This window comes from Candidatus Nitrosopumilus sp., assembly GCF_040878665.1.
Classification (GTDB): domain Archaea; phylum Thermoproteota; class Nitrososphaeria; order Nitrososphaerales; family Nitrosopumilaceae; genus Nitrosopumilus.
Genome location: NZ_JBBDLU010000004.1, coordinates 6,974 through 120,513, shown reverse-complemented (window position 1 = coordinate 120,513; position 113,540 = coordinate 6,974). Strand labels below are relative to the sequence as shown.

Sequence of the window (113,540 nt, the reverse complement as noted above, 5' to 3'; positions counted from 1 at the left end):
GTTTTAAAAAATAAAAAAGTATTGATGACTGCCGGTCCCACAATTGAACATATTGATCCTGTAAGAGTGATAACAAATCTCAGTTCAGGAAAAACAGGAGTACTCTTAGCAGCAGAATTGATTTCTGCAGGAGCAAAAGTCACTTTTGTATATGGACCAGGTTATGAAAAACCACCAAAAGGTGCAAAGATCATCAATGTTGTATCAAGTAAAGAAATGCATTCGGTAGTGAAATCAGAATTAAAGAAAAAATTTGATGTTGTAATTATGGCGGCGGCTATTGCAGATTATATTCCTACAAATGAGAGTAAAATAAAAATAAAAAGTTCAAAATCAGATATGAGTATTAGCCTCAAAAGAGTTCCAAAAATAATAGATCAAATAAAAAAATATCAAAAAGATGTATTACTTGTTGGATTTAAAGCCGAAACAAATCTCACAGAATCTAAATTAATCAAGGCGGCAGAAAAAAAACTAAAAGAATCATCAGCGGACATGATTATTGTAAACGATATTGGTTCAATAAGATATAAGAAAAATCCTCAAAACAATCAAGTAATCATAGTTGATTCAAAAAAGAATATTGTATCAGGATGGATGAAAAAAGAAAAAATTGCTAAATTTATCAGAAAACAAATTGAAGTAAAAATTAAATGAAAAAATCTGAACTAAGAAGATTAGTGGCTGAATACAAAGAAATTAAAATAAAATTATTAAAATTAAATAGTAACACACTAAATGAAAAATTAAAACAGTTAGAACATAGATATTATCATGAAACTGGCAGTATGTTAAAAAAAGATTTTGAAGAGATTACATAAAATAGATCAAATATTAGGTAAGCATATAGATGAAACTTATTCATTCAGAATACAAACAACGAAACATAAAGATTTGGAATGAGGTTGCTCCAAGATATCATAAAAGATGGGCTAGTATGAATAAAGGGCCATTTCAAAGTACAAAAAAATTAGTAGAATTAGTAAATATTAACAAGGGTAATGAAGTTTTAGATGTTGCATGTGGTACTGGAGTAGTTACAAATGAAATTCAGAAAAAGATTGGAAAGTCTGGATATGTTATTGGAATAGATACTTCAAGTACTGCAATTAAAATTGCAAAAAAATGGAATGATAATAAAGTAAATGTAAATTTTGTAAACATCGATGCTGAAAAATTCTCTTTTTCTAGGAAATTTGATGTTGTTACTTGTCAATACGCATTGTTTTTCTTTCCCAATGCACAAAAAGCATTGAAAAATATGAAAAATAGCCTCAAAGAATCTGGAAATATTGGAATTTCAGTTCATGGAGGCAAAGATAAAGTTCCATTCTTTAGTAGTATTTTAGATTCAGTGATCAAGTATGTTCCAGATTATGTTCCTCCAGGTTCTCCTGATCTTGATAGATTTGGAACAAAATCTGCTTTAAAATCTGAAGTAAGTAAAGCAGGGTTTTCAGAGATTATTGTAAAAGAATTTGTTTTTAATTACAGTCCAGGAAAATTTGAAGATTATTGGAGAAACTATCTAAAATACATTGCAAAGCCACTAAAAGAAAAGCTAAACGAATTAGACTATTCAGAAAGAAAGGAGTTGAAATATTTAGTAAAAGAGAAAACTTCGCAATACACTAAGAAAAATGGAGAAATTGTATTTCCTTGGCAAGTTTTAATTCTAAGTGCCAAAAACTAGATAACAATGAGTAAGGAAAACAAGAAAAGAGAAGATAAACAAAAAAAATCAGATTTTAAAGCATTTCTTCGAAAAAGAGCACCATTTTATCTTGCTGGCATAGCATTAATTGTAATTTCTGCATATGGGGTATTATCAGAAAAGAATTTAGAAAATCATTTCCCAGAGATTACATCTGAAGAAGAACAAATTGTGAATATTTTGATGAAATATGATGGTCCAAATGAGTCAGGATTAACTGTAATGCAAGCAATTGAGAATAAAATCAAAGAAGAATACCCCGATGAGAAAATATTTGATAATAAAAAAACTAAAGTAGAATTAAACATATTAAAAATAAATTCAGATGAATATCAGATTCTTTTGAATTTTCAGTCTCATAAAGGAGAGATAAATTATGATTGGAATGTAAATATTGGTTCTGAAAAAATTGTTTCAAATAATCCAGAATCAAAATATATTATCAATTTAGTAGACTTTTATGATTAGGCTCAAATTGTGACTAAATCTTTAGTAAATTTGTGCATTACAATTGATTGGTCTTTTACAATAAGCGAATCCTCAATTCGAATTCCAAATTTATTTTCAATGTAGATTCCAGGTTCTACAGTAATTGCCATGTTTTCTTTTAGTTTTGTATTACTTCTGTAAGAAATACATGGTAGTTCATGTACTTCTAATCCAATTCCATGTCCTGTTGAATGAATGAAATATTGACCATAGTTTTTTTCCTCAATGTATTTTCTACAAGCAAGATCAACATCTTTACAATATGCATTAGGTTTTACAGCTTTTAGACCAAGTTTCTGTGATTCTTTAACAATTTCATATGCTTCATTTGCTTGTGATGAAATTTTTCCAAGTGCAAATGTTCGTGTTGCATCAGAAACATATCCTTTGTATCTTAATGTAAGATCAGCTACTACTAGATCACCTTTTTTGAATTTTCTTTGTGTAACTTGTGCATGTGGAAGAGCACCATTTGGGCCTCCTGCAATAATTAATGGGTTAAGCGTAGATTTGTATCCAGTATCAAACATTTCTTGTTCCATTGCATATGTCATCAAAATTGTTTGTAATTCAGATTCTTTTTGACCTATTTTCATCTTTTTTGAACAAAGTTGAAACATTTCGTCAATAATTTTGGAAGCTTTTTTGAGTATTTGGATCTCTTTTTCATCTTTAATTATACGTGAATTATAAAATGGTTCAGTAGATGATTTAATTTTTGGGATTGATTTTTTTAAAGACATCATAGTAGAATAATTTTGGCAATCAGTACATACATTGTTCTTCTTAATTTTTTCAATTAGTGAAGAGATTAGACCAGTTCCACGTTCTGCTGTTATTACATCACAATCTTCAGATTCTTCTTTTGCTCTTCCTACCTCAAGTTCAGGAGCAATAATGGTGGTTTTTCCATTTTTTTCAAGTAATCCAATTGCCTCACCCCAAAAACCAGTCATGTAAAATAAATTTTCAGGCTCAAAAGTAACTAGTGTATTACAATCAATTGCTTTAGCATATTTTAGAAGATTTTTTCTACGCTGATTCATACAAGAATATCTCTAATTCTCAATTTATGTATGATGTAAAGTTTGTATATGGAAAATCAAGTTAGATCGCTGTGACAGAAGAGAAACCAAAAAAGAAAGTGGTCGCATTACTATCTGGAGGTTTAGATAGTCAACTTGCAGTACGTATGATGCAAGAACAAGGATTTGATGTTTCAGCTGTTGCAATAAAAACTCCTTTTTGTGATTTTGACTGTGGTAGAGGATGTGGATTTGAAATTAGAGAAAGAGCAGATGATCTTAATGTAAATTTGAAAACAGTTTATCTTGGTGATGAATACATTGAGATGTTAAAGCATCCAAAACATGGAATTGGTGCTGGGTTTAATCCATGTGTTGATTGTAGAACTATGATGTTTGATGCAGCAAAAAAACACATGGAGGAAATAGGTGCTGAATTTATTATTTCAGGTGAAGTATTAGGTCAACGTCCAATGAGTCAACATTTAGATGCGTTAAAACTTATTGAGAAAGATTCTAACTTAATTGGAAAAATTGTAAGACCATTATCAGCTGGATTATTACCAGAAACCGATCCTGAGAAGAATGGTCTGATTAAGAGAGAAAATCTTGGAATGATTAAAGGAAGAACAAGAAGAAGTCAATTACAGATGGCTAAAGAATATGGAATTGAGAATCCACCAAATGCAGGTGGAGGTTGTTTATTGACAGAACCTCAATTTGGAATTAAAGCTAAAGATTTGTTTGCACATGTTGAAACTCCAACAATTAATGAAATTGATTTATTAAAAATTGGAAGACATTTTAGATTAGATGAAGAAACAAAATTTGTTGTTGGTAGAAACAATGATGAAAATCAAATGATTAAAGCTTTAGCATTACCAGGCGATATTTTACTTGAAGCAAAAGATTACGTAGGACCAGTTTCAATTTTACGTGGTAAGAATGCAAAATCTCATGTAAGGTTTGCATCAGCCGTGACTTTAAGATATTCAGATGCACCAAAAACAAAACCTAGTGTTGTTTTAGTAAAAAATGAGAATTTAATTGAAGAAATTAGTGCTGAATGTGCTGAAGAACAATCTTACATTAAATTTAGAATGTAGGCGTAAAAAAATTTTAAAATTAGTTATAACTAAGGAAGAGTTTTTGAGGAAGTAGATATTATTTTCATCAAGGATGCAAAAACAAGAAAATCCAACATATCTGAAGGCCATAACAATTAGAGACATCAGTGATGTTCATTCTATCAAAGAAGACATCAAAAAAGATATGATATTGATTTTAAGAGTAACGCCATTAGCTCAGAAAGATGTAGAGCAACTTCGTAAAGTAGTTGAAGAATTGTATTCTATTGCAAAAGCTGCTGATGCAGAAATTGCAAGATTGGGCGAAGAAAGAATCATAGTTGCACCATCTAGCATAAAGATCTGGAAACCAGAATACGATCTAAAATAATTTTATTGCTTCTTGAACTTGTGGATAATGTGCAGGTACTTTATACATTCGTCTAATGTTCATAGCAAGATTTTCTGATTTTTTTCGCTCTCCATGATTAACTAATACACGACGAAGTTTTGGTCTCAGTTTTTGTACAAAAGACATTAACTGATTGTAATCACTGTGACCACTAAAGCCATCAAGTTTTTCAACACTACAATTGATTGACACAACTTCAACTTTACCTTCCTTGCCTAACATTGTTGCTTGTTTTGAACCATCAAGAACTCGTCTTCCTAAAGTTCCATTAACTTGGTAAGAAACAAACAATACTTTGTTTTTTTTATCAGGCACTATATTTTTGAAATATTCTAAAACAGGTCCACCTTCTAGCATTCCAGATGTAGCTAAAATAATACATGGTGAATTATCTCGCATAGGTTCTTCTCTAGCATCTGCATGTTCTATGTTTGTAAAGTATTCAGAATCAAATGGATTGTCATCAGTTTCTAAAATCTTTTGTTTAAGCTCTCTTGCTAGATATTCAGGATATGATTCATGTATTGCAGATGCTTCAGAAATCATTCCTTCTGTAAATACAGGTGCTTCAATCATTTCTCCTGACTTCATGTAATGATCAATTACCATCATAATTTCTTGTGCACGTCCAACTGCTGGAATAGGTATCAAAACTTTACCTCCATCTGCCAAAGTATTGTTTACTGCATTAATAAAAGCGGATTCTACTTCTTGTCTAGTAGGTTGAATATCTTCTTTAAGACCATATGTACTTTCAATCAATAATGTTTCTACTCTTGGAAAATTCCAACTTGCAGCTTCAAACAAGATACTTTTACCAAATTTAATATCGCCTGAATAAACAAAGTTATGATCACCGTTTCCAATATGAAAATGACATAGTGCAGAGCCTAGTATGTGACCTGCATTAGCAAAAACAAGTTTAATGTCAGGAGAAATATCAGTTACAGTTCCATAAGGTAATGTAAGAGCTTGTTTCATAATTTGCTTCACGTCTCGTTCAGCGTAAATTGGTATTCTACCTTGAGCAGATGCTACCTTAATTGCATCAAGTTGTATTAGATTCATCATTGGCAATGTTGGTTCAGTACAATAGATTGGACCTTTGTATCCATATTTGCACAGTGCTGGTAAGAAACCAGTATGATCCAAGTGAGCATGTCCAATAACTACAGCATCAAGTTCATCTAATGTAATGTTAAGTGAATCTAATCTTGGAAAGGCATCCATTGGTGAACGTGCACCTGGATTTATTCCACAATCAATTAGGATCTTGCTTTCAGGAGTAGATAGTAATAATGAAGATCTTCCTACTTGACCAAATCCTCCAAGAGTGTAAATAGACACTTCGGTTCTTTGGGATAATCTAGGCCTGAAAATCTCATCTCCTATTTGTTTTAGTTGTTTACTTCTTTCAGAAGAAGATTGTTTTAGAGTTGCATTAATTGTTTGTATGGTACGTGAAGGTATGGTAGTGGCTTTTCTAATACGCAGTCTCCAACCTATTTTTTCTGTTACTTCAGCATGATTAAATTCAGCAGCGTTTCTTTGTAATAACCAAGGTCTTTTTGCTTCAATTGAAACTTCCCCAGTTGCTGTATCAAAAATAGTATTTTGTAGATTTGCTTCTTTTGGAACCAAGTCTGCTAAAATTTTTCTAGCTTCATCTTCAGGTTTTCTGATTGACTCGTCAGTTCTAACTACAATTCTTTTTTTAATTATATTTACAAGGTTTGATATCGTATCATTATTTTCCATTAAATATCGTGGAGAGTTTGTATAGAGAGCAATTCTTGGTCCTTCATATTCTATTTTTGTGACACTTGCTTCCTTTGGTATACTTTGCAGTATGGTGGCCATTATATTCTGGCTAGTAGGAGGTAATTCTTTTTCTTGATATTTTCGTTGCATTAAATCACTAAAGTTTGATGACGGCTTTTTTTTGCTCATCAGTCAAAAGACGGAAACCGTCTTTATCCATAACTGCGATGTTAATTCCATCGCCTGTACCAATGTTTCTAACTATTGCAGCTTTAACAGCTCGTAGAGCTACTTGTTTTGCTTGTTCAATTGTAAGATCTTCTCTATATTCTTCTTCTAGTAAACCATAAGCTACTGGAGAACCACTACCAGTTGTAACATATGACTTCTCTTCTACTGAACCAAACATATCGACATTAAATAATGAAGGACCATTTGCGTCATAGCCACCAAGTAAGATATCAGCCATGAATGGATAGCCCCTGTTTTGATGAAATATCAATGAACAAAGTCTTGCAAGAGAGTGAATTGAGATTGGGCCTTGTTTTTCAACCCTGTGAAGATTGGAATGGTAACGTAAGATATCAACAATATTTTGTGCGTCTGCAACTCCTCCAGCTAAGGTTAGTCCTGCATGCAAATCGATTTGTTGGATTTTCATAGTATTGTTATTTGCGATAAAATAGCCTGCACTGGCCCTCATGTCGGCACATAATACGACACCGTCTTTAACCTTGATACCTACTGTGGTAGTCCCATGCAGAATTTTTTCTTCAACGTTATTTGACAAAATACACCTATTAAGATAAAGTAAATGGCATCTCACCCTTTTAAATAACTTTTTGATCCCTTGAAATCATAAATAATGACAAAAAATCAGGATCGCATGGCTTCGCATAAAATGGAACTGCCTAGGCAGATTGTAATCGGTGAAAAGAACATTAATGAGTTTGGAGAATTTCTTCACAATCTAACTAAACCAAAAAAAGTATCTTTAATCACTGGAATTCATGTAAAAAAAATTCTTAAACAAAAAATTGAAAAATCATTAAAAATCAAGAAAATCAAATTTGTTTGGCATACATCAAAAGACAATCAGATTAGAGATCTAAAAAAAATTCAGATAGATGTAAAAAAAGATCATAGTGACATAATAGCAGGTATAGGAGGGGGTCGTTCCGTAGATACTGCAAAATTAATTGCTTTCAATTTAGATATTCCATTTGTTAGTGTACCTACAGCAGCATCGCATGATGGAATGGCTAGTCCGTTTGTTTCAATAAAAAGTGATAAGCCTCATTCGATTGTTGCTACTGCTCCCTTAGGGGTTTTTGTTGATATTGATATTATTAAAAAGGCACCATCTAGACTACTTGCAAGTGGATGTGGTGATTTAGTAGCAAATATCAGTGCTGTAAAGGATTGGAAGTTAGGACGAGATAAAACAGGTGAGTATTATGGAAGGTATTCAGCAAATTTAGCAATTATGAGTGCAAGGATTGTAATGGCAAAATCACGTCAATATTCAAAAAAGGGACTTGATGCAAGAGTTATAGTTGAAGCTCTTATCAGTGCTGGAGTTGCATCTTGTATAGCTGGTAGTAGCAGACCATGTTCTGGTGCTGAGCATTTATTTTCACATGCATTAGATAAAATTGCACCAGGAAAAGGATTACACGGAGAAAAATGTGGTATAGGTGCAATAATGATTGCAAAACTTCAAGGTCAGGATTGGGGGAAAATTGTTAAGACATTAAAAGATGTAGGAGCTCCTACAACTGCTAAACAAATTGGAGTAACAGAAGAGCAAATTATCGATGCATTAATGATTGCACAAGATTTGAGACCTGAAAGATATACAATTCTAAAAGAAATTCAGATGACAGAAAGAAGAGCGAAAAATCTTGCAAAGAGTACTAGAGTAATTTAATTTAATTTAAGCAGTCTTTTGTTCAGGTGCTTTTTCTTTAGTTTCAGGTTTCTTTTCCTGAGTTTGTTTGTTGATATGTGTTTCCACAAAGCTTACTTTTTCCAAAGTTGGAATGAATTTAAAAATATCTAGTTGAATGAAGTGTTTCATAATTTGTAATCCATCTGCACGTAAAATTTCCTCAGGAATGATAATACTAACTTCTTTATCTTTTAAATCAAACCCAATTTTTGTATCTTCTACAGGTAATCTGTTCTTAAGAATTGAATCAATTTTATCATTTGGTGTTTCAAGGGATTTTATTACATTAACATCAAAAAGAATTGTTTTTCCTGCATATCGATGATTGTAATCTATTTGAACTCTACCAGAACCAATAAAGCGAATAATACCTCGTTTATTATCAACTTCAATTGTATCACCTACTGATACTTTTTCTGCATCCTCACCTAATTTTCTCAGAGGAATCATTCTGACTTTGCCAGAATCTCGTTCACCAAAACCTTTGTCTGGTGTTACTTCAACTGTAAGTTTGTCTCCAGCAGATGTTTTAGCAAGTGCTTCATCCAAACCTTTGAGAACAGGATAAGAAACTTCGCCTATAGAAACTAATTTTGGTTGATATTTTACATTCTGTTCATGAATAGAATGTTTTTTTGCATCTTCTTCAATAGTGGTATCAAAAATTTCTTCAGTATCTTTTACCTTTGCAGTATAATCAACTAGAATCAGTGAACCTTTATTGAAAGTCAATGTGATCGGTCTCGAATTTCCTTATATTAAGTTAACAGGATTTAGAGAGCTTTTAGTTTTTCTTCTGCAGTTTTTAGTCCCGCTTGAGCATCGACATTATATCCCATCATTGCTAATGTAGATGAAATTGCAGAAATAGTTCTCATTACATGATATGGACTAACTTCTCCCATACATCCAACTCGAAATACTTTACCTTTAAGATTACCAAAACCACCAGCAACTAAAACTTTGAATTTGTCAGCTAATGTATTTCTAAAAGTTTTATCTTCAAGTCCATCCAAGTAATTTAATGCAACAATGGAGATTGAACGGTCTTCTTCTTTTGCAAATGGAGTAAGACCCATTGCACTTAATCCAGAGTATAATGAATCAGAACAAACTTTATGACGTTTAAAGACATTTTGTAGTCCTTCTTCTAACATTACAGACAATGCTTCTCTATATGCATAAAGTAATGGAAGTGCAGGTGTAAAAGGAGTGTGTTTTTCCTCATCATAATATTTGAAATATCTTGCTAAATTGAAGTAGTGTGTTGCTGGAGGATTTTCAATCATGTATTTTTTTGCTTTAGCACTAACAGAAACTGGAGAAATTCCAGGAGGTGCTGCAATTGCTTTTTGAGAACCAGTTAAGCATACATCAATATTCCATTTATCCACTTGAAGATCAGCTCCTCCAAGTAATGAAACTGAATCTACAACGTAAAATGCATCATTTCTTGAAGTCAAATCAGAGACTTTATCAAGATAATTTACCATTGTTCCAGTAGAAGTTTCGTTGTGAACAACATAGAATGCTTTTACATCTTTATTGTTATCAAATGCTTCTTTGATTTGATCAAAAGATGCATTTTCTCCTGGTGGAGTTTGAAGTTTTATTACATTTGCACCTTGACCTTCAATTAACTGTGATAATCTAGTACTAAATTCTCCGTTAACTGGAATTATTACTTTGTCACCTTTCTTAACTACATTAATTACTCCTGCTTCAACAGCGCCTGTTCCTGATGCAGATAATGCTACAATGTCATTTTGTGTTTGAAAGACTTGTTGAGTTTTAGCAACTACATCGGTATACAGTTCAACAAAATCATCACTTCTGTGATTAATTATAGGTGCAAGCATTGCCCTCATTACTCTATTAGGTACATTTGTTGGACCAGGAAGCATCGAAAGATATTCCATATGTTATCTATCACTCATTGTATTTTGGGGTTTATTTATAATTAGAGATTTTTTAAACGCTCTTTACCACTATTGGTTGTTAAAAAATTTTTAGTACCTTGAGGTACAAGATCATCCCATTTTTGATCGCTAACTATTAGATCTCTTATTTTAGTACCAGATAAGGAATCTCTATTCAAAAAAGGAATAGGAATTACCTGAATATTTCTTTTAGAGTATAGGTGTTTAGTTAATTCATCATTTGAAAAAATTATATCAAATTTTGGAACTATTGTATCTATTTTTTCAATCCATTTAACATGATTATCTAAATCCGGAATAAAATAAATTGAAATCCTTTCTTTCATTGAATCATCAATAGAAGAAAGAATCATTTGTTCTCGTTCCTCAGCTGAAAACGGATTATTTTTTTCTATATGCTTGTTAGAACTTCCTAGTCCTACCCATAATTTATCAACTTTTGATAGTGCAAATCTTAATGCTTCAAGATGACCCAAATGAAAAGGTTGGAATCTACCAATCAATAGGCCATTCATACAAATCATAGAAAATTTCTTTTTAAAAAACTATCATAAAGAGTATCAGTCAAGAAAGAACATGAATTTTCTAAAAATTAATGGGGAGTATGGTGAAGGTGGCGGGCAAATAATACGTTCGGCAATTACAATTTCGTGTATTACAAAACAACCAATTCACGTAGAAAATATAAGAAATAATAGAAAAATTCCCGGATTAAGACCTCAACACCTTACAGCAATAAATATTCTCAAAAAAATATCTAATGCTCAAGTTATTGGCGCAAAAATAGGATCAACTGAATTAAAATTTATTCCAGGAAACATAGAAAACGGTGAATTAATTGAAGATGTTGGAACCGCTGGCAGTATTGCTTTAATTTTACAAGTTTTGATTCCGGTAATTGCAATTTCTCAAAAAAAACTAACGTTGACAATTAAAGGAGGTACAGATGTACTTTGGAGTCCTTCAATTGATTATACTAAACATGTTCTAAGAGAAGCATATTCAAGAATGGGAATTAAATTTGATCTTGAATTAACTAAACGTGGTTATTATCCAAAAGGAGGTGGAGAAATTAAATTACAAGTTTATCCAAGTAAAATAAAAGCAATAATTTTTTCAAAGAGAAAAACAAACATTGTGGAATTAATTTGTTCATATTCGAAATTACCGTTTAGAGAAATTGATGATAAAATCAAAGAGATTGGGGAAAAATTAACTGATGCAAATTTTATTGTAAATACAGAGATTAAAAACGAAGAAGCAATTGATTCAGGTGCATCTTTGTTAATTTGTAGTATTGATGAGAGTTCAATAATAGGAATTGATGCATTGTATAATAGTAAAACACAACAATTTGAAGTAGATTTGAAGAAATTTATTGAAAGTTCTTCAATAGATGAGAATTTAGCAGACATGTTAGTGGTTCCTGCAAGTTTATGTGATGGAAAAACAAAATTTCAAACCAGAAAGATCACAAAACATTTAGAGACAAATTTGTTTGTTACATCAAAAATTACGGGTTGTAAATATGGAATTGGAAAAATAAAAGACGGATATGAGATAATAATTGAAGGAGTGTCAAACTCCAGCATCAAGCAATGATGCAAAAAATAGAATTGCTATTGATAAAACTACTGTAATTTCTCCAAGAATGATAATTTTTTTTCTCAGTTTTTGGATTTCAGATTCTGACATTTGATTTGACATAATTTTTTCTTCAACATCCTTACGAATTATTCTTACATGTATAACATAAACAAAAATTAATGCAATTACAAGAATTATTTTGATAATTAAGTATGTCCCATAGCTTGTGGCAACAAGTAGTTCAGGTTTACTAAGTAACACATGTGAAGTATACAAACCAGTTAGCATTAGAATAATCAATGATGGAACAGCAATTTTGTTAAATCGTCTTCCAACACGAATCATTATTTGCATTCTTTCTTCGATAGAATTTGTCATCGTTTTCAAAAGTGGAGAGAATACTATTCCAATGAATAGAGAGCCACCGACCCATATTGCAGCAGCAACAAGATGAATCCATGTGATAATTGCTTGTTCTAAAGCAGTCATAGATTAAGATGTTTTAAATCAAATATTATGTATTTGGATCTTGACAACCTTTTTTAGTTGTACAAATCTGTTACCAGTGAAATGGGACTTCAAAATAAGAAAACGGTATATGCTGCCGTAGTTGGAGTTTTAGCTTTAATGGGAGGAATTGTATATTATGCTAGTTTAGATAATGCAGGACTTGATCAAGTTGAGATTAGATTAACAAATGTGGAATTAATGGATGTTAATACAGTAAATAATCAAGCAAAATTTGAAGTGACATTCCTAATTAAAAATCCAAGTGACAAGACATTGACTGTCTCACTTATTGATTATCAATTGTATGGAGATGGTGTGTTATTAGGCTCAGGACTATATTCAACTACAGATATTGCGTTACCTGGAAGAGCATTGTTTTACACAGGTTCAGAAATTCCATTGAAAAACACATTCGTATTAAGTAAATCTGAATTAAATTCAGAAAGCTATGAAAAAGCAATAAATGAAAAAATTGTCAGTTTTAGTGCTGAGGGAAGGATCACTACTCAGACTTCGTGGAGCGAAGCTGACAAAGATTTCAAGACGGGTTATTAATTAAAGTGGGCCGAGTGAGATTCGAACTCACGATCACTGCCGTGTCGAGGCAGTATCCTAACCAGCTAGACTACCGGCCCATTGAAGTACAAGATTAGAGGCTGACATTATTAACGTTTAACAAAAGAATGAATACAAAGAATGAAGGCATAAAAGAAATGACAGATAATTTTACTGACGAAGAAAAAAGAGGCTTCTATAAGGCAATTTATTCAAGAAGAGATGTAAGATCTCATTTTACCTCAAGGCCTATTGAAAATGATATTTTATCAAAAATTCTTCATGCTGCACATCACGCTCCGTCTGTAGGATTTTCTCAACCATGGAATTTTATTTTAATAAAAGATATTGATACAAAAAAGAAAATTAAAGAATCGTTTGAAGAAGAAAAAAATCGTTCATCTCAGTTAGTAGAAGAACCAAAGAGATCAAAATATCTTTCATTCAAGCTAGAAGGAATTTTAGAATCGCCTGTAAATCTTTGTGTAACTTATGATCCTACAAAATTTGGTCCATTTGTTATTGGAAGATCAAGTATTCCAGAAGCAGGTCTCTATAGTGTGTGTTGTGCAATTCAAAATTTATGGCTGTCAGCTAGAACAGAAGGAGTAGGTCTTGGATGGGTAAGTATTTTATCAAATGAGATATTAAAAGAGACTTTAGAATTACCCGAACATGTTATTCCTGTTGCGTATTTGTGTTTAGGATATGTTGATGAATTTGCAGAAAAACCAGATCTTGAAACTAAAGGTTGGTTACCAAGACTTGAGTTGAAAGATGTAGTTTATTTTGAAAAATGGAATGATAAAGAAAACGAAAGTTGGAAAGTTATTCAAAATATGATCAAAGAAAATCTTGATTACGCTTAAATAATTAAGAATGTTTTTTTTGCTGGGCTTGTAGCGCAGAGTCAATTTGACGCGCAACATGGATAGCGCAGTAGCCTCCTAAGTTACAGGTCGAGGGATCGAAGCCCTCCAAGCCCGTTTATTGTAAATGTTTATGGAAATTTAAATACAAAGACAAATGGCTGTAGATATGAAAATAGTTGTAATTTCTGGAAGTCCGAGAAAAAATGCAAATACGCAAGTGATAATGAAATACGTTTTTGAATATACAAAATCAAAAAACCAAGATACAAAATTAATCAATCTTTCTGAAGGTAATATAGAATGTTATAGAGGACCAGATGAAAAATATAATGAAGCAACACAGAACGCTGTAGATGATATTATAGATGCAGACGTGTGGTTAATTGGAACACCAATTTATAATTCGTTTTTTAGTTCAGCACTAAAAAATCTATTTGAATATATCAACTATAAAAAAACTGAAGGAAAAGTGGCAGGGATTACAATTTTAGCAGCTGGAAATATTGGTTTTGTTAGTGTTCAGACATTAGTTACACAGTTACTATCATATTTTAGAGTAGTAACAAATCCAAAGGCAGTTTTTCTAACTACAGAATCTATAACTGAAAATGCTGTTTCCGATGTAGATACTCAAAATAGATTAAAACAGATGGTGGATGAAACGTTGGAAATTGCTTCCAAATTACATCAAAATTAGCCTCATTTTGTTTTAATTTGATAGATATTCATTTTACATTCAATAACAATCAACATTGAGAATAAGCTTATCAACAATGATTTGTTAATTACATTTCATTAAACATGTGGTTAGAAATAAAATATCACAAAGGCTTAGTTAAAGATTTCAAGGATTTTTTAATTAATTATATAGTATTGTTATTTCATATGCTTATTCAAAATAGTGAATTCTTAATATCGAGAGTTATTTTTGGATATAACTATTTAGAAAATTAAGGTATCATACAATGAGTTTGTATTAGAAAATTTATTAATTAATAATCATGTTATTTACAAAGATTTCAATTTAGAAATGACTCATTCTTGAATTTATAATAAACAGACTATTTGATTGATTTAGGTTCAAAATGCAAGAGTCAAATATTAACATGATATAGAGATTATACTATGAGTCTAAAAAAAGATCCCACAGAATTGTGCTCATGTAAATGTCATTTTGGAGGAGCAGTTAGTTGTCCTAGTTGCAAGAATACCCACGGTGTTGTTTGTTGTCACTGTAAAGATTAACTATTTCCTCTTAGTTTTTCTACCAGAAGCTAGCATTTTGAGATTAGTTAATTCAGTTTTTAGTGATTCAATTTGAACAAGAGTTTGTAGGTTTGAAATTTCTTGATTTAATCTTTCAATTTCACTATCTTTGAGTTTTACAGATTCTTTTACATTGTTTAATTCTACAGATAATTCATCTTGAATTTTTTTAATTTCTGAAAAACTTACTTGGTTTCCTACAGTAGATTCAATGATTTGTGTATTACTCAAGCTTTTTTTTTCACTATGAGATGGTGCGTGATTATGCATATAGTCTGCACTTTTTTGAGAAATCCAACAGGTAAATGTCAAAAACCATGTGATTGGTACTGCCATAATAAATACAAAATTCAATATTGGAGCAAAATCAATAAAATAAGACCAAAGTCCAGTTAGCACTGCTGCAAAAACTCCTGTTACTAAAGTGGCTAAATGATTACCGAAATATCCCATGATTATTTGACAATTTCATTATTTATAACGGTAATGCTAAAAACCAGAAAATAATATAATTAAAAAGAAAAAAGAGCCGAATTTATTCGTCTTCTTCAGAGGTAGCAGATGCTTTTGGCATGTCAGATTGTAAGATTTGGATTTTTTGCAATAGTTCTGTTCTTAGATCTCTTGCTACTCTTCTTACGGTTGGTCTTGGAACTCCAAGTTCATCAACTACTTTGGTGTAGATATCCTGCTTGTCGGTTACCCCTTTGTCAAGATAAGAATTAATCGCTTCTTTAATTATCGTGCTTTGGTTTGTACGATTCAACGAATTTTAAATTTTATTTGTTCTATATAAGACTATAACTTTAGATTGGAAAAAATGTCACATCCAATAAATTCAACTATGTAGACATTTTAAAAAATAAAAATCAAAGTCTGCATAAATCAATCAACGAAAACCGTACTGATTATTATGGATTATTCAATATTGTGAAAATATCTATAGGAATTTTTCAAGTAGGTTTCGCAAAAGACTATTAAGATGTATTAAAAAAATTATTCTTATGAGTACAGCAAATATTCAAACTAATTTAGGAAACATATCATTTAAACTTCTACCTGAGTTAGCTCCTGAAACTGTTCGAAGTTTTGAAAAATTAGCTAAAGATGGGTTTTATGATGGAACGCTTTTTCATAGAGTTATTCCAGGATTTATGATTCAGGGAGGAGACCCCAATACAAAAACTAACAACAAAGGCTCTTGGGGAATGGGAGGTCCTGGGTATAATATCAAGGCTGAATTTAGTTCAAGATCTCATTTAAGGGGGATAGTTTCGATGGCTAGAGCGCAAGATCCGAATAGTGCAGGTTCACAATTTTTCATAGTTACTTCTGATAGCACATTTCTAGATAGACAATATACTGTATTTGGTGAAGTGACTGAAGGCATGGATATTGCAGATAAAATTGTTAAACAAAATAGAGATGGAAATGATTGTCCACTAGAAAAAGTCCAAATGCTTCGTGTTACTGTGGAATAAATGAATTTCAATATAATTACATGTTTTCTAGTGTTGTTACTTGTACTAGCTTTACCACAAGTTAGTGCGCAAACAGATTCTGTTAATCCAGCTAGTCAAAAATTAGTTCAAGTTACAATTGATGATGAGGGAAATGTGGAAGTAGTACATCAGATTAGGAACTCAAATGAACCACAAGAATTAGAATTTGTTAAAGGTACTGTTTCTAATGTAGAATTCATTGATAAAATAGGCAGGCATGAACCAATGGATGTTTTAGAAGGAGCAGATCACATAGTAATTTTACCAAATCAGGGAGAATTATTTGTTAAATATGATCTTGATGATGTATTGATTCTAAAAGATGGTTTTTGGACATTAGATTTTAGATATCTTGAGACAACAACTTTTGTAATACCAAAAGAAGTAAAATTATTTTTTATAAATGAAAAACCTGTTTTATTAGATGAGAAAAATGCTTTTACATGTCATGGATGTCAAATGATTTTAGAATATTCAATTGATGAACCCAGAAATATTGAATATGTAAATTGGGAAGAAAAGAAATTTGTAGTGGAGATAATATCATTTGCTGAGATAGAAAATTTTGAATTTAGTCAACCAGCAAAAAGAATCAGTTTCAGAGTAAATGACGATAATCAGTTTGTTACTGCTGTTATACCTTTAGAATTATTGTGGGGGCCATATGCAGTGTTTCATGATGATGAAAAAATCTATTTTCATGAATATATCAACAATGGAACTCATGTTTGGGTTAACATACGACCAGATACTGCAGGAGACGTTACAATAATAGGCACTACAGTTGTTCCTGAATTTCCAATTATTGCCCCCTTGGCAGTTGGATTTTTAATTATACTTGTAGTTCCATTAATAAGAAAATTTAATCTCCACTAGAACCACAAGAACAAAATCCATATTCATCAATTCTAACGTTACAGATTACACATTTCTCACCATAGTCTACTTCCCATGGTTCTTTTCCAAAAAGCTTGAAATGATCATCAATTTCTAAAGGTATCTCCCTTTTCTTTTCCAATGATTTGTATATGCATTTCAACTATACATACATTATCGGAGAAAAATCATGAAAATTGAATGTGGTTGCCATTGTATAAAATGCAAAAGTACAGATCTAGAATCAAATAGAATTGGAGAGATTGAAAACGACGGATATTTCGACATGCATCATACATGCAAACAATGTAATGCACACTTTGATCATCTAGATGGAGAAATTTTTTTTAATTGTGAAAAATGTGGTTATTGTTCTAGTTAACTATTAGTGATTCCTGAGTAAAGTACTGAGTTCTACTTTGTTCAGAATTTTTCATGATTTCTTTGTTAGAAGCCATTTTGGCTAAAGCTTTTGATACATCTAATGGACTAGCAGCCCAACCGTATTCTCTTAGTTGTTGAACAGTTTCAGTTACTGTTCTTGGAGATTCAAAAAATTTACTTGTTTCTAAAATTCTTAATTTTGATTTAATTTCATGTGCAGTAATGTATTTGGGTTCATTAAATTCAGGCTCATATGCTTCAGCATCATCAAGATATTCCAGACCAAATTGAGCTGGACTGATATCTTCTGATGGGTTTTGAATAGAACCAGTTTCAGATACAATTCTTGCTTGATTAGCTGGTAAATGTTGTGAAAGATTATCAATGATTTCTCCTAATGTCTGGTTATCAACATAAAAGTCTCTAGAGTCAACCTCAATCTCATTTTCTCCTATTTTGAGTTTAATTCTTGCCAATGCTCAATAATTGTACAATTTTGATTTATTCTGCTAGCTCTAAGGAGCTTTAAGATTAGATCAAAACTTTTACACAATCTATTGGTATTTTTTTCCTTTTGAGTTAAAATGTAATTTTGTAAGGATTAGTCATGAAAACGGCCAAGAAAGGAGGCATAATCATTCTACTTTTACTATGTATGAGTATTTTTGGTTATTCACAATATGCGTCTGCATCACAAATAGGAATTAGCATCAGTCAAAGCGAATTATTGAATGAAAATGAAAGTGGTTCAAACTATAACGTAGAATTACAATTTGAAAATCCTTCATTATTATTGTTAACTGCAGGTGAAACTGAATTCTTTGTAATTGCTAACGATGAAATAATTGGGAAGGGTAAGCTAGAGCCATTTACACTCCATCCACTAGATAGCAGTTACGTTAAAGGTACATTCCACACTGATTCAGATACCAATGAAGAATCAGTATCAGTCAGGATTACAGGTGTAACAAAATATGATATGTTTGTAACATCATTAGATGTACCATTTGTGTTTTATCCAACAGAAGAACAAGCAAGAGAATTTATACATCAAGATTAATTTCTTCACAAATGCTTACTGTTTTTGGTTCTACAGCATTAGATACTATTAGAACTCCAAAAAAAACATTAAAAAATGTTTTAGGTGGTGCAGCTACATTTGCAGCAATATCAGCAAGTAATTTTGTAGATACAGGATTAATTGCAGTAGTAGGAAAAGATTTTCCAAAACAACATCACAAAATTTTATCAAAATATCTCAATTTGGAAGGATTGACTATAAAAAATGGTAAAACATTTCGTTATGATGGACGCTATGATGATACATTAAGTACAAGATCAACTTTAAAAACTGAATTAAATGTACTTGCAGACTTTAAACCGATTGTACCTGAATCATACAAGAAATCTCAATTTGTATATCTTGCAAATAATGATCCTGAACAGAATACATCATTAATCAAAGAATTCGACAAGGTAAAATTCTCAATGTGTGACACAATTGATTTTTGGATATCTACTAAAAGAGATGCAGTTATCAAAATGATAAAAGCTGTTGATGCAGTTGTAATTAATGATGAAGAAGCTAAACTCCTTACAAAAGAGTTCAATCTAATTAAATGTGCAAAAAAGATGATGCAGTGGGGAGCAAAATACGTAATTATTAAAAAAGGAGAGCATGGATCTTTGATGTTTTATGATGACGTTATTTTTCCAACCGCAGGTTTTTCATTAGAAGATGTGGTAGACCCTACAGGTGCAGGAGATTCTTTTGCTGGAGCAATGATTGGATACTTAGCAAGTAAAAAATCAACTAATATTTCTGAAATTAAAAAAGCGGTAGTATATGGTAATGTTATGGGATCCTTTGCAGTTGAAAAATATGGTTTAGAAGGATTATTAAAAATCAAAAATGAGGATATTGCAAAAAGAGTTAAGATATATGAAAAAATGATTCGATTCTAAAAAGACTTAAGTTCAATTATTTCTCAAATTATTTATCATTGTCTCAAGAAACAACAGATAAAGATCGATTAGATACAATATTCAGACTTCAAAAAGGATTATCTAGCATGATGAAATTGGATAGATATCCAAAAGATACTGAAGGAAGAGTTTCTGCATTATGTACTGCAATAATGCACGAAGCAGTAGAACTACAGAGAACAACAAATTGGAAATGGTGGAAAACTCCAGCAGAATTTAATGAATCTGATGCTAGAGAAGAATTAATCGATATATGGCATTTTGTCGTTCAAGCATCAATTGAGCTTAATCTTACTCCAGATGACATTCTTGATGAATATAAAAAGAAAAATGAAATCAATAGAGAAAGGCAAAGAAATGGATATTAGATAATTTTGATTTTATTCAAAATTGTTTCGTAATTAGTTTCATTGATTAAATTTACAAGATTTACATTGTTTTGAAAATATTGTATTTTATGTTTTGAAGTTGTAAGATATGGATCTGGACTAGTTGAATTGATTATTCTTTTATTTTCATCAATTCCATTTTGATGTAATTTGAATAATGAATGACCAGATTTATGACCCCAGACCTCCTTTCCACAGACTATTATTGTAGTGATTTTTTGATTTTTGTACACATAATCAATAATGGAATCAATTCCCTTATTTTCAGAAAGTAGTCTTCCTACAATTGAAATATTGTTTAGAATTTGGGGATTTGCAAAGTTTTTGAGTAAATTTATGCTCGAAAGAGTACAAATTGCTATTGAAGAATTTGGATTACCTAGATAAAATTCCTCATGAATTGGTAAAATGACCTTACAGAGTTCTCCAATTATTTCACCTATTGCATTCATAGAATATCATGAATAGTTTTTGCAATAAATTCAATATTATTTTGAGTTACTTTGGGATGAATTGGTAATGAAATAACACGAGATGCAGCCCAATCAGTAATTGAGAGTTTAGATTTTAATTTGTAAAAGGGAGTTTTATGAACTGGTATAGGATAATAGGATGCAGCACCTATTCCTTTTTCATTTAATATTTTTAATATTTTATTACGTTTGTTAGTTGCAACAGTATAGAGATACCAATTTACATTTTCACCTTTTCGTTGATGAGGAAGTATAATTTTAAGATCAGATAACAGTTTTGATAATAAATCAGCATTTCTTTTTCTAGTTTTTAGAAAGTTTGGTAGCTTTTTCATCTGAACAGTTGCAATTGCAGCATTAATTTCAGGTAATCGTAAGTTTAATCCAAATATTCTTGTATCATATCCATGAACCATTCCATGATTTCTAATCATCAATAATTTGTCTCGAAGTTTTTTATTGTTAGTTACAATAAAACCGCCTTCACCAGCAGTCATAACTTTTGCAGGATACATGCTGTAACAACCCATTTCAAAAAAAGTACCTGTATGTTTTCCTTTGTAAGTAGAACCTAAAGATTGAGCAGAGTCTTCAATGATAGGAATATTGTGTTTTTTAGAAATTTCTGAGAGTTGCTCTACATGTGCAACATTTCCATAAAGATGAACTGGAATTATTGCACGTGTGTTTTTTGTAATTTTTTTTGCTAAATCATCTGGATCTATAGTATAATTTTCTTTTAAAATATCAACAAAGACTGGTTTAGCACCTGTTGAAATAACTGCATTTGCAGTTGCTACAAATGTAAATGATGGAACTAAAACCTCATCACCTTTTTTTACATCTAACGCATATAGTGCAGCTTGCAAAGCAGCAGTACCAGAGTTAACTGCAATAGCATATTTGGATTTTACAAATGATGCCGCAGATTTTTCAAAGATTTGAACGTGTTTACCGCCATGATTGGCAGCTGAAGTCAAAGCGCCATTTTTGAGTATAGATGTAACTGCAATAATCTCTTCTTTACCCACTAGAGGAATATTAATTGCAATTTTCAACAGTGATCCTGTCTATAACTACTCTATAAACCTCATTGAATAACATGAATTTTTATATTTCAAAAATGGCAAAACGGCATTATGAAATCACAACATCTTGAGAAATCAGATTCTGGTTACAAAGTTTATCTGTACATTTTCTATGTTTGTGGATTCATAATGGTAACATCACTAGCTTTTGGAGTTTATGTAACTATGATAGAATGGATTGAAAATGGAACATATGTGATGGGAGAAGCGATTCATAATACAGTTATTCCATTTGAAAATTTTGCAAGAGTATCAACTTGGATATTTTTTTCTACAATAATTGGATGGTATTGTGTTTCAAGAATTGGGTGGAGAAGAACAGCTGGAAACAAGATTGTAGGTACAAAAATGGCACTACTTCAGTTAATGTTGTTGGGATTTTCAATTATAACACTTTATGAAGTACTATACAATTTTACGGTATTAAATGCGCAGATAACAGCTGGAATTATTGATGGTGTAATTCCTGATATTGATAAATTATCAATTGCTTATCCAGATCCTGAGAGGCCATGGAATTTGATTTTTGCAACTAAAGTATTTTTAGCGGCTTTTATCATTAGCACTCATGCATTTTATCTCAGTACGAGACCTCGAAAAACTCTAGATGAATAATTAGATAAGACAGATTTTTCATTCATTTAACATAAAAACTATTTCTAGTAGATTCAAATACTTTCAGCATGGGATTATTTGGATCTAGTAAAGACGAGTTAAAATGTAAAAAATGTGGAACCGTTCTTTCTGATTCTGATAGATTAAAGAAGCATCAAGAAAAAGCTCATAATAAGAAAAAAGAAAAATGTAGAGTTTGTGGAACTGAATTTGATACATTTGATGATCTAAGAAAACATAAAAAAAATTGTAAATAAAAAAATTATTCTGATAGTCCAGATTCATATCTTGATTCTCTTTTAAGGGCTTTTTCTATTGCAACCAAATTTGCAATCTCATTTTTAGAAGTCATCAAGAGAGTCTTAATCATTTCTGAGCCTAATTGAATTGATTGTTCAGGTAATGTTTCTATGAATTTTTCAAGTCCTTTCTTGTAATTATGAATTAGTTCTAATCCTTCTTCAAGAGTCATAGATTATGTCAACGTATCTGTTATTCAAAGCTTCTAAATTTGAATTGTAGTTTGAATAACTTTATACGTTTACTTCTCAAAAGTTGTTTTGATTTGGATATAACAGAAAAAGTAGATTTAATTCAAAGACCACCAACTGAAGAAGTTGTAACTCAAGATGAGTTAATTGAATTATTCAAAACAAATTCTTCACCTCAGCATTACATTGGATTAGAGATTTCTGGTTTTTTACATTTAGGCAGTCTAATCAGTACAGGTTTTAAGATTAATGATTTTGTCAAAGCAGGCGTTAAATGTAAAATTTTTCTTGCAGACTGGCATACTCTGATTAATGATAAATTGGGTGGAGACTGGGAAACCATTTCTAAAGTTTCAAAATACTATCAAGATGCTTTCAAATTAGTGTGTCCTGATGCAGAAATTGTATTCGGTTCAAAATTATATGAAGAAAAAACAGAGTATTGGTCTGAGCTTGTCAAATTTACAAAGCACATGTCAATTGCCAGAACAATGAGAACTTTAACAATAATGGGACGATCAGAAGATGATACAAAAATCGATGTAGCAAAATTGCTTTATCCAGCAATGCAAGCAGTGGATATTCATTCTTTAGATGTAGATATTGCGCATGCTGGAATGGATCAAAGAAAGATCCACATGTTGGTAAGAGAGATATTTCCAAAGATGAAGTGGAAGGTTCCTGTTGCTGTACATCACAAATTATTACCAGGACTTTCAAAACCTGCAGATACAGGAGATTCTCAAATATTAGGTAAGATGAGTAAGTCAGATCCCAATTCAGGTATATTTATTCAAAATACAGATGATGAGATAAAGAAAAAGATCAGCAAAGCATGGTGTGAAGAAACAAATATTCAAAATAACCCATTACTAGAGATTTCAAAAACCATAATATTTCATGAATTTAACGAAATGCTTGTAGAAAGACCTGAAAAATTTGGTGGAAATGTATCATATACTGATTATAACCAACTTGAAAAAGACTTTGCAGAAAAGAAATTACATCCAGGTGATTTGAAACAAACAGTTGGAAACTATTTGGTAAAAGTGATCTCTCCAATAAGAGAAAAACTTAATCTCAGTGAAGAATTGAATGCTATGATCAAGAAAAGTTTCTAGACTTTGAGATTTGGATTTGTTTGTTCTTCTAGATTATATTTAGACTTGTAACCTCTAGGATTGATCATCAAATCTTTGTAAGTGTATGTTGATGAATTTCCAATGATCACAGTACTAATCATGCCTAATTGATCTGAATGGTTAGGTAGATTTTCTAGATCAGTCATAACAATAGTTTCAGATTCTCTAAACGCACCTTTGATAATTGCAACCGGTGTGGTAGGTTTTCTATATTTTAAGAGAACTTTTCTTGTATCTTGTAATTGATGAATTCGTTTTTTACTTGCAGGATTGTAAATCACAATTACAAAATCACCTTGAGCGGCTGCTTCAACTCTTTTTGAAATAATTTCCCATGGTACAAGTAGATCACTCATACTTACAACTGCAAAATCAGTCATAAGAGGCGAACCAACTATTGATGCACATGAGTTAAGTGCAGATACTCCAGGAACAATTTCAACTTCAAGTCCATTTTTTGGATCCCAATTAGATTCAGCAAGTGTTTCATAGATCAATCCAGCCATTCCATAAATTCCAGGATCACCGCTTGACACAAGCGAAACTATTTTTCCAGATTTTGCAAGATCAATGCATTGATGAGCTCTTTCCACTTCTTGTGTCATAGCATAACGATGAACAGTTTTACCACCAATTAGATCTTGTACTAAATTTACATAAGTTTCATATCCAACAATTGTATCGCTCTCGCCAATGACTTCTTTTGCTCGAAATGTCATATGATCATGATGTCCAGGCCCAACACCGACAATGTAGAGTTTACCAGTCAATTTTAAAATAAATTTTTTGTCAAGTAATTTATCCGTTTAGTGAAAGTCTTATTGGAATGGATCGATGAATGGGCAGTTAACTATATGATCACTGTTAGCAGGTCGTGCAATACTTACTGATAGCAGATTATCAGCATGAAATGAATTAATGTCAGATTTTGTTTCCAGTATTTTTGCAGATTCTGCATCATTCCATTCTACAAGATAAATTCTCCACATTGGACTATAATGTGCATCGTTAAGTGATGCTCCAGCAATCCCTGCTTGAAATCCCAATGTACCAGATCCCTTAATTCCATTCTTAAATTGAAAGAGATCAACTGCTGCTGAATGAGCAATTAGATTTGCAGAACTTGGAGATGATGCAACACCCATTGTTTGTGCAGGTCCTGATGGTGTAGCATCAGTTACAATATAGTAAATGGTTTTTCCATCAGGTCCCCAACCTCTATGAGCAACAAAAGTTACCGTCATGTCTTCTTCATTAATTTCAACTATTTGACCTCCATCATATGACATGTCATCAGCGATATTTGGATCTGAACGAACAAGCATTTGTCCATCAGGCCAAACAATTTGTGGTGTGTTAAGAACAATTTTTGTTTCATTAAATTCAACTCGTCCACTTTCTGCCGCTGCAATTATATCATTTGCAGAATTAAAAATAACTTGTTTTTGTCCTATTTTCCATGTGACTTCAATTACAGAATTTAATGCACTGTATTCTGATTCTTGTGATGGAGTACTAGAGAATACATCGTTTTGAAATCCATATATTCCATCACCTTTAATTCCATTTTTAAAAACAAATAGTTTTTGTAAAATACTTTCAGGGGTATTTACAAGTGCAGGAGCAAGTTCCACTTTCCATCCTTGTTTTTTTGTAAGAGTTTTAGCATAATTTTCATCACTTCCATCAGTAATGATGTATAGAACTTGATTTCCTTCATAGATTCCTTTGTGCATTGGAATCACAGCTGGAACATTGGTTCTTGAAAGTAACAAAGATGGATCTTCTTTTTGTGATTCAATTTTTTGCATTATTACTTCAGTAGGTTGTCCTCTGATCCAACCATCAAGACTTACAGTTGCGACAAATTCTTTTGAATTGGGAGAGTGTAATGCAAGTGCAGCACCTGTAAACTCAAAAGAGCCTGAATTTTTTTGTAAATCAATCAACGATAAACCATAGAGAGTTTTTCCATCTACAGTCCAAGTAGGTTGACCTTTTGAATCTTGAGTATTAATTTCATGTAAAACTACTATTTGGACAGGCTCACTTGCAGTAAATGTCATGGACCCGTCGTAGATAGTTCCTTCATTTGGTGATAAAATAAGCGCTAATTGATGATTTTCATGTCCTAAACCTGGATCTTGAGAGGATGTAATAGTTTGAGTAAAGTGAACTTTTTTTCTAGAGCCAGCATCAGCAAACTGATCAGATGTTGAAGAGGCAAAAATTATACCAACTGATAAAATTCCAATGATTAGAACAGCAACAAGTTTTTTCAATGAATCGTATTGAGAGTGTTCCCTTAAATGATTTGTCTTAATTGATTTTATCAAGTGCAAATGCATCGTGTAATGCTTGTACTGCTGCATTTGTATCAGAATTTTTAACAACAAACGCAAGATTAAGCTCAGATGAACCTTGTGTGATCATAGATACATTGACTTTATTTTTCTCAATTGCACCAAAAACTTTTGAAGCAACTCCAACTGTACCACGCATTCCTGAACCGATTAATGCAATTATTGCTACATCTGTTGTAATTTCTAATTTCTTTATGATTTTTCCTAGTAATTCCATTTCTAATGCACTAACAGCTTTATCAAGATCTGTGTTTTTAACAACAATAGTTATGCTTGATTCAGATGGATTCTGAGATATCATCATTACATTGATTCCAGCTTTTGCTAATGTTGCAAATATCTTAGCAGCAGTACCAGGTGTTCCAACCATACTACCACCTTGAACATCAATTAGTCCATTATTTTTTACATTACTTACACACTTTACAGTATTACTAACAGCAGAAGAAGTAGATGCTGAAACTAAAGTTCCTTCATTTTTGAGATTGAAAGAGCTTCTAATTTTCATAGGGATCTTCTTTGTTAATAGAGGTTCAAACGTTCGTGGGTGTATTTGCTTGGCACCAAATAAAGCCATTTCAATTGCTTCTATGTATGATACTTCTTTGAGTAATTTTGCATTTTTGACAATCTTTGGATCTGCAGTCATTAAACCATCTACATCACTCATCAACCATATCTCATCTGCTTTGATGCATGATCCAATGATTGTAGCAGAATAATCAGAACCACCTCTACCAAGTGTAGTTACATGTCCATGTTGATCAGCTCCTGTAAAACCTCCAACAACAGGAATTGTTTTCTTTAAGAACATAGCATCTATTGTTTTTGATATTCGTAATCTAGTTGTATCCATGAGTGGTTTAGATTCACCAAAGTTAGAGTCAGTAACAATTCCTACTTCTTTACCAGTAAGAGAAATTGATTTTTTACCTAGATCTGTGATGGATGATGAAACTAGTTGTATTGATAATCTTTCACCAAATGAAGTTAGATAATCCATTGATCTTGGTGTAACTTCACCGAGTAATACCATTCCATCAATTAGAGCAAGAAGTTCAGTAAAATCTGCATCAAGATTTGTCAGTAATTTTTTTCTTACATTAGATTTTTTGATTGTTTGTTTTGCTAATTGTTTATGTCTGTTGATAATTTTTGATGCTAATTGTTCAGCTTTTGATTTATTTTCTTTTTTTATAGATTCTGATATTTCTAAAAGATCATCTGTCGTTCCACTTATTGCAGAACAAACCACTACAATCTGATGTTTTTTTGATAAATCATTAAGATGTTTAGCTACTGTACAAATGTCCTTTGAAGTAGAAATGGATGTTCCACCATATTTTATTACAAGTCGCAATTCAAAATATCTGAACTACTTAATCTTTAAATGCTTTAACTTTCCACGCGTGGAGCCAAGTAAAAGTGAATTCTACCAATATTTGCCACTTTGAATTCAATTCTAAGAGGTTTTGCGCTTGAAAACTCACATGTTATAGAGCCTGCATTAGATCCTACGGCTTTGACTACAGGATTAAGATACTCAAGACTGTAAGTGCCTACACTGTCTTCTTTTGAAGAAATCTCTTCAATTTCTTTATCATCTTTATCTAATTCAATTACAACTTCCCCAGAATCCCCTTTTCCTGAAAAGTCTCCATTGGAATCAGATGTATGTATTGTAAGATAATCAGATACAACTTGTACATCACCAAGTATTTTATCAAATTTGGAAGAACTCAAAACAATTTTTGAGTCATATGGGATTTTTGGTAATGGTGTATCTGTTGCAGAGCTTTCAATTAAACGCATTTTGTATTTTTTATTTTTTCCAACTGTTACAAGTAACATGTTCTGTTCTGATATGCTAATTTCTATGCTATCATTTTTATCAGCTCTTTTGATAAGCTTTGAAAATTCATCTATTCTTACACCGAATTTAATATCACTATCACATTCATACTTTTCAAATGCAGAATTAGGCCATGAAATATCGATAAGAGCAACATGAGATGGATCCATTCCTCTAAAAGTAATTCCTTCAGCCGTTGCAACAAAAGTAGCTTCTTCAACAAGTGTTGATATTGCAGATATGATAGCTTTTAGATCATCTGAACCGCTTGTTTTTGCTCCAAAAGTCAAATCAATTTTCCTGACTATAAGTTCCAGTTAAACGTTATGTGTAATCACGCCAAGTGTATTTACATTGTAAACAACGATAAAATCGTGTTGTAGGTTCATCTGCACTTCTAGTTTGAAACATCCAACCAACTGCTTCATCATGTCCACATTTTTCACAATCTATTTTGATTGTTGGAAGAGATTCTTCTCCTTCAGTTCCTTCAAAAGCAAGAAGTGAGAAATCAGGTTCCTGTTCTTCAATAGTTTTTTTTGTTGCTTTGACTTGTCCTTCTTTCGTATAACCACATTTAGGACATTGAAGGCCAGAATCACTATTTTTTAATTTGACCTCACATTTAGGGCAAAATTTCAATCTAATTTACCTTAATTTTTGAATTAAATAATTGTTTGAACTCTTCGGCCATTTTTATTGCTGATGCTGATGCTTTTTTAATTTCACCTAATGGTTTTGAACTACAATTTACTCTCATCCAGCATTCATTGGTAAGAGGATGTTTTACAATAACGCCTGCAAAATCTATATTTGATGCCTTTAAAAGCTCATGCTGAATTATGTACAAAATTCCTATATCAGTTTCAGTGATTGAAAGGCTGATTTCTTTAGGCTCAGAACTGATCACTTGCGCGTTCATGTATTCAGAAAAAGCACTTATTGCGGATATAAATCATTATGAGCGGTTAGAATGGGAGAAAGCAAAATTTCAGAGATCCACCTAGTAAAATCCAAGGATGAATACTCTTCAGATGAGAATGTTGAGATAAATGTCCAGTTTTCAGTAGATGGAGACTTGAGAAATGCGTTTAATGAGGCTAATTGGACAAAAGCATACAACAACAACGATGTTTCATTTAAAATGAAATATGGTGTTAAATTGACCTCAGGTGGGTTCAGAAAGAAGGAATTAGGTAGAACTGTTGATACCTATAGAAAGGCATCTATCTTTTGGACAAGAAATCCAAAACTTGTCAATCCTATGAAAGATAGAAGAATTTGGGTACAGGTAGCCAAAAATTTTGAGCCATTTATCAGACTTTCAGAAGAGGAAGTAAGACAGGAATTATTTGACTTTAGTGAAAAATTTGTGTTCAGAGCATCAGACTTGGGAAAAGGTAAACACAAGATTGGAGCTGAGGCATTTGCATCATGGCAGAAACATGATTATATTGAAACAGGAAGCGTCAAAAATAATTCTAATGAAATTGAGATCACCATCAATTAGGGATATAAGGAACTTTTTGGAGCAATCAATATGGCAAAATATGACGGTCTTTTAGGACAACCAATACTTGAAGTAGAAGAACCTGACAAAGAAGACGGAATTACATTCATCTTCAAAGATAACAGGTTTTTGTTCATCAAAGCTGTAGATGGAAAGATTGAGACCATATCAATTCCAGAATAGGAGATATGAATGGCAAAATTTGACTCTATCAAAATGTTAGAACTTGTAAAAGTTGAAGATCCTGATGTAGATGGTGGATTGACATTAATTTTCCAAGAAAATAAAATCTTGAAAATTAAAATTGTAGATGGAAAATTAGTTTCAGAGTTTGTTTAAACTAATTTTTAACATGTTTTTCATAAAATCCAATAGCTAGCTCTTGTACTTCAGATTGAATAGAACCTGGTCTTTCATCTCGAATTTTTTTGATTGCATTAATAGCTGAAAAATTTTTGTATTTTACAAAATAACATGCAAGTATTGTACCTGCTCTTCCCATTCCAGCAGCACAATGAACCATTACTGCTTGATCGTTTGTAATTTGTTCATGTATGAAATCTACTGCAGAATCTATTCTATCCATATCAGGAGCTGTCAAGTCAGGAGTTGGTACATGTAGATAGCCAATGTTTTGCACCCAAACATCAGGTAAAGCGTTCTCAGTCATAGTTACAATAGATTTTACTCCTTGGTTTAGCAACCAATCAAATTCATCAAAGCTAGTTGGAATTCCTGAGCCTGCCAATTTTTTTTCAATTAACCAAGAGAAGTTAGTAGGCTTTTTTGTAATTTTTCCATGAACCTTTCTCCAAATATTTCCAGGTTTGCTCATATCAAATATAGGGATCAATCTATAATTTTAGTATTACAAATAAAATTGTAGGATTATGATGCTATTGCTCGTACAGGGGATCCGGTTGCATCTTTAATCTTTAGTGGAAGAATTGTAAAAATAAATTCATTAGATGGGATTTTATTCAAATTTGTCAAATTTTCTACAATCAAAATATTGTTTTTTGATAAAACATGGTGGACAGGAAAAGATTCATCTTTACCAAGATCTATGTTAGGAGAATCAATTCCAACTAAATTGATTTTTTTTGATGCAAGATATTTTGCAGAGGATATATCTAATCCAGGATTTTCATTGAAATAATTATTCTTTTTTAGATTTTTGTGCCATGTGGTATAGAAAAAGACTGAAGAATAATCTGGAATTAGTCCATTCTTTTTTTCAAATAGAGTGATGTCGGATTTTGTTATAGACTGATTCCTATCTTTTCTGAGTTTAATCAAAATACCTTTTCCAACTAGTCTATCAAGTGGAATTTGATTGATTTTGAGACCATTTTTGACAAAATGGTATGGCGCATCAATATGTGTACCAGTGTGTGAGCTTAAAAATAATAATTCAAGATTATATCCATCATCTTTGATGTTAGACCAATTAATCAAATGTGGTTTTGGTGATCCTGGAAAATTTGGAATCGATTCAGATATTGTCAATGATAAATCGATTGGTTTCATAATGATATACTATGTTGGTAATTAATCAGTTTTTGAATAATGAAAGGTTAAATACTGTCTCATGAAAAAAATCTTTGTGCCTACAGCGTATGTTCTCCTAAATTCAGATTTAGGTTCAGACGAGTCAATTATCAAAGAAGTAAAACAAATTCTTACTGGAGAAGACGTGGAATTTGAGATTCAGGGTGTTTATGGGGTATATGACATCGTTTTAAAACTGACCTCTGATGATGCTGAAAAACTGCGTGGAATTATTACAAACAAAGTTAGAAAAATTAGTAAAGTGCAATCAACACTGACCATGATGGTAATTGAAGAGCAAGAAAATCTATAATTTCTTTATTGCATCAATGACCTGAAGTATTTGTGATTCAGTATTAAAAAAATGTGGTGATGCTCGTATAATCTTGATTTCCATGATTTCTCTTACAGCTAAAACAATGTTTTGTTTTTCAAGTTTATCTACAATTTCTTGTGAATCAAACCCTTTGATGTTAAATGAGACAATACTAGTTCTAACATCCTGATCATCTGGACCATACAATATAATATTAGGGATTTTTGATAGTTCTTCTCTGAAAAGACTTGATAGATATTTATTTTTTTCACGAATATTTTTTATACCAAAATTTAGCAAATAGTTTGCAGATGATTCCAAACCAACAATACCAACATAGTTTCTAAATCCGGTTTGAAACTTATCTGGTAATTCTTTGAACGCAAGTTTTGAATCATCATAAGGTATTGCAGATTCTCCACCAATTGTAATTGGTTCTAAGAGTTCACTTGATTTTCTATTACAATAAAACAAGCCTGTTCCCATTGGACCACAAAGCCATTTAGATCCGTTAAATGACATAAAATCACATTTAATTTTTGATACATCAATATCTCCAATACAGCCTACAGTTTGTGCACCATCGATAAAAAATGGGGTTTTATTTTGAAGAATTTTTCCTATTTCCTCTACAGGCAAAATAGATCCAGTGTTGTACAATGCATGACTTAGTGCTACTAATTTTGTATTATCATCAACAAAAGATTCTAGATCATCTAATTTGAAAAAACCATTATTATCAATCGGTAGATTTTTTATTGAAATTCTTTCTTTTAGTCTAATCCAAGGATAAAAATTTGCATGATGTTCATGACTCATTCCACGAATTATAATGTTAGAATTATCATCAAAAGATAGTCCATTTGATACAAAATTGATTCCATCAGTTGTGCTTTGAGTAAGAATAACTTCATCAGGTTGACAAGAAATAATTTTTGCAATGGTTTTTCTTACATTACGTAGTTTTTCAGTTACAAATGATTCAGATAGTTTTGAATCAGGCCCAATTGAGTTGTATGTAATTAAGAATTCTTTCATAGTGTCAATACTTTGAGAAGGCATTAAAGAAACAGACGCATTATTTAGATAGATTTGATCTGATTTTGGAAAATCATCTGAAATATCTTTATGTGCTAAATTCATTATTATATCTGTAAAATACTAAAATGGTGTTGGATAAAAATCCTGAGCAAATTATAGATAATAATTTAACAGCTATTCAAAATGAATTTGAACAAAATAATCTAAATGTCATATTATGTTCAGAGCCTTTTCATAAAACAGAGTTTCTTCATAGATTAATTAATTCGGTAAACATTCCAATTATTTTTGTAGATCTAGATTTACTTTATACTGGATATGTAGAATCTGGAATGATTCAAAGGAAAAAAGACATGACAATATTCAATCCAAATAAAACAGATTGGGGAGAAAAACTAGGAGAAATTATTTCAAAAATATCGCAAGAGAAGTTTTTAGTAATTATTGATTCATTTAATGGGGTTTACAATTTGTTTGATGAACTTGAATCTGCCAGATTCATAAATGCAAGTATAATGTTAATTTCATCACTTGGAAAACAAGCTAAATCCTCCATTGTGGTAACTGCCATGGCAAGAAAAAAAGAAAATAATGAATGGGTGATATCACCAGGAGGGAAACACGTTATAAAATCAGAGAAAACAGAAATCTATTTTGTCAAAAAAAATGTAAATGACTTGCTAATCAGCATTTTAGATAAAACAGACGCAAATTCAAAGGTATTCAAGATAGAACAGAGATGATTTTTTGCTATCAATAGCGATCAAATTTAAAACGCCGTTATAACATTTGAAACGCCGTTATAACATCATATTTTTAGGCAAATTATATTAATGCCAAATCAAGAAATAATTTTGTTATGCCAGTAGGAATTATTCCCGACATCAGCGAACAAATGTGTATCGGATGCGCACTATGTGTAGAAATCTGTACCACACTTGGACCAGATGTACTTAGAGTAAAACCAGTTGAAGGCTGGAAGAGAGGTAAAGCATTTGTTTTCTACCCAGAAAGATGTATTTCTGATGGTGCATGCATCGGTGTATGCCCAACAAAAGCAATCTTTTGGATGAGACCAATGGACTTTACTGTTGGACAACCAGTTCCACTCTACAAGAACTCAGTCTTCATCAAAGGTTGGACTGAATTAATCGATTAGATTAGTTCAATCAATTTTAATTTCTTTTTATTATTTTAAATTTTAAAAGCGCCCTGTTTTTCATCTTTAATTTTTGGTTTCTTCTTTAACCAAAATAATGCGATGAGGAACATGATACCTGGAACAAGAATTATCAAAAGCATTAATTCGTAATAAGTTGATAGTCTTTGAGCTGGTTTTGTATGATAAGTTTCATGAGATGTTTTTTCTGGATTATCATAAACTACTGTAGTAAAATCAACAGAACGTAGTTCTTTATTTTGAATATTTCCAGACACAGTGACACTCTCCTCAGCAAAAACTGAGGATGAATGAATTCCTTCTATTCTTACTATAATGGAACCTGAATCACTGAAAATATAATTTCTATAGTCTCCACCTATCTGACTTAATCCTTCATCCCGAAAGATTTCTTTCCCATTTTGAAATATTATAAAATTGTATTTCATTTGTGCAAGATTAGAATTTGTTTGTGGATCATAAAACTGATATACAAATTGAATTTTTTCATGTGTTTTGATGACTGGTGGATCCCATGATAGATTAATTTCTATATTTTGATCTGCGGTATACTGTAATAAAGGAAATTCTAGTTTTTTGCCGGTTGCGTCATGTGGATAATCAGGAATTAGTTTTTCAACAATTAAAATTCCTTCCATCCATGGATGAATTGTACAATAATAAGAAAATGTTCCAGATTCTTCAAATTTGTAGGACCATGATTCTCCTGGCATAAATCTATCACTGTCAAAGATACCATTTGATTTTCCAAAATTATCACTCATCCAACCAAATCTTCCCGAACCTTCTCCACTTGTAACAGTATGACCTTCCTTGTCACCATTATACCAAGTTACAGTATCTCCTACAGTTACAAACAGTTGAGGAGGATCATACCATACTTCTGCTTGTGTATTTAGTTCAGGATTATATGCTCCTAATGGAATATCAATGACGTATTCTTCAGCATATACAAATGAGGTTGAGATTAAAATTACAAAAAGAGCAGATAAAAATAGAAATTTCATATTTTAAAAAATAATCCTAGATAATTAAATATTTGAGGTTATTTTCAACATTGCAAGTAATTATCAATTTATAGAATTACTATAGGCATAATAGACTCAAGAAGAATTGATATTTGTATACAATAAACATAGAATGGCGATGTCGATTTCAATTAATCTTGGTAAAAAACTCATTTTTTTAGTGATGATTGTTTCTGTTGTGGCTCTTTCAATAATAGGGATTCTTAGTTTTAATTATGCTGATCAAATTCTAATAGAAAGAGCTGGAGACCAACTGTTAGGAGAATCAACAGTGAGAGGAGATACACTAAGATTACTTTTTGAATCAAGAATTGAACAAAACAATATTCTTGCAAATGATCCTATGATTCAATTACTAATTGCAGAAATGAATCAGATTGACGAGGATGAATTAAAAAAATCTAAAGAGAGTAATCGGAGAGATTTTTTGATTGAGATTCAAGCATTTCAAGAATTAATTGGGTTTTCTATAGGGTTTGAAGATACAAAAATAATTGGAAGTAATGGAAAAGTTTTCTTTTCTCTTAGTAATGCAAATAATGATTTTCTTGATGATCCGTTATTTCAACGTGGATTAAAGGAATCATTTATTGAGTTTGAACCAACGGAACAAGGGAAAAGAATGATTGTTGTCTCTCCAGTTTTTGCAGACGATAGTAAAAGAGGAGATAAATCAATTGGAGTAATAATTTCAAAAATGCGAACAACGTCAATTGATAATGTTTTGAAAAATCAAAGCGGGTTAGGAGAAACAGGAGAGGTTTACATTGTAAATAATCAATATGTAATGTTGTCTGAATCCAGATTTATTGAGAATGTTATATTCAAACAGAAAGTGGATACTTTAGCTGTCCAAAAATGTTTCAATAACGGAGAGGAAGTTGTAGGGTTTTATGAGGATTATAGAGATGTTTTAATTTATGGATCATCTTATTGTGCAAATGATTTAGGCATAGTATTACTTGCAGAGATTGACAAGACAGAGGTAGAAAAACCAATAGATATTCTTCAATATAGAATATTTCATACAGGAATAGCAATAACCATAGGAATGGGAATTGTAGCGTTTGTAATATCAAAATCTCTATCAAGACCACTTCTTAAATTAAAAGATGCAGCAAATAAAATTGCAAATGGAGATTTTAAAGTAAGAACTAACATTACTACTGGGGATGAGATTGGAGAATTGTCTTCTGCATTTGATTCAATGGCTCAAAAGCTAGAAGAATCATTAATTGAAATTAAAGAGAAAGAAGACGTTATTAAACAACAAGAAGATATTTTGTTGAAATTTTCTCAACATGAACAAAATGATTGTGTTGGTGTGATTGATATGACAGACTCTACAAGAATATCATCTAGATTATCTGATGCAGATGTTAGTAAGATGTATGAAATTTTTCTTAATTTCATGGCAAAAATTGTCCGTAAACATAACGGGATAGTAGTAAAAAACATTGGAGATGCCTTAATGTTTAGATTTCCAAATGTTGATCCGAATAACAGTGAAGTGATGAAAAATATCTTAGAATGTTGTTTTAGTATGATCGAATCTCATGATGAATTAAAAAAAGAACTCAATGCAGAAAATATTGAGGCGTTGGATTATAAAATTAGTGCAACGTATGGTTCTGTAAAAGTAGCTGAGAGCACCACTTCAAAAATTTCAGATATTTTTGGACCTACGGTAAATAAATGTTTTAAGATAAATTCACTTTGCCCAAAAAATAGTATAGTGATTGGCATTAATCTATATGAAATTTTGAAAGATTTTGATGAATACGAATTTACACAATTTTGTTCTATTGAAATGAAGAAAAAATATGGTTACAGTGTTTTTGAAGTTAAAAGAAAAAAACAATAGATCATTGTTTACAATAAAACAAATATTTTATGCCTAATTTAGGTACTATTTTTGAGAAGCGATATAAGATCTGACAAAATCTATAATTTTTAGATAGTCTGCTCTAGGTTCAGTGCTAATCATAAACAGATCATTGGAAGTAATTGGAATACTAATCATTGTAACTTTTTCATATTCTGTTATTGATGATAATTCTGAACCTATTTTATAGGCTAAATTTGTATAAAGATCTCTTTTTTGCAATGCATAATGAATTGACATGTTCACATTATCACCATCTAAAAATTTTTCAACATTTTCTTTCTGTCCACCAGCAATCATCTCACCTTTGCTATTTGCCACACCTGCAAATCGAATTTTGGTATCTAAATTGAGAACTTGCTTTGATAGTTCATCATAATTGACTGTCATTTGTTATCACTTTTAGATTTCTTTTTGAAGAGTATTTCATCCTTTTCTTGTAATTTGTCTGTATAATCATCCATACCTAACAAGAATTCTTCTTCATCAGAATATGCAGATTCGGCGTGTTCACTAATATCTAATCCAGCGTCTTCTACTTCTGGTGAAACTCTAATTCCAATTAGATGTTTAATTATTTGTAAAATTATCCATGTTCCACCAAAACCCATTGCAGCTGCTACACCTACACCTATTGCTTGAATCCAAAGTTGATCAGGATTTCCAAATAATAATCCATCAACTCCTCCAGGATTAATTACAGTACTTGCAAAAATTCCTATGGAAAGCGCACCGACAATTCCTGCAACACCGTGAACAGAGCTTACATCAAGTGCATCATCGATCTTTAATTTTTCTTTGAATAATACTACACCAGAGTAGGATATTACACCTATTGCAATACCAATTATGAAAGCATGTTCAACACTTACAAATCCAGATGCAGGAGTAATACCAGCTAGACCTGCAATAGCACCATTAATTGTAGCTACAACTGATGGTTTTCCTGTTCGAATCCAAGAAAGTCCACCCCAGATCAAGGCAGATACTGAAGATGCCATGTGAGTAACAATTACAGTATTTCCAGCAACACCACCAGATGCAGATAGAGCACTTCCTGCATTGAAACCAAACCATCCAAGCCACAATAATGAAGAACCAAGTACAGCAAGTGGAATGCTGTGAGGAATCATTATAGCAGGACCATAATTTCTTCTTCTACCAAGTACTAGTGCAGCAGCTAGAGCTGCCATACCAACACTGGTGTGAATTACAATACCACCTGCAAAGTCAACGACTCCTAATTGTGCTAACCAACCTCCACCCCATACCCAATGAACCAGAGGATAATAGATCAACATGGACCATGCTGAAATAAATATGATAAATGAACTAAACTTCATTCTTTCAGCAATAGTTCCCGTAAGTAAGAGTGGAGTAATTGCTGCAAACATTAATTGAAATTTAACAAATAATACACCTGGAATTGTTGGAGCATATTGCTCTAAAGGTGCATCAGACGGAATTCCTTTAAGAAATACCCAATCCATATTCCCAACTAGTCCCATAGAAGAAGGGCCAAATGATACACTAAATCCAAACACAAACCACATGACACTCAAAAGTGCTAAACCAAAAAAGATCTGCATGAAAATTGAAGCTGCATTCTTTTTTCTTAAAAGTCCGGATTCAAAGAGACCTAATGCGGGGATCATTAGAAGCACAAGACTGCCTGCTACAAGCATCCATGCTGTATCTCCAGAATCCAGAACCATGATAAAAAATTTAATTTTAAATTAATAACAATGACTAAATTTGATTATCATTTGATTATCATTTGATTATCAAAATCAGAAATTATATTTGTGTAAATTGCAATACAATTACTAAATGCTCAAAATAGAAGTCATATTAGGAGAAAATGATGTCATGGCAATTAGTGAAGGATTAAAACAGGTTGGAATTGGTGGGCTCACAGTATCCAAAGTAAGAGGAAGAGGAAAGAAACCAGGTCCCGAGATTCACGCATCAAAAGGAAGTGAAATTTTTGTGCCTCAATTCCATGATAAATATAGATTAGAAGCAATAATTTCAGATACAAAAGAAGATGAAGTCATAGGAATTATCAGAGATAATGGAAGAATAGGTAAGATCTTTGTTTCACAAATTTTACGTGCAATAGATATTACTACAGGTGATGAAGGAGATAGTACGATCTAAAATTATGGTTTCAATTCGTAAGAGTAAATTATTTCATAGAGAAAAGATGCAGAAGTTAGAATCTAGAGATATTCTCAAAGTTATTGTGATTGCAGGAATTATTGTTGTACCACTAGTTGTTGGTTTAGTTGTATGAAATTATCCAAAATTTTTCTTGCTAAACTAGTGCTTGCAGTAGTGGGAATGACATTAGTAGGATTAGCTTTGTTTAATGGATATTATTAAAAATCACCAAAATTATTTCCATAAATAATTGTGGGATTCTTTAGCTGTTTTTCTATTGTTGGTAATGATTTCATAATACAATGGTTTACAAAATCACTAAATGATTTTATTCTATAATCATCTCTAAGTGTTTCTTTATTTTCTTCATAAATTATTTGAAGTTTGTTTAGAGTAAATTTTTGTAATGGAACAAATCTACTTCGTTTAGGTAATTGTTTTGATTTAATTTTTTCTTCAAAACTAATTTCAAGATCTTGCTGTCCATCAAGTGTCTCCATATCTACAACCTCTTCCATTTCAGAGACAAAGATTTTTCCTCCATGATTTGATGATAATCCAGAATTTTTAGAAATCATTTCAACTACTTTTCTTGCATCTTTGTCAGAAACTACCATTTCGATTTTTGCAAGTGGTATTGATTTTAATCCAGTTGAACCAACACGAGAACCTTGTGATTCATCATAAATTTGACTATCATCTAAATTTCGTTTATCAACAATGTAAGTTCCTACAGCATTCAAATCGGTTTTAATTGTAGGGAAATTTTTCCTCTTAATCACAGCCTCTATTTTTTTCATTAATTATTTTCAAAAAAGAGGCATATTTATCAGAAATGGTAATTACCAAGCCTAAAAATTGATTTTTGAACGAAATTATTGTTTAGAAAACCCAAGTTTTGATGCCCAACTTTGTTTTCGTTTTTTAGTAGGTTTCAATGAAAGATTATCTAACATTTCATATGTTATAGTAAATCCATGCCCTACCATAGTAGCATCTTTTTGATATTGATCTTGATTAGGTACAAATTCATCTGCTAAATTTTTGATTTTTTTAGTTTTAAGATCAAATAATCTAATTTTTTTTCCATTTTCAAGTTTAATAATTGCATCACCACTAATACCTTGAATTGAAAAAGTTTCAAAAAATCTTATTGAACCACCTTGTTTTAATTCAATAACAGAATCATAAGTTAACTTGCCACCATAAAATAAAATTTCACGGGCAGATAATACTACATCATCTTCTACATTAAGAACAATGATTGTATCTGCTTCCAAAAGTACAGTATTTGCAAGATTTTCTGCAATAATTTTTCCATTAAGAGCTGAAATATAAGTTCGGTGTTCTTGAATTTGAAATACACCAACTCTGCCATTTGGATCTTCAATACGATATTTTCTTCCATAAATATTTCCTACAACAATATTACCATTATCTACAATTATTCTAGCACCATTTTCAATTTTGTATTTATTTTCTAATGGATCAATGAATTTAAAATCACCTTTAGTCAAATGTATATTCGTTTGAAATTCTTGTGTCCATGATGGGCTAGTTATGCTTCCTTGCATCACTATTGAACCATCATAAGTTAAACTTCCTGCCATAAAATTTCCTTTTATCGATAACGATCCATTTGCTTTTCTTTCTAGTTCAATTTCACCAAGAGTTTTTGAACCAAATAATCTTGTACCAGTAGTATTAGTTCTATTCAATGCTCCAGCCCATTCTTCAGCAGTTTTCATTTCATTGAATAGTTCCTGACCCAAAATCTGATTTTTTCTTCTTACATCAGCTTCAGTATCACCAGAATATACTTTTGAATTTGTTATTTTTTGGTTATCTGTATCAGGATATTTTTTACCAATTTTTAGATCATCATATGCCTGTTTAATTTTGATAAATTGTTCATTTTCTCCTCCACGATCTGAATGAAATTGAAGTGCCAACCGTCTAAATGCATCACGGATTTCTTTCTCAGTTGAATCTTCTATTATGCCTAAAATATCATAGTTACTTTCCACCATTCTTTACACCAACAGAGTTAATTTTTCATATTTCCTATACTTGTAGGTTATTACACATGTATTAGGTGTTTTTAGATTTTACAAGTGCAATTATTGCAATTACAATACCAATAATTCCTACCCCGATCCCTACATATCCCATATTGTTTGTTTGTGTTTCTTCTAGATTCTTTACTGATTCTTTCAAGTTATTGATATCTGCAATTAACGCAGTGTGTCCATCAATAATTTGATTTAAAGTAAGATCAGTTGGCTCAGGAAATTCAATGTAGGAACGTTCTTCAACTTTTGGTGGATGCATTGATAAACTAATAGGAGTATCTTCAATTGTTCCTAAAATATTTGCTTGATAAAATCCAGAAATGGTAGGATTTACAAATGCATAATATTTTCCTGGAATATTATGATCAGGAGATAAAAGAAGCATAATGCTTTCATCTTTGTAGACTAATTGGATTTTTACTGTTTTATTCAAACCTGAGATCCCATTTTTAAAAACTTGATCTTTTAGATCTAAATCAGGTACAAGTGGACTAACATAGAATTCAATTGCATTTGTATCTCCTGAAACAACTGGTTCATTCATCCAACCAATTTCAACTCTATATTCTCCAATAGAATCAACCGTATGTGCATAAGCAATTCCAGAAAAAAATGGGATTATCATTAATGATAGAAGCAATAGTTTTAAGTTCAATACTACAGAAAACAAATCTTATTTTAAAAATGTTCTATAAATTCTTAATATAGAAATTCTATTAATCTAAGATTCTGGATAGTCATCAAGTGGATTAGATTTTTTGAAGTTTTTCATCTCCTCGTCAAAAAAGAATTTCTCAGTAAGTGCTGGTTTTAAATCATCTAACCAAATTGCTTTTTCATCATATTTTGCAAAAAATGGAATTTGTACCCAATCAGGATTTCTACCTTGTAAAAATCTCAAAACAATTACTTTTTGATCTTTAATATCTGCAGTTCCAATAATGTGGACTTTACCTGGTGTTGCAGACATACTTGGGCCACGAACGGTTCTAGCTAATCCACTCACTGATGAATATGCTTTTTTGAAAATCTGATATGCCTTGACTAGTGGAATACCAAAGTAGTGTTGAGCACCTGTATCTCTAACTACAAACATGTAGTATGGAATACATCCCAATTGGACTTGTCTACTCCACATTTTTGCCCACATCTCTGCATCATCGTTAATGTGTGCTAAAATAGGAGATTGTGTTCTAATTTGAGCACCAGTTGACCTTACAGCCTTTATTGCTTGTTTTACAGCATCTGTTGATAATTCATTCAAATGATTAAAATGAGCCATAAATGCAAGATGTAATCCATTATCAGTAATCTTTCTAAAAATATCCAACATTTCTTGAGAATCAGAATCTGTCAGAAATTTGTAAGGCCAGTATGCCAATGCCTTTGTTCCAATTCTAATTGTTTTTAGATTTGGAAGTTTTGCGTCAATTAAAGTATCAATATATTTTGAAAAGATTTTTGCTTTCATAATCATTGGATCACCACCGGTAAAAAGAACATCAGTAATTTCTGGATGTTCTCTAACATATTGAACAAGTTGTTCTCCCTCTTGCATTGCGAATTTCATTTCATCCATTCCAACAAATTGAGGCCATCTAAAACAAAAACTACAATATGCATGACATGTCTGACTTTGACTAGGAAAGAAGAGACAAGTTTCTTTGTATTTGTGTTGCATTCCATATAATTTTGTTCCATCTTTTAGAGTTGGAACATTAAGCTCCATTTGACCTGCAGGATGTGGATTTAGTTGTAAACGAATTTCATTTGCAATAGATGTAATTTCTTTTTTGTCTAAATTATTTTTTAGAGCAGTTTCCATTTTTTTATAATGCTCTGGTTTTAGCATTCCTCTTTGAGGAAAAGTTAGAACAAATATTGGATCGTTAGGGATGTTATTCCAATCAATTAATTGCTCTACAACATAGTTATTTGCTTTAAATGGTAATACATTTCCTACAACTTCCATCTCAAATTGAGTTTCTTCACTAAGATTCTGAATTTGTGGTAAAGTACGAAAATTCGATAAAGTGTATGATTTTAATGATGGTGAGTCATCCCATGCGGTTACTTGATAGCTCATTCATTAATTAATTCATTTATCATTGTTAAAGGTTACAGAATTATGTTGATAAAATATAATTATTGATATTTTATATCTCAAGGCTTTATTTAGTATGAATAATGACGATTATTATTGAAATTCATAGTTGATCAACAAGTTGAAGACATTGAGATGCCTGAAAATCTCAAACTAAATACATTTTTACAAGAATTTCACTCTACTTGCTCTCATCCTGAATGTAATTTTGGCTTTTATGGATTTGCATTTGGACAATCTCCATTTCCCGTACCAAAACAAATCCAAGAAGCATTAATCAAAAATGCTGACAAGGGAGCATATGCTCCAGTTCCAGGAATCTCTGAATTACGTAATGCCATCTCAAAATACAATCGACACTATTTTGGAATGGACATATCCCCTGAACGAATCTATGTGGGTCCTGGAACAAAGGAGTTAATTTTTAATCTATTAGAGGTTTTACATGGAACTGTTATTTTACCAACTCCTGCTTGGTTGGGTTATCTTCCACAAATTAGATTCTTAAGAAAGAATTATCACATATTGCCTACTCGTGCAAATAAAAAAATCTCCCCTAACAGTCTAAGAAAATTAGCACTTCGATTGCAAGATAGACAAAAGATTTTGATTTTAAACAATCCTAATAATCCAACAGGATTGCTATACAATGAGTTAGAGTTAGAAGAAATTGTAGATGTATGTAGAGAGCAAAATATTACTGTTATTTCTGATGAAATTTATGCTCAAACCACTTATGATTTTTCAAAATTTGTTAGTATGGGAAAAATTTATCCTGAAGGCACATTTGTTACAAATGGATTATCCAAATCTCATGCCGCTGGTGGATATAGATTAGGTTACGTAATTTTTCCATCACATGCAATTGATCTTAAACGACAGTTTAAAAAAATTCTTGCAACAGAATATACTGCAGTATCTACTCCAATTCAACATGCTGCAATTGCAGGATTTGAAATCAGTAAAGAAATTGATGAATATTTTGATGTAACTCGAAATATTCATCAAATGATGGGAGAGTATACTTATCATGCATTATCTGCTATTGATGGAATAAAGATTACAAAACCTGATGCGACATTTTATCTTCTAGCTGATTTTAATGCATATGCAACTGATTTACAACAGGCTAAAATTGATACATCTCAGAAGTTATCTGAAGCCTTAATCGTTCATCCGTATCACATTGCAATTGTAGGTGGGGATAGTCTTGTTTTGGAGAGAACTGATTTTAGTGCAAGAATTGCATATGTGGATTATGATGGGGCTAAAGTTTATCAAAATTATATCGATAATAAACCAAAGTCAGATTCTGAACGGATAGAATTTGTAAAAAACAATGCTCCAAAAATGGTTGCAGGAATTGAAATGATTCGGAAATTTTTTAAGGATATTAGAATATCTTCTTTGAATATTTCCCAAAATCAAAAAAGATCTATAATGACTCCAAATTGAATACTTGATTCTGAGTTTTTCATAATATTCTGGTTTTAATTTGTTAAATATTATAAAATTATTTAGGCATAATAAATTTATAAAAATTTTAATTAGAAATCATAATGAGTGTTAACATTTGTATTCTAGGAACAAGAGGATAGTGTAAATGGCTGAAGATGAAATTATTGGAGCAGTTACTGGACAAACAGATGAATTTCAAAATGTTTTTCAATTAATTGCTTCATCTGAAGCGTTACAAATTGCTTTTACAGTATTAATTATTGGAGTTTTAGGAATAACGTTAGTTTATCGTTTCTTTTCAAATTGGGTTAAGAAGCAAAAATTCAACTATGTAAGACCTCATCTTTCAAGATTTGTTAAAACTGGAGTTTTACCATTTTTTGCAATAATTTTGATAACTAGCATGAATGTATACATTCAATCTTTTGACTTATTTAGTGATAATGTAATATCAGATGCAGAAGAATTAGTTATCACAAATGTAGATGGAGACATGATAGTAAAAAATGATGGAATTTTAACTCCTGCTAAAACTTTTTCAAAAATACTCAATACAATCAATATACTTGTAATTGGATATTCGATTGCTCATATTATTCCTATAATGATTACAAAACGAGAAAAATCTAATCAAGAATATGAAGATTTTGAAAACTGGAAAAACATGAGAGGTTTTCTTGATGATGGTGATTTATTTCATAAATTTTTCAAATGGGTGCCACCAAAAAAAACACCAGAAGATATTTCTGACGAAGAATTTGAAAAAAATCTCAAAACTGAAGATGGTAGGAAATTTCTCGAAGAATTTAGAACAACAAAAGGATTGCCAATTGGAAGTTATGAACAATTAGTAAAGAATCCATTTGAAGAATGGAAAAAATCAGAGAGAAGAAAATATGAAGATTATTTAGGAAAATGTCTTTCTGGAGATAATCAATCTGGAAAGAAATTGAGACTGGGACAAAATGAAGAAGAAGTGTATCCAATTGATATATGGAGAGAAGAAAAAAGACTAGATGGATTTGAACCGATAATACCAGGTGGTAGACCACCAGGTTACGCAGCTAGAAAGAGAAAAAATATTCCAAGATCTATTTCTCAGATTTTGCCTTTGGGAATTTTTGCTGCCGTAATTGTTGGTGTGATAAGTTGGTGGGGTGTAGATTTGATAGTACTTGCTACTGCCACAGGAGGTTTAGCTATAGGAGTTGGCTTGGCATTACAAGAAACAATGCAAAATTATTTTGCATATCTTTTGATTCGAAAAGACAAGATATTTGCTGAAGGGGAGCGAATCAAACTTGACACTGGATACAATGGTATTGTACATAAAATTACGCCTAGAGTAACATACATTCAAGATGCATTGCATGAATCATTTGCAGTAATTCCTACAAGACAATTAGTGAATGCTCAAATTATCAACTACTCTAAAGAAATCAAAATGGTACCTGCACTTGTAGAGGTAGGTGTCTCATATCTTAATGATCCTAAACAAGTAGCAGCAATTCTTGTAAAGGTTGGAAAACGTGCAATGAAAGAGATTGTAGATGATAAAAAAAGACATCTAGTTGTACAATTACGATGTCCATATTTAGAAAATAACAAACCAAGTTGTGGATGTGATAAAGATATTCATGTGGATATTAATCAGCCTATTGTTCGATTTAACAAATTTAATGATTCTTCATTAGATTTTGCATTGTGGCTTTATGTAAGAGATTATGGTTCACAGTTCAAAACGAAAACTGAGATGAGGATGATCATGTATGAAGAATTTAAAAAGTATGACATTAGAATTCCATGGCCAATCAGAACCGTATACCATGGAGATGAAAAACAAGAACAAAGTGAAATTAACAAGCTCAACGAACAAAGAGATGAAGTCATTGACAAATATGGAATTGGGGATATTGGTCGTGCTAGTGGAGAAGAATGATCTTCTCAAAACTTAAGAATCCCTTCAAATCATGTTTTTTAGATGAGTAATCTATCAGTAATTGCAGGAAAACCATCAGAAGATTTAGCAAGAAGATTATCAAGTAAATTAAAGGCAAATTTTGTAAAATCAGAGATCAAAGTTTTTCCTGATGGGGAAAGTAAAATTACTTTGAATGGAAATTTATCTACAAAAAAATCTATAGTAGTGCAATCAATGTATCCGCCTGTTGACACTAATCTAATTCAAGCATTATCATTAATTTCAAAAGCAAAAGAAGTTTCACCAGAAGTAATTGCAGTGATTCCATATATGGGATATGCAAGACAAGACAGAGAGTTTCTACCAGGAGAAATAGTTACAATGAAAGTTCTAGGCAAATTGTTCAAAGGCGCGGGGGCATCAAAAGTTATCACGGTAGATATTCACAGTATTATTGGTTTCAAGCATTTTACCATCAAAACAAAAAATGTATCTGCAATACCAGATCTTGTTAAATATTTTAAAAAATTGAGCCTAAAAAATCCTCTTGTGGTATCTCCCGATCAAGGTGGAAAAGAGAGAGCAAAAGAGTTTGCAAAAGAGTTTGATTCAGAGTATATTGCTTTAGAGAAAAAAAGAGATAGAAAAACAGGTAAAGTTGAAATCAAAACAAAACACATAGACGAAGTTACAGGAAGAGATCTAATTTTGGTTGATGATATGATAAGTACAGGGGGAAGTATAATCAAAGCTACACAATTTCTCAAAAAACAAAAATGCAAAAGAGTGTATGTTGCATGTACTCATGCATTATTAATGAATGGTGCAGAAAAGAAGATAAAAAAATCAGGAGTAACACGAATAATAAGTACAAATACAATTCCAAGTAAAACATCAATTGTTGATATATCAAATACTATTGCAAAGGCAATTAAATAATGCCAGAAAGTTTTTTTATATTATCTAAAGATTATTTAGAACTTGCAGTAGATGAAATTACAGCAATTGCAAAAATGTATGATAGATTCTCTAAAATCAAAATAATTTCTAATTTAGTTATTGTTCAATCAAAAACAAATTGGAGTGAGATAAGTAAACGTGCCACATTTGTAAAAATTTCAGGACAAATATTAAGAAAAATGTCAGGATTATTTTTAGATGAAGAGCATATAGGGATTTTAAAAAATGAAAAAACATTTGTTTGTAGAGTGGTTAATTTATCATCAAATCAATTTAACATTCCAGAATTAGAAAGCTCTATGGGAGACATGATATCAAAATTTTCTCATGTAAAAGTCAATTTTGAAAATCCAGACATTACGGTATATTTGATTTTTACAAATGGTGAAAACTTTTTCGGGTTTTCAAAATGTGTTAAAAATCAAATTAGGCCAAAAAAAATGAAAAAACATCCACATGAATTAGATTGGAAGCTAACAAGAGTAATGATAAATTTAATAGGACTAAAGAAAGGAGAAACGGTTTGTGATCCATTTTGTGGCACAGGTACTACACTTCTTGAGGCTGAATCTATGGGGATACATGCCATAGGATTAGATTTTGATGAAAAAATGTGTGAGATGACTAGAGAGAATCTTAAAGAAAATGGATATAATTCGGAGGTTCTAAACTCTGAGTTTAAAGGATTATTGAAAATATCTGAGAAATTTGATGGGATTGTTACTGATTTGCCTTATGGGGTATCTTCAAAAACAACAGAAAAACCCCAAGAAATACTAAAGAAATTTTTCTCAATAATCCCTAAACGAAAAAAAGTGGCAATAATGTACAAAAAGGAATTAGATATAAATTCAAAGTTAACAGGATTAAAAAAATATCATATCTATAGGCATAAAAGCTTGACAAGAACAATTCTGATCAAATGAAACTTGTATTTTTAGGAACATCGGCAGCTCAACCCACTGAAAATAGAGGGTTGTCATGTATATGTTTAGAAAAAGATGGAGAAATCTTGATGTTTGATGCAGGAGAAGCTGCACAGATTTCTTACATGAAATCTGGTTTAGGATGGAATAAGAAAATGAAAATGTTTGTTACACATCTTCACGGAGATCATTGTGTAGGGATTTTAGGATTATTACAAACAATGTCAATGCAAAATAGAACTGAAACTTTAGAAATCTTTGGACCAAGTGGTATTGAAGAATTTATTGCAGCAAATATCAAAGTGTTAAATTTTGGATTGTCATTTCCTATATTGATTACAATTATCAAGGAAGGGAAGATATTAGAAAATAAAAAATTTTCAGTGTATGTATGTAAAGCAAATCATTCAATCACAGCATTTTCATATTTATTTGAAGAGAAGGACAAGCCAGGAAGATTTAATCTTGAAACAGCAAAACAGTTAGGAATACCCGAAGGAGAATTATGGAGTAAATTACAAAATGGACAGGAAATTATGATTAATGGAAAAATAATTACACCAGAACAAGTGTTAGGAGAGAAGCGTCCAGGTAAAAAAATAGGAATATCTGGGGATACAATGCCTACAAAAGAATTAGAGAAATTTTTTGAAAATTGTGATTATCTTGTATTTGATTCTACATTTTTGGATGAAGAGAAACAAAAGGCGCAAGATACATGTCACTCTACTGCAACACAAGCTGCAACTTTGGGAAAAAATGCTAGAGTAAAAAATTTGATTTTAACACATTTTTCAGCTAGATACAAAGATGAGATTGGGCATTTGCAAGAAGCACAAAAAATTCATGATTCTGTAATAACTGCCAAAGATCTTTTAGAAATAGAAATTAAATAAAATGTTTGAATCAATTAAAGATCAAATTAAGAATATTAACAAAATTGTTGTTGTAACAGGTGCTGGAATATCACAAGAAAGTGGAATACCTACATTTAGAGGAAAAGATGGATTATGGAGAAATTATGATGCTATGAAACTGGCAACAATTGATGCATTTTATGATAATCCAAAATTGGTATGGGAATGGTATAACGAAAGAAGGAAAAACATTTTTCAAGCACAGCCTAATCAAGGTCACAAAGCAATAGCTGAACTTGAAAAATATGCTCAAGTTATAGTTTTGACACAGAATATTGATGGGCTTCATCAAAAAGCAGGGAGTTCAAAAGTATTGGAATTACATGGTAGTATTGTAACGATCAAATGTTCGGTTTGTGATTATAGAGAGGAGATATTGACAGAAATTTCCATCTTACCACCATTATGTAAATGTGGAAATATACTCAGACCAGACGTAGTTTGGTTTGGAGAAATACTACCACAAAATGTATGGAAGAATGCCATAATTTTTGCAAGTCAATGTGATTTGATGATAGTTGTAGGTACATCACTTGTTGTATCTCCAGCTAATACACTTCCAATTTATGCAAAACAAAATAATTCTTTTTTGATAGAAATTAACCCAGAAAATACAGACATGTCAATTGACATGGATTTAGTAATAAAAAACACTAGTGCAGTTGCTTTACCAGAATTTGTATCATTATTTAAAAAAAATAGTTATGATTGAGAAAATACACCATTGATTTTTGTATCAGAAGAATCACCAGGATTAAACACTGATGAAGTAACAGTGCCATAAATTTCATGCTCCACAATCATATCTATGTAGTATGGAATTCCAGTTGCATCATTAACAGTAGTATCAAATTTGGAAGTAAAAAATACTCCAGAAAAAATTTCTTTATCTATTGTTCTAATAACTACACTAACGTTTTTTGTTTTTCCACTTGTATCATCATATTGAAGAAGAATGTTGTTAGATTGTTGTTTTGTAGATAAAGAAAGTGTCTCAGGGATTATTTTTGATTGAGTAGGAATTTTATTATCTGATTGTGAATTTGATATACTAGAAGATTGTGAACTTTGACTGTCTGTAAAAATATTTTTAATGGATTCAATGGGGTTAAAATTTGATAACTTTTCGTTGATAGATTTTTGAGATGATTCTTTTACTTCAGATATTTCGCTTGTTACTTTATTCCCAACACTACTTATTTCATTTGTAATAGAATTATTAGTTTCATCTACAATATTGTCAATTGATGAACCAATTCGTTGATCTACAGAATCTGAAGCTTTGACACCAAAATTAGTTACATCATTTTTTAAAGAATCAAATACGGACGCAGAAGTTGTTGGAAATAAGCTATCGATTTCACTAGAGAATATCAAACCTCCTAAAATGACAATACCAATTATTATGCCTAATTTAATGAACATTGTATAATAATATAAAAAATAGATTTTAGATTCAAACTAAAAAAAATAATCAAAAAAGAGTGAATTTTCTTTAGCTGATTTTTATCAATTTGCAAAATCTATCCAGTCAATTATTGCATCAATATTTGATGAAGTCAGAATCACTTTGATTGGGCCTAGTGGTGATTCTTCTGGTTCATCACAAATAGCAATTTTATCAACAAAAGCTGCTTGTTTATTTAGAAGAAACCAAGTGGTGTCATTTTCTAGATTATTTTCTAAATTACGAATGTAGATGTTTTGAGATTTGTTTTTATGAATAGTTTCATAAATTTTTTCCAAAGATCTCAATTCTTTTGATTGAGCGTGTATTGAAAAATTTTCATTTTTTATTATTGAGTATGGAAAGATGTTTGCAACAGCTTGTTTAACTTTTTCTGGATCCTCTGAAAGATTTACTGGACAAAATATATCAATTTTACAATTAGTATTTGGAATTCTCATTATATCCAACTTTGAATAATTTTGTAAGCTGTCTCAATTAATTCATCTTTTGTCAGACCAATGTTTGATATTGCATAATCAGATAACGCAATTGAGTTGCTAATACCGACACCTAATTCACGATTATCTCTTTCTTCAAAGTGTTCTTTAGTTTGTGGATCATCTGCTCTACCTCTTTTTTGTAAAAAATTAAATCTGGTGTCAGTAGATGCATGAACTGCTAATAATTTTACAGTACCAAATCTTCTGAGTACCTTAATCTCCTCATTTGATCTTACTCCATCTATTAAGATTACATCTGCTGTTGAAGATTCTATTTGCGGTTTAACAAGTTCTGCTATTGCTCCAGGACCATTTTTTTCTCTAAGTTCAAGCATTAATTTTCCAAGATTATCCCGAGTTGATTCTAAGTTTCTTTTTTTTGCTTCATCTCTTACAGCATTACCCATATTGATAATTTCATACCCTTTAGATTCTAATCCATCTGCTATAGTAGATTTACCAGCACCAGGCATTCCAGTCAAACATACAATTAATTTTGCCAACATACATCAAAAAAAAGGCTTGTCTATGAAGTTACCGGAAATAATTATAACCATACTTTTAAAAATATCATGATGCGTATTTTTGTAGCAATTGAGATATCAGAAAATCACATAGTCAATTCAATAAAAGAATTTCAAAAAAAAATTAACATTGATGCAAAGCCTATAGAAGCAAAAAATTTGCATTTTACACTGCAGTTTTTGGGAGAAATTTCAGAACATACTATACAGAAAATCATACAGGCACTTCATACAATTGAATTTTCAAGTTTCAGTGTTACTTTAAAGGGGATTGGGGCATTTCCAAAACCCAAATTTCCAAGAGTGATTTGGATTGGTACGGATGAAAAAGGAGGAGATATGTTAATTCAGTTATCAAAAAAAGTAGAAAAAGTGCTAGAACCGTTAGGGTTTTTTCCAGATAAACCATTCAAACCTCATATCACAGTATTTAGAATTAAAAAGAAGATTGGGAATATAACTAAAGAATTGGAAAATCAAAAAATAGGAGATTTTGGAATGCAAATGATATCCAATATAAAATTGAAAAAAAGTGAACTTACATCAAGCGGACCAATTTGTTCAGATTTAGTGGAGATACAAGCACAGAAATGAAACAAATAATTTCTAAAGTTTCCAAAATGGTTACTCCAAACAAAACAGTAGAACAATCAAAAAAACAAATTGCACAATTAGCATATAGTTTAGTTGCCAAAGAAGTTGAAAAATATCCTGAAGTCATAGGGTTAGAGTTTGGGGGTTCGTTTGCAAAAGATACTTGGTTATCAAAAGATGCAGATATTGATATTTTTATTCGATTTAAAAAAACTGTAACAGAGGATAAGTTTGAAAAAATTTCTAAAAAAATTGGTTTTAATTCATTAAAAAAATATTTTCCATATGTGAGATATTCTCAACATCCATATGTTGAAGCTAAAATTAAGAATACTAAGATTAACATCGTACCATTTTATGATGTAAAAAGTGGAGAATGGAAAAGTGCTGCAGACAGATCTACATTTCATACTAAATTCATGAAAAAATCATTAACCTCAAAAATGAGAAACGAGGTTAGAATTCTAAAGACATTTCTAAAATCAAATAAAATTTATGGTGCAGAGATAGCTAAACAAGGATTTAGTGGATACGTTTCAGAAGTTTTAATACTACAATTTGGAAGTTTTGAGAATCTCATTAAATCAATATCAAACATTGATGAGAATCAAATTATTGGAAAAACTTCAAAAAGATTTGAGACGTCAATAGTTATTATAGATCCAATTGACAGCAATAGAAATTTAGCTGCTGCTATTTCTGATGAAAATATTGGAAAATTTATTCTTATTTCTAGAGCATTTAGAGAAAGAGCAACATTAGAATTTTTTAATAATAAAAAATCGAGAATATCAAAAAAATATTGGAATAATTTGTTAGTAGTTAAATTTGATTTCAAGATTAGAAGTCCAGATATAATCTGGGGACAAATTAAGAGAGCGACTACTACATTGTCTACACAGTTAGAATTAGATGGATTTACCGTACTTAGAAGTAAACCGTATACAGATCAACAAAAAGAAGTTTGTCTCTTTTTCTTCCTAGAATCTACAAAAATTAGTCAGATCTATTCAAAAAAAGGACCAGATTTTTTCAGAGATGACAGTTCTAAGAGTTTTATCTCTAAAAATCTAAAAAATTCGGAATTGTTGTGGATTGGAAAAGATAGGAAAATTATTGCATTAGAAAAAAGAAAAGAAATTGACTGCGTCAATTTTATGACACAGTTTTTGAGAAAGAATCTTCATACATGCATACCTAAAGGTCTTCAAAGTGATTTTAAACGAGGTTTCAAGGTTTCCATAGGAAACAAAAATTTAAGCAAATCAATTAAAGAGGAAGCCGGTGAGTTGATTTCAACAGATGGAACATTCCTTCATTTCAATTAAGAAGTTTGTAGAAGATCCTTATTCAAAAATTTTAGGGTATCCAAATGCTACTAATCGTCAAATAAAGTCAAGAATTAACGAATTAGAAAAATTAAATATAAAATCAATTTCGTTACAAGGTCCTACCACACTTGGAAAATTAGCAATTTTAGGAAAAGGATATGTTGGTGTTGTAGTTATTGCAAAAAAAAATAATAAAGAGATTGCTCTAAAAATTAGAAGAACGGATTCGCAAAGAAAAGAAATGAAGAATGAAGCAATTTTGTTAAAACTAGTAAATTCAGTTAGTGTAGGCCCAAAAATGTTTGATGTTAGTAAAAATTTTTTAGTTATGGAATATCTTGAAGGAGAAAAATTTAGTGATTGGATGGATTCCTTAAAAGGATCTGGTAGTGTAAAAAAATTAAAATCCATAATAAAAAATATTTTAGAAGATTGTTATAGATTAGATCAAATAGGTTTTGATCATGGTGAGATAAGTAATATTTCTAAACATATCATTGTAGGTAAAAACAAGGCTACATTGATTGATTTTGAAAGTTCTAGTACACAGAGAAAACCCTCTAATGTCACATCAATTACTCAAGCTTTTTTTATTGGATCAGGAATTGCAAAAAAAGCTCAAAAAATTTACAAAAATGCATCTAAAGAACAAATCATAGATGCTTTGAAGATATACAAACAAGAAAAAACTCGAGAAAATTTTGAAAAACTACTAAAAGTCTTAAAATTGTAATGGGATTAGCAGGATTTGAACCTGCGACCACTAGCCCCCCAGGCTAGTATCATACCAAGCTAGACTACAATCCCTCGCTTCAGAAGCACAAAATGAAATTATTAAATCGTCGTATTGATTAGTGTAATTTATGAAAATGTGTAATATTTGCCATAAAATTTCTGCCACTGATCAAGATCATCTTGATTGCGTTCATAGAAGAAGCATAGAGATGCAAGATGGCGATTTTAAAAACAGCATTCCTGAAAAATTGAATTTAGCAAAAGATACTCAAAATTTAGGTGTTGAAGTTAGAGCTGTTCTAGAGCACCTTACAAAAAGCAAGGATACTGAAAATAAATCATAACCATTTTGACAATCTTTCTTTTTCAAATTCTATTTTTTTAGAAAGATTATCAGCGGTTGCTTCTGTAATATTTGTAGATGGTCGAGGGTTTGAAAACATATCAACTTCAATAACAGATGCGGTATTCCTACCTGATTCAATGAAACAACCTCCTTTACCATCAAATAGAACAGATTCTTCTTTAGATTGAATTTTTGAGATAATATTTTGAGCAACTGTAATGCCTTCCCCCTCTGCAAAAACTCCTGCTTTTGGCACTGCCATATTTTCTGTAATGATTAAACTAGTAACATCACCTACAGCAAAGACATTTTCAAAAGGAGTCTTACAATTTCGATCTATTGGAATAAATCCAGGTTCTTTAGCTAAACCAGAGTCATAAATTACTTTAGGAGCAATGTGTGGCGGAACAGCCAAAAGCAAATCAAAATCAGCTTCACTGTTTTCAAAAATTAATTTTTTAGACTCTACAGATTTTATTTTAGATAAATTATGAAAAATGATCTTCTCAGAATTTATAATTTCAAGGATTTGTTTACTTACTTCAGGACCTGCTGCAGGTAATGTAATAGGAGCTGGACTGTAAAAATCAATTTGTATAGAATCACGTACTCCTAGTTTTCTAAGCATAGAATCTATTAGTAAACTAGCCTCAAATGGAGCAGGTGGGCATTTGTAAGGCATGCCCATAATCGCTATAGCGATTTTTCCTGATTTCATATTATCAAGTCTATCATGAATTTCTGATAGTTGATTATGGTCATACAAATTAAATCCATTTTCCTGTAATCCAGGTATTTTTTGAGGAGCTAATATTGCACCCATAGAAATAATCAGAAAATCAAACGAGATGTTTTGAGATTTGGTTTCAATGTTCTTGTTTTCTAGATTAATTGTTATGATTTCATCTTTAATAAAATCAATTTCCTTTTTTTGTAATTCATTTAATGAACCAATTGAGTTTTCAAAAGTACGAGTTCCATTAATGATCCATAGTTTTGCAAATCCTACCATAAACCAATCTTTTTTGTCAATAACAGTGATTTTTACTTGAGATGAAGATAACGAGTTTCTTAGTTCATTGGCTGCAGAAAGTCCACCAAAACCGCCTCCTAGAATCACAACATGTGGTATGTTTGCCAACTTAACGTTCTTGGGTTGTAGGTCGTATCAAAATTTCATTTACGTTGACATGTGGTGGTGAATCAACTGCATATAGAATTGCATTGGCAATATCTTCAGCTTGTAAAGATTCCATCTTTTTTGCATTTTCAATGAAACCCTGTAGGGATTCATCGGTGATTGTATCATTGAGCTCAGTTGCAACAACACCAGGTTCAATACTAGTTACTCTAATGTTTGAACGAACACTGAATTCTTGTCTTAAACCCTCACTAAAAGCTGCAACAGCATGTTTTGTTGCACAATAAACACTACCAGCAGGAAAAACAATTCTTCCAGCTACAGATGAAAGATTTACAATATGACCAGATTTTTTTTCTTTCATATGAGAAATTACGGATCCTGTAGAATACAAAACACCTTTGAGGTTTACATCGATCATTCTATCCCATTCATCAACTTTGAGACTTTTGAAGAAACTTAGAGGCATTAAACCTGCATTATTCACAAGAATATCAATGGAACCCCATTTATCTAAAACTGCTTTAGCAAAATTATCGCACTCGGATCTTTTTGTTACGTCTAATTTTTGATAAAATACCTCACCGCCATCGGATGAGATTTTTTTAGCAAGTTCTTCTAATCTGTCAACTCTCCTAGCACCGATAGCAACTTTTGCACCTGCTTTTGATAAAGCCAAAGCGGTGGCAAATCCAATACCACTACTAGCGCCAGTTATTATTGCAACTTTATCTTTAATCATTAGATCTCTAACACAAACTATATTGCAACATCGTAAAAATGTTTAGACAGTAAAAATTTCTGGAGTAATATTGACACCTTTATTAAAAGAAAAATAACAAATGTGATTATGCAATCAGAAAAATGTGCATATTGTGGAGATTTAACAGATTTACCGTTTCAATGCAACTATTGTAAAGATCCATTCTGTGCAGAACATAGACTTCCAGAAGAACATAGATGCGTAAAACTAAGTCAAATTAGAGCTAAAAGATTTGGTGAAAAAAAAGTCATCAGGGATGGAGGGCGTAATAAACCAAATATTTTAAAAAGAATTTTTGGGAGATTTTAAAATCAATAAGGACTTTTGTCAGGAGAAATTTTTGCACGTCTTCCTTGATAAATAAGAGCAAATGCAAGTGCAAACATCACCATAGCAGTTAATGGAAAATTTTGAGGTGCAGGTAAAATGAACCAATAATAGATTCCAAAACCAATAGACACGATTGCTTGCGTCCATAATTTTATCCATTTTGGTATTTTTACCAATCTGCTTACAATTTCAACAATAAAAATTCCAATTACAGGATAAATAGTGTAAAATAGAAAATCAAATACTTCAACGCCTGTATGAGACATATAATATTACAATAAAGGGTATAATTTCTATCTAATCTTCCCAATGAACCTTAGTTGCAATGTTTTTAGCAATTAAGGCCTGAGCATTTTCGTATGGAATTGTAGCTATATCTTCGGTTTTGAAAGGACCATATTTTTCAAGATCAACACCGATGATTTCATCAACTTCATTGAGAAATCGTATTACAATTTTCTTAGTTTTATGATTCTGAGTTAATGATTCAAGGAATTTAGATTTACCATTAATTGTTGCAGAAAGAATCATTTCGGTTCTCTCTTTTTGATCTTCTTGTGAATCAAGAATAAATTTTTCTTCATCTAATAGATAACTAGTCTCAAAATCAGCTGATTTTGAGATTTTATCCAATCGAATTTGTATTAGCAATGATGTTAATTCTATAACCATATCTATCAGAGTATTTTTAATTTTATTTTCTATACCATCAAATTCCTGTTTTCTTAAATTTCCAATAAAATCAGAAAGATTTCTGTAAAAGTTGGGTTCAATTTCTACAAGAGAATCATTTTCAGTTTCACGTAAAACTATATGATGTAAAGAGATGATATCAATTTGATTTGTTTCTGACATTTCTTACCTAATCCTTAAATGGCTGATGTATTTGTGTTTGATTGAAGTAGAAAATTGCCCTATAAAGTTAGTCATGGAAAAGCAATACAAGTAACATATTCACCTGATGAAGTTTTCGCTAGAATTCAACATGAAGGTATTCAGTTTATCGATCTACAGTTTACTGGCCTTACAGGTCATTTTCACCACACTACAATTTCAGCAAATACTTTCACGCCTGAACAAATGCGAGATGGATTACCTAAATTAGATGGTTCATCAATTGTTGGTTTTACGACTATTGATGACTCAGATCTACTTCTAAAACCAGATCCAAATACATTTGCAATAATTCCTTGGATGACTGAAAATAAAACAGCAAGACTTCTTTGTGATATCTATTGGGGAGAAAACAGAGGAAGATTAAACAGAGATCCTAGAGGTGTTTCTCAAAAAGCAGAAGAGTATATCAAAACTCAAGGATTTGATTTTAGTACCTGGGGACCAGAAGTTGAATTCTTTGTTTTTGATAAAGTACATTGGGATGTTTTAACTCCATACAAGGGGCAGTCTTATTCAATTGAATCAAAAGAAGCTCCATGGAGTCAATCAGGAGATGGATATCCTATGGGATTACAAGAAGGATATTACCCAAGTACACCATCAGACACTCTTACACCATATAGAAATGAATGTGTAAATATTCTTAATGAAAATTTTGGAATCTTATGTGATAATCATCATCACGAAGTTGCAACTGCAGGGCAATGTGAAATTGATATCAAATATGATTTAATGACAAATGCTGCAGATGCTGCACAAACATACAAGTATGTAATAAAAAATCTTGCACAAAAATATGGTAAGGTTGCAACAATGATGCCAAAACCAATTGCAATGGATGCAGGTTCTGGAATGCATGTTAATGTTAGTTTATGGAAAGGAAAGGAAAATGCATTTTTTGATCCAGATGATGAAATTGAATTAAGTCAGATTGGAAGATATTTTTGTGGTGGAATCATTAATCATGCAAAAGCACTGTCAGCATTTGGTAATCCTACTACTAACTCATATCATAGATTAGTACCTGGATACGAAGCACCAGCATATATTGCATGGAGTGCGGGTAATCGTTCTGCAATAGTTAGAGTTCCAAAACATCTTACAGGACAACAATATGCACATCTAAAAAGACTTGAATTTAGAGCCCCTGATCCTTCTTCAAATCCATATCTTGTATTTGCTGCAGTAACTGCAGCAGGAATGGATGGAATCAAAAAGAAGATGGATCCTGGAGAACAAGTTAAGGATGATATTTTTAAGATGACAAAATCTGATAGAGCTAAAAGAGGAATTGGAGTTCTTCCAAAAAGTCTTGGAGACGCATTAGATGAGTTAGAGAGCGATAGAAAATTCCTTAATACAATTTTTGATAATGATGTAATTGATAAGATTATAGAATTAGAAAGAAGAGATCAACGTGAGATATCCATAAGACCGCACCCACATGAATTTTATCTCTACTTTGATGTTTAAGTTCTTCCAGTAAATTGGAAGATATAGTATAATGAAATAGCCATCAGAACAAATCCTCCTCCTAAAAATAGTGCTCGTTTACTTTCAGATGTTGCAGATTTGTATAGTAAAACACCACCTGCTAGACCTACAAATAATACCAAAACACCACTAATCACTCCATCAAAACTTGTGTGTGTGATAAATGGATAAAAAAAGCCTGAAAGTAATGCAAAAAAAGCAACTAAGTAAATGTATTTGAAGCTAGCAAGCATTCGAGAAGATGTTTTATTCAATATTGTTCGTGGATTTGATTAGCAATTAAAGTTTTGAAATTTTTTAAAAATAATTTACATCATTCCGCCCATGTCAGGCATTCCACCCATTCCTGGCATTCCACCCATTCCGCCCATGTCAGGCATTCCACCACCAGGTGGACCACCAGCAGATTTTTGGGTAGCAATTACATCATCGATTCTAAGAATCATACAAGCAGCTTCGGCAGCGGCAGAAACAATTTGTAGTTTTACTGCAAGAGGTTCAATGATATCACTTGACTTCATATTTGCAATCTTTCCTTTCATCACATCTATTCCAGTCCATTTTTCTCCCTTTTGTTGTTTTGAACGAAGAAGTGTAAGTGTGTCAATTGGATCCATTCCAGCATTTTCAGCAAGAGTAATTGGAATTTCTTCTAACGCATCAGCAAATTTTTCTACTGCAAGTTGTTCTCTACCTTCTAAAGATTTAGCCCAACTTCTAAGTTTAGTTGCTGCAAATGTTTCGGGGGCACCACCACCTGCTACAATTCGTGGTTTCAAAATAACATCTTTTACAACCATTAATGCATCATGAACAGAGCGTTCAACTTCATCTACTACTCTTTGTGAACCACCACGAAGAAGTAATGTTACAGATTTTGGATGTTTGCATCCTTCAACAAAAACCCATTTGTCTTCTTCAATTTTTCTTTCTTCAACTAGCTCAGCTATTCCAAGATCTTTTTCAAAAAGATCATCTAGATTTGTGACTATTCTAGCACCTGTAGCTTTTGCAAGTTTAGTAAGATCACTTTCTTTAATTCGTCTAACAGCAATTATTCCAGCTTTTGCCAAATAGTGTTGAGCCATATCATCTAATCCTTTTTGGCATAAAACTACATTTGCGCCAGAACCGATTACTTTGTCAACCATTGTTTTTAACATTCTATTTTCTTCATCAAGGAATGATTTTAGTTGTTGAGGATTTGAGATGTTAATTTTTGAATCAGTTTCAGTTTTACTGATTTCTAATGCGGTGTTAATCAATGCAATTTTTGCATCGGTGATTTTTCTAGGCATACCTCCATGAACAATTTCTTTATCAAGAACAATACCTTGAATAATTATAGAATCTTTAATTGAACCTCCTGCTTTTTTTTCTACTTTAATATCATCGATGTCAACATCAAAAGTTTCTCCATTCTTTTCAACAACAGCAAGAACTGATGTTACAATTATGTCTGCTAGTTGATCAGAATCCTTTCTAACGAGTTTTGTTTGCATTGAAGTTTTTGCAATTTTAGTTAGAATGGTTTTATCATTAGCTGAGATCGTGTCTGCTATACTATCAAGATACTCCTTTGCTTTTTTTGCAGCCTTTCTATAACCATCAACAATAATGGTTGGATGAACATCTTGATCAATTAATGATTCAGCTTGTGAAAGTAATGCACCTGCTAAAATGACAGCTGAGGTTGTACCATCTCCAACTTCATTGTCAGTGGTTTTAGAAATTTCAACTAGCATTTTTGCTGCTGGGTGTTGAACATCAATTTCTTTTAAGATGGTAGCACCATCATTTGTAATTGTAACGTCGCCTAACGAGTCAACTAGCATTTTATCCATGCCTCTAGGACCTAAACTGGAATGCACAATTTCGGCAATGATTTTAGCTGCTGCAATGTTATTTTTTTGCGCTTCTCGTCCTTTGGTTTCTGAACCGCCTTCTTTAAGCAAAACAACAGGCATAGTTCCTTTAGAAGTAGCTTGCATACCCATAGATGCAAAAACCCTCAATTCCCCTTTTATACCTTCCAGATCAAGTAGGAAAGTTTGGATATTTCATCGGTGTTTTTAAATTGGGAAACCAAAGTGGCAAATTATGGTCAAATCACAAAATAGAGAATCTTATGATAAAATTTTCACAAAATTAAAAGAGCATCATAAATGGTTTGAAAATTCAATTCCATTGATTGCAAGTGAAAATATTCCTAGTCCTGCTGTTAGAGAGGCAATAATTTCTGATTTTGGAAATAGATATGCAGAAGGTTGGCCAGGTGAGAGAGTTTATGCTGGTTGTGTATACATTGATGATGTTGAGTTTGAATGTATGAAATTAGCCAAGAAATTATACAAAGCAAAATTTGCTGATGTAAGACCAATTTCGGGTGTAGTTGCAAATTTAGCAGTATATTCAGCATTTACAAACCCAGGAGATGTAATGTTAGCACCATCAATTCCAGCTGGTGGACATATTTCTCATGGTAAAAAAGAACATTTTGGAACTGCAGGTTTAGTTCATGGATTAGAAATTGAATTTTATCCATTTGATGCAGAAGAAATGACAATTGATGTAGACAAGACTAAACAAAAAATAGAAGAGCTCAAGAAAGCCAATCGTCTTCCAAAAATGGCAATGTTTGGTGGTTCATTGTTTTTATTTCCACATCCTGTTAAAGAATTATCAGATTTTCTAAAGAGTTATGATATGCATATCAATTATGATGCAGCTCATGTTGCAGGGTTAATTGCTGGTGGAAAATTTCAAGATCCATTACGTGAAGGTGCAGATACAATGACAATGAGTACTCATAAGACATTATTTGGACCTCAAGGAGGACTTGTGTTAGGTTCTGAACAACATGAAGAAGTAATTAAAAAAGCAACTTTTCCAGGTCTTACAAGTAGTCATCATATTCATCATATGGCCGGAAAAGCTGTTGCGTTTGCTGAAGCTTTAGAGTTTGGAAAAGACTATGCAACTGAGATAATTAAAAATGCCAAAATATTTGCAGAGGCATTACACAAGATGGGATTCAAAGTGTTAGGAGAAAGTAGAGGATTTACAAAGTCACACCAAATTGCAGTCAATGTTTTAGATTATTCAGATGGTGGAAAGGTAGAAGCTGATTTAGAAAAAGCAAACATCATAGTAAATAGACAACTAATTCCTGGTGATATTAAAGCTGGAAGAAATTATTTCCATCCTGGTGGAATAAGATTAGGAGTTTCTGAAATAACACGACTTGGAATGAAAAAGAATGAGATGGAAGAAATTGCATCATACATAAAACAAATTGTAATTGACAAAAAAGATCCAAAGAAAGTACTTTCAAGTGTAAAGGCTTTCAGAAAAGATTATCAAAAAGTCAAATTCTGTTTTGATAATAAATTAGGTGCTTACGAATACGTAAAATTAAGATAAATCTCAAGCATAATCAGTAAGCAGAGATTGATCTCCTTGATTTTTACCAAATACTAATTCAATTTCATCAGATAGAGCATGAATTCTTCCTCTCTGGTATTCACCTACATCATATTTTTCAACTAGTCTTTTTGCAAGCTTTAGATATTTTTCTACGGAACCTCTTGTAATTGTTGGAATTAATTTATGCCCACAAACACATGTTTGAATAAGTGGCATTCGACGAAATGATTTACCACATCCTGTGCACCTAAAGTTTTGTCTAGCATAAGCCCTAAGATTTCCCATGATATCAGGAACAAGATGTGTTGAAATGACGTTTGAAACAATTTCAGAAGTATTTACAGCATCAATTAATTCAGCATTTTTAACTTGCATATCAAATTTGTCAAGCATAGAACCAAGAGTAGAATATGCGCTACGTGATTTTGAAGTGGTTAGAGATGATGTTGAATGTGTAAAGTAATAATCATAAAATTGTCTTTTAGTTTCTAAACGAGATTTAATAATTTCTATAGATGTTATGTCTGATGCTTTAACCTCTTTGAATGTTGATTCGAAAAATTCTAAGGGTAGAATTTTTGTAACTTCAAGATTATGTGCTTGAGGTTGAGATTCGTGTGGTAAAACATGGGGTTGGATAAGTAATGGTGCATCCATCAATCCACCTATTCTGTCTGACAAAAACTGTCTTGAGAAATTTAGTAGACTGTCCATCAAAAGCATTATAGAATCAGCATCTCCATCAGCATCTCTTCTTTTTGCAGAATGCCAATTTGGGGTTGCAAAACAAACATGAGTTTCAGTGTATCCAATAATTCGTCCTACTATTCCAACAGAAGTATGAGGAGCTAAACCAATTATTAGATGTCCAATAAGATCTTTAGAATTTTTTACGTTGTAAAATGATGATTTTCCATAGAATTTCTCTAAAAGAACATCAATGTATTTACAAGTAGAAGCAAGATAATTTCCACTTTCATATGGAATAATCACATCTTGCATACGAAGTTCAACTATTTGATCTAAAGATTCAAGAGGATTTCCATCAATATCATGAGAATACCCTAGAGTTTTTAGTTTTTCAATAGATGTACCAATCCAAGAGGGTTTGAATTGAGTTAATGGGGAATTAGTTGCGTCAAATCTTACAGTCCCATCTTTGAAGGTAGTTAATCCAAAGTTTTGTCTTACAAGGCCTTTTTCAAGAGGTTCTGCAATTTTATCCTGATTGATTAATTCCTTTACTCCTTTGAATGGTTCTTTTGCCCTCAGTCCCATCTTTTCTTGAGCTAAAAGTAATCTTGCTTTTAATGGGAATTCTTTGTGCGAGTATGATGGAGCTTTACGCTTACATTTATCACAAAATGGCTCATTAAGAGTATCTCGACAGTTGGTACATCTGTAAGTAATTGATGTTTTATTCCCACACATGGAGCATTTTATGCCAATAGATGGTTGATTACACTGAGTGCAATGACGATTGAAGAGATTAGCAAAGAAATGCTCGTTTCTAGATGCTTTGAGAAGATCTCTGGTTGGTCCCCCTTTGTCACTAATTGGGAATAGTACATGTGTTGGAGGTTTCATTTGCCTGGCGGCAGCCTTTTCGGGTCTTCCTATTCTAACTCCAATACTTGTTGAGAATTTATTGTTGATTTGAATTCCAGACGATTTTGTTAAAATTTTTGGAACAGATAAATCACTAACAATTGGTTTTTCTCTAAATAATAAATTAAAGAATATTTTTGTCTCTTGATGTTCTAAAATTATTTTATCATTTTCAACTTTATGTGGAGTTCCTAAGTTTTCAAGTATTTTTTTAACTTGAATTGGATACTCGATATATTCTTCATGAATTTTATTTGGTTCTAAAAGTTTAGTAAGATCTTCTGAGGATATCTTATCCCAGAAATACAAATAAGTTGGATGGAGTGGGATTTTGAAATCAAGGGAAATTTTTAATGCTTCATCTATTGTAGGAATCCTACTCAAAAACTGTTCTAAGTGTTGGTTTTCTGATTCATGTTGAAGTTTTTGTTTTAATTCTTCTAACCAAAATTCTTCAACATATCCTGAAGGTATCAATTGGGCGTTGTTTTCAAGAAAATCTCCAAATGAGATTAGAATATCACCCAAATGTAATATTTTTTCTATTTCATTTTTGATTTCTAATCCATGTTTAACATCCCGAATTTTTACTACATTACCATTATTCAGACGAACTGTTGGGGTATCAATTGAATCAACAAAGGCTACAGTTGCCCCTTTGCCTGGAATGTCAATTTTGATTTGAGTTCCTACAGCTATTGTATGATCAAGAATTTCAGCAACTACTGGATGTATCCCAACTGCTGCGAATCCTGTATTACATGCTCTGCCATACCTTAATCGAAACCCGCCCAATTTATTAGGCATGGACAAGACTGATCTGCCTGTAATTACTTCACGCATTCTCTTAGCAGCTGCATCTTCTTGATTATCACCAGTTTGTACCGCCCCTTTAAGATCATTAAGCCACTCCCAACCATCCAGATTATACAATTCAATTCTTTGAAGGAGTTTTTTGGATCTTCCAATCAATCCGTCATTTAAAACACGTAAAGCCCCCCCTCTAACTCTATCAGTTTGAATGCGAACCATTGATTTGTGATTTACAACTTCAAATGGATCTGTATCTACTCCAGCTAATTCAACTGGAAGATTGGTAATAACATGCTCAATATCTTCATCTAAGATATGAAATTGAAAATTACTAGCTTCTCTTTCATAGATTCGTAATTCCTCAACAAATCTACCTGTTTCATCATCAAATGAATTGGCTTGAAATTTTGATAAACCTGCAATTTTTCTTACATGATCTGCTATTAGTAAGGTTACAGCAGATTCAGTGCCACCTGCTGAACGCATTGGTCCTGCAATAGATACAGAAAGGTAATCTGTACCATCTTTGTTTTTCTTAATTTTTACTTCACTAATTCCTTGAAGCGGTGCAATAGTAACCCCTTCAGTAATAATTGCTAACCCTACTCTAACTGCAAGATCTAATTTATCCTCCAATGATGCATTAGGAAGAGAATACTTTCCCAAGGTAATTTCTTTTGCTAAGATTAATGCTGAAAGCTCTTTCCCATTAATTTTTAGAATCTCTCTTAAATGATCAGCAATATCGATTTCATGCATTTTTGCAACTCGATCAGCCAAATCAAATGCAATTTTTGGTTCAATTATACCAGAAGAATCTACTAAAGTTGATTTTGCAAATGCAGCATGTTCAAATATTGAATATGTGTCAGTTGATAGATTAGAATAGTAATCGAGATAATAATCAGGCATTGCAATATGTCTGATTCTAGAAATAGCATCGTTTTCAGACATAATACAATCCTATTACTTGCTTCTTTGAATTACTTTTGCTATTTCTTGTAGTTTTTTGATACTTCCACCCTTTTCCAGAAAAGTTCCTATAACTAAAGCATCAGCACCTGCTTTAACTAAAGATTGGGCAGTCTTTACATCTTTGATTCCCCCCCCTACAATAAGAAATCCATTGAATGCACGTCTTACAGTCTGAACCATTTCTGGAGTAACATTGGTTTTTGCCCCTGAACCTGCTTCCAAATATACAAATCTCATTCCAAGAAATTGAGCTGCTAAAGCATATGCAGCAGCAATTTTTGGTTTTTCAAATGGAATCCCACGTGCAGAACCAACAAACCAAGCAGATGTTCCATCTCCAATTACCAAATAAGCAGTGGGTAGTGGCTCTAATCCAAATTTAAGAACGCTTGGAGCACCTAAAGCTTGTGCTTGAGTGATAAAATATGGATTTTCTGAGTTCATGAGAGAGCTAAATAGAATTGCATCGGCATCAGGTACAACACCTGTAACGTTACCTGGAAACAAAATAATTGGAATTTTAAGACCTTTTTTAATGCCTTTTACAACCTGAGCCATTTCAATCTGATCAGTAGCTGATGAGCCTCCGACTAGGATTGCAGAAGCTCCGATCTTTTCAACATCTTTAGCAAGCTTGCTTGATGCCTCTAAATTTGATACTTCTGAATCAATTAACACAAACAACAATGCCTTTTTCTTTTTTAATTCTAATTTTAGGAATGTTTCAACTTTATTTCCAGCCATAATGAAGGATTGTAGGTGTCTCTTTAAAGTTTAATTGGGATGTAGAATACAGATTTGTATAGCTATGGACAAGTTAGAACAATCTAATTTTAACAGTATTATTCATAAAATTATCAAAAAATCATTGTTTACAGAGCGACAAATTGAAATTATTTTAAATCAGAAGAATCTTCTTGAAGTTGATTTTTCTATAACAAAAGGTGCGTATTACAGGCAAGTTAAACAATCAAGAGAGAAATTAATTGGGTTATTCTATTCAATCATACTTTTTCGTGGTCTAGGCATACTTTTACCTGATGATATTGATGTGATATCCAAACTTTCAGAACAAATTAGTGTGATAAACGAGAGTGACATATTCCCTGAAAGAGAAGATGAAGTGATTAGTGTGATTGACAGGCTCATTCGTCAGGCATGTAATATGTGATGTATGTGACGTTTATGATTTGATATTCATCAAGATTGTTGTGATAACATATGTGAGATTGTTAATCTAAAGTGTGAAATAATATTGTTCAATCACGATAAATCACGACATAGGCGTAAAGTTTGTGATGTTAGTAGAGATTCCTGAACCTGAAGTGATTTTAGGTGTGATTTTAGCATTTATGGGTGGATTAATTGGATTGTATTTATATTTTAAAATACGTCCATTAATGAAAATTAGAAGTGATGTATTTGATGTATCACAAGCTGAACGTTTAGAATACTATGAAAGACAGTTAATTGATATGAAAATACGCCTAGATGCTTTAGAAATTCAAGGGATTGAACAAAAAATAGAAGATCCTAATCTAGAATTAAAACAATTTCTAGAGAAATTGGCTAGGAAGGAGATTAAAGATAAACAGATTGAAGAGATTGTAACGCATACAGTTGTTCCTGAAAAGCAAGTTTCTATGCCTAACACACCTAATATCGAACACATAAATCCAATTGATTATGTGTTGCATCTTATCACAAACAAAGATATGACATCACGTGATATACAAATCACATTAAAAAAGAGTAGAGAGCACACTTCACGATTAATGAAGAAGTTGTTTGAAGAGGGTTATGTTCAAAGAAATACTGACTCTAAACCATATACTTATTCAATAACTAAAAAAGGATTAAGTAAAGTAGAGCAAGTTCAAACTAACTCTATAATAACATAAGAAAATCTTCCAAGTGTTTTGAGTGTTATTTTTAAAAAAATTAAACGTATTTTATTCTAAAATATGACTATTTTATATTAAATAAATAATTAAATAAATTAATAAATTATATATATTATTAAATTATAATAATAATATGTCAGTTCAGGAGAATGAAGTTTTAGTAAAAATCACCTCTGCAGGTACAATTTCAATTCCCAAGCAATTTAGAAAGTATATGGATTTTCAAAAAGGTGAATATGTTAAAGTAATTCTTGGAAAAGATAGATTATTGGTAAGAAAAGTTATCATTTCTTAAGGGATTATTGTTGTTTTTGCCCTACCTTTATGGCCTGATATGTCCATTCTCTGCCAGTTCTGGCTCTATCTATTCGACCTTTTGTAGAGAATCGTGATAAATATGTAGAAATTATACTTAGTTTTACAGGCTCATTATATTCATCTTCATATTTTTCAAGAATGTTAGTAGAGGTAAATTTACCTATAGGGAAGAATTTATCTACAATATGCCAAATTTTGGCGCCTATTGAATCCATGTTTGTAGGTTCTTGTTCTTCTTCAATATTCATCAAGTCCATCATTTCGAATATTTTTAGAACTTTTTCTCTTGTGACATTACCCTCTAATTTGATGTCATAACGGGCACCGTCGGAGTCTTCCATATCTATTCGAATACGTTTCTTAGCCATCTTTGAGATCTAAAGGATCGATGGTTAACAATTCAAATGATCCAAGAATCTTTGTTAACAAACTACTTTGTTAACATTGACTGCCTAAACCACGCCTATGATATTTTTTGTTATTAACAATTAATTCTAAAGTATTTCTTAAATTTAGGTAATTATCACGCCTGGAGTGGAAATTAGGGGGTAATTTTGAGATATTAACAGTGTTAACACCAATCTTAACGCCTGGAATGGAAATAAGGGGGTTAAAACAAGGTTTTTGGTTAATTTCTTAACATGATTTTAACAATTTGTTAACTTTATCCAAAATATAATCAACCCACACACCAATATTTCCACTCTATGTTTTTTAATTTATTTTTTAAAAAGAAAATCTAAATCTAACTAAAAATAATTAATTACAAACTAAACTACAACTACTATTCTATACTATACTCTCTTAATTTAGATATGGTTGTGTTAATCTTGAGAGGAAATGAAGGTGTGTGAGTATGACAGATCCGATAGATAGATTACTTGATGCAGCTGAATCTGGGAAATCAATTATTAAAAATAGAGACATTCTTCATTTTACATATATTCCAAATATCATCTTACATAGAGATTCTGAACAAGAACAAGTTACTCAATCATTATTACCTATTTTAAAAGAATCAAGACCATCTAATCTTTTAGTATATGGGAAACCTGGAACTGGTAAAACATTAGTAGTAAAAAAAGTACTTTCAAAAATTCAAGAAAGAGTAGAAAAATCAAATTTCTCAATTAAACTTGTGTATTCTAACTCAAAAGATGAGACTACATTATACGGATTACTAGTCAGTTTAGGCAGACAATTAGACCTTAATGAGAAGGAATTACCAACGACTGGTTTGGCCACAAGTGAGGTTTTCAAGAGGATATTAAACAAAATAGATGAGGATAAACTCAATGTGATCATAGTAATAGATGAGATTGATTATCTTGCCCAACTAGTAGCAAAAACAGGTAAAGATATTCTATATCAATTAACTAGGGCAAATGAGCGTTTGAAACAAGGCTCGTTGACTTTGGTAGGAATCTCAAATGATCTTACGTTTAAAGAAAAACTTGATCCTAGAGTGATTAGCAGTCTAGGTGAGGAAGAAATTGTCTTTACAAATTATAATGTTGAACAAATTAAAAAAATACTTGAAGAGAGAATCAATGAATCTTTTATTAAAGATTCAGTAGATGATCCAGCCTTAAATCTATGCGCAGCACTTGCAGGAGGAGAACATGGTGACGCACGTAGAGCAATTGATCTAATTCGTGTAGCAGGTGAAATTGCTGAACGACAACAATCAGATAAAGTTACAACTGACCATGTTAGAGAAGCCTCTCAAAAAATTGAGGAAAACAAAGAAGAAACCTCACTCAAATCATTTCCACTACATGAGAAACTTGTACTTATTGCAATAATGAAAGCAAATGGTTCTTCAACCGGTGAGATTTACTCTTCGTACAAAAATCTCTGTAAGACGGTAGGAAAAGATGAGCTCACTCAAAGAAGAATTACACAAATGCTTAGTGAAATTGAATTATCTGGAATTATCTCTGGTAGACTGATCCATCAAGGAATTCATGGAAGAACAAAAAAATACAAACTTACAATCCCATCTGAAATGATAAAAAAATCATTCAAAGATGAGCTAACTTTGCAAGACATTATCTAAATTTGAACTATAATTTTGATGGAAAACTTGGAAAGTTTTTAGATTTACCATAATGGCTATGCCTGGATTTGGAGTCATTCCTACACTAGCCTGAAAAGGTGTTTGTTTCTGCCATGAACCAGAATTAACCAATAAAATTCCCTTGTACATGTCTAATTGTGCTCTATGAACATGCCCGACATGAAAAATATCTGGAATATCCTCAATTACTAAAAGATCCTCCATTTCAGGGGCAATAGGTGTTTGACTACCATAAATTGGACTAAGATGTCTTGCTCTAAGTAGATGTTTCATTACATTAGTTGGATGGTCATAGCTTAGACCAGGTGTTGTTTTTACAATATCATCTATACTTTGTCCGTGAAACATTGTCACCTTAACTCCATTTAATGAAACTACAGCAGGATTTCCAACCATTATCACATTATCTCTTTCCCACAAACCTGAATTGTATTTTTTTGGTATTGCTGGTTGTGGTAGAGCCCTTCTTCCTGGATCGTGATTTCCAGGCATTATAATGATCTTAACATTTTTTGGAATTTTATCAATCAAATCCTCTGCTTTTCTTAATTGTTCTTGTATAGTCTGATAAATCAATTCTTTATCCTGATTTGGATATATTCCAACTCCATCAACCACATCTCCACCAATCAGAACAAAACGAATTTTTCTTGCAACTGGATCTGGGCTTGATAACCATAATACGAATTCTGTAAATTCCGCCTCCATGAAGTATTTACTTCCTACATGCAAATCAGATAGAAAAACTGCATATGCTTCAGTTTCTGATTTATTTTTGGCTTGTTCTGGAATGTCAGGGAGAATTAGATCTTTAATAATAAATCCTGAATTCTTTGATGAATTTATTCTAGCCATTACAAACTGGTCTATTAGTAAAGTTCCTGCCATTTTTTGTAATTCTTCATCAAAAATAATACCATCAAATGAGCCTGATGGATCTTCTAATACTATTTTTGTTATATTTCTCTCAGAATTTCTTTCAGTAACAAGACCACAGACATATGCATCATCTTCAAATTTTGTATTTTTTACAGAAGCTGCAGATTTAAGTAGCTTTGATTCAGGTCTATCTAAAATTATTCGTTTGAGTTTGTTAAACCGACTAGAAAATAATGCATTATATCCTTTAACCCCTTCTCCAGATGTTATCCTGTTAGTAGGCTCAGATAATATTTTGACATTATTTTGTATTGTTGGATCATCTTTAATCCCAAGGTATGTTTCTAAATCATCCTGATTAATTTGAAATAACTTTTGTTTCGTCTTTTCTCTTACAATTTCTTTTATGATCTTCTCTAATTTTCTTACATCTATATTTTCTAATATTTTAAAAGCATCTGGATGAATTTGAAATCCTTTGTTTAATGCATAGTTTAATGCAAAGGAGAGTTCCTTTTTCATATCAAAAAATATAATTTGGTTTAATTAAATCTGCGCTTACACCAACCCTCAAATAATGTTCATGAGGAACGATAATATGAATAAAATAAGAGTAATTGTTTTTTTTATATTCTTAGGACTTTTTGTAGTTTCATACCAACTCGGTTCAATGTCTACCGTTAGTGATGAAGAAGCAAATGCCTTCATGGCAGAATTTAAAGAACTTGTTTTAGATATAGATGCATTTGGAATATTTCTTCATAACACGACTATTGCATTACCGATGTTTATTCCTGGATTTGGAGTTGCGTGGGGCCTTTTTGCTGCTTGGTCAACAGGATTTGCTTTTGCCTCAATTGTTGTTACTGCACCTCAATTAGGCGATGTTCCACCACTTTCGATTCTTTTCTTATCCCCATTTGGTTTGATGGAGCTGGCTGCATATTCTTTTGGAATTTCTAGAAGTTTTATTCTAATTAGAGCCATCAGTAAAAAGATGAATTTGGTACCCTTTATCAAACCAACACTAATTGAAATTGGAATTGTAGTCGGTCTTCTTTTAGCAGGAGGCTATCTTGAATTTTACATGATAGAATTAGCTCAAGAAGAAGGACTAATGGACATGCCTGGGTTCTAATTTCAAGGCCTCACCTACGAATTTGCCTATTCAGTCTAAAATAATTTAGTAGTAAATTATAAACCAAATTTAAGAAATAATTAAACATGAAGACAGGTATCATTCTACTAACATTACTTGTTGTTTCATTGGGATATTTTGTCAATGAGTCATTTGCTGAAATTTCTGAGAAACAGGCATTTCTTTTAGAAGGTTCTGGATTTGCAGTAACTGAGGATACTATCAGAATATCTGAAATCGATCTTGGTTTATCTTCTCAACAACAACAAGGAAGTACAATTAACTTTCTTACAGAAGATGGTTTTATTACATTAGATGATGAAGAATTTATAATTTCCAAATTAAATGGAAAGTTTTTGCGTGGTGGTAGTTATATTAGATTAAACGGAAACATAGAAAGTTCAAGCGGTTCTGATACATCAATTAGTTTTTTTGGAAGACTAGTTGAAGAAAGTAAAGATGCATCTGTTTATGGTTTTACAGGTAGAATTACAACTCCTGATGATACATTCAAAATAATTTACACAACAAAATTATCAACCCTGTCGAAAATCACCCCAGTTTCTACAGAGCCTGAATCAAAAACTCTAACAATTCATATTCTTAAAGGCTCATCAACACAAGGAATAGGCACTTACATTGATGCAGGTTCTATTAGAGAAAACACAGTTGCAACTCAAAACCCATCAGATCCTCTAAGACTAGGATATTTCTCACAAGATAGAATTTCAGTCGTGCCAGGAACTACAATTACTATTGTAAATGATGACGTTGTCTCACATAGCATTCTAAGCGGTAAAGAAAATTACGGTTCACGTTATGACAAGTATACAGCAGATGGTAGAATATCAACAGGAGAAATTTTACCTGGAAAATCAACTATTATTACAGTAACTGATGCAGGATTCTATAGATTGTATGATCCTAATTATCAATGGATGGGTATTGTTGCATATGTATTTCCAAATAGTGATAGTTTAGTTTTAGGTAAAGGACAAAAGTAATTAGTTTTCCCACTGCCATCTATAATTCATATATGAATCAAGACTTACTTGATTAAACACCATTACAGACAAATCAGAAAATTCTTTCCCTTCCAAATCTTTTACAGTTCCTACAAAACTTGTTTCATTTTCAGTTGTTATTGCCTCAAAAATATGAATTTTCATCAAAGACGTATCAAAACCATGTTCACGAAGATATACTGCTATTTCAGATGGCATGAAGTGTTTGTCTGGTTGTTTTGGCCAAGGTCTCGGAACCAAAATCACACTAAAACCATCAATCAATGCTTTTTGCAATTCTAATTTTTTATCTTCAATTGGTGTTGTAACGTGCATTGTAATCACTTTTGATTTATCAAGAGGAATTTTTGCTCTTGATGCAGCAACTTGAATTGAACTAATACCGGGAATAATTTCTACCTCGCCAAAAATTTCTATCAATCTATCCACAACTTCTGATTCTGAAAAATTTACATCACCAGTAAAAGGAATTACTAATGTTCTAGTACCAAGTTCTGGAAGAATTTTTTGATAAGAATCTTCTTGATTATTCATAGTAATTTCATAGATCTCCTTTCCTTGAATCAAATCTTCAATTGTCTTGAGAGTGTATTTGTAGCCAATAATAATATCACAATTCTGGATAATTTCCTTTACTATTTCTGTTACATATTTTGGAGAACCAGGTCCAACACCTACAGCAAAAACTTTTCCCAATTTTACTTCGTAAAGTTTTGCCTGTCTTTAATATATTGTACAAAGGGTTCCCAATCTACTTTCATGTATTTTGTAGGCTCTTTTGCAGGATATTTTACCCAATTTTGGGCTATTGAATACTGAAATTTTTCTTCTTTCCCATCTTTTTGATACTCTAATTGTAATGAACTCCCCCAGTCCTTTTCAGTATGGCTAATACTGGAAATATTATCAAACATTAATTCAGTATTTCTGTCATCTTCCATATCATTCATCAAATCTTTTTCATCATAACCATCATGACGAATCATCGTATTTTTTGATTTGAGAAAATTAATTACTTGTCTTTGAGTAATTGCTTTCCACCAATTCATTTTAGATTCTGTTTTATGTATAAACATCAAGTGTTTGTCAGTTAATACTAACATGCCCTCTTTTCCACCAATAGACAAGAATTTTTTAGATTCCCTCCACACCGAAACTAAATGTGCCTGAATCTTTTCATCAGGTTGCATATTGGTTGTTTTATTGACTTTGTTAAAAACTAATACAATTAGCTTTTAAGTAACGATTCTTGAGAAAAATTATTGAATAAAATAATTCTAACTATAATAACCTCTTTGTTTTTAATTAGTTTTGGAAATTCTTCATTTGCTCAATATGATGATAAATTAGTTGTTTTAGAAACAAATCTTGGAGATTTAGTAATAGAGTTTTTTCCTGATGATGCTCCAAATCATGTTGCTAATTTCATAAATTTAACTGAATCAGGGTTTTATGATGGAGTGCTCTTTCATCGAATTATACCTGGATTTATGATTCAAGGAGGAGATCCAAACACCATTAGTGGAGATCCAAATACTTGGGGAACTGGCGGTCCAAGTACAAGTGTAGATGCTGAATTTAATACAATCAAACATAATAGTGGAATTGTTTCAATGGCAAGATCACAAGATCCTAACAGTGGAGGTTCTCAATTTTTCATTGTACATGGTAATTCTAACTTTCTTGATGAACAATACACTGTATTTGGAAGAATTGTAACTGAAGAAAGTTTTGTAACACTTGATAAAATTGCATCAGTGGACACAGAAAATAAAGGTGTTAAAGATAATCCAACAGATCCTGAACAAGTAAGAATTACAAAAGCTATTCTAGTTAATCGTTCTGACATTTCAAATATTCTTGAATTACAAGAACCTGAACGAACAGAATCATTAACCGCTACATCAACAGGTAATCAAAAATACGAAAGTCCAGAACATGAAATTGGATTTAGTGTGCCTGAAGGTTGGTTATTACAAACACCTGATAAAACAGAATACAACTCTCCTGATGTAGTTGCAGTTGGACCAAAAACAGGAGTAATGAACCCTGTAATTTCTTTAACAGTACAAGAAACTGGTCAAAGAACATTAGATGATCTTATCTCTGAAAAAAATGAAACACTAAAACCTGTAATTGAAGCAGGAAGTCTTAAGATAAGTTCACAAGAAAAAATAATCATTAATGATTATGAAGCATATGTAACTGATGCTCAAGGATACTTTTCATCAAATGGAGAGAACTATAATGTTAGATTCAAAGAAGTAATGATTTATGATACTGAAAAATTCTATACTCTTGCATACAGTAACGGGTTAGGAGATTTTAATTCTCAACTTCCAAGATTTGAAGAAACACTTACTTCTTTTGAAATTTTATCTAAGGAGAAGCCAAATGATAAATCAACTGACACATCAACTGAAGGAGGTGGCTGTTTGATTGCTACTGCAACATTTGGTTCGGAACTTGCACCACAAGTTCAACAACTAAGAGAGCTAAGAGATAATACCATTTTATCAACTGAATCTGGAACTACTTTTATGAGTGGATTTAACCAATTTTACTACTCTTTCTCTCCAACTATTGCCGATTTAGAGCGCGAGAATCCTATTTTTAAAGAGGCAGTAAAGATTTCAATCACTCCGATGTTATCTTCATTATCTATTCTAAATTATGTTGATATTAATTCCGAAACAGATATGCTGTCTTATGGGATTGGAATAATTTTAATGAATGTTGGAATGTATTTTGCAGCACCGGCAATAATCATCTATAGAATTAGAAAATAATTTACCAAACATCGTCTACCTCATCCAATAGTTTGTATTCTTTTTCAGTCTCACGTTTCATTAGTTTTAGTCTTGAGACATCTCTATCAAAAAACATGTCTATTGTCCAATCTAAAAATATATGTGTTTTTTTCTCAAGCGATTTAATTTTTGAAAGATACACACTTCTCCAAATTAACCATGCCCAAAATCCAGAAATATTCATTCCCAAAAACGTAGCAATCCCTGATCTTTTTCCAATAATTGCCATCTGTCCCTTTGAATGATAAACAAATTTTTCTTTCTCTAAATTTTTAATTAATGCTATTAGATTTTTGGCTGCAATTTTTGCTTGTGCTTCAGCAATTTGCGCAGTTGGTGGTAATGGTCTTTGTGTTAAAGGATCAATATGTAACGCACAATCTCCAATTGCAAATACTCCCGCAAAATCTGAAACCTCGAGATAATCATTTACCATGACTTTTCCTTTATCCGTCTTGAACATTGATCTTTTAATTGTGTTAACTGGAGTAACACCTGCAGTCCAAATCAAAGTTTTTGTAATTATTGAATTAATCTCTGATTCATCAATAGGATTTTTTTGATTTTCATCAAGTGATTTTACAGTTACTTCATTTCCGTCAAAACTAGTTACTGCTGTTTTTAGTCTAATGTCAATTCCTCTTTCTATCATTTTGTCTTTTGCAAAATCTGCAAGTTTCTTATTAAATCCTGGCAAAATCATTCCTAACGCCTCTAAAACAATCACTTTGAGATCTTCTTTGTGAATTGTAGGATAATGTTTCCTTGCATCTAAAAGAAGATCCATCAATTCACCTGCAGTTTCAATTCCTGCAAAACCGCCTCCTACTACAACAAAATTCAGAAAGCTTTTACGAAGAATAGGATTGGTTTCATTTTCTGCCTGTTCTAGCATATCGATAACTCTATTTCTTAACATAACAGCATCGTTGAGTGTTTTCATAGTGTAAGCATTTTTTTCAACGTCAGCCATTCCAAAAAAGTTAGTTTCACTACCAAGTGCAATAATCAAAAAATCATAATGTATTGAAATACCTCTCTTATCTCCAGTTCCCCATAATGTTACCAATTTTCCATAAGGATCAATATTTTTGATTCTTCCTTCATAGAATTTTGTTTTTTTACAAATAGTTCTAATAGGCAAAACAATATGCCTAGTTTCTAGCATTCCAGATGCTACTTGTGGTAACATAGGTGTAAATAGCAGAAAATTATCTTCACTTACCATTACTATTTCTATCTCAGAGTCATTTCCGAATTTAGATTCTAGCTGCCTAGTACATTCTACCCCTGCAAAACCGCCTCCAAGAATCACAATTTTTTTCTTATTTCGCGCCAATCGTGTCCTTTCAACAAACTGGGTGAATATATGCTATAAGACTAACTTTCACTAATATCCTTAGGCTCTCATAATATCTGAATGTAAAATATCATATGCCCTTGATGAATCCTTTTCATTTAAAATTATGATGATATTATCCTGACTGAAAAATGCGTTAACTAATTCAATTCCGTTTGCATGTAATACTTCAGCAACATAGGATACTACATCTGATTGATTTTGGGAGGTAGGTATTGAAATTCTAATCTTTGCAAGACCAGTACTAAATAGATCATCTCGTTCTGAAACACTACTGAATATCTGCCTAATATCTTCCATATCTTCAGTAAGAAATCTAAACGAATCAGATACTCTGAAAAACTCATAATTGCTAGTTATTTTGGAGAATTTATCTAAAATTGCCATCGGATCCATTTCATTTGAATCCTTTATAGAAAATCTAATATCCATAATTCCATCTGTTAAAGACAATCTTGCATTTTTCAAAACTGATTCATCTTTGACTTGATCTTTAATTTCAAATGAATCAGCAAATCTTTTGATCGCAACTACTACAGTATTGAGATTAACAGAATTTCCCAAAACCCTTTCTATTTCCGGCTGAATCTTTACAGCTAATGCTGTATAGTTTATCAAATCCATTTTCATACAATCATAAATTGAACGATTTCTAGTAATGATCTCCCTTACAACTTCAGGAATAGACATACTTGCAAGTCTCATTAATCCTATTATACTATGTCAGTTATAATAGGATTATGTAAGAATTAACAAAATTACACATAATCTTTATATAATGTAATAAATATTACATATAGTAGATAAATATGACAATGTTCTTTGATAGCGAATTTGATAGAATCTTCAAACGAATGTCAAACTCTTTTTTCAACATAGATGACATTTTTGAGGAATTCAAGGGAGGTTCTGTATCTGGTCCATATTATTACGGTTATACGATGACCGTTGGTCCAGATGGAAAACCTGTTGTAAAGGAGTATGGAAACGTTAAACCTGGTTTACTTCCAACTTCTGATACACGAGAACCACCAGTTGACACAATTGTCGACGAAAAAGAAAAGGTGGTAAAACTTATAGTTGAAATGCCTGGAGTTGAAAAAACTGATGTCAAAATTCTTGTTGAAAACAAGACAGTTGATCTTTCAGCAGAACGTGATAATAAAAAATATCATGTAAAAGTTCCTATACAACACAAAGTAGATGAGAACTCTGCAAAAGCTTCATACACAAATGGAATTCTACAAATAACTTTCAAGTTAGTTGAAGAAGAAAAACCAAAAGGCAAAAAAGTGGAGGTCGAATAACCTCTCAACTTTTTTGAGATAATAATATGAGTGAAATTGTTTTAAAAGTAGATGAAATCCCACAACAACATGTTGGAAAAGGTAGAGCGATTATTGATCCTAAAATTATTGAGGATCAAAAATGGAGTACTGGCCAAATCTTAGAGTTAGCATATAATAAAAAAACACATGTAAAACTATGGCCTGGTTCACCCGAGGAATATGGTTCAGGAATTATCAAAATAGATGGAATAACAAGACAAAATATTGGAGCTGGAATTGGTGATAAAACTTCAATAAAATCAGTAGAAGCTGAAAATGCCGAACAAATTGTTTTATCTCCAACAGAAAAAATTGCAGCTGAAGGATTACAAGAATACATGACTTACAACTATCTCAACCATGTCTTTACTACTGGAGATTCAATTTCTTTGAACACACAGATGGGTGGACGAGTTCAATTTGTAATAACTAATACTAAACCATCAAAACCAGTAATTGTTACTGAAGAGACAATCTTCAAACTCGGTGCGATGACAAAAGCAATTGATTCATCTGTACCTAGAGTAACTTATGATGAACTTGGAGGTTTGAAACGCGAGGTTCTAAAAATCCGTGAAATGGTTGAATTACCCATGAGACATCCAGAATTATTTGAGAAAATAGGCGTTGATGCTCCAAAAGGTGTTTTATTATATGGTCCACCTGGTACAGGTAAAACACTGCTTGCAAAAGCTGTAGCTGGTGAAACTAATGCTCATTTTATCTCACTTAGTGGCCCTGAAATTATGGGTAAGCACTATGGAGAAAGTGAAGAAAGAATCAGAGAAATTTTCTCACAAGCTGAAGAAAATGCACCTAGTATAATCTTCATTGATGAGATTGATTCTATTGCTCCAAAAAGAGATGAAGTATCAGGTGAACTTGAGAAGAGAATAGTTTCTCAATTGTTAACATTGATGGATGGTATGAAGTCTAGAGGAAAAGTTGTAGTTATTGCAGCTACTAACAGACCAGACTCTATTGATCCTGCTCTTAGAAGACCAGGTAGATTTGACAGAGAGATTGAAATTGGAATTCCTGATAATGAAGGAAGATTCGATATTTTATCAATTCATACACGTGGTATGCCAATTGAAGAAAAAGTAGATCTTAAACAAATCTCAAAGATCACACATGGGTTTGTAGGAGCTGATCTAGAAGTATTAGCCAAAGAAGCTGCAATGAGAGCTCTTCGTAGAATTCTTCCTGAGATTGATCTTGATGAAGAAAAAATATCATCAGAAATACTACAAAAAATCCAAATTACCAGTGAAGATTTTAGAGAAGCACTAAAAGAAGTCAGACCAAGCGCACTACGAGAAGTCCAAGTCCAAACTCCAAATGTTAGTTGGGATGATGTAGGTGGCTTGGATGAACTAAAAGAAGAATTACGCGAAGCAATTGAATGGCCATTAAAATACAAAGACGCCTATGATTATGTTGATATAGAAACTCCAAAGGGAATATTACTTCATGGTCCACCTGGTACAGGAAAAACTTTGATTGCAAAAGCACTTGCAAAAATGACAGAGTCTAACTTTATCAGCATCAAAGGTCCTGAACTACTATCAAAATGGGTTGGTGAATCTGAAAAAGGAGTCAGAGAAATTTTTAGAAAAGCACGACAAGCTGCACCTTGTATTATTTTCTTAGATGAAGTTGATGCACTTGTTCCTAGAAGAAGTAGTGGAGGATCAAATTCGCATGTTACAGAAAATGTGGTATCTCAAATTTTGACTGAGATCGATGGATTAGAGGAATTGCATAATGTTTTGATAATTGGAGCAACAAACAGATTAGATATTGTAGATGAAGCACTACTAAGACCAGGTAGATTTGACAGAATTATCGAAGTTCCAAATCCTGATTCTAAAGGAAGGAAACACATCTTTGAGATTCATACAAAAAAGAAGCCACTAGAAAGTGATGTGGATATTACAAAACTAGTAGAGATAACTGATGGTTTTAGTGGTGCAGAAATTGCTGCTGTAGCAAACAGGGCAGCCCTTGCTGCTCTGAAAAGATATGTTGGCGGTAAATCTGAAAATATTAAAGAGATCAAAATTACTCAACAAGATCTTCTTGATGCAGTGGATAAAGTCAAGCCTAGAAAGAAAGAGGATCCTCCCATTCAATCCATAAAATAGTCTAAATACTAAGAAAAATGACGTAAAATTATGAAACTCTATCTAGATTTTGAACCTTGCAAAGAATGCAATGTTATGATGAATGAATTAAGTAGTCCTGAAATGCTATTTGCTGATGAAAAAACTAGAGCGGATGAATCAGCAAAATTTCTTAGGCATTTAACATACAATCACAATGAAGTAGTTCAAGCTGTTATGGAAGATCTTCCAAAACAAAAAAGAGATCAAGAACCTGATTTCTACAAATAATTCCATTCTCAAATAATCATATTCATATACAAAATTATCTTTAGCATATCTGAGAAATAGATGAAAACAAGTCTTGTTTTTGGCATAGCGGTAATATTACTCTCTTTTAGTTTTATCCAAATTATTTTAGCATTTGAAACAGAACAAGAACCTGAACCACCACAAATCCCTCAACCAAGTCCTGCACCAGAACCAATTCGAATGCCAGATCCTACACCTATACCTGATCCCTTTCCAAAAGAATCTGATTCAGATAAAATACAACGTTTAACTGATGAAAATGACAAACTAAAAAAAGAAAATAATAACCTTCAAAATCAAATATCATCTCTTAAAAATGAAAAATCAAGATTAGAATCTAAAATATCAGAACTTAATGATTCTATTCAAAATCTTAAAGAAATAACAATGGAACAAATTCATGTAATTATGGAATTGGTAAATAAAATGAAAGATGTTTTATTTGAAAAAATATTTACTAATACAATTAACTTGTAATTTTTAAAAATAATTTATTTATTAGATTTTCTTGAATAAATTCAATTATTTCTTAATTGATTCTAAAGAATGGCCTCGATTTGTAATCATTTGAGTAACTGCCTCGATAGTATAATCAATTCCATGTTCTTCTTCAAAATGATTTCTTAGTTTCTCTAAAAGACCTACAGTTTTTTCTTCGTCTAGAATGTATTCACATTCAAAACCATAATCTTCACATCTTAACTTTAACGTCATTCAGTCTGAGAGAAATATTGAACCTATAAAAACTATTGACATGTATTTCTAAATCAAAACAAGATAGGCGTAAATTGAACATTAATCCTTACAAATAGCACTAATAATGCCATTAATCTATAATGAGTAAATGAAAGGTTTAGAATTTGTTTTTCTTGCAGCAGGTTCAGTACTTGGAGCATTTCTAAGATACAAAGTTACAGAATCTCCACTACTCTTCAATACATTACCACTCAATGTTTTGATAGTAAATGTACTTGGAGCATTTATTCTTGGAGTGTTTGTTGTAGTTTCACAATATTGGCATTTAGATGGAAGATATTCTCTTTTTGCAGCTGTGGGATTTTGTGGTTCACTTACTACAATGTCATCATTTGCTCTTGATTCAACTAACCTACTTGAGAATCATCACTATGGAACACTTGCAATCAATATAGTCGCTAATATTGGCTTGTCAATTGCAGCATTGATTGGAGGAAAGTCATTAATGAGTGCAATTATTAATAATTAATTAGAAATGGTCTATTCATATCAGGTTATAAAATTCCAAACAATTTCTTTTATTCAAGGAACTCATTGGTCTCAGTCAGTAGGTGAGAAAGGTATTCTTTACAAATCAATTAAAGATCCATTTTCAAAACTCATCATTCAATCTTCAAACGGTTCAAAAAAATTATACCATGTACCAAAAGATAGAACTGTTGTCGTAACAAATAACACTGTACATTTTCTAGGCGAAATAGCTTAAACTATTTAAAAAATTGATCTACCTGATCTCTATATTTGATAGCAATTTTTCCAAAATCTGTAAAATCGTCTGCAGTTGGATATTTCATTTTCATTGCAAACTGATTTATGAATATGGATAATGCACTACCAATAATTAGATTGTAAACACCGTCAGCTATATTATTTGAATATGGAAATGCAATTCTGATAAATGGTAAATATGTTTCAGTCTGAGATATCATTAATTTGATATGTTTCTCAACAAATTCTTCAACGTCTGCTGGAATTGCCATTAATCTTCATTACACTGTTTTCTTATAAATAACACTTTAATTCTTAGGCGTGATTTAGTCATCTTATAATTTGTTCTAGATATTTTTCTTTACCCTTTCTACTTCTTGGTAGACACCTTAGTTGTCTATTGCAACAGGGACAAATAATCCCATCAAATTCTACAAATATTTCACAATAATTACATCTTTTCTGTCCAGCAGCATATCTGCCAATTTCTGTTGGCTTGAGAGCCTTGTATCTTTTGCATTTGCCTATACAATAAGTCACAATACTCGAATAAAATTACTAAAGATAAAATCTTTGATTGCACTGCACTCACTTTTTCAAATTTTTCATAAATGAAATTAAATTTATAGCACCAATTCTGTTTTTTATTGTTGTTAGAGTTAAACAAGAAAGTATTCGGAAAGGTTACAACTAAAGAAATTATTGGTGCTGATCCTCCTGCAATTCCTGACATTAGAGATATTTTTGAAAAAGAACTTGCAACTTTACTTGATGAACTAACATCACAATCAAAAGAAAATCTTGAAAAACTATTAGAAGAGCAAAAAATTGCTGAGGCTCACATAAATAGCAGGCCCGGTGCAATGGCTCTAGCTCAAAATAAAATCCAACTATTTAATCAGTATAATGAAAAATACATTCAGGCTATCAAAGGAAAATTATAATTGTAATTTCATTTTAATTGATAGCTTATGGTTATTTTTATGCCTAATTTTAAGAAAAAAAGTTGATGATTAATAAATACCAAGTAATGCAGAATTCCAGAATCATACATGGCAAGTAAAACAAAAGAACTGTGTCCTAGATGTGCTCAAGGAAAACTAGTCACTGATACTGAATCTGGAGAAATGTTTTGTTCCAAATGTGGATTTGTGATTACTGAGAAATTACAAGAGGCTGGTCCAGAATGGAGATCTTTCACACAAGATGAAGGTGGTAACAAAGCAAGAGCTGGTGCACCAACATCATTAACAATGCATGACATGGGACTTGCAACAATTATCAATCCTATAAACAAGGATGCTTCTGGCAGACCACTTACAGCGTCGATGAAAAGTACAATTGAAAGACTTAGAACTTGGGATAGTAGAAGTCAGGTTCATGAACCAGTTGATAGAAACTTTAGACAAGCATTTAGTGAATTAAACAGACTAAAAGACAAGCTAGCAATTTCTGATGCAGTAATTGAAAAAGCAGCTTACATTTACAGAAAGGCACTTGAAAAAGGTCTGGTTAGAGGACGTTCTATTTCTGCTTTGATGGCATCTGCACTTTATGCAGCATGTCGTGATACTGCAACTCCAAGAAATCTAAAAGATGTAGAAGAAGCAGCTAACATCAAAAGAAAAGACATTGCAAGATGTTATCGATTACTAGTCAAAGAACTAGATTTGAAGATGCCAGTAACTGATTCAATTCAATGTGTTGCAAGAATTGCAAGTAGAATTGGAATTGCAGAGAAAACAAAAAGATACGCAACTCAAGTATTGAAACTAGCTCAAGAAAATGAGGTATCTGCAGGAAAAGATCCAATGGGATTGGCAGCTGCAGCACTATACCTATCATGTGTGAAAAATGGCGAGGACAAGACTCAGCGAGATATTGCAGAAGCTGCAAATGTTACTGAAGTAACTATCAGAAACAGGTACAAAGGTCTCAAAGAATCACTTGATTTATAATCTGAATTCTATTTTTACACGGAAATCTGATAATTTCAACTCTGTAATTGATTTTAAATAACATATACAAAAATCATTATTGTGAGTGCAACAAATCAACTACGTGCAGATCATGATCAAGTTCGTCGTCTCGAAAAAATAGTTTTAAAATGTTCTGAAGAATTATACAAAGGCACTAAAATTCCATTTGCAGATCTAACAAAAATTACTATAGTAATTTCAGAATTTGTTGATTCTATTCATCATTCGAGAGAAGAAGATTCGTATTTTCCATGTGTTGCAAGTTATGATACATTGAAAGAAGAAATTAGAAAATTTATGATAGAACATGAATTTGGAAGAAATATTGCCAGACAAATATCACATCATCTAAAAAGGTGGAAAGATGGAGAAGATGCAGAAGAACCTGTATCAAGATATTTGAGAACATACGCTATATTTCTAAATGATCATCTTAACAAAGAAAACAAATTCTTTGATGATGCAGAAGCTAATATTTTATCAAAAGAAGAAGAAACTGAAATGTATGAACAATACAGATCAGTTTTTGCCATAGTAAAAAAAGTAGATGAACTTATTGCTGAGATTGATTATTTGGAAAATCAACCTTGGGCTAGAAATTAACGTAAACTCTTTATGGGTTATTCAAATATTTTGTTTATGAAACCTTTCATTCTTTGGATGACTGGTCTTCCTTGTTCTGGTAAGACTACCATCGTAAAAGATTTGCAAAAATATATCCCAAATTTGGCGATGCTTGACGGCGATGAACTAAGAGAATGGTTCTCACCAAAAGATTTTTCAAAAGCAGGACGTGATGAACATAACAAAAAAGTTGCTCATTTGGCCAAACTTTTGTTAAAACATGGCGTTCCAAGTGCAGTGTCTCTTGTATCTCCATATATTGAGAACAGAGAAACTGCTCGAGAAATTATCAATGCAGGTGATCAGTTTGCAGAATGTTATGTAAAATGTTCATTAGAAAAATGTGAAGAAAGAGATGTCAAAGGTATGTATGCCAAGGCAAGAAAAGGAGAAATCAAAGGATTTACAGGAATTGATGATCCTTATGAAGCTCCTGAAAAAGCAGATTTGATAATTGATACTGAACATGAATCACTTGAAGACAGTGCAAACAAAGTCAAGGACTTCCTGAAAGGAAGAAACTTACTCTAATTTTTTAAATTCTTCAATTATTTTGTCATGAATTAGTCCATTAGTTGCCAGAATCCCATTTTGATGATATACATCTTCGTTATTGTACGTAAGATCATTTCCTAACATGTCTGTCATTTTCCCTCCAGCTTCTGAAATAATGCAATACGATGCAGCTGAATCCCACTCTTTCATTTTATTTGTAGTTGTAATGTATGCTTCAGCTTCCCCTGAACTAATCATTCCAACTTTCAATGAACTTCCAATACTTGTAAAATCTTTAATGCCTAGTTTTTTAATAAATGATTTTTCCTTCTCTGATAAATGGTGTCTTGATCCAATTGTTCTACATTTTGTAATTTCGGATATTTGGGTTACAGATATTTTTCTCCATTCTTGATTTGAATATCTGAACGCCCCACTTCCTTTTTGTGCTACAAACAATGTTTTTTCTGTAGGCCATCCAATTACTCCAAGAATTGGTTTTTTATTTTTAATTAAAGAAATCATTACAGTAAATTCACCCGTCTTATCAATAAAATCAGAAGTTCCATCAAGCGGATCTACTATCCAAAGCATTTCTTTTGATAATCTATCAAGATCATCTTTGTCCTCTTCGGATAAAATTTTATGTTCTGTCTGTGAAAGAATTTTTTTGATAATTACATTACTTTTCAGATCCGCATCTGTTATTGGGGAGTCATCATTTTTTATGGATGTCTTATAATTTTCATGGTAAATCTCCAGAATTGCATCTCCTGCTTCTTTTGCAGCCTTGATAGCAATATCTAATTCAGGAATCTTATTGGAAATAGGAATATCTTGCAATTGAAATTACCTAAGTTGTAAGTTCTGGCTTTAGCGTCCATACAACTCCGAGAACAATAAATGGAATCGACATTATACCTATGATAGCCAATATTGTATTGAATTGTGATACTGATACTTCTGGATTATTCACTATCCACGGAAGAGGCAATGTAATAACTACCCAAATAACTCCTAATAGTATTATCAATTTTGCTTTTGCTTTTCTATCTTTCATTATTTTTCATGCTCCTATACTGTATTAATTTCATGTGAATTCATTTTATTGATTCTCCCCCATCTACTGTTAATATTGCGCCAGTAGTCCAAGATGCATCATCTGATGCAAAATATAGTACTGCTTTTCCTATTTCCTCAGGTTGACCTATTCTTCCTATAGGATGTTCATTATTCATAAATTCTATGTCTTTTTGAGTTTTTAAAAACGGTTTTGTCATGTCAGTATCTACTACTCCAGGACAAATACAATTAACTCTGATCTTGTCTTTAGCATATTCAAGTGCCCAACATTTTGTTAATATAATTAAAGCAGCTTTTGATGCTGAATATGCATCAGCATTAAATCCTTGATATGCCTTTATTCCTGCATCTGATGAAATATTAATTATTGATCCAGATGTTTTCCGCAAATAAGGAATTGCTTCTTTGGTAAATCTAAATTGTCCAGTAAGATTCACATCAAGTACTTCATTCCATTCATCTTCATCAATTTCATGTAATTGTTTAATTGTTGGAAATATTCCTGCATTATTTACTAGAATATCCAGTTTACCAAATTTTTCAATAATATTATTTATAACATTTTTTACCTCGTCTTTATTTCTAATATCAGCTGCAATTCCAGTTGAATTAGGAATTTCTAGTACTGCTCTTTCTAATCTTTCATGATTTTTTGCAGTAATTATTACAATTGCTCCATTTTCTGATAAAATTTTTGCAGTAGCAAATCCTATCCCTCGGCTTCCACCTGTAACTAATGCAATTTTGTCTGATAATCTCATTAGTTTTTAGATAAAAATTCGTAATTTATAGATCCGTGAATGCACATTTACCTATAAAAAATTATATAAAAAATATTATTTTTATATAAAATATTACGTAAAATTTTAAATAGTTATAGTTACTATAATAATTAATGTCGAAGGATATAATTCCTAAAGACTAAAACTGCGTAACCCCGCAGAACGAAAAAGGTGATCATTCGTTTAACGAACTGACAAAGAGAGGAAATCTCTCAGAGTTCTGCAATAAAGGGGTCTACGCCTTCTAATTTTCTAAAATGTAAACTGATACAGAACCTAATGTTTCTCCATTTGGATCAATTGTAATTGAAATTTCTTGCATCTCAGAAATCAAAATATTTTTCTGACCATCATATTCCCATGTAAAATATTCTGAAATTCCTGTTTGATGTGGTGTACCTACAAGCTGAAAATTTTCAGAAAAATCAAACGTTTCACCATTTAATGTTATGGATAAAATCTCTGGACTGCTTCCATTTGGAACAAATCTAAAAAAATACTCTCCTTTATTCAAAGTAAACGTTTCAGTATAAACCCCATTTCCGTATATACTAGAATCTGCAAGCATCACATGAAATACAGTATTTTTCTGTTCATCAGAATTATCTGATGCAAAACTAGCAAAAATAATTATAATTATTGCTATTATGGGAATTAATATAATTTTCTTATTCACAAAAGGCTATTCTAAATTCTATTATAAAAATAAATTCTAATTTTTAGGGTATTGATATCTAATATCAAATCTTTTATTTCTATTTTTAAAATAATGAACTTATCTTTTTGATAAATCTAAATTATGATCATTAATGGAATCAAAATCATTTCTAATAATTTATCAATTTTATACTATTGATATAATTCCCTGGTTTTAATAAAAAATAATTATATTGATACATATCCTTAACATTAATCATTTTATCATGCTGTATTTAGTATATTTAAAAAATAATAGAAATAAATTACATTATAATTTTTAATGTTATAATTGTTCTAAGAAATCCTTGAGCCTCAAATTTTTTTGTTCATTATATAATTTAAAGATAAAATGAAGTAAATCTAAATGTTCAACTATTTACTAGATTCAAGTTTCTTTCAAAATTGAATCTATTGAAATCTAGTTTTACTTAGTTATTTTTAATCTCCTGTGAACCATTTTTCACATCGGAAATTAAGTACATATTCTAATATCAAAATCATGCCTAATTTATCCAGTAAATGGAATAAACAGCCAAAGCCAAGTGTTACTGAAAAAATTAATGATACAATAAAACCAAAAGGTGCATTAAAACCACGAGTTCAACAAGGAATTAAAAAATTACAACTACAAATTCAAAAATTAGATTCAATGCTTACAAATTTACAAGAACGAGATGCAAAATTATTCCAACGAATTGTGGATGCTACACAAAAACATGATATTCAAACTAGTAAAGTTCTTGGAAATGAATTAGCTGAAGTGAGAAAAGTTACCAAAATTTTGAGTAATGCTAGAATAGCATTAGAACAAATTGAATTACGACTAACTACATGTAGTGATTTAGGTGATACTGTAGTTGCAATCATGCCAACAATGGGACTGATGAAAAATCTAAAATCATCTCTTGGAAAAATAATGCCAGGAGCTGAACAAGAAATTGGTCAAATGGCAGAAATGCTTGGTGGCTTTATGACAGAAAGTTTCTCAGGAGATGCAGCATTTGGAATTGATGCAACCACTAATGCAGAATCTGAAAGAATCTTAAAAGAAGCAGCTGCTGTTGCAGAAAGTTCTACAGGGCAAATGTTCCCTTCTGTTCCTACAGACAGTTATACGGCAACGAGCACTAAATTTCTCTAACACTAAAATTTTAATTATCTATAGAATCTCTTGACTCTTTAATTTTCTTAACTCTATTACCTTCATTATCAATAATTCTGTCAACTCCTGAAAGTCGCTCTCGTAAAGTATTGATAATTGATCCTACTTCATCAGCTTCGTTTTCTACTTGCTGTCTCTTATTGGCAAGCTCTTTAATTCCTCTACTTTCTTCATCTATGTATTCACTAACCTTCTGAAGTTTTTCTTTAAGATTCTTAATATCAACTGATTCTTCTTCAATATCTTTTTCAAGTATGGTTCTTTTATCCTTGAGATTTTTTATCATTAAACCAACATAATCTATTGCTTCTTCTAATTTTGCCCGTTTTCCCATTAATTCTCCAATTCCAATTTCACTAGATGATTCTATTACAGAGCTTGATTCTTCAGCGTTATTATTTTCCCTTCTTTCCTCTACCATTTCTCCACCATCGTTTTTGAATTTATCAAACATTTTATGATTACTTTTCAAAATGGGAATAAAAAGTTACTATGCATCCCAAAGCTGACCTTGTGAATGATTTTTAGTCAATAAAAGAAAATTGATGATTATATCCTCGATATTGGATTTCTGATTTCTTGATTGGAATCAATTAATTTTTCAGAATTTATGGCTTGCTTCTCCATATTGGAGACCAAGGTATTTTGAGCCATTTCAGGAATCAATACAGAATTGATATGGGAAACAAGAAATGTGTTGTTTTCAGATGGCTCCCCAATTTTTCCAGAAAACACGACTTTGTAACTTAGATCTTCACTAGAAACAGTCCTGGGTATTTCTACATTGAAATTATCAGATTTTTCACTTAATTCCAAGTCATCTTGTATTTTTACAAGATTTAATGAGTCATTTGTTGAAACCTCCAATAAACTATTACTAATTTTTAGTGTTTTTCCATCAAAGAGTACTATTCCTGAATGATATGTTTTGTAATTCACATATGCCCACGATATTTCTTTATCAAATGACATCATTTCTTGTATATCCTTTTTTGAAAATTCATCAGGCAACGCATAATGACGTACTTCTAGATTTCCATTGACCATTTTCTCAACAAGAATTCCTTCAAGTCTGTCATTTTCGGTATTTTTTGGAATTATGCATTCATTTTGACCATCACTTATCTCTGCAAATGAATATGTTATAGATAATGAAGACGCACAAAGCATCAATAGAGTTATTATTCCACTAATAGTTCGTGGTTGAAGTTTTATCATATGCATATATTGTTGACGTGATAGATTAGGAACGAAGAGGAATTATCCTGTTCCTTATATACTAAATTTCTTTCAAAACAGTCAAAACTTGCAGAAAATGAATATTTTTTATAAAATCCACAAAATGCTTGTTTTTCACAAAAATTATTCTTTTTTCAGTCAAATTTCTAGGCGTGATTTTCTTTGATATTTTTCTTAAAAAACCATTTTTCATAAAATTGTGGTATTTTTGTTGTTGAAATAGCTGTTCCGCTTTGCGTTCCGCTATGAAGTTTCAAAATGTCCCTCATAAACTACATTGTTGTATACTAAAGCATGTCAAAACAACAATACAGGTCCGAAATGGGCATAATGGGTGATATCTTAGACGTAACTGCTGATGGCGGTCGTGGTGGAGTCATTGTATCTGCAATATCTCGCAAAGCCAACCTATCTCACTATGCAGTACTAGACAAATGTGAGAAACTGGTAGAAGCAGGCTTAGTCGAATCCGTCAAAAATGACAGGAACAGAGTCTTTCTGATTACTGAAAAAGGACTCCAGTTTTTCCAGGAATTTAAGAGATTTCAGGGACTCGTCGAAAGCATGAATCTTAGGTATTGATCCCATGAACCCAAAAATCGTACCAATTCATAGGAAAGAACTTCTTCTTGTAGAAGATGGAATGCTTTTTGTAAGGACTGATGGTATCCTCGAAACAATGGTTAAGACACCTTTGATAATCGCTGGCTTAATTGTAGTTGCACTAACGATGCCTATTCAGTTCTCATTCAGTTCTACTCGAATGCTTGATCTCACTCTATACTCAGATGGTTCCGTACACATCTCTACTCAAATTGATGTAGATCCTTTAGAACCTGATTTTGAAGTAAATCTATTTGGCCCATCTATTGATAATTTTGTTGTAGTTGGTGAAAATGGGTTTTTGTTATCTAGTGAAATAATCGGTGGCAAAGCAAGGATTGATACTTTCGGTTCCTCATCTGTTACAATTGATTATGATATTCATGATTTAATTTCAAAAGATGGAAGAGTTTGGACTTTTTCACTTGATTCACCAATTAATTATTCTGTATTAATGCCTCCAAATTCTATTATTGTTGGAATGGATGCACTTCCATTAACCATGGATATAGTAAATGATCAAACTAAACTTGAACTTGGTACAGGTTTATCTGAAATAAATTATATTTTTAGTACACCTACTATTCCAACAACACCTTCAACTATAATTGAACAACCAATAATTGATATATCAACAACAGCTCTAATTGGGGCACCTATCATAGCAGCTATTGCAGCAGGAATTATTATGATTAAACGAAAACATACTAAATCTTTACCGGTTATACAAACTGAAGCAACTACAGAATTACAAATTAAAAACGATTCCATTGAAACTCCATTAAATGAAACTAACTTGAGTGAATCTGAAACAATTTTTAATTTCCGACCTGAAATGCGTGAAGATGATAAAGAAATAATTAAATTCATTTCTGAAAATGGTGGACAAGCTTTAGAAAGTGAATTACGAAAAAAATTCTTGCAACCTAGAACTACTATGTGGAGAGCAGTAAAACGATTAGAAAGACAATGTGTTATAGAAATATCTAAAAAAGATTTACAAAATCTTATCAAATTAAAGAAAGATTTGGAGGAAGAAGAATGAAAACTATAACAATATTTGGCTTATTGGTTTTAGTTTTAAGCATGGCTTTTGGAGGTGTGATAAACAATGTGTATGCTGCAGATGATCCTGCAATCCTTCTAAAGATTGCAAAACGTGCTCAAGAACAAATTCAGAATCAAATATCAAATGATTCATCAGATAATGTTAAGGTATTATTTGAAGAGGGAGCAAAAAAAGTCATTGCTTTAGAAAAGGCACTAAAAAATGATGACACTGTCTCTGCAAAAGAGCATTTTCTTTCAGCAATGAAATTTTTTAAAGAAATATCTAGACATTTAACAACACCTGATAATTCATCTAGTGTTGCATCTACAACTGAGTCTAAAGATACCAGAGACATCGCCAAAGATCCATCTAATGATCTTCAAAGATTACACGTGTATGTTGATAGTCTTAAAACAATTGCTGAAAAATACAATACTATAATTGATTTTTCTGAATTAGATACATTGTTTATCAAAGCAAGACAACAGATCAATGATAATCAATTTACTCAAACAGTTGAAACTATAAGTAAAATCAAAGAAACTGTTGCAGAACTGAATAACAGTATTCGTAAGGCAGCATCACAACAAGAATCTCAACGTGCTAATGAATATGCCCAAAAATATCTAGAACAACTAGATAGATTAATTGAAAATGCCAAAAAACAGGGAGTTTCAGATGAAATTATTGAAAAATTAGAAACTGCCAAAGAAAATCTATCTTCTGCAGAAAATCCAAGTGATATTATTCAAGAAATTAGAAAAATTATGTCAATAAAGGATCAATTTGAATTAACAAAAAATGATAGACTTGAATCTAGAGTTTTACAAATCGAAAAAAATCTATTAACATTATCTCAAATAGATGAAATAGATCAGGATGATTTGACTGATGCTAGAGATATGCTTCAAAGAATCAAACAAAATTTGAATGATGGTAACTTTGAAACTGCTAACGAACTTTTACGAGATCTGGCAAAACAATTAGAAGAAATCAAAAAATCTCTTTGATATATTATCATAAAATTCATATACATTTTCTAATCAATATTGAACATGGCTTCTAAAGCAATTATTGCTGGTGTAGGTATTCCTATGATTATTGTAGGTGCTTTAATGGCCTGGTTATGGGCTCCAATCCAAGGAGATTTTCAAAATCAAGTAGAGCTTGTAGGAAGTACAATTGGAATCTTAGGGGTGATCTTCTTTATCTCTGGATTATTTTACACAAAAGACCCAGTAATGCATTAGAAACTCATTGAATAAATAATGAAAAAAATTACTATTATTACTTGAAAGTAAGATTATTTGAAATATTTACATCAGTTGAAGGCGAAGGAATTCTTTATGGCACAAAGACTCTCTTTGTAAGACTTGCTGGATGTCCTTTTACTTGTTTTTATTGTGATACCAAAGAATCTCTTCCATTAGATTCTGGTATCGAGTATTCAATTGAAGATGCAAATCATCTAATTGATTCTAATTTAAAAAATCAAACCTATAAAGTGAATTTTACAGGAGGTGATCCATTAATTCAACATGAGGCAGTAGCATTACTTGCAAAACACATTCAAGACAAAAAGATTCCAACTTATCTTGAATCATCATGTTTTGATATTGATAGATTTAACCATGTTTTGCCTTTTATTGATATTGTTAAAATTGAATTCAAAACAAAAGACTCTGATTTTGTTGATTCTAAACATTATGAGAAATTAATTGGTCACACAATGAAATGTCTTCAATCATCTGTAAAAGCAAAAAAAATAACTTACATCAAAATTGTGGTTAGTTCAAAAACTCAATTAAATGAATTTGAGAAATTAGTGAAAGAAATTTTTATGATTGTATCTAAAGATGACATTGATGGATTTATCATTCAACCAACATATGGTATTTCAGAACCATCATTGGATCTTTTACTGGATTTGTATGATCTAGTATATCCTCATTACATTGATGTCAAAGTAGTTCCTCAATTACACAAATTTATTGGTGCCCCATAACATTAGCACCTGCCTAAAAACCAGATTAGGTTCAAATACTAGAAAAATTGTGTGAGAATATCAAATGGATAAAGAACGAGTAAAAAAACTCATTAGAGAATTAATTATTGAAGTTGGAGAAGATCCTACACGTGAAGGATTACGAGAAACTCCAGAGAGAATTGCAAATATGTACAAAGAAATCTTTGGCGGATATGATTCTGATTCAGAATTATCTGTACAATTCTCAGAAGACTCTGATGTTGTTATTGCTCGCGATATTCAATTCTATTCAATGTGCGAACACCATATGTTGCCATTTTATGGAAAAATCCATATCGCATATTCTCCAAATGGTCGAGTTTTTGGAATATCAAAACTAGTTAGACTAGTTGAAAAATACTCAAAAAGACTACAAATTCAAGAACGACTAACAAAAAATATTGCTGATGAATTACATTCTCAAGGAGTAAAAGGAGTAGTGGTATTAGCTGATGCAGAACACCTCTGCATGAAAATGCGTGGTGTGAAAAATGATGCAACACTTTCTTCATCGGCATTTAGAGGAATTTATGAAAATAAAGAGGAAAAAGCAGGTATAATGTCACTAATTAGAAAACGTGCCTCCGATTTGCCACTATAAACAATACTGAAAAATTAAATAATCAATATTTTTGATCACAAATATGGGTGCAAATCCGTATATTCACATTCCAAAAGAATCATGGCCTAATTGGACATGGTATGCAATTGAATGTATAATCGTAATTGCACTTTCGATGTTGACGTCAAGTAAAATCACTGATTCAATAGATGGACTTACTCCAGAAGTTCAAAATTATGTTTTTATGGGAATAGTTGGAGGAATTTTCTTAGTTTGGTATATTGGAATTAGAGGTTTTATACTAAAAAAGAAAATTCTCAGAAATAGCTACTAAACTTATTTGAGATATTTTGTTTTATCTATGATATCAGCTTTCTGAAATGCAATTTTTCTATTATTACAAGACTCACAAACTCCACAATGATATTTTTTATTCAAATAACAACTCCATGTCTTAAAAATAGAATTACCTAAAATTTTCATTCCTGATTTTAGTAGATCACTTTTTGATAATCCTTTGCGATATGGAGACCAGATTTCAATACCTTTACGTAATTTTGATTCAATCCCATCAATTTCTCCTTGATTAAATGCAGTTTCTAGTTTTTTTGCAAAATTTGGTCTACAATCAGGGTAATGTTTGTCTCCAGTATGGGCACCATATACAACTAATGAAGCATTAAGCGTAAAAGCCCAAGCAGAAGCTATTGATAAAAAAACAGCATTTCTAATTGGCACAACAATTGAATATTCAAATTTACTAGGAATCTTTCTTTTTGTACTTGTTAAAACATTAGAATTGCCATACAAATCTTTCATAAAACTAATGTCTATTATTTTATGTTGTTTTAATCCTAATTTTTTTGCAAAATACTTGGCAGCTACAATCTCGTTATCTGCTTTCTGTCCATATGAAAATGTAATTCCGTATAACTCATATTTTGACTTCAAATATGAAACTGCACAAACAGAATCTATACCTCCACTAAAAACAATAACAGCTCTTTTCAATGCTTATTTCCTATTTTCTATTGCACCCTTACTAGGTTTACAAATTATGGTTTGACATTTTGTATTTGCCGATGCAAATCCTCTAGACATTGCTAAACTAATCTTTTTCAAATCAGCTGAACTTTTTGAAAACGCAATAACTGATGGTCCTGCACCACTTATCGTAACACCTAGTGCGCCTGCCTTAATGGCATTTTCTTTAACTTTGATAAATCCTGGAATCATATGTTGCCTTGCAGGTTCAACTATCACATCTTTAATTGAATTTCCAATCATTTGTGGATCCTTTTTCATGAATCCAACTACAATTGCTGCAGCATTTGATAAATTGGATATACTATCTATTAATTTCACATTTTTTGGAATTACACCTCTTGATACTTTTGTTTTCTTTTTTGGAACCTCAATTTTTGGAACAGCAACACACATTCTGAGATTTGTCGGTGGATTAATTCTAATTACATCCAACGGATTTGTTTTTACAATTACAAAACCTCCTAAAACAGAAGCTGCAACATTATCGTAATGAATTGTTCCTGCACTTGCTTTTTCTCCAGATCCTGCAAACTCTACTAAAACATTGCCATCAAGCTTTAATCCAAACAATTTATCAAAAGCGACAGCAGTTGCTGCTGCTGATGCAGCACTACTTCCCATTCCAAATCCTGCAGGAATTCCTTTTTTGATTCTAATTTCAACACCATCTTTGATTCTAAATTTTTTTTTCATATTTTTCACAACTAACCCTGCAGTATTATTTTCTGGATTTGTTGGAATATTGTCTTCAGTAACTATTGTAATTCCATTTTTTATCTTAGTTAGTGTGACTGTATCATAAAATGCATCAATTGCTAATCCAAAAACATCAAATCCTGGACCCAAATTTGCTGTAGAAGATGGTGCTTTGACTGTAACTTTTGATACCATTAATCTTCTACCTCCTCACCCAAATTAAGAATTCTGCTTAGAGCTCCTTCAAGATTTACAAAACCGTCTCCTGTGATATTTGATATAGGAATCAACCCTTGTGCAAATCCTCCAAGATTCAATCCTCGTAAAATGTTTGTAGTCAATGTATATGTGTCTCCGTCTGCTTCTTTACCAATAGCATTTTCTAATGTTTTTAAATTTGATGACCATTCAAGAATATCTTTTATCTTATCTCCAATAAGATCTGTTTTTGTTAAAACATTAATTGCAGGTAAATTCAAACGTAATCTTATTGATGTTGCAAGTAGTGCAATTGATACAAAATTTACTGGAGTGGTAACTAGTGCACCATCAAAAATAAAAATACTAGTTTTTTCTTCTGAAGAAATATTTTCTACCAGAAAACGTCCACTGGAACGATATGCAAATAATTCAATTTGACCTGGTGTATCCACAATCAAATAATCTGGGTTTACTTTGTTAATGTCATTTTGAATATCGTCAATTTTTGATGCTATTAGATCATTTGCCATTACCATAGCACCATTTGGACCAAGTTCATACTGTTGCATAATTGATACATAATCTACATAATCTCTAACATCAATATCACAAGTGTAAGGTATAGTATCTACACCTGGATCTAAGTTCAAAACTGCCGCAAATGATCCATTTGTTGTATAATATTCATTTAGTTTTGATGTAAGTAATGATTTTCCTGAACCGGCAGTACCGGAAACAAAAATTGTTTTCAATCCGTCTAATTTTCCCTCTTTGCTTATATTTCAAACTAGCTTGTTTTCTTATTATTCTCTAGATATACCAAATTGGTATCAAATAACATGAAAAAGTTCCATCTGATCTTTAACTGATCAAATAATATTCATTTTGTGATTCAAAGTACATCTGAAAAGGAGGCTTATCTCAAAGATTTGGTCATAAAATTACTACAAGAAAGAAACCTTTCAGACTTTGACATGCTGGATTCCTTGTTTGAAGAAGTCAAACAGGAACTTCAAAATCAGAAATAGCATTGATCATATATGATATCTCACGCCTAATTCCGTAACTTGTCTTTCTGGCGACTAGATAATTAATCAACTTTCATATTTGATTCCTCAAAAAAAATATCAGATGAACTGGCGACTAGTAGCTATCCCAATTACCTTAATTCCTATTATCATCATTGCTATTCAGTTTGATATAAAATTAGAAGATGTATTGGCTATCGGATTATTTCCATTTGTAGGCGCAATTGTTGCCATGATGATCAAGCTTGGCATTCAAGGAGTCAAATTTGCATATATTACAAGAAAATATCTGGGAAACTTTGACTCTTTTTTTAAATTAATTGGTGTCAGAGTTGGTAGTGAATTTATCAAATTTACAACTCCAATGTTTGTTGGAGCTGAATTTGTAGTAATTTACTATCTACACAAAAAAGGAGTTGCACCTGCAAAAGCAGCATGGATTGCAATTATGGATATTGTAACTGAAGTGTTTGCTGCAGGTTTGTTGTCTATGATAGCAGGCGTCATTGCATTGTTAAACGGTGCATATGTAGTGGGGGCTGTAATTTTAGGTACTAGTATTATAATTACATCTTTGTGGATGATAATGTTCTTTCTTTCATCTAAACATACATTCCAAGTTCCTAAAGTATTTGAAAATCTTGTCAAAAGATTTGGAAAAGAAAAAGGTACTAGAGCAATAATGAAAACAAACATCTGGATGGAAGAGGTATGCACAATGAGTAGAGAAAATCTAAAAACCTCCGAATCTAAAAAAATCTTTACTATTTCATTTTTGTTTTCACTTGTATCATGGTCATTTTATGGTATCTCATTTATGATTATTGCAATGGGAACAGGTTTTGTGATTAATGCATTTGACTCTATCATGGCAGTTATGGGAGCAAATGCAATTGGGAACTTGCCAATCACTATAGGCGGTTCTGGTTTAGCCGAATTTGGAATTGTAGCGTATATCAATAATTTAGATCCTTTTGCATTTGAAATTTCAGAAGGAGTTGTAGCATGGGATGCAGTAATTGGTTGGAGAATTGCAACATACTATGTTCCAATTGTGATTACGTGGCTACTTTTAGTAAAATTAGCCTTGAGTAAAATACCAAAATCTCAGCCCTCATAGAATCTTGTTATACAGTATTTACCGAATAGAAACCACTTTATCTTTAAACAATTTTTTTGATTTGTGGATTTCAAAAATAAAATTGTTCTAATTACTGGTGCATCATCTGGAATTGGTAGAGAATCTGCTATAGAATTTGCAAAACATGGTGCTAATTTAATTTTGGTTGCAAGAAGACAAGGCAAGCTTGATGAAATTGCAGATGAATTAAAAAAATTCAATGTAACTGTACTTGTTTATTCCTGTGACGTTTCTAAAAAAGATCAGGTAAAACAAATGTCAAAAGCTATTTTAGAAAAATTTGATTCTATAGACATACTAGTAAATAATGCTGGTTTTGCAATTTATGGTTCTGTAATTGATCTTAGTATTGATGAGATAGAATCACAAATGGAGACAAATTATTTTGGAATGGTTTACTGTATCAAAAATTTTCTTCCGTCAATGCTGAGTAAAAAATCAGGTCATATAGTCAATGTTGCATCAGTTGCTGCGAGTTTTGGTTTGCCTGGAATCGCTTCATACTGTGCATCAAAATTTGCAATGTTGGGATTTTCAGAAGGCCTTAAACATGAATTAAAAAATACTGGAATTGGAGTTACAGTTGTTAGTCCAATCATGGTCAGAACTAACTTTTTTGATCATCCATCATTTGAACAAATGCCGAGATTTTCTCCTACATCACTTAGTTCTAAAACTGTAGCAAAAGCAATTCTAAGAGCGGCAAATTCTCCTAGATTAGAAATTATTATTCCATCTGTAGTACGAGGTGCAGTGTGGATGAAAAATACATTTCCATATTTTATCAATCCAATTATAGGAAAATCTTTTAAAAAACAATTAGATGCTACAAAAAAGAACTAGTTTTATTCTTCTAAATCTTCATCTACAGCTTCACTAGAGCCTACATCTAACAATTCTAATGATTTTAATTCAAATTGATAAATTGCATTCATATCAATTTCTTTCTCTTTTGCTAGAAATTCTGATACTTTTTTACTTAATGATGCTTTGTGCTGGTCAAAAGTGAATTCATAGACAACTCCTTTTTCTAGTTCATTCATTTTGATCTTTTTTGTCAAATCCATTGTAACTATATGTCGTCCATCTTCTAATGCATCATACAACTGTGCATCAATTTTGTTGTCTCCTTCGTATAATTCCAAAATGTATCCAGTCATCTTTAGTTCTTCTGGTTTGTTGAATTTTGCATTTTGAATTTCATCGGAAACCCAATCCGGAATATCATCCTCTTTCTTTTTTACCATATTGAATCACTCTAATTTTCTGCTTTTTCTTTTTTACTTTTCGACCACCATTCAAGATAGTCGTCATGTTTATCGTCTCGTGTTCTTTCTTTTTGATTTAATTTGTATCTGATATCTGAGACTTGTTCTCTTGTTGCGTATAATCCACATCTTTTACATATGAAGTGCTTTGTAGCAGCATCCATTTTCATTGGAATATCAATTTCATCAAATAATTTGTATAAATCATCTCTATGTCTATCTTCTTCTGGTGTATCTGCATCATACTTGGCTTGGATTTTCTTTTTCTCTCGTGATGTACATTCTGGGCAGTTAGGCACTGATAATCTGGCTTAATTTTTTCCATAAAAGCGTTCCCACATTATTGAATGATCGATATTAATCTGACACGCGGATTTTTTCATCATCCCTTGCGGTCCGTTCGCCCATCGAAATCCCGCGTGCCAGATGAAGAAAATCCCCAAAATAACGTATTATCTCTTTTCTTCTATAGTCTGAGCAACAATTTTTGCCGAGTTTTCTGCACCATTAGGAATAAAGTTCTTTGAAAACTCTTTCAAACTATCCTGAAATCCTTCATAGTTTTCTTTGATTGTGGATATTCCATGAATAACTTGACTTGTTTTAATTGCCAGTACTCCTAGGTTTTTTTCTTCAGCCCATCTGATATTGTTTGTATGCTCATCATAAATGGGAATCCCAATTATTGGCTTTGATTTTCCACCCATTATCTCCCCCATTACAGTGTGTGAGCCATTTACTACCGCATATTTGCATAAATTCAAGACTGTGTCTTTTTCTTGCTCTGAAAGAAAACCAATGTCAATTTGTATCCAGTCAATTTTTTTATCCAATGCTTCTGGTATTGAATATTTCTTACCGTCTTTTCCTAGTACTGTATCTATATTCGAATCATTTCTTGCATGTGAAATTATTCTTTTTTCATTTCTCATTTCATCTTGATGAAATACTTGTTCGTATCTTTGACCTGTACCATCATTAGTTGACTTGTTTCCAGTCCTCATCCAGTATCCAAACTCATTATCTTGAACTAATTTTTCAAGATCTGAACTATTTTGTTTGTTGATCTGTTTACTATTTGTAAAATGTCCAACATAGAATACTTTGTCTTTTACTTCTTTTGTAAAATTCAGGTTATATTCACACATTGTATATGGTGGAGGAGAATCGGCAACAAGAATTTTTGATGCCTTACCAATTTGTTTTGCAATAAAAATTAATGATGGATAAAGATATGATCTAGAGTTGTATAATTTAGGTCTAAACTGGTTTGTCACAAATAGACTTGGGATGTTACGATTTTTCGCTAAAATATTTGAACCCATATCACCATCATTAATTACCAGATCAAACTTTTCTTTGTTGTAGAGTTTTCTCTCTTCTCTCAAATAGTTTACAATTTGTTTTACTAGTGGTGGATTTTTTGCAATTGGCAATAATACATTCATTAATGATAATGAAACACTTGGACCAAATTTACCGTCAATTGGAGTTGGCATCAATATCTCATGGATTTTTTCTTTTTGGTCAGGGAATTTTTTTAATAATTTTTCATAAACGTGATCTTTACTAGAAAAATGAACCTCAAATTTTTCTTTGATGTGATCTGATAAAACTTCATTTAATCGCATCATTCGTGAATAATGGCCACTTCCCCAAGGATAGATGAATTCCCCTATTTTGAGCACAATATGCAACGAAATTTGCCGTTTAAATTCTCAATGATTCTCAAATGAGTCTAAAATATCATGAATGTTGTTAGGTCCTACTTGAATGGTAATCTCTTTTTTTGTCTTTAGAGCAACCTCTACGTCTTTTTTTGAAAAAGCAGGAATTTCGTTTGTGGTAATAGTGACTAGTTTTTCTATTTTTTTGATGTTTCTTTCTAATCCGATCTCTTTTGCTTCATCAAACAAGTTAGTATCAACTCCTGTAAGTGGAAGTATTGGTATTTTCTTTTTTCCAAATACATGTCTTAGTGAATTATCAATAAAATCTGTAGAAAATACTAATGGTGATAGGGCTAATGATACACGTGTATTTGGATACTGTAATAGAATCTCCAATACTGAATTTACATATATTAAATAATTTTTGATTCCGTTGGGATTAATCTTTACATGCAAAAATTCAAGTTCGATTTTATTTTGCACTAATCTTGGGATGATATGATTAATCATCTTTACAAGATTCATTAGTTCTGATTTTTGTCTATAGCAAACTATGATCTTTGTGTCATAACCCTGTTTGATTGTCTCAAAGCAAGAAATTGCTGAGATTTCGTCATATATTGCACAAATAGTTTTTTGCTTTTGTGATTGATATGGAATTCCATAGTTTCCTTTATCTGAAAAAATACAGATGTATGCATTGTTTTTGGTAAGATATGTGTATAGTAATTTATCAAAATCAGTATCCGTACCAGGACGTGCTCCTAAATTTGATTTATTTTCTATAATATTTGATGTTGCAGCAATTTCTACATCTTTAGTTACAAATCCTTTTGATATTCCTTCTACTTTTACTAGAAATTTTTCCCCCTTTAACAACAAGTTACCACCAATGGAAGTAATTTCAGAAATAACATCTTGAAAATTATTTCTTATCTGCCTTGCAATAGCTATTTTTTCTATCCCAAAAAGTAAATTGATTGCAGATGATGCAAACACAGGATCATTTGCATCAACTAATACTATGTCTCCATCGCGTTTAACAGATTTAAATTGTTGATTCTTTATTTTAAGAATTTTTTTAATGTTTGAAATCAACTGTGGAATTTTATTTTTTGAAAATATTGTTGGAAAAACTACAACATATGATATTTCATCCATATTTTCTATTTTGAATTCTACTTGTTTATAATTTAGGATAAACCTACGGGTAAATCAATATAAAACAAATAATCTATGTGAAATTGTGACAAAATTCACACAAAAACAAGTAGATGATCTTAACTCAAAAATAAAAACTACTGAAGAAGCATTAAAGTGGGTTTCAGACAATCTACATCCCAAAGTTGCAAAAGCATCAAGTTTTGGTGCTGAGGATGCTGTAGTTATGGACATTATGTTAAAAATTAATCCTAAATTTCGATTCTTTACCCTTGACACTGGAAGATTACCGCAAGAAACCTATGACATTATAGATATTGTCAGTAAAAAATACAATATCTCAATTGAAGTTCTATTTCCTGATACAAAAGAAGTAGAAGATATGGTTTGTGCTAAAGGAATGAATCTATTCTATGAAAGTGTGGATAATAGAAAACTGTGCTGTGAAATACGTAAGGTACATCCAATGAACAAAATGTTGAATACATTAGATGGTTGGATAACTGGATTACGACGTGATCAAACTACAAATCGCCAAAATGTTACAATCTTTCAGCTAGATCATGGTCATGGAGGAATTTTAAAAATTAATCCAATTGTTGATTGGACTTGGGATCAAATTCAAGAATATATTAAAAATAATAATTTACCATACAACAGTCTTCTTGACAAAGGTTATCCAAGTATTGGATGTGAGCCATGTACAAGAGCGATACAACCTGGAGAAGATATTCGTGCAGGAAGATGGTGGTGGGAACAAGGTGGAAACAAAGAATGTGGCCTTCATATAGACCCTTGATAGAGGATTTAACATGTCAGAAAATCACTCAATTAAACCACATGGTGGAGTACTAGTAAACAGAATTACCAAAACTAATCCTACAGAATTGTTTTCAATTATCATCAATGAAGATCTTGCAAATGATGTTGAAAATATTGCAGATGGAATTTTTAGCCCTTTAGAGGGATTTTTAGGAAAACAAGATTTTGAAAATGTTATTTCTCGTGGAAGACTAGCAAATAATCTAGCATGGACCATTCCAATTGTTCTTGATGTTGATGAGCAAACTGCTTTGAAAATGAAAGAAGCAGGTGATGTGTTACTAAAAAATCCTCAAGGTTTAGGCTTTGCAGTATTACATGTAGATGAGACATTTACATTTGACAAGGAGAAAACAGCTCAAGGAGTCTATGGAACTACTGACTCATCTCATCCAGGTGTTGCAAAAACATTCTCAATGAAAGATTATTTGGTTGGTGGAAAAATTGATTACATTCAAAGACCCGAAGACACTGAAATCAGAAAATACAGATTAACTCCAATTCAAACAAGAGAATCTTTTGCAAAAGCCGGATGGAAGACTATCTGTGCATTTCAAACTAGAAATCCACCACATGTAGCACATGAAATGCTACAAAAGACATCAATTACTACACGTGATGGAGTCTTTGTTAATCCAGTAATTGGAACAAAAAAATCTGGTGACTTTGTTGATGAAGTCATCGTAAAATGCTATGAAGTAATGATAAAACTATACTATCCAGAAAATAGATGTCAACTTGGAACTTTACACACTGAGATGAAGTATGCTGGTCCAAAAGAGGCGATTCATCATGCAATTATGAGACAAAATTATGGTTGTACTCACATCATAATTGGGCGAGATCATGCAGGTGTTGGAAAGTTCTATGATCCTATGGCTGCACAAAAAATCTTTGACGGATATCCAGAGCTAGAAATTTCTCCGGTATTTTTCCCTGCATTCTTTTACTGCAGAAAATGTCTTACATATACAACTCCAAAAGCATGTCCACATGGTGATGATGTCAAGGAACAAATCAGTGGAACCGCACTAAGAGATATGATTCAAAACGGTCAGGCCCCTTCTGAATTCATTTTAAGACCAGAAGTAGCACAAGTAATCTTGGATCATCCAAAACCATTTGTTGATTAGATTTTTATTCAATTAAATTCTCTCTAGCTTGTGAAGTACTTTTTTACAATAATTTTGCTTGTAGGAATTTTTTCATCTACTGCTTTTGCTCAAGAAACAAACAACCCATCATTAATCATTGATACAATAGAAATCCCCTCAGATGAATTTAACAGAGTCGTACGTGATGCACCACTAATAACACTCAATGATGTCCATGCTGTTAGCTGGCAGGTAACCATTGATAATAATTTACTGTATGCAAATCCAAATGGAAATGCAGTTTTACGATTATATGATAATGAAAATCTTGATGAATTTATCGAAGTTGGTATGGGATCACAACCTAACAACAAATTCTGGATTGCAGTTCAAACTCCAAAAGAAGGATACATTGTAGTTCACAGTGATTTGGATAGAGGTTGGTATCCACAGGCAAAATCCATCATATCATTTACTGATAGAGCAGGACTAACTGTCAATAACGGAGCAAGAATTGTAGTTACCAATCTAGATATTGGCCAATTTGCAATTGGCTCTTACTCTGTTTCTGGAATGGAGGGCTCCTCAGATCCTCCAGCAGTAAATTCTGGAAGTATGATTATAGAATTTCTATCAGGTGATCCTGCAAAGAATAAACTTGCTTTCTTTCCATTTTATGTAGCAGCAGGAATAGGAGTCTTAGTTGGAGTGTTATTTCTCACAAAGAAACGTACATGATTAATTTTTAATTAATATGTGAAATTACATTCTTAGCTTTTGTATCTAAAGAAATTTTTTGTCCATTTTGGATTGATGCAAACTCTTCACTAGAGATTATTACAAGTGGAATATTTGCCAACGCGCATCCTGTCACAACTGTAAGATCAGATTTTTTACAAATCATTGCTAATGGTGCAGAATTATTTGATTTTATTGAATAGATTGTATATGCACCAACACTACTACCAACCCCAGATGGAAATACTAGAATTGATTTTTGAATAGATTTGTTAAATAAATCATGATTCTTATCGCTAATTATTCCTGTTTTTTTATCAACTGTTCCTAAAAAATTAATTGGCATCTCTGATTTTAAAACAATTCCTTCAACTTTACCTTGAACAAGAACTTTCATTGTGTCTCATCTTCAATTATTTGTGCTAATGATTTTAGATTTACATCTACACCGTTAGAATTTTTTAGATAAAATGCCCCTTTGATACTGTTTGTTGTAACTGCATCAACATTATCTTTATTGATTAATGGTGTTAAACATGTACAACAATCTGAAAGAATTTCACATCCAGCACGTTCTAATTCATTTACATATCCTATTTTTCTTGCTTGTTCCTTTACAATTCTGGGAGTAAATACCATACATCTTTTCTTAAATGATCGTCCTTTGAGTTTCAAAGTAAGATCTGCAATTTCTTCTAACCCTAATTGAGGACTACCAAGAGTAATAATATCTCCATTTTCTGCAGTGTTTAACTCATCATGAATGTTTTGTATTTCTTTTTCATCAAAATCTATTTTTTCACAATCAGAATTTCCTTCCCCAAAAACAAATTTTGCACAGGTTCCAGAAGTTCCCATGCCTCCACACATGGATTTACATTGACGTTTATCCATTTCTCCCAAACCTGATATGTTGACAGAAGTATCTCCAACTTTGCCTGCAAAAAATCCTAACATTCCATATGTTAGCTCATTTGGATTATCTACTTTCATTTTAATTGTAATGTTTGGTACGTCTTCTTTTCTTAAAGAAGAGTATGGGCTTTTTCCAGTAATTGCACTTGCAAGAGCACTAAATGCACTTTCTTTGTTTGTTTTTAGATTGTCATATGAATTTGCATGAATCGCTGCATTACTTTCTGCAAATGCTACCTGAGTTCCTTCCTTTGGAATATCAAATATTTCATATGGAATACATGAAAATGATGGTGTAACACCAATTAATTCATAAGAATTTTTTATCGAAAGTTGTTTTGAAATAAAATTTTTATCTAAATTATAATTTGAAACATTGTCTATATCAAACCCCATTGGATTCAACGTTGTTTTTACTTTTACTCTCGCACTTTTACTAATGTTGGATAGAAATTCTTCTCCTGCATCCCCTATTGTATTGTAATTAACACCTGATAGATGAGCCCATTCTATTGGAATGAGCTTCTCTGCATCTGTAGATTCACCTGTGGCAACTAAAATTCTATATGCCATCTGCATAATTTCTCCTTGTTCACCTTTTAATGCAGACTCTTCTTCTCGCGTTAATTCCAATGGTATGATTATCTCCTACAGATATAATACTTGTACGTACATTATCATTAACATGAAAAAAATTCTTCAGGGAATGATATCTACTATGAATTCTGTTAAACCTCCTAGAATGACTGCATTACGAGAACTTCATGAAGTAGAAACAGGTGGCCCATTTAGTATTCTAATAGGAACTATTCTTTCGGCTCGCACTAAAGATGAGAGCACAACCAAAGTTTGCAAGGTTTTATTTTCAAAATACAAAAATGCAAAATCTTTAGCAAATGCTCAAGTAAAAGATATTGAAAAAATCATAAAACCCATTGGATTTTACCACGTAAAATCTAAAAGAATTATTGAAGTAGCAAAAATTATTGATACTCAATATAATGGAACTGTGCCTGATGACTTGGAAACATTGGTGAAATTACCTGGTGTTGGAAGAAAGACTGCTAACTGTGTACTGGTGTATGCCTTTGAAAAACCAGCGATCCCAGTTGATATTCACGTTCATAGAATCTCAAACAGACTTGGCTTAGTTAATACAAAAAATCCTGAGGATACAGAACAAGAATTAATGAAAAAAATACCAAAGAAATTTTGGATTGATATTAATGACACATTTGTAATGTACGGACAAAATATTTGCAAACCTATATCTCCAATGTGTGATGTCTGTAACATTAAAAAAAATTGTAAATATTACAAGTCTACTAAATCTTAAAAATATAAAAATTCAGATAAGATTTTTTTAAAAAACTAATCTTATCCTACTGTGATTGTCCATTTAACAGACAGACTATCTCCACTGCTTACAGTAATACCTGTTGCAGCATTTAGTAGTTGACGTGAGAACATACTCCATGTGGTTCCTGCAGTATTTGTTCCACCACAAGTTGATCCAGCTCCTGGTGTACCATAGTTAGCATTGAATACACCAGAGTCTCTTACAACTGTAGCATTGCCAGCATCAAATGTAAATGGGGCTGATGAAGTATCTAATGTGACTATAGCTGTTGTACCTGCTACATTGAAACTTGGAGTAACACTTCTTCTTGCCATATCTCCACCACCAGCAGTACCAGTACCACCAGATTGTGAACATGTACCTGTTTCATCATCAGTAGAGTCTGCTAAAGTTTGGTTTGTTACGTTAATAGTAGCACTACTACCATTACCAATTCCAATCCATTGGAAGTTTGTTACTGAACCTGTACATTGTCCTACAGAAGCTGAACTATCAAACAGAGCTTTTGCAGCACAGTCTTTTCCTGCTTCAACTACTATGTTGTCATTTTGCATGTATCCCTTTACATTTCCCATTTCATCAAAAAGTCTGTATTCTACATGACCTAGCATGCCTACATTTTCTTGAGTTTGTGGTATGGCAGCAACCATTAGAGATGTAGCAGAATTTCCGCTAAAACCTAAGGCTCCTACTGTAATTGCAAAGATACTTGCAAATAACACAATAGATGTTATTCTTTTCATTATTTCGTTTAACTCTAACCCTATTATAGGTAGTTTGGCAAAAAACCCTCAACTAATAGATCCATTTTGGCCCTTTTACGGCGATTTGAGGTTTATTGACTCAGTTAATTCTACACTTAGTTCTCGTCCACTCACTTCCGTCTCGTCTTCCAGTATGGGTTCTATGATTACCTCTTCTTCTTGTGTAGTCTCTTCTACAATTTTATCTGATATTGACTCAGTATTTGATATTTGCATTGAACTTACAGCTGATATAGTAACAATTCCAATTATCACGGCCACAACTATACCAATAATTACAGCTTTGTTCACAAAATCATTTTGTTATTCATGTCTATAAACTTGACTAAATTTATCTTTGATTTTTTTTATACTTGTTATAGATTCAATAAATTACTTGAATCATAACTTGTTTTTTTTATGTATTATTTCTTTAATATTGTTTATTTCATTTGAAGATGTTCTTGCAACATCAGAACCCATTTTAATTACTATATCACCTAGTATGGAAAATGTGATCTTTGATGGTAAATGGACAAATTTGTCAGAATGGAAACAATCAAGTTATAATTTGTACACGTTTGATGATGAAATAGTCATACATTTGAGAACAGCGCATTTTGAAGATTACATTTATGTTTTCATTGATCCTGTTAATGATCAAACACTTGATAAAAATATGGATGAAGCAACAGTTTGTCTTGATGGGAAAAATAATAAAAATAGACTTCATGACACAGATGATTTTTGTTTTTCTGTTTTATTAGAAAATAATACCGGTTCTGTTTTTCAAGGAAACAATCTAAATGATTCTATCACATCGATGAAAAAAATTCCTAACCCTGATAATTTTATTGCAATTAGCACTATATCTGATGAAAATGATCGATATAGCAAAACTCCACATCCAAGTTATGAATTTAAAATTCCAATTGAATTACTAGAACGTTCAGATAATTACGGATTTTACATTTCAGTATATGATGCAAGTTTAGAAAAATTTTATTCATGGCCAGAAAATGCTACAAGGCAAAATTCTCTTGACTTTCCGTCTCCATCTACTTGGGGAGATATAATCTCTCCTGACAAATCACTTCCAGAAATGAATCTACCCATTTTGATATTTTCAATCATGTTTTTTTCAATAATTTTGATTCAATCTAAAATAAAATTATATAAACAACATCTTTGTTACTGATAAAAATTTCATATTTTTGGCTTTACCTATGTGTGGGTTAATTTGTAATAATGTTAGTTTGATATTTACGATCTGTCATATTTATTTTAATTTGATTTTTGTATCTATGTCAAAGGAAATATTAACACAAATTTACTTTCAAAGAAATCTTTGAAATGATATCAAATAACATATTTTTATTCATAATGTAAATACGCATTAGATGAAACAATACATTTTCTAAATTTCTGCATGAAATTATATGAATTTCTTAGTATTGTTTATCTAAATTAATTCCCATATTTGGGAATTCAAAATTTTTGTTGTCTCTAAATATTACAAAACCAAAATTATAAATCAAATCAATCCAACTTTAATATGTTGAAAAAAAATTCATTTCTGATTTTATCAGCTGTTACATTACTGTTGTTTGTTCCATTAATTTCATTAAATGATGTATTCGCAGAAAAATTACTTGTAAGTGCTGGCAAAGGTGAAAATGCCCAGTTTTCATTTATTGATAAAATCTCAGCAATTGAATCTCAAATATTAGATATAGGTGCAAATGGATTTCTTAGTGGAATTACATTCTCTCCTGATGATACACTAATTGCATCAGCTTCAGACCAAAGTTCACAAGGCGATCCAGGATTTGTTAAAGTATCATTTTTTATTAATCAAGGAGAGCCATATACGATCTTTCATGACTTAGGTTTCTATAACTTTTTTTCATGTGAAGATATTTCATATGCACCAAATGGAGAACTTTATTGTTCTGCAGCAAATACTATTAACAATACTGTAGAGTTAGTCAAAATTGATCTTGATTCTAATCAAGTTGAAGTTGTAGGACAAACTGGACTTACAGGAACTTCTCTTGGAAACGCATTAGATGTTAGTTCAGACGGTTTAATCTTTATGAGTAATCAAAATGGATTGTATCAATTAGATTCGCTTACTGCTGCAAGGACTCTTGTTGGCTCATGGACTTTTCCTTCTGGTTTAAATTTTTGTAAACCTGCCACAATGGATTTTGATTCTTCAGGAATGCTATACGGTTCGTTTGAATGTCAGGATAACTTTTATCTAGCAAAAATCAATCCCATAACTGCAGAGTTACTTAGTTTTTCTCCAATCACACGAGATACCTCTCTTTCTGGACTTCCTCTAAATATGAAAACTGAGCCAATAGTTTTTACTCCTTTTGACTTTGATTTCTTAACTGGTTCATCTTATGGCAGTGTCTCAAGTGGCTATGAATCTGTAACTGTTTCGGGAACACCTACAGATGGATTAGATATTAGTTCAAATGGAAATTCTTTTGTTACTGTCTGTGATAATACATCTCTATCCACTGATGTAAATGATAAAGTAAATGTTATGTGTAATGATACAACAATCACTATCTTATCAGGTACAGTTGAATCTCTTTTTGAATCTGATTTTGGTTCAATGTTTACTGCTTCTCTTATACTAGGAGATTCAGTAACTTTTGATTCTGAATTATCCCTGATTACAAACAATGGGATAAACCCAATTCTAATAACATTTGAAGGTAATCCATTCATTGTTAATCCTGGAGAAACAACTTCAATTAACATTATTGAAGATCATTATTTAGGATATAATGTAAAAGCTGATTCTATACGATATGATGATACTGATAAAAATTATGATAAATATAAAAAATATGAAAGATTTTACAAATACTTTTTAGAAAACCCAAACTCTGATAAATACAAAAAATTTAAAAAATATTTCAAATACTTTGAGAGATACTATGAAAAACACCCACAAGATCAACAAATAACTCTAGTCGATGAATTTGAAGGAGAAACAAAATACAATGTCAAGAAAGTTGAAAAACTTTTCAACCCTGTTGATAAAAACAATGAAGGTATATCTGATGAAGAGTCTCATTTGGTAGAATATAAAATTGAAAAGATAAATGACAAGTCAAAGTTTAAAGGAATATCAAATATTCCAGTTACAAATCAATTTGGAGATCTTGTTATAGATATTAAAAGTGCAAAAACTCTACTAGTACCTTCTTCTAAATCTCATGATTCTATACCATCTGAATTAGACGAAATCAGAATTAATCACTTCAAATGTTATGATGCTAAAGTTTCTAAAAATACTCCACAGTTTGATAAAAGAGATGTTAGTCTAACTGATCAATTTGGTAGTATGACTATGAATGTATACAAAGAAACAATGTTTTGTACCCCAGTTGATAAAAACAACGAAGGAATAGTAAACGATGAAAATTATCTGATGTGTTATGATCTAAAAAAGATTAGAGGCGAACCAAAATTCACTAAAGTTAACGTATTTACAAATAATCAATTTGGAGGTCAAAAATTACAAGCAGAAGAAGCAGAAAGATTATGTGTCCCATCTAAAATTCTTGACGAGCCAGAACCAGGTATAAAAATATCAATTCCAATTAACAATAAATCTGATGATGCAGAAGAAGGCAATAATTCTGCTCATAATAATGCCATGACACTTACAAGCAGTGATCTTGACCTGACCATAGAAGCAGAATATGTTGGATTAAGATTCAACGATATTCCACTTGAACCTAGACAAATAATAGAACACGCTTACATTCAATTTACCTCTGAAGACAAAGACAAAGGTCAATCCAAAATAACAATTTATGGACATGATACAATTAGTGCTCCAACATTTACTAATGATAATGGAAACATCTCATCACGATTGCTAACTTCAGAATCTGTAATGTGGAATATTCCAAAGTGGAAGGATGAAAAGTCAGGACCTGCACAACAAACACCAGAACTCAAATCAATTTTACAAGAAATTATTGATAAACCAGGTTGGTCAAATGGTAATTCTGTAGCGTTTATCTTTACAGATGGAATGGGCTCTGATAAAGATGCACATTCATTTGATAGTTCTTCATCAAAAGCAGCAGTGTTACACATCATAGTTTCAGATTCTGAACCTGTTCCAGATACAACATCTCCTGTACTTTCGCTTCTAGGTAGCAATCCACAACAAGTAATAGAAAATACTCCATATGTTGAATTGGGTGCTAGTTGTATTGATAACATTGATGGAAACATTTCTGCTAATATTATAATTGGAGGATCAGTAGACACTGCAATACTTGGACCACATACAATAACATATGATTGTGCAGACAGCTCAGG

Annotated in this window: 140 protein-coding genes and 3 tRNA genes (1 of these 143 cut by a window edge); 74 read left to right on the top strand and 69 right to left on the bottom strand. The window is 31.7% G+C overall.

The features are described 5' to 3' along the window. The 4 genes in view from coaBC to WDZ98_RS04320 are tightly spaced (at most 29 nt apart) and all read left to right on the top strand, a layout consistent with a single transcriptional unit that may run on beyond the window. Positions 1–657 carry the 3' portion of a bifunctional phosphopantothenoylcysteine decarboxylase/phosphopantothenate--cysteine ligase CoaBC gene (gene coaBC / locus WDZ98_RS04335; protein WP_368057175.1) on the top strand. The gene continues 597 nt to the left of window position 1, outside the view, so only the last 657 of its 1,254 coding nucleotides appear in the window; its start codon lies off the left edge, out of view; the stop codon is at positions 655–657. Then, complete coding sequence (locus WDZ98_RS04330; protein WP_368057177.1) at positions 654–821, top strand: hypothetical protein; 168 nt, start codon at positions 654–656, stop codon at positions 819–821. Before coaBC ends, WDZ98_RS04330 begins: the two co-directional genes overlap by 4 nt. A gap of 29 nt (positions 822–850) precedes the next feature. Further along, entirely contained in the window at positions 851–1,693 is an 843-nt protein-coding gene (locus WDZ98_RS04325) for a class I SAM-dependent methyltransferase (RefSeq protein ID WP_368057179.1), read from the top strand. Positions 1,694–1,699: 6 nt separating this feature from the next. After that, positions 1,700–2,182: a hypothetical protein gene (locus WDZ98_RS04320; RefSeq protein ID WP_368057181.1), complete on the top strand. Its 483-nt coding sequence runs from the start codon at positions 1,700–1,702 to the stop codon at positions 2,180–2,182. Between the two features lie 2 nt (positions 2,183–2,184). Here the strand turns inward: WDZ98_RS04320 and WDZ98_RS04315 are convergent, their stop codons facing one another. Then, complete coding sequence (locus WDZ98_RS04315; protein WP_368057183.1) at positions 2,185–3,249, bottom strand: M24 family metallopeptidase; 1,065 nt, start codon at positions 3,247–3,249, stop codon at positions 2,185–2,187. Between the two features lie 71 nt (positions 3,250–3,320). Here WDZ98_RS04315 and WDZ98_RS04310 point away from each other — a divergent pair, with 71 nt between their 5' ends. Continuing rightward, complete coding sequence (locus WDZ98_RS04310; protein ID WP_368057185.1) at positions 3,321–4,334, top strand: tRNA (5-methylaminomethyl-2-thiouridylate)-methyltransferase; 1,014 nt, start codon at positions 3,321–3,323, stop codon at positions 4,332–4,334. Between the two features lie 73 nt (positions 4,335–4,407). Next, positions 4,408–4,686: a cell division protein SepF gene (gene sepF / locus WDZ98_RS04305; protein ID WP_008298573.1), complete on the top strand. Its 279-nt coding sequence runs from the start codon at positions 4,408–4,410 to the stop codon at positions 4,684–4,686. Here sepF and WDZ98_RS04300 read toward each other — a convergent pair. Together WDZ98_RS04300 and psmB are read right to left on the bottom strand one after the other, a co-directional pair. After that, positions 4,678–6,618 carry a beta-CASP ribonuclease aCPSF1 gene (locus tag WDZ98_RS04300; RefSeq protein ID WP_368057188.1) on the bottom strand — a complete coding sequence of 647 codons (1,941 nt, stop codon included), beginning with the start codon at positions 6,616–6,618 and terminating at the stop codon, positions 4,678–4,680. The genes sepF and WDZ98_RS04300 overlap by 9 nt on opposite strands. 7 nt (positions 6,619–6,625) lie before the next feature. Continuing rightward, entirely contained in the window at positions 6,626–7,258 is a 633-nt protein-coding gene (gene psmB / locus WDZ98_RS04295; RefSeq protein WP_368057190.1) for an archaeal proteasome endopeptidase complex subunit beta, read from the bottom strand. Positions 7,259–7,333: 75 nt separating this feature from the next. On the opposite strand from psmB, the gene WDZ98_RS04290 reads away from it, so the two are divergent. After that, the gene (locus tag WDZ98_RS04290; RefSeq protein ID WP_368057192.1) at positions 7,334–8,398 is read left to right on the top strand and encodes a sn-glycerol-1-phosphate dehydrogenase; all 1,065 of its coding nucleotides are present in this window, start codon (positions 7,334–7,336) and stop codon (positions 8,396–8,398) included. A 6-nt stretch (positions 8,399–8,404) separates the two neighbouring features. On the opposite strand, the gene WDZ98_RS04285 is transcribed toward WDZ98_RS04290, so the two are convergent. From WDZ98_RS04285 to WDZ98_RS04275, 3 genes are read right to left on the bottom strand one after another with little or no spacing between them, the layout of a single operon-like run. Then, complete coding sequence (locus WDZ98_RS04285; protein WP_368057194.1) at positions 8,405–9,151, bottom strand: FKBP-type peptidyl-prolyl cis-trans isomerase; 747 nt, start codon at positions 9,149–9,151, stop codon at positions 8,405–8,407. Positions 9,152–9,192: 41 nt separating this feature from the next. Beyond that, on the bottom strand, positions 9,193–10,338 hold the full coding sequence (locus WDZ98_RS04280; protein ID WP_368057196.1) for an alanine--glyoxylate aminotransferase family protein: 1,146 nt from the start codon (positions 10,336–10,338) through the stop codon (positions 9,193–9,195). A 41-nt stretch (positions 10,339–10,379) separates the two neighbouring features. After that, a complete protein-coding gene (locus WDZ98_RS04275; protein ID WP_368057198.1) occupies positions 10,380–10,874 on the bottom strand; it encodes a nicotinamide-nucleotide adenylyltransferase in 495 nt (164 codons plus the stop codon). A 61-nt stretch (positions 10,875–10,935) separates the two neighbouring features. On the opposite strand from WDZ98_RS04275, the gene rtcA reads away from it, so the two are divergent. Next, positions 10,936–11,961, top strand: a complete 1,026-nt coding sequence (gene rtcA, locus WDZ98_RS04270; protein ID WP_368057200.1) for an RNA 3'-terminal phosphate cyclase — start codon at positions 10,936–10,938, stop codon at positions 11,959–11,961. Here rtcA and WDZ98_RS04265 read toward each other — a convergent pair. Further along, positions 11,938–12,435 carry a CopD family protein gene (locus WDZ98_RS04265; RefSeq protein WP_368057202.1) on the bottom strand — a complete coding sequence of 166 codons (498 nt, stop codon included), beginning with the start codon at positions 12,433–12,435 and terminating at the stop codon, positions 11,938–11,940. The genes rtcA and WDZ98_RS04265 overlap by 24 nt on opposite strands. A gap of 81 nt (positions 12,436–12,516) precedes the next feature. On the opposite strand from WDZ98_RS04265, the gene WDZ98_RS04260 reads away from it, so the two are divergent. Then, positions 12,517–13,011: a hypothetical protein gene (locus WDZ98_RS04260; RefSeq protein ID WP_368057204.1), complete on the top strand. Its 495-nt coding sequence runs from the start codon at positions 12,517–12,519 to the stop codon at positions 13,009–13,011. Positions 13,012–13,017: 6 nt separating this feature from the next. Here the strand turns inward: WDZ98_RS04260 and WDZ98_RS04255 are convergent. After that, positions 13,018–13,091: transfer RNA gene (locus tag WDZ98_RS04255), tRNA-Val, on the bottom strand. Positions 13,092–13,169: 78 nt separating this feature from the next. On the opposite strand from WDZ98_RS04255, the gene bluB reads away from it, so the two are divergent. The 3 genes from bluB to WDZ98_RS04240 all read left to right on the top strand — a co-directional run bounded on the left by bluB (position 13,170) and on the right by WDZ98_RS04240 (position 14,580). Beyond that, on the top strand, positions 13,170–13,880 hold the full coding sequence (bluB, locus tag WDZ98_RS04250; protein WP_368057464.1) for a 5,6-dimethylbenzimidazole synthase: 711 nt from the start codon (positions 13,170–13,172) through the stop codon (positions 13,878–13,880). 24 nt (positions 13,881–13,904) lie between these two features. Next, positions 13,905–13,997 (top strand) — tRNA-Arg (locus WDZ98_RS04245). A gap of 52 nt (positions 13,998–14,049) precedes the next feature. Further along, positions 14,050–14,580 (top strand): NADPH-dependent FMN reductase, encoded by a 531-nt coding sequence (locus tag WDZ98_RS04240; protein ID WP_368057206.1) that lies wholly within the window; start codon positions 14,050–14,052, stop codon positions 14,578–14,580. A 548-nt stretch (positions 14,581–15,128) separates the two neighbouring features. On the opposite strand, the gene WDZ98_RS04235 is transcribed toward WDZ98_RS04240, so the two are convergent. Both WDZ98_RS04235 and WDZ98_RS04230 read right to left on the bottom strand, forming a co-directional pair. After that, the gene (locus WDZ98_RS04235) at positions 15,129–15,602 is read right to left on the bottom strand and encodes a hypothetical protein (protein WP_368057208.1); all 474 of its coding nucleotides are present in this window, start codon (positions 15,600–15,602) and stop codon (positions 15,129–15,131) included. Positions 15,603–15,684: 82 nt separating this feature from the next. Continuing rightward, entirely contained in the window at positions 15,685–15,915 is a 231-nt protein-coding gene (locus WDZ98_RS04230; protein WP_297594295.1) for a hypothetical protein, read from the bottom strand. Positions 15,916–16,153: 238 nt separating this feature from the next. On the opposite strand from WDZ98_RS04230, the gene WDZ98_RS04225 reads away from it, so the two are divergent. Together WDZ98_RS04225 and WDZ98_RS04220 are read left to right on the top strand one after the other, a co-directional pair. Then, on the top strand, positions 16,154–16,630 hold the full coding sequence (locus WDZ98_RS04225; protein ID WP_368057210.1) for a peptidylprolyl isomerase: 477 nt from the start codon (positions 16,154–16,156) through the stop codon (positions 16,628–16,630). Then, entirely contained in the window at positions 16,631–17,527 is an 897-nt protein-coding gene (locus WDZ98_RS04220) for a hypothetical protein (RefSeq protein ID WP_368057212.1), read from the top strand. Here WDZ98_RS04220 and WDZ98_RS04215 read toward each other — a convergent pair. Beyond that, positions 17,514–17,669 carry a hypothetical protein gene (locus tag WDZ98_RS04215; protein WP_368057214.1) on the bottom strand — a complete coding sequence of 52 codons (156 nt, stop codon included), beginning with the start codon at positions 17,667–17,669 and terminating at the stop codon, positions 17,514–17,516. The two genes, WDZ98_RS04220 and WDZ98_RS04215, sit on opposite strands and share 14 nt — an antisense overlap. Positions 17,670–17,901: 232 nt before the next feature. Then, positions 17,902–18,387, bottom strand: coding sequence for a hypothetical protein (locus WDZ98_RS04210; protein WP_368057216.1), 486 nt, complete (start codon positions 18,385–18,387; stop codon positions 17,902–17,904). A gap of 131 nt (positions 18,388–18,518) precedes the next feature. Between WDZ98_RS04210 and WDZ98_RS04205 the strand changes: the two genes are divergently transcribed. From WDZ98_RS04205 to WDZ98_RS04195, 3 genes are read left to right on the top strand one after another with little or no spacing between them, the layout of a single operon-like run. Beyond that, on the top strand, positions 18,519–18,971 hold the full coding sequence (locus tag WDZ98_RS04205; RefSeq protein WP_368057218.1) for a hypothetical protein: 453 nt from the start codon (positions 18,519–18,521) through the stop codon (positions 18,969–18,971). Between the two features lie 11 nt (positions 18,972–18,982). Next, on the top strand, positions 18,983–19,876 hold the full coding sequence (locus WDZ98_RS04200) for a PfkB family carbohydrate kinase (RefSeq protein WP_368057221.1): 894 nt from the start codon (positions 18,983–18,985) through the stop codon (positions 19,874–19,876). 38 nt (positions 19,877–19,914) lie between these two features. After that, positions 19,915–20,265 (top strand): dUTPase, encoded by a 351-nt coding sequence (locus WDZ98_RS04195; RefSeq protein ID WP_368057223.1) that lies wholly within the window; start codon positions 19,915–19,917, stop codon positions 20,263–20,265. On the opposite strand, the gene WDZ98_RS04190 is transcribed toward WDZ98_RS04195, so the two are convergent. Both WDZ98_RS04190 and WDZ98_RS04185 read right to left on the bottom strand, forming a co-directional pair. Continuing rightward, positions 20,262–20,738 (bottom strand): tetrahydromethanopterin S-methyltransferase subunit A, encoded by a 477-nt coding sequence (locus WDZ98_RS04190; RefSeq protein WP_368057225.1) that lies wholly within the window; start codon positions 20,736–20,738, stop codon positions 20,262–20,264. The genes WDZ98_RS04195 and WDZ98_RS04190 overlap by 4 nt on opposite strands. Further along, positions 20,735–21,817, bottom strand: coding sequence for a DegT/DnrJ/EryC1/StrS family aminotransferase (locus WDZ98_RS04185; RefSeq protein ID WP_368057227.1), 1,083 nt, complete (start codon positions 21,815–21,817; stop codon positions 20,735–20,737). Before WDZ98_RS04185 ends, WDZ98_RS04190 begins: the two co-directional genes overlap by 4 nt. An 81-nt stretch (positions 21,818–21,898) precedes the next feature. On the opposite strand from WDZ98_RS04185, the gene WDZ98_RS04180 reads away from it, so the two are divergent. Together WDZ98_RS04180 and WDZ98_RS04175 are read left to right on the top strand one after the other, a co-directional pair. Next, positions 21,899–22,462, top strand: a complete 564-nt coding sequence (locus tag WDZ98_RS04180; RefSeq protein ID WP_368057229.1) for a hypothetical protein — start codon at positions 21,899–21,901, stop codon at positions 22,460–22,462. A gap of 68 nt (positions 22,463–22,530) precedes the next feature. After that, positions 22,531–22,719 (top strand): C2H2-type zinc finger protein, encoded by a 189-nt coding sequence (locus WDZ98_RS04175; protein WP_368057231.1) that lies wholly within the window; start codon positions 22,531–22,533, stop codon positions 22,717–22,719. A gap of 5 nt (positions 22,720–22,724) precedes the next feature. On the opposite strand, the gene WDZ98_RS04170 is transcribed toward WDZ98_RS04175, so the two are convergent. Then, positions 22,725–22,934, bottom strand: a complete 210-nt coding sequence (locus tag WDZ98_RS04170) for a hypothetical protein (protein WP_368057233.1) — start codon at positions 22,932–22,934, stop codon at positions 22,725–22,727. Positions 22,935–23,027: 93 nt separating this feature from the next. Between WDZ98_RS04170 and WDZ98_RS04165 the strand changes: the two genes are divergently transcribed. Then, a complete protein-coding gene (locus tag WDZ98_RS04165) occupies positions 23,028–24,074 on the top strand; it encodes a tyrosine--tRNA ligase (RefSeq protein ID WP_368057235.1) in 1,047 nt (348 codons plus the stop codon). Here WDZ98_RS04165 and cobJ read toward each other — a convergent pair. The 6 genes from cobJ to WDZ98_RS04135 are packed head-to-tail and all read right to left on the bottom strand — an operon-like array spanning position 24,071 to position 29,232. Further along, positions 24,071–24,865 (bottom strand): precorrin-3B C(17)-methyltransferase, encoded by a 795-nt coding sequence (cobJ, locus tag WDZ98_RS04160; protein WP_368057237.1) that lies wholly within the window; start codon positions 24,863–24,865, stop codon positions 24,071–24,073. The two genes, WDZ98_RS04165 and cobJ, sit on opposite strands and share 4 nt — an antisense overlap. 48 nt (positions 24,866–24,913) lie before the next feature. After that, the gene (locus WDZ98_RS04155) at positions 24,914–26,377 is read right to left on the bottom strand and encodes a hypothetical protein (protein WP_368057239.1); all 1,464 of its coding nucleotides are present in this window, start codon (positions 26,375–26,377) and stop codon (positions 24,914–24,916) included. Positions 26,378–26,414: 37 nt separating this feature from the next. Then, positions 26,415–27,818, bottom strand: coding sequence for an aspartate kinase (locus tag WDZ98_RS04150; protein WP_368057241.1), 1,404 nt, complete (start codon positions 27,816–27,818; stop codon positions 26,415–26,417). 35 nt (positions 27,819–27,853) lie between these two features. Further along, on the bottom strand, positions 27,854–28,600 hold the full coding sequence (gene pcn, locus WDZ98_RS04145) for a proliferating cell nuclear antigen (pcna) (RefSeq protein ID WP_368057243.1): 747 nt from the start codon (positions 28,598–28,600) through the stop codon (positions 27,854–27,856). Positions 28,601–28,634: 34 nt separating this feature from the next. Further along, on the bottom strand, positions 28,635–28,952 hold the full coding sequence (locus WDZ98_RS04140) for a transcription factor S (protein WP_368057245.1): 318 nt from the start codon (positions 28,950–28,952) through the stop codon (positions 28,635–28,637). 1 nt (position 28,953) lies between these two features. Beyond that, on the bottom strand, positions 28,954–29,232 hold the full coding sequence (locus WDZ98_RS04135) for an RpoL/Rpb11 RNA polymerase subunit family protein (RefSeq protein WP_368057247.1): 279 nt from the start codon (positions 29,230–29,232) through the stop codon (positions 28,954–28,956). 51 nt (positions 29,233–29,283) lie between these two features. Here WDZ98_RS04135 and WDZ98_RS04130 point away from each other — a divergent pair, with 51 nt between their 5' ends. The 3 genes from WDZ98_RS04130 to WDZ98_RS04120 are packed head-to-tail and all read left to right on the top strand — an operon-like array spanning position 29,284 to position 30,159. After that, positions 29,284–29,820 carry a hypothetical protein gene (locus tag WDZ98_RS04130; RefSeq protein WP_368057249.1) on the top strand — a complete coding sequence of 179 codons (537 nt, stop codon included), beginning with the start codon at positions 29,284–29,286 and terminating at the stop codon, positions 29,818–29,820. 30 nt (positions 29,821–29,850) lie between these two features. Next, complete coding sequence (locus tag WDZ98_RS04125) at positions 29,851–30,003, top strand: hypothetical protein (protein WP_368057251.1); 153 nt, start codon at positions 29,851–29,853, stop codon at positions 30,001–30,003. A gap of 9 nt (positions 30,004–30,012) precedes the next feature. After that, entirely contained in the window at positions 30,013–30,159 is a 147-nt protein-coding gene (locus WDZ98_RS04120) for a hypothetical protein (RefSeq protein ID WP_368057253.1), read from the top strand. A 1-nt stretch (position 30,160) separates the two neighbouring features. Here WDZ98_RS04120 and WDZ98_RS04115 read toward each other — a convergent pair whose 3' ends face one another. Next, the gene (locus WDZ98_RS04115; RefSeq protein ID WP_368057255.1) at positions 30,161–30,655 is read right to left on the bottom strand and encodes a dual specificity protein phosphatase 23; all 495 of its coding nucleotides are present in this window, start codon (positions 30,653–30,655) and stop codon (positions 30,161–30,163) included. A gap of 53 nt (positions 30,656–30,708) precedes the next feature. Continuing rightward, positions 30,709–31,350 (bottom strand): cyclase family protein, encoded by a 642-nt coding sequence (locus tag WDZ98_RS04110; protein WP_368057257.1) that lies wholly within the window; start codon positions 31,348–31,350, stop codon positions 30,709–30,711. A 76-nt stretch (positions 31,351–31,426) separates the two neighbouring features. Here WDZ98_RS04110 and WDZ98_RS04105 point away from each other — a divergent pair, with 76 nt between their 5' ends. Next, on the top strand, positions 31,427–31,684 hold the full coding sequence (locus WDZ98_RS04105; protein ID WP_368057259.1) for an Lrp/AsnC ligand binding domain-containing protein: 258 nt from the start codon (positions 31,427–31,429) through the stop codon (positions 31,682–31,684). On the opposite strand, the gene WDZ98_RS04100 is transcribed toward WDZ98_RS04105, so the two are convergent. Further along, positions 31,679–32,830 carry an aminotransferase class V-fold PLP-dependent enzyme gene (locus tag WDZ98_RS04100; RefSeq protein WP_368057260.1) on the bottom strand — a complete coding sequence of 384 codons (1,152 nt, stop codon included), beginning with the start codon at positions 32,828–32,830 and terminating at the stop codon, positions 31,679–31,681. The two genes, WDZ98_RS04105 and WDZ98_RS04100, sit on opposite strands and share 6 nt — an antisense overlap. Positions 32,831–32,853: 23 nt before the next feature. On the opposite strand from WDZ98_RS04100, the gene WDZ98_RS04095 reads away from it, so the two are divergent. Both WDZ98_RS04095 and WDZ98_RS04090 read left to right on the top strand, forming a co-directional pair. Further along, positions 32,854–33,471: a hypothetical protein gene (locus WDZ98_RS04095; protein ID WP_368057262.1), complete on the top strand. Its 618-nt coding sequence runs from the start codon at positions 32,854–32,856 to the stop codon at positions 33,469–33,471. Positions 33,472–33,587: 116 nt separating this feature from the next. Next, positions 33,588–33,887 (top strand): ATP-binding protein, encoded by a 300-nt coding sequence (locus tag WDZ98_RS04090; protein ID WP_368057264.1) that lies wholly within the window; start codon positions 33,588–33,590, stop codon positions 33,885–33,887. Positions 33,888–33,922: 35 nt separating this feature from the next. On the opposite strand, the gene WDZ98_RS04085 is transcribed toward WDZ98_RS04090, so the two are convergent. Continuing rightward, positions 33,923–34,915 carry a plastocyanin/azurin family copper-binding protein gene (locus WDZ98_RS04085; protein ID WP_368057266.1) on the bottom strand — a complete coding sequence of 331 codons (993 nt, stop codon included), beginning with the start codon at positions 34,913–34,915 and terminating at the stop codon, positions 33,923–33,925. 199 nt (positions 34,916–35,114) lie between these two features. Here WDZ98_RS04085 and WDZ98_RS04080 point away from each other — a divergent pair, with 199 nt between their 5' ends. After that, complete coding sequence (locus WDZ98_RS04080; RefSeq protein WP_368057268.1) at positions 35,115–36,800, top strand: HAMP domain-containing protein; 1,686 nt, start codon at positions 35,115–35,117, stop codon at positions 36,798–36,800. Between the two features lie 45 nt (positions 36,801–36,845). Here the strand turns inward: WDZ98_RS04080 and WDZ98_RS04075 are convergent, their stop codons facing one another. Next, on the bottom strand, positions 36,846–37,211 hold the full coding sequence (locus tag WDZ98_RS04075) for a DUF6659 family protein (protein WP_368057270.1): 366 nt from the start codon (positions 37,209–37,211) through the stop codon (positions 36,846–36,848). Continuing rightward, positions 37,208–38,536 carry an ammonium transporter gene (locus tag WDZ98_RS04070; protein ID WP_368057272.1) on the bottom strand — a complete coding sequence of 443 codons (1,329 nt, stop codon included), beginning with the start codon at positions 38,534–38,536 and terminating at the stop codon, positions 37,208–37,210. The genes WDZ98_RS04075 and WDZ98_RS04070 overlap by 4 nt, the downstream gene beginning before the upstream one ends. A gap of 115 nt (positions 38,537–38,651) precedes the next feature. On the opposite strand from WDZ98_RS04070, the gene WDZ98_RS04065 reads away from it, so the two are divergent. Further along, complete coding sequence (locus tag WDZ98_RS04065) at positions 38,652–38,981, top strand: P-II family nitrogen regulator (protein WP_368057274.1); 330 nt, start codon at positions 38,652–38,654, stop codon at positions 38,979–38,981. A 221-nt stretch (positions 38,982–39,202) separates the two neighbouring features. On the opposite strand, the gene WDZ98_RS04060 is transcribed toward WDZ98_RS04065, so the two are convergent. The 4 genes from WDZ98_RS04060 to WDZ98_RS04045 form a co-directional block, all read right to left on the bottom strand. Beyond that, positions 39,203–39,784, bottom strand: coding sequence for a P-II family nitrogen regulator (locus tag WDZ98_RS04060; RefSeq protein ID WP_368057276.1), 582 nt, complete (start codon positions 39,782–39,784; stop codon positions 39,203–39,205). 75 nt (positions 39,785–39,859) lie between these two features. Then, positions 39,860–41,014, bottom strand: coding sequence for a DnaJ domain-containing protein (locus tag WDZ98_RS04055; protein ID WP_368057278.1), 1,155 nt, complete (start codon positions 41,012–41,014; stop codon positions 39,860–39,862). Between the two features lie 61 nt (positions 41,015–41,075). Then, a complete protein-coding gene (locus tag WDZ98_RS04050) occupies positions 41,076–41,711 on the bottom strand; it encodes a hypothetical protein (protein ID WP_368057280.1) in 636 nt (211 codons plus the stop codon). A gap of 66 nt (positions 41,712–41,777) precedes the next feature. Further along, the gene (locus WDZ98_RS04045; RefSeq protein ID WP_368057282.1) at positions 41,778–43,142 is read right to left on the bottom strand and encodes a KamA family radical SAM protein; all 1,365 of its coding nucleotides are present in this window, start codon (positions 43,140–43,142) and stop codon (positions 41,778–41,780) included. 114 nt (positions 43,143–43,256) lie between these two features. Here WDZ98_RS04045 and WDZ98_RS04040 point away from each other — a divergent pair, with 114 nt between their 5' ends. The 6 genes from WDZ98_RS04040 (at position 43,257) to WDZ98_RS04015 (ending at position 50,054) form a co-directional block, all read left to right on the top strand. Next, on the top strand, positions 43,257–44,615 hold the full coding sequence (locus WDZ98_RS04040; protein WP_368057284.1) for a pyridoxal phosphate-dependent aminotransferase: 1,359 nt from the start codon (positions 43,257–43,259) through the stop codon (positions 44,613–44,615). Positions 44,616–44,763: 148 nt separating this feature from the next. Further along, positions 44,764–46,557 (top strand): mechanosensitive ion channel family protein, encoded by a 1,794-nt coding sequence (locus WDZ98_RS04035; protein ID WP_368057286.1) that lies wholly within the window; start codon positions 44,764–44,766, stop codon positions 46,555–46,557. A 42-nt stretch (positions 46,558–46,599) separates the two neighbouring features. After that, positions 46,600–47,478, top strand: a complete 879-nt coding sequence (locus WDZ98_RS04030) for a ribose-phosphate diphosphokinase (RefSeq protein WP_368057288.1) — start codon at positions 46,600–46,602, stop codon at positions 47,476–47,478. Then, a complete protein-coding gene (locus WDZ98_RS04025; RefSeq protein WP_368057290.1) occupies positions 47,478–48,425 on the top strand; it encodes a TRM11 family methyltransferase in 948 nt (315 codons plus the stop codon). Before WDZ98_RS04030 ends, WDZ98_RS04025 begins: the two co-directional genes overlap by 1 nt. Beyond that, positions 48,422–49,321, top strand: a complete 900-nt coding sequence (gene rnz, locus WDZ98_RS04020) for a ribonuclease Z (RefSeq protein ID WP_368057292.1) — start codon at positions 48,422–48,424, stop codon at positions 49,319–49,321. Before WDZ98_RS04025 ends, rnz begins: the two co-directional genes overlap by 4 nt. 1 nt (position 49,322) lies before the next feature. Next, positions 49,323–50,054, top strand: coding sequence for an NAD-dependent deacetylase (locus WDZ98_RS04015; RefSeq protein ID WP_368057294.1), 732 nt, complete (start codon positions 49,323–49,325; stop codon positions 50,052–50,054). On the opposite strand, the gene WDZ98_RS04010 is transcribed toward WDZ98_RS04015, so the two are convergent. From WDZ98_RS04010 to WDZ98_RS04000, 3 genes are all read right to left on the bottom strand, one after another. Beyond that, positions 50,045–50,767, bottom strand: coding sequence for a hypothetical protein (locus tag WDZ98_RS04010; RefSeq protein ID WP_368057296.1), 723 nt, complete (start codon positions 50,765–50,767; stop codon positions 50,045–50,047). The genes WDZ98_RS04015 and WDZ98_RS04010 overlap by 10 nt on opposite strands. 84 nt (positions 50,768–50,851) lie before the next feature. Beyond that, positions 50,852–51,250: an RNA-binding domain-containing protein gene (locus tag WDZ98_RS04005; RefSeq protein WP_368057298.1), complete on the bottom strand. Its 399-nt coding sequence runs from the start codon at positions 51,248–51,250 to the stop codon at positions 50,852–50,854. Beyond that, a complete protein-coding gene (locus WDZ98_RS04000; RefSeq protein ID WP_368057300.1) occupies positions 51,250–51,798 on the bottom strand; it encodes an AAA family ATPase in 549 nt (182 codons plus the stop codon). The genes WDZ98_RS04005 and WDZ98_RS04000 overlap by 1 nt, the downstream gene beginning before the upstream one ends. Positions 51,799–51,867: 69 nt before the next feature. On the opposite strand from WDZ98_RS04000, the gene thpR reads away from it, so the two are divergent. From thpR to WDZ98_RS03985, 3 genes are read left to right on the top strand one after another with little or no spacing between them, the layout of a single operon-like run. Next, entirely contained in the window at positions 51,868–52,410 is a 543-nt protein-coding gene (gene thpR, locus WDZ98_RS03995) for an RNA 2',3'-cyclic phosphodiesterase (protein ID WP_368057466.1), read from the top strand. Next, the gene (cca, locus tag WDZ98_RS03990) at positions 52,407–53,738 is read left to right on the top strand and encodes a CCA tRNA nucleotidyltransferase (RefSeq protein WP_368057302.1); all 1,332 of its coding nucleotides are present in this window, start codon (positions 52,407–52,409) and stop codon (positions 53,736–53,738) included. The genes thpR and cca overlap by 4 nt, the downstream gene beginning before the upstream one ends. After that, entirely contained in the window at positions 53,713–54,474 is a 762-nt protein-coding gene (locus WDZ98_RS03985) for an RIO1 family regulatory kinase/ATPase (RefSeq protein ID WP_368057304.1), read from the top strand. The genes cca and WDZ98_RS03985 overlap by 26 nt, the downstream gene beginning before the upstream one ends. Here WDZ98_RS03985 and WDZ98_RS03980 read toward each other — a convergent pair. Next, positions 54,475–54,548 (bottom strand) — tRNA-Pro (locus tag WDZ98_RS03980). A gap of 56 nt (positions 54,549–54,604) precedes the next feature. Between WDZ98_RS03980 and WDZ98_RS03975 the strand changes: the two genes are divergently transcribed. Then, complete coding sequence (locus tag WDZ98_RS03975; RefSeq protein ID WP_368057306.1) at positions 54,605–54,820, top strand: hypothetical protein; 216 nt, start codon at positions 54,605–54,607, stop codon at positions 54,818–54,820. Here the strand turns inward: WDZ98_RS03975 and WDZ98_RS03970 are convergent. Next, complete coding sequence (locus tag WDZ98_RS03970; protein WP_368057308.1) at positions 54,815–55,963, bottom strand: NAD(P)/FAD-dependent oxidoreductase; 1,149 nt, start codon at positions 55,961–55,963, stop codon at positions 54,815–54,817. The two genes, WDZ98_RS03975 and WDZ98_RS03970, sit on opposite strands and share 6 nt — an antisense overlap. Before the next feature lies 1 nt (position 55,964). Further along, entirely contained in the window at positions 55,965–56,705 is a 741-nt protein-coding gene (locus tag WDZ98_RS03965; protein WP_368057310.1) for an SDR family oxidoreductase, read from the bottom strand. Between the two features lie 108 nt (positions 56,706–56,813). Between WDZ98_RS03965 and WDZ98_RS03960 the strand changes: the two genes are divergently transcribed. Next, positions 56,814–57,035 carry an AN1-type zinc finger domain-containing protein gene (locus WDZ98_RS03960; RefSeq protein WP_014966068.1) on the top strand — a complete coding sequence of 74 codons (222 nt, stop codon included), beginning with the start codon at positions 56,814–56,816 and terminating at the stop codon, positions 57,033–57,035. Positions 57,036–57,037: 2 nt separating this feature from the next. On the opposite strand, the gene WDZ98_RS03955 is transcribed toward WDZ98_RS03960, so the two are convergent. Together WDZ98_RS03955 and WDZ98_RS03950 are read right to left on the bottom strand one after the other, a co-directional pair. Next, the gene (locus tag WDZ98_RS03955; protein ID WP_368057312.1) at positions 57,038–57,322 is read right to left on the bottom strand and encodes a hypothetical protein; all 285 of its coding nucleotides are present in this window, start codon (positions 57,320–57,322) and stop codon (positions 57,038–57,040) included. Between the two features lie 31 nt (positions 57,323–57,353). Beyond that, a complete protein-coding gene (locus WDZ98_RS03950) occupies positions 57,354–57,911 on the bottom strand; it encodes a hypothetical protein (RefSeq protein ID WP_368057314.1) in 558 nt (185 codons plus the stop codon). 54 nt (positions 57,912–57,965) lie between these two features. Here WDZ98_RS03950 and glnA point away from each other — a divergent pair, with 54 nt between their 5' ends. Beyond that, positions 57,966–59,426 carry a type I glutamate--ammonia ligase gene (gene glnA, locus WDZ98_RS03945; protein WP_368057316.1) on the top strand — a complete coding sequence of 487 codons (1,461 nt, stop codon included), beginning with the start codon at positions 57,966–57,968 and terminating at the stop codon, positions 59,424–59,426. Here the strand turns inward: glnA and WDZ98_RS03940 are convergent. Next, positions 59,423–59,701, bottom strand: coding sequence for a hypothetical protein (locus WDZ98_RS03940; protein ID WP_368057318.1), 279 nt, complete (start codon positions 59,699–59,701; stop codon positions 59,423–59,425). The genes glnA and WDZ98_RS03940 overlap by 4 nt on opposite strands. 54 nt (positions 59,702–59,755) lie before the next feature. Beyond that, a complete protein-coding gene (gene thsB / locus WDZ98_RS03935) occupies positions 59,756–61,444 on the bottom strand; it encodes a thermosome subunit beta (RefSeq protein ID WP_368057320.1) in 1,689 nt (562 codons plus the stop codon). Positions 61,445–61,547: 103 nt separating this feature from the next. On the opposite strand from thsB, the gene glyA reads away from it, so the two are divergent. Beyond that, the gene (gene glyA / locus WDZ98_RS03930) at positions 61,548–62,870 is read left to right on the top strand and encodes a serine hydroxymethyltransferase (RefSeq protein WP_368057322.1); all 1,323 of its coding nucleotides are present in this window, start codon (positions 61,548–61,550) and stop codon (positions 62,868–62,870) included. 3 nt (positions 62,871–62,873) lie between these two features. Here glyA and WDZ98_RS03925 read toward each other — a convergent pair whose 3' ends face one another. Further along, positions 62,874–66,248, bottom strand: coding sequence for a DNA polymerase II large subunit (locus WDZ98_RS03925; protein WP_368057324.1), 3,375 nt, complete (start codon positions 66,246–66,248; stop codon positions 62,874–62,876). A 12-nt stretch (positions 66,249–66,260) separates the two neighbouring features. Then, complete coding sequence (locus WDZ98_RS03920) at positions 66,261–67,013, bottom strand: geranylgeranylglyceryl/heptaprenylglyceryl phosphate synthase (protein ID WP_368057326.1); 753 nt, start codon at positions 67,011–67,013, stop codon at positions 66,261–66,263. A 64-nt stretch (positions 67,014–67,077) separates the two neighbouring features. On the opposite strand from WDZ98_RS03920, the gene WDZ98_RS03915 reads away from it, so the two are divergent. The 3 genes from WDZ98_RS03915 (at position 67,078) to WDZ98_RS03905 (ending at position 68,468) form a co-directional block, all read left to right on the top strand. Then, entirely contained in the window at positions 67,078–67,440 is a 363-nt protein-coding gene (locus WDZ98_RS03915) for a hypothetical protein (protein ID WP_368057328.1), read from the top strand. Between the two features lie 127 nt (positions 67,441–67,567). Continuing rightward, positions 67,568–68,170, top strand: a complete 603-nt coding sequence (locus WDZ98_RS03910; RefSeq protein ID WP_368057468.1) for a winged helix DNA-binding protein — start codon at positions 67,568–67,570, stop codon at positions 68,168–68,170. 136 nt (positions 68,171–68,306) lie between these two features. Beyond that, positions 68,307–68,468 (top strand): AbrB/MazE/SpoVT family DNA-binding domain-containing protein, encoded by a 162-nt coding sequence (locus WDZ98_RS03905; protein WP_368057330.1) that lies wholly within the window; start codon positions 68,307–68,309, stop codon positions 68,466–68,468. Between the two features lie 4 nt (positions 68,469–68,472). Here the strand turns inward: WDZ98_RS03905 and WDZ98_RS03900 are convergent, their stop codons facing one another. Then, positions 68,473–68,859, bottom strand: coding sequence for a hypothetical protein (locus WDZ98_RS03900; RefSeq protein ID WP_368057332.1), 387 nt, complete (start codon positions 68,857–68,859; stop codon positions 68,473–68,475). 488 nt (positions 68,860–69,347) lie between these two features. Between WDZ98_RS03900 and WDZ98_RS03895 the strand changes: the two genes are divergently transcribed. After that, entirely contained in the window at positions 69,348–70,550 is a 1,203-nt protein-coding gene (locus WDZ98_RS03895; protein ID WP_368057334.1) for a Cdc6/Cdc18 family protein, read from the top strand. On the opposite strand, the gene WDZ98_RS03890 is transcribed toward WDZ98_RS03895, so the two are convergent. After that, positions 70,527–71,972 (bottom strand): DNA-directed DNA polymerase II small subunit, encoded by a 1,446-nt coding sequence (locus tag WDZ98_RS03890; protein ID WP_368057336.1) that lies wholly within the window; start codon positions 71,970–71,972, stop codon positions 70,527–70,529. The genes WDZ98_RS03895 and WDZ98_RS03890 overlap by 24 nt on opposite strands. Positions 71,973–72,048: 76 nt before the next feature. Between WDZ98_RS03890 and WDZ98_RS03885 the strand changes: the two genes are divergently transcribed. After that, positions 72,049–72,588, top strand: coding sequence for a stage II sporulation protein M (locus WDZ98_RS03885; RefSeq protein ID WP_368057338.1), 540 nt, complete (start codon positions 72,049–72,051; stop codon positions 72,586–72,588). 86 nt (positions 72,589–72,674) lie between these two features. Next, on the top strand, positions 72,675–73,592 hold the full coding sequence (locus WDZ98_RS03880; RefSeq protein WP_368057340.1) for a hypothetical protein: 918 nt from the start codon (positions 72,675–72,677) through the stop codon (positions 73,590–73,592). On the opposite strand, the gene cbiE is transcribed toward WDZ98_RS03880, so the two are convergent. Both cbiE and WDZ98_RS03870 read right to left on the bottom strand, forming a co-directional pair. After that, positions 73,593–74,309, bottom strand: coding sequence for a precorrin-6y C5,15-methyltransferase (decarboxylating) subunit CbiE (cbiE, locus tag WDZ98_RS03875; protein ID WP_368057342.1), 717 nt, complete (start codon positions 74,307–74,309; stop codon positions 73,593–73,595). It abuts the gene before it with no gap. Between the two features lie 2 nt (positions 74,310–74,311). After that, positions 74,312–74,803, bottom strand: a complete 492-nt coding sequence (locus tag WDZ98_RS03870; protein WP_368057344.1) for a hypothetical protein — start codon at positions 74,801–74,803, stop codon at positions 74,312–74,314. 72 nt (positions 74,804–74,875) lie between these two features. On the opposite strand from WDZ98_RS03870, the gene WDZ98_RS03865 reads away from it, so the two are divergent. Next, the gene (locus WDZ98_RS03865) at positions 74,876–76,402 is read left to right on the top strand and encodes a peptidylprolyl isomerase (RefSeq protein WP_368057346.1); all 1,527 of its coding nucleotides are present in this window, start codon (positions 74,876–74,878) and stop codon (positions 76,400–76,402) included. A gap of 1 nt (position 76,403) precedes the next feature. On the opposite strand, the gene WDZ98_RS03860 is transcribed toward WDZ98_RS03865, so the two are convergent. Next, complete coding sequence (locus tag WDZ98_RS03860; RefSeq protein WP_368057348.1) at positions 76,404–77,762, bottom strand: NAD(P)/FAD-dependent oxidoreductase; 1,359 nt, start codon at positions 77,760–77,762, stop codon at positions 76,404–76,406. A gap of 60 nt (positions 77,763–77,822) precedes the next feature. Continuing rightward, a complete protein-coding gene (locus WDZ98_RS03855) occupies positions 77,823–78,488 on the bottom strand; it encodes an ACT domain-containing protein (protein ID WP_368057350.1) in 666 nt (221 codons plus the stop codon). 104 nt (positions 78,489–78,592) lie between these two features. Between WDZ98_RS03855 and hsp20 the strand changes: the two genes are divergently transcribed. Genes hsp20 through WDZ98_RS03835 form a run of 4 tightly spaced genes read left to right on the top strand, consistent with a single transcriptional unit; the run spans position 78,593 to position 82,005 of the window. Further along, entirely contained in the window at positions 78,593–79,090 is a 498-nt protein-coding gene (hsp20, locus tag WDZ98_RS03850) for an archaeal heat shock protein Hsp20 (RefSeq protein WP_368057352.1), read from the top strand. Positions 79,091–79,116: 26 nt separating this feature from the next. After that, positions 79,117–81,258 carry a CDC48 family AAA ATPase gene (locus tag WDZ98_RS03845; RefSeq protein ID WP_368057354.1) on the top strand — a complete coding sequence of 714 codons (2,142 nt, stop codon included), beginning with the start codon at positions 79,117–79,119 and terminating at the stop codon, positions 81,256–81,258. 30 nt (positions 81,259–81,288) lie between these two features. Further along, positions 81,289–81,507 (top strand): hypothetical protein, encoded by a 219-nt coding sequence (locus WDZ98_RS03840; protein WP_368057356.1) that lies wholly within the window; start codon positions 81,289–81,291, stop codon positions 81,505–81,507. 60 nt (positions 81,508–81,567) lie between these two features. After that, positions 81,568–82,005 carry a hypothetical protein gene (locus WDZ98_RS03835; protein ID WP_368057358.1) on the top strand — a complete coding sequence of 146 codons (438 nt, stop codon included), beginning with the start codon at positions 81,568–81,570 and terminating at the stop codon, positions 82,003–82,005. A gap of 45 nt (positions 82,006–82,050) precedes the next feature. Here the strand turns inward: WDZ98_RS03835 and WDZ98_RS03830 are convergent, their stop codons facing one another. Next, a complete protein-coding gene (locus tag WDZ98_RS03830; RefSeq protein WP_368057360.1) occupies positions 82,051–82,242 on the bottom strand; it encodes a DUF1059 domain-containing protein in 192 nt (63 codons plus the stop codon). Between the two features lie 130 nt (positions 82,243–82,372). On the opposite strand from WDZ98_RS03830, the gene WDZ98_RS03825 reads away from it, so the two are divergent. Beyond that, the gene (locus WDZ98_RS03825; protein WP_368057362.1) at positions 82,373–82,753 is read left to right on the top strand and encodes a CrcB family protein; all 381 of its coding nucleotides are present in this window, start codon (positions 82,373–82,375) and stop codon (positions 82,751–82,753) included. Positions 82,754–82,759: 6 nt separating this feature from the next. Continuing rightward, entirely contained in the window at positions 82,760–82,990 is a 231-nt protein-coding gene (locus WDZ98_RS03820) for a hypothetical protein (RefSeq protein WP_368057364.1), read from the top strand. 1 nt (position 82,991) lies between these two features. On the opposite strand, the gene WDZ98_RS03815 is transcribed toward WDZ98_RS03820, so the two are convergent. Both WDZ98_RS03815 and WDZ98_RS03810 read right to left on the bottom strand, forming a co-directional pair. Further along, the gene (locus WDZ98_RS03815) at positions 82,992–83,264 is read right to left on the bottom strand and encodes a hypothetical protein (protein WP_368057366.1); all 273 of its coding nucleotides are present in this window, start codon (positions 83,262–83,264) and stop codon (positions 82,992–82,994) included. 58 nt (positions 83,265–83,322) lie between these two features. Beyond that, on the bottom strand, positions 83,323–83,532 hold the full coding sequence (locus tag WDZ98_RS03810) for a hypothetical protein (protein ID WP_368057368.1): 210 nt from the start codon (positions 83,530–83,532) through the stop codon (positions 83,323–83,325). Between the two features lie 110 nt (positions 83,533–83,642). Here WDZ98_RS03810 and WDZ98_RS03805 point away from each other — a divergent pair, with 110 nt between their 5' ends. The 4 genes from WDZ98_RS03805 to cysC all read left to right on the top strand — a co-directional run bounded on the left by WDZ98_RS03805 (position 83,643) and on the right by cysC (position 86,126). Further along, a complete protein-coding gene (locus tag WDZ98_RS03805; RefSeq protein WP_368057470.1) occupies positions 83,643–83,936 on the top strand; it encodes a hypothetical protein in 294 nt (97 codons plus the stop codon). A 108-nt stretch (positions 83,937–84,044) separates the two neighbouring features. Next, complete coding sequence (locus WDZ98_RS03800; RefSeq protein WP_368057370.1) at positions 84,045–84,950, top strand: transcription initiation factor IIB family protein; 906 nt, start codon at positions 84,045–84,047, stop codon at positions 84,948–84,950. Positions 84,951–85,031: 81 nt separating this feature from the next. Beyond that, positions 85,032–85,574: a hemerythrin domain-containing protein gene (locus WDZ98_RS03795; RefSeq protein WP_368057372.1), complete on the top strand. Its 543-nt coding sequence runs from the start codon at positions 85,032–85,034 to the stop codon at positions 85,572–85,574. A 36-nt stretch (positions 85,575–85,610) separates the two neighbouring features. Further along, a complete protein-coding gene (gene cysC, locus WDZ98_RS03790) occupies positions 85,611–86,126 on the top strand; it encodes an adenylyl-sulfate kinase (RefSeq protein ID WP_368057374.1) in 516 nt (171 codons plus the stop codon). Here cysC and WDZ98_RS03785 read toward each other — a convergent pair. The 4 genes from WDZ98_RS03785 to WDZ98_RS03770 form a co-directional block, all read right to left on the bottom strand. Next, complete coding sequence (locus WDZ98_RS03785) at positions 86,118–86,933, bottom strand: 3'(2'),5'-bisphosphate nucleotidase CysQ (protein ID WP_368057376.1); 816 nt, start codon at positions 86,931–86,933, stop codon at positions 86,118–86,120. The two genes, cysC and WDZ98_RS03785, sit on opposite strands and share 9 nt — an antisense overlap. A 10-nt stretch (positions 86,934–86,943) precedes the next feature. Further along, positions 86,944–87,150 carry a hypothetical protein gene (locus WDZ98_RS03780; RefSeq protein WP_368057378.1) on the bottom strand — a complete coding sequence of 69 codons (207 nt, stop codon included), beginning with the start codon at positions 87,148–87,150 and terminating at the stop codon, positions 86,944–86,946. 40 nt (positions 87,151–87,190) lie between these two features. Further along, positions 87,191–87,934 (bottom strand): SDR family NAD(P)-dependent oxidoreductase, encoded by a 744-nt coding sequence (locus WDZ98_RS03775; protein WP_368057380.1) that lies wholly within the window; start codon positions 87,932–87,934, stop codon positions 87,191–87,193. 265 nt (positions 87,935–88,199) lie between these two features. Beyond that, the gene (locus WDZ98_RS03770; RefSeq protein ID WP_368057382.1) at positions 88,200–88,631 is read right to left on the bottom strand and encodes a hypothetical protein; all 432 of its coding nucleotides are present in this window, start codon (positions 88,629–88,631) and stop codon (positions 88,200–88,202) included. 522 nt (positions 88,632–89,153) lie between these two features. Between WDZ98_RS03770 and WDZ98_RS03765 the strand changes: the two genes are divergently transcribed. Next, complete coding sequence (locus WDZ98_RS03765) at positions 89,154–89,795, top strand: Snf7 family protein (RefSeq protein WP_368057384.1); 642 nt, start codon at positions 89,154–89,156, stop codon at positions 89,793–89,795. Positions 89,796–89,805: 10 nt separating this feature from the next. Here WDZ98_RS03765 and WDZ98_RS03760 read toward each other — a convergent pair whose 3' ends face one another. Further along, complete coding sequence (locus WDZ98_RS03760) at positions 89,806–90,270, bottom strand: transcriptional regulator (RefSeq protein WP_368057386.1); 465 nt, start codon at positions 90,268–90,270, stop codon at positions 89,806–89,808. A gap of 95 nt (positions 90,271–90,365) precedes the next feature. After that, positions 90,366–91,034, bottom strand: coding sequence for a hypothetical protein (locus WDZ98_RS03755; RefSeq protein ID WP_368057388.1), 669 nt, complete (start codon positions 91,032–91,034; stop codon positions 90,366–90,368). Positions 91,035–91,376: 342 nt separating this feature from the next. Here WDZ98_RS03755 and WDZ98_RS03750 point away from each other — a divergent pair, with 342 nt between their 5' ends. From WDZ98_RS03750 to WDZ98_RS03720, 7 genes are all read left to right on the top strand, one after another. Next, entirely contained in the window at positions 91,377–91,637 is a 261-nt protein-coding gene (locus tag WDZ98_RS03750) for a winged helix-turn-helix domain-containing protein (protein ID WP_008297297.1), read from the top strand. Positions 91,638–91,641: 4 nt separating this feature from the next. Next, on the top strand, positions 91,642–92,703 hold the full coding sequence (locus tag WDZ98_RS03745; protein ID WP_368057390.1) for a helix-turn-helix transcriptional regulator: 1,062 nt from the start codon (positions 91,642–91,644) through the stop codon (positions 92,701–92,703). Next, complete coding sequence (locus WDZ98_RS03740; RefSeq protein WP_368057392.1) at positions 92,700–93,719, top strand: hypothetical protein; 1,020 nt, start codon at positions 92,700–92,702, stop codon at positions 93,717–93,719. The genes WDZ98_RS03745 and WDZ98_RS03740 overlap by 4 nt, the downstream gene beginning before the upstream one ends. A 45-nt stretch (positions 93,720–93,764) precedes the next feature. Beyond that, positions 93,765–93,959, top strand: a complete 195-nt coding sequence (locus WDZ98_RS03735) for a hypothetical protein (RefSeq protein WP_368057394.1) — start codon at positions 93,765–93,767, stop codon at positions 93,957–93,959. A 41-nt stretch (positions 93,960–94,000) separates the two neighbouring features. Next, complete coding sequence (locus tag WDZ98_RS03730; protein WP_368057396.1) at positions 94,001–94,714, top strand: 7-carboxy-7-deazaguanine synthase QueE; 714 nt, start codon at positions 94,001–94,003, stop codon at positions 94,712–94,714. A 64-nt stretch (positions 94,715–94,778) separates the two neighbouring features. Then, positions 94,779–95,336: a GTP cyclohydrolase I FolE gene (folE, locus tag WDZ98_RS03725; protein ID WP_368057398.1), complete on the top strand. Its 558-nt coding sequence runs from the start codon at positions 94,779–94,781 to the stop codon at positions 95,334–95,336. Positions 95,337–95,379: 43 nt separating this feature from the next. Continuing rightward, a complete protein-coding gene (locus tag WDZ98_RS03720; RefSeq protein ID WP_368057400.1) occupies positions 95,380–95,631 on the top strand; it encodes a hypothetical protein in 252 nt (83 codons plus the stop codon). A 2-nt stretch (positions 95,632–95,633) separates the two neighbouring features. On the opposite strand, the gene WDZ98_RS03715 is transcribed toward WDZ98_RS03720, so the two are convergent. The 3 genes from WDZ98_RS03715 to WDZ98_RS03705 are packed head-to-tail and all read right to left on the bottom strand — an operon-like array spanning position 95,634 to position 97,993. After that, entirely contained in the window at positions 95,634–96,308 is a 675-nt protein-coding gene (locus WDZ98_RS03715; protein WP_368057402.1) for a 7-cyano-7-deazaguanine synthase, read from the bottom strand. Positions 96,309–96,311: 3 nt separating this feature from the next. Further along, entirely contained in the window at positions 96,312–97,235 is a 924-nt protein-coding gene (locus tag WDZ98_RS03710; protein ID WP_368057404.1) for a homoserine kinase, read from the bottom strand. Then, positions 97,235–97,993, bottom strand: a complete 759-nt coding sequence (locus tag WDZ98_RS03705) for an ATP/GTP-binding protein (RefSeq protein WP_368057406.1) — start codon at positions 97,991–97,993, stop codon at positions 97,235–97,237. Before WDZ98_RS03705 ends, WDZ98_RS03710 begins: the two co-directional genes overlap by 1 nt. Before the next feature lie 379 nt (positions 97,994–98,372). On the opposite strand from WDZ98_RS03705, the gene WDZ98_RS03700 reads away from it, so the two are divergent. Both WDZ98_RS03700 and WDZ98_RS03695 read left to right on the top strand, forming a co-directional pair. After that, a complete protein-coding gene (locus tag WDZ98_RS03700; protein WP_368057408.1) occupies positions 98,373–99,389 on the top strand; it encodes a YbhN family protein in 1,017 nt (338 codons plus the stop codon). Between the two features lie 63 nt (positions 99,390–99,452). Continuing rightward, entirely contained in the window at positions 99,453–100,253 is an 801-nt protein-coding gene (locus WDZ98_RS03695) for an SDR family NAD(P)-dependent oxidoreductase (protein ID WP_368057410.1), read from the top strand. 2 nt (positions 100,254–100,255) lie between these two features. On the opposite strand, the gene WDZ98_RS03690 is transcribed toward WDZ98_RS03695, so the two are convergent. The 4 genes from WDZ98_RS03690 to WDZ98_RS03675 form a co-directional block, all read right to left on the bottom strand. Beyond that, a complete protein-coding gene (locus tag WDZ98_RS03690; RefSeq protein WP_368057412.1) occupies positions 100,256–100,657 on the bottom strand; it encodes a hypothetical protein in 402 nt (133 codons plus the stop codon). Positions 100,658–100,668: 11 nt separating this feature from the next. Continuing rightward, the gene (locus WDZ98_RS03685; RefSeq protein WP_368057414.1) at positions 100,669–100,977 is read right to left on the bottom strand and encodes a hypothetical protein; all 309 of its coding nucleotides are present in this window, start codon (positions 100,975–100,977) and stop codon (positions 100,669–100,671) included. 153 nt (positions 100,978–101,130) lie between these two features. Next, on the bottom strand, positions 101,131–102,366 hold the full coding sequence (locus WDZ98_RS03680) for a glycosyltransferase (RefSeq protein ID WP_368057416.1): 1,236 nt from the start codon (positions 102,364–102,366) through the stop codon (positions 101,131–101,133). Positions 102,367–102,396: 30 nt separating this feature from the next. After that, positions 102,397–103,509 (bottom strand): thiamine biosynthesis protein, encoded by a 1,113-nt coding sequence (locus WDZ98_RS03675; protein WP_368057418.1) that lies wholly within the window; start codon positions 103,507–103,509, stop codon positions 102,397–102,399. 85 nt (positions 103,510–103,594) lie between these two features. Between WDZ98_RS03675 and WDZ98_RS03670 the strand changes: the two genes are divergently transcribed. Genes WDZ98_RS03670 through WDZ98_RS03660 form a run of 3 tightly spaced genes read left to right on the top strand, consistent with a single transcriptional unit; the run spans position 103,595 to position 106,163 of the window. Further along, complete coding sequence (locus tag WDZ98_RS03670; RefSeq protein WP_368057420.1) at positions 103,595–104,308, top strand: phosphoadenylyl-sulfate reductase; 714 nt, start codon at positions 103,595–103,597, stop codon at positions 104,306–104,308. Between the two features lie 13 nt (positions 104,309–104,321). After that, positions 104,322–105,464: a sulfate adenylyltransferase gene (sat, locus tag WDZ98_RS03665; protein ID WP_368057422.1), complete on the top strand. Its 1,143-nt coding sequence runs from the start codon at positions 104,322–104,324 to the stop codon at positions 105,462–105,464. A gap of 30 nt (positions 105,465–105,494) precedes the next feature. After that, entirely contained in the window at positions 105,495–106,163 is a 669-nt protein-coding gene (locus tag WDZ98_RS03660) for a hypothetical protein (protein ID WP_368057424.1), read from the top strand. Positions 106,164–106,170: 7 nt separating this feature from the next. Here WDZ98_RS03660 and WDZ98_RS03655 read toward each other — a convergent pair whose 3' ends face one another. Both WDZ98_RS03655 and WDZ98_RS03650 read right to left on the bottom strand, forming a co-directional pair. Then, positions 106,171–106,560, bottom strand: a complete 390-nt coding sequence (locus WDZ98_RS03655) for a DUF126 domain-containing protein (RefSeq protein WP_368057426.1) — start codon at positions 106,558–106,560, stop codon at positions 106,171–106,173. Continuing rightward, positions 106,557–107,711 (bottom strand): aconitase X, encoded by a 1,155-nt coding sequence (locus WDZ98_RS03650; RefSeq protein ID WP_368057428.1) that lies wholly within the window; start codon positions 107,709–107,711, stop codon positions 106,557–106,559. Before WDZ98_RS03650 ends, WDZ98_RS03655 begins: the two co-directional genes overlap by 4 nt. Positions 107,712–107,763: 52 nt before the next feature. Between WDZ98_RS03650 and nth the strand changes: the two genes are divergently transcribed. Next, positions 107,764–108,414, top strand: a complete 651-nt coding sequence (gene nth, locus WDZ98_RS03645; RefSeq protein ID WP_368057430.1) for an endonuclease III — start codon at positions 107,764–107,766, stop codon at positions 108,412–108,414. Between the two features lie 41 nt (positions 108,415–108,455). On the opposite strand, the gene WDZ98_RS03640 is transcribed toward nth, so the two are convergent. Beyond that, positions 108,456–109,181 carry a hypothetical protein gene (locus tag WDZ98_RS03640; RefSeq protein ID WP_368057432.1) on the bottom strand — a complete coding sequence of 242 codons (726 nt, stop codon included), beginning with the start codon at positions 109,179–109,181 and terminating at the stop codon, positions 108,456–108,458. A gap of 75 nt (positions 109,182–109,256) precedes the next feature. Continuing rightward, positions 109,257–109,493 (bottom strand): hypothetical protein, encoded by a 237-nt coding sequence (locus WDZ98_RS03635; protein ID WP_368057434.1) that lies wholly within the window; start codon positions 109,491–109,493, stop codon positions 109,257–109,259. A 127-nt stretch (positions 109,494–109,620) separates the two neighbouring features. Between WDZ98_RS03635 and WDZ98_RS03630 the strand changes: the two genes are divergently transcribed. Then, entirely contained in the window at positions 109,621–110,379 is a 759-nt protein-coding gene (locus tag WDZ98_RS03630) for a hypothetical protein (RefSeq protein WP_368057436.1), read from the top strand. Positions 110,380–110,736: 357 nt separating this feature from the next. Continuing rightward, the coding region (locus WDZ98_RS03625) for an immunoglobulin-like domain-containing protein (RefSeq protein ID WP_368057438.1) at positions 110,737–113,540 on the top strand (2,804 nt) is incomplete at its 3' end.

Bases quoted from the DNA above. Each gene is read 5' to 3' on its own strand.
- WDZ98_RS03960 (WP_014966068.1), top strand. From the start codon at position 56,814: ATGCAATCAGAAAAATGTGCATATTGTGGAGATTTAACAGATTTACCG.
- WDZ98_RS04300 (WP_368057188.1), bottom strand. From the start codon at position 6,618: ATGCAACGAAAATATCAAGAAAAAGAATTACCTCCTACTAGCCAGAAT.
- WDZ98_RS04280 (WP_368057196.1), bottom strand. From the start codon at position 10,338: ATGGAATATCTTTCGATGCTTCCTGGTCCAACAAATGTACCTAATAGA.
- WDZ98_RS03775 (WP_368057380.1), bottom strand. From the start codon at position 87,934: ATGAGATTATCAGACAAAATTGCATTAGTTACAGGTGGAAGCCGAGGG.
- WDZ98_RS03710 (WP_368057404.1), bottom strand. From the start codon at position 97,235: ATGGTATCAAAAGTTACAGTCAAAGCACCATCTTCTACAGCAAATTTG.
- hsp20 (WP_368057352.1), top strand. From the start codon at position 78,593: ATGACAATGTTCTTTGATAGCGAATTTGATAGAATCTTCAAACGAATG.
- WDZ98_RS04100 (WP_368057260.1), bottom strand. From the start codon at position 32,830: ATGAATTTAGCACATAAAGATATTTCAGATGATTTTCCAAAATCAGAT.
- WDZ98_RS04065 (WP_368057274.1), top strand. From the start codon at position 38,652: ATGCTCAAAATAGAAGTCATATTAGGAGAAAATGATGTCATGGCAATT.
- WDZ98_RS04095 (WP_368057262.1), top strand. From the start codon at position 32,854: ATGGTGTTGGATAAAAATCCTGAGCAAATTATAGATAATAATTTAACA.
- WDZ98_RS04135 (WP_368057247.1), bottom strand. From the start codon at position 29,232: ATGAACGCGCAAGTGATCAGTTCTGAGCCTAAAGAAATCAGCCTTTCA.
- WDZ98_RS04220 (WP_368057212.1), top strand. From the start codon at position 16,631: ATGAATTTCAATATAATTACATGTTTTCTAGTGTTGTTACTTGTACTA.
- WDZ98_RS04235 (WP_368057208.1), bottom strand. From the start codon at position 15,602: ATGGGATATTTCGGTAATCATTTAGCCACTTTAGTAACAGGAGTTTTT.
- WDZ98_RS04115 (WP_368057255.1), bottom strand. From the start codon at position 30,655: ATGAGCAAACCTGGAAATATTTGGAGAAAGGTTCATGGAAAAATTACA.
- WDZ98_RS03830 (WP_368057360.1), bottom strand. From the start codon at position 82,242: ATGACGTTAAAGTTAAGATGTGAAGATTATGGTTTTGAATGTGAATAC.
- WDZ98_RS03690 (WP_368057412.1), bottom strand. From the start codon at position 100,657: ATGGTAAAAAAGAAAGAGGATGATATTCCGGATTGGGTTTCCGATGAA.
- WDZ98_RS03675 (WP_368057418.1), bottom strand. From the start codon at position 103,509: ATGGATGAAATATCATATGTTGTAGTTTTTCCAACAATATTTTCAAAA.
- thsB (WP_368057320.1), bottom strand. From the start codon at position 61,444: ATGGGTATGCAAGCTACTTCTAAAGGAACTATGCCTGTTGTTTTGCTT.
- WDZ98_RS03825 (WP_368057362.1), top strand. From the start codon at position 82,373: ATGAAAGGTTTAGAATTTGTTTTTCTTGCAGCAGGTTCAGTACTTGGA.
- glyA (WP_368057322.1), top strand. From the start codon at position 61,548: ATGGTCAAATCACAAAATAGAGAATCTTATGATAAAATTTTCACAAAA.
- WDZ98_RS04075 (WP_368057270.1), bottom strand. From the start codon at position 37,211: ATGACAGTCAATTATGATGAACTATCAAAGCAAGTTCTCAATTTAGAT.
- WDZ98_RS04175 (WP_368057231.1), top strand. From the start codon at position 22,531: ATGGGATTATTTGGATCTAGTAAAGACGAGTTAAAATGTAAAAAATGT.
- WDZ98_RS03750 (WP_008297297.1), top strand. From the start codon at position 91,377: ATGGGCATAATGGGTGATATCTTAGACGTAACTGCTGATGGCGGTCGT.
- WDZ98_RS03985 (WP_368057304.1), top strand. From the start codon at position 53,713: ATGGAACATTCCTTCATTTCAATTAAGAAGTTTGTAGAAGATCCTTAT.
- WDZ98_RS04260 (WP_368057204.1), top strand. From the start codon at position 12,517: ATGGGACTTCAAAATAAGAAAACGGTATATGCTGCCGTAGTTGGAGTT.
- WDZ98_RS04190 (WP_368057225.1), bottom strand. From the start codon at position 20,738: ATGAATGCAATAGGTGAAATAATTGGAGAACTCTGTAAGGTCATTTTA.
- WDZ98_RS03760 (WP_368057386.1), bottom strand. From the start codon at position 90,270: ATGTTTGATAAATTCAAAAACGATGGTGGAGAAATGGTAGAGGAAAGA.
- rnz (WP_368057292.1), top strand. From the start codon at position 48,422: ATGAAACTTGTATTTTTAGGAACATCGGCAGCTCAACCCACTGAAAAT.
- WDZ98_RS03815 (WP_368057366.1), bottom strand. From the start codon at position 83,264: ATGGCAATTCCAGCAGACGTTGAAGAATTTGTTGAGAAACATATCAAA.
- WDZ98_RS04275 (WP_368057198.1), bottom strand. From the start codon at position 10,874: ATGAATGGCCTATTGATTGGTAGATTCCAACCTTTTCATTTGGGTCAT.
- WDZ98_RS03890 (WP_368057336.1), bottom strand. From the start codon at position 71,972: ATGAAAAAGGAACTCTCCTTTGCATTAAACTATGCATTAAACAAAGGA.
- WDZ98_RS04265 (WP_368057202.1), bottom strand. From the start codon at position 12,435: ATGACTGCTTTAGAACAAGCAATTATCACATGGATTCATCTTGTTGCT.
- WDZ98_RS03885 (WP_368057338.1), top strand. From the start codon at position 72,049: ATGAATAAAATAAGAGTAATTGTTTTTTTTATATTCTTAGGACTTTTT.
- WDZ98_RS03835 (WP_368057358.1), top strand. From the start codon at position 81,568: ATGAAAACAAGTCTTGTTTTTGGCATAGCGGTAATATTACTCTCTTTT.
- sat (WP_368057422.1), top strand. From the start codon at position 104,322: ATGTCAGAAAATCACTCAATTAAACCACATGGTGGAGTACTAGTAAAC.
- WDZ98_RS04090 (WP_368057264.1), top strand. From the start codon at position 33,588: ATGCCAGTAGGAATTATTCCCGACATCAGCGAACAAATGTGTATCGGA.
- WDZ98_RS03965 (WP_368057310.1), bottom strand. From the start codon at position 56,705: ATGATTAAAGATAAAGTTGCAATAATAACTGGCGCTAGTAGTGGTATT.
- WDZ98_RS04070 (WP_368057272.1), bottom strand. From the start codon at position 38,536: ATGGTTCTGGATTCTGGAGATACAGCATGGATGCTTGTAGCAGGCAGT.
- WDZ98_RS03720 (WP_368057400.1), top strand. From the start codon at position 95,380: ATGGGTGCAAATCCGTATATTCACATTCCAAAAGAATCATGGCCTAAT.
- thpR (WP_368057466.1), top strand. From the start codon at position 51,868: ATGCGTATTTTTGTAGCAATTGAGATATCAGAAAATCACATAGTCAAT.
- WDZ98_RS04055 (WP_368057278.1), bottom strand. From the start codon at position 41,014: ATGGTGGAAAGTAACTATGATATTTTAGGCATAATAGAAGATTCAACT.
- WDZ98_RS03905 (WP_368057330.1), top strand. From the start codon at position 68,307: ATGTCAGTTCAGGAGAATGAAGTTTTAGTAAAAATCACCTCTGCAGGT.
- WDZ98_RS04205 (WP_368057218.1), top strand. From the start codon at position 18,519: ATGAAAACGGCCAAGAAAGGAGGCATAATCATTCTACTTTTACTATGT.
- WDZ98_RS03735 (WP_368057394.1), top strand. From the start codon at position 93,765: ATGGCTTCTAAAGCAATTATTGCTGGTGTAGGTATTCCTATGATTATT.
- WDZ98_RS04320 (WP_368057181.1), top strand. From the start codon at position 1,700: ATGAGTAAGGAAAACAAGAAAAGAGAAGATAAACAAAAAAAATCAGAT.
- WDZ98_RS03800 (WP_368057370.1), top strand. From the start codon at position 84,045: ATGGCAAGTAAAACAAAAGAACTGTGTCCTAGATGTGCTCAAGGAAAA.
- WDZ98_RS04010 (WP_368057296.1), bottom strand. From the start codon at position 50,767: ATGTTCATTAAATTAGGCATAATAATTGGTATTGTCATTTTAGGAGGT.
- WDZ98_RS04015 (WP_368057294.1), top strand. From the start codon at position 49,323: ATGTTTGAATCAATTAAAGATCAAATTAAGAATATTAACAAAATTGTT.
- WDZ98_RS03820 (WP_368057364.1), top strand. From the start codon at position 82,760: ATGGTCTATTCATATCAGGTTATAAAATTCCAAACAATTTCTTTTATT.
- WDZ98_RS03845 (WP_368057354.1), top strand. From the start codon at position 79,117: ATGAGTGAAATTGTTTTAAAAGTAGATGAAATCCCACAACAACATGTT.
- WDZ98_RS03780 (WP_368057378.1), bottom strand. From the start codon at position 87,150: ATGAAAGATAGAAAAGCAAAAGCAAAATTGATAATACTATTAGGAGTT.
- rtcA (WP_368057200.1), top strand. From the start codon at position 10,936: ATGAATTTTCTAAAAATTAATGGGGAGTATGGTGAAGGTGGCGGGCAA.
- WDZ98_RS03745 (WP_368057390.1), top strand. From the start codon at position 91,642: ATGAACCCAAAAATCGTACCAATTCATAGGAAAGAACTTCTTCTTGTA.
- WDZ98_RS04200 (WP_368057221.1), top strand. From the start codon at position 18,983: ATGCTTACTGTTTTTGGTTCTACAGCATTAGATACTATTAGAACTCCA.
- WDZ98_RS04085 (WP_368057266.1), bottom strand. From the start codon at position 34,915: ATGAAATTTCTATTTTTATCTGCTCTTTTTGTAATTTTAATCTCAACC.
- WDZ98_RS03640 (WP_368057432.1), bottom strand. From the start codon at position 109,181: ATGAAAAGAATAACATCTATTGTGTTATTTGCAAGTATCTTTGCAATT.
- WDZ98_RS04290 (WP_368057192.1), top strand. From the start codon at position 7,334: ATGACAAAAAATCAGGATCGCATGGCTTCGCATAAAATGGAACTGCCT.
- WDZ98_RS04240 (WP_368057206.1), top strand. From the start codon at position 14,050: ATGAAAATAGTTGTAATTTCTGGAAGTCCGAGAAAAAATGCAAATACG.
- WDZ98_RS03840 (WP_368057356.1), top strand. From the start codon at position 81,289: ATGAAACTCTATCTAGATTTTGAACCTTGCAAAGAATGCAATGTTATG.
- WDZ98_RS04315 (WP_368057183.1), bottom strand. From the start codon at position 3,249: ATGAATCAGCGTAGAAAAAATCTTCTAAAATATGCTAAAGCAATTGAT.
- WDZ98_RS03910 (WP_368057468.1), top strand. From the start codon at position 67,568: ATGTTAGTAGAGATTCCTGAACCTGAAGTGATTTTAGGTGTGATTTTA.
- WDZ98_RS03700 (WP_368057408.1), top strand. From the start codon at position 98,373: ATGAACTGGCGACTAGTAGCTATCCCAATTACCTTAATTCCTATTATC.
- WDZ98_RS03920 (WP_368057326.1), bottom strand. From the start codon at position 67,013: ATGGCTGGAAATAAAGTTGAAACATTCCTAAAATTAGAATTAAAAAAG.
- bluB (WP_368057464.1), top strand. From the start codon at position 13,170: ATGACAGATAATTTTACTGACGAAGAAAAAAGAGGCTTCTATAAGGCA.
- WDZ98_RS03855 (WP_368057350.1), bottom strand. From the start codon at position 78,488: ATGAGACTTGCAAGTATGTCTATTCCTGAAGTTGTAAGGGAGATCATT.
- WDZ98_RS04035 (WP_368057286.1), top strand. From the start codon at position 44,764: ATGGCTGAAGATGAAATTATTGGAGCAGTTACTGGACAAACAGATGAA.
- WDZ98_RS03900 (WP_368057332.1), bottom strand. From the start codon at position 68,859: ATGGCTAAGAAACGTATTCGAATAGATATGGAAGACTCCGACGGTGCC.
- WDZ98_RS04120 (WP_368057253.1), top strand. From the start codon at position 30,013: ATGGCAAAATTTGACTCTATCAAAATGTTAGAACTTGTAAAAGTTGAA.
- WDZ98_RS03755 (WP_368057388.1), bottom strand. From the start codon at position 91,034: ATGATAAAACTTCAACCACGAACTATTAGTGGAATAATAACTCTATTG.
- WDZ98_RS04170 (WP_368057233.1), bottom strand. From the start codon at position 22,934: ATGACTCTTGAAGAAGGATTAGAACTAATTCATAATTACAAGAAAGGA.
- nth (WP_368057430.1), top strand. From the start codon at position 107,764: ATGAAAAAAATTCTTCAGGGAATGATATCTACTATGAATTCTGTTAAA.
- WDZ98_RS04125 (WP_368057251.1), top strand. From the start codon at position 29,851: ATGGCAAAATATGACGGTCTTTTAGGACAACCAATACTTGAAGTAGAA.
- cca (WP_368057302.1), top strand. From the start codon at position 52,407: ATGAAACAAATAATTTCTAAAGTTTCCAAAATGGTTACTCCAAACAAA.
- WDZ98_RS04045 (WP_368057282.1), bottom strand. From the start codon at position 43,142: ATGAGCTATCAAGTAACCGCATGGGATGACTCACCATCATTAAAATCA.
- WDZ98_RS03955 (WP_368057312.1), bottom strand. From the start codon at position 57,322: ATGTCTCATACAGGCGTTGAAGTATTTGATTTTCTATTTTACACTATT.
- sepF (WP_008298573.1), top strand. From the start codon at position 4,408: ATGCAAAAACAAGAAAATCCAACATATCTGAAGGCCATAACAATTAGA.
- WDZ98_RS03950 (WP_368057314.1), bottom strand. From the start codon at position 57,911: ATGTCAGAAACAAATCAAATTGATATCATCTCTTTACATCATATAGTT.
- WDZ98_RS04025 (WP_368057290.1), top strand. From the start codon at position 47,478: ATGCCAGAAAGTTTTTTTATATTATCTAAAGATTATTTAGAACTTGCA.
- WDZ98_RS04130 (WP_368057249.1), top strand. From the start codon at position 29,284: ATGGGAGAAAGCAAAATTTCAGAGATCCACCTAGTAAAATCCAAGGAT.
- WDZ98_RS04110 (WP_368057257.1), bottom strand. From the start codon at position 31,350: ATGAAACCAATCGATTTATCATTGACAATATCTGAATCGATTCCAAAT.
- WDZ98_RS03880 (WP_368057340.1), top strand. From the start codon at position 72,675: ATGAAGACAGGTATCATTCTACTAACATTACTTGTTGTTTCATTGGGA.
- WDZ98_RS03925 (WP_368057324.1), bottom strand. From the start codon at position 66,248: ATGTCTGAAAACGATGCTATTTCTAGAATCAGACATATTGCAATGCCT.
- WDZ98_RS03765 (WP_368057384.1), top strand. From the start codon at position 89,154: ATGCCTAATTTATCCAGTAAATGGAATAAACAGCCAAAGCCAAGTGTT.
- WDZ98_RS04180 (WP_368057229.1), top strand. From the start codon at position 21,899: ATGAAATCACAACATCTTGAGAAATCAGATTCTGGTTACAAAGTTTAT.
- WDZ98_RS04225 (WP_368057210.1), top strand. From the start codon at position 16,154: ATGAGTACAGCAAATATTCAAACTAATTTAGGAAACATATCATTTAAA.
- WDZ98_RS04030 (WP_368057288.1), top strand. From the start codon at position 46,600: ATGAGTAATCTATCAGTAATTGCAGGAAAACCATCAGAAGATTTAGCA.
- WDZ98_RS04330 (WP_368057177.1), top strand. From the start codon at position 654: ATGAAAAAATCTGAACTAAGAAGATTAGTGGCTGAATACAAAGAAATT.
- WDZ98_RS04000 (WP_368057300.1), bottom strand. From the start codon at position 51,798: ATGTTGGCAAAATTAATTGTATGTTTGACTGGAATGCCTGGTGCTGGT.
- WDZ98_RS04005 (WP_368057298.1), bottom strand. From the start codon at position 51,250: ATGAGAATTCCAAATACTAATTGTAAAATTGATATATTTTGTCCAGTA.
- WDZ98_RS03655 (WP_368057426.1), bottom strand. From the start codon at position 106,560: ATGAAAGTTCTTGTTCAAGGTAAAGTTGAAGGAATTGTTTTAAAATCA.
- WDZ98_RS04060 (WP_368057276.1), bottom strand. From the start codon at position 39,784: ATGAAAAAAATAGAGGCTGTGATTAAGAGGAAAAATTTCCCTACAATT.
- WDZ98_RS03870 (WP_368057344.1), bottom strand. From the start codon at position 74,803: ATGCAACCTGATGAAAAGATTCAGGCACATTTAGTTTCGGTGTGGAGG.
- cysC (WP_368057374.1), top strand. From the start codon at position 85,611: ATGAAACCTTTCATTCTTTGGATGACTGGTCTTCCTTGTTCTGGTAAG.
- WDZ98_RS03915 (WP_368057328.1), top strand. From the start codon at position 67,078: ATGGACAAGTTAGAACAATCTAATTTTAACAGTATTATTCATAAAATT.
- WDZ98_RS03975 (WP_368057306.1), top strand. From the start codon at position 54,605: ATGAAAATGTGTAATATTTGCCATAAAATTTCTGCCACTGATCAAGAT.
- folE (WP_368057398.1), top strand. From the start codon at position 94,779: ATGGATAAAGAACGAGTAAAAAAACTCATTAGAGAATTAATTATTGAA.
- WDZ98_RS03895 (WP_368057334.1), top strand. From the start codon at position 69,348: ATGACAGATCCGATAGATAGATTACTTGATGCAGCTGAATCTGGGAAA.
- WDZ98_RS04325 (WP_368057179.1), top strand. From the start codon at position 851: ATGAAACTTATTCATTCAGAATACAAACAACGAAACATAAAGATTTGG.
- WDZ98_RS03740 (WP_368057392.1), top strand. From the start codon at position 92,700: ATGAAAACTATAACAATATTTGGCTTATTGGTTTTAGTTTTAAGCATG.